The 115,343-nt window shown below is 66.2% G+C and carries 93 protein-coding genes, 1 tRNA gene and 1 pseudogene (2 of these 95 only partly in view); 41 read left to right on the forward strand and 54 right to left on the reverse strand.

What is annotated here, in order from left to right; all coding sequences use genetic code 11:
- Both A1D30_RS00755 and A1D30_RS00760 read right to left on the reverse strand, forming a co-directional pair.
- Positions 1-850, reverse strand: the 5' portion of a protein-coding gene (locus tag A1D30_RS00755; protein ID WP_063458910.1) for an ATP-binding protein. Its footprint begins 488 nt before the window's first position; 850 of the gene's 1,338 nt are visible here — the first part of the coding sequence; its start codon is at positions 848-850; its stop codon lies beyond the left edge, outside the window.
- Entirely contained in the window at positions 850-1,509 is a 660-nt protein-coding gene (locus A1D30_RS00760) for a response regulator transcription factor (RefSeq protein WP_063458911.1), read from the reverse strand. The genes A1D30_RS00755 and A1D30_RS00760 overlap by 1 nt, the downstream gene beginning before the upstream one ends.
- A 109-nt stretch (positions 1,510-1,618) precedes the next feature.
- Here A1D30_RS00760 and A1D30_RS00765 point away from each other — a divergent pair, with 109 nt between their 5' ends.
- Complete coding sequence (locus A1D30_RS00765; RefSeq protein WP_063458912.1) at positions 1,619-3,817, forward strand: TonB-dependent receptor; 2,199 nt, start codon at positions 1,619-1,621, stop codon at positions 3,815-3,817.
- Between the two features lie 15 nt (positions 3,818-3,832).
- On the opposite strand, the gene A1D30_RS00770 is transcribed toward A1D30_RS00765, so the two are convergent.
- The 10 genes from A1D30_RS00770 to A1D30_RS00815 form a co-directional block, all read right to left on the reverse strand.
- The gene (locus A1D30_RS00770) at positions 3,833-5,356 is read right to left on the reverse strand and encodes a DegQ family serine endoprotease (RefSeq protein ID WP_063458913.1); all 1,524 of its coding nucleotides are present in this window, start codon (positions 5,354-5,356) and stop codon (positions 3,833-3,835) included.
- A gap of 133 nt (positions 5,357-5,489) precedes the next feature.
- Positions 5,490-6,479: a hypothetical protein gene (locus A1D30_RS00775; protein WP_063458914.1), complete on the reverse strand. Its 990-nt coding sequence runs from the start codon at positions 6,477-6,479 to the stop codon at positions 5,490-5,492.
- A gap of 77 nt (positions 6,480-6,556) precedes the next feature.
- Positions 6,557-7,669, reverse strand: a complete 1,113-nt coding sequence (locus tag A1D30_RS00780) for an aldose epimerase family protein (protein ID WP_063458915.1) — start codon at positions 7,667-7,669, stop codon at positions 6,557-6,559.
- A gap of 9 nt (positions 7,670-7,678) precedes the next feature.
- A complete protein-coding gene (locus A1D30_RS00785) occupies positions 7,679-8,608 on the reverse strand; it encodes a DMT family transporter (protein WP_063458916.1) in 930 nt (309 codons plus the stop codon).
- Positions 8,609-8,807: 199 nt separating this feature from the next.
- Entirely contained in the window at positions 8,808-10,385 is a 1,578-nt protein-coding gene (gene garD, locus A1D30_RS00790) for a galactarate dehydratase (protein ID WP_063458917.1), read from the reverse strand.
- Between the two features lie 34 nt (positions 10,386-10,419).
- Positions 10,420-11,451 carry a lactonase family protein gene (locus A1D30_RS00795; protein WP_063458918.1) on the reverse strand — a complete coding sequence of 344 codons (1,032 nt, stop codon included), beginning with the start codon at positions 11,449-11,451 and terminating at the stop codon, positions 10,420-10,422.
- A 6-nt stretch (positions 11,452-11,457) separates the two neighbouring features.
- Positions 11,458-12,741: a TRAP transporter large permease gene (locus A1D30_RS00800; protein WP_063458919.1), complete on the reverse strand. Its 1,284-nt coding sequence runs from the start codon at positions 12,739-12,741 to the stop codon at positions 11,458-11,460.
- Between the two features lie 2 nt (positions 12,742-12,743).
- Entirely contained in the window at positions 12,744-13,262 is a 519-nt protein-coding gene (locus A1D30_RS00805; RefSeq protein ID WP_063458920.1) for a TRAP transporter small permease, read from the reverse strand.
- A gap of 88 nt (positions 13,263-13,350) precedes the next feature.
- Positions 13,351-14,340: a TRAP transporter substrate-binding protein gene (locus A1D30_RS00810; protein ID WP_063458921.1), complete on the reverse strand. Its 990-nt coding sequence runs from the start codon at positions 14,338-14,340 to the stop codon at positions 13,351-13,353.
- A gap of 64 nt (positions 14,341-14,404) precedes the next feature.
- Positions 14,405-15,223, reverse strand: a complete 819-nt coding sequence (locus A1D30_RS00815; protein WP_063458922.1) for an NAD(P)-dependent oxidoreductase — start codon at positions 15,221-15,223, stop codon at positions 14,405-14,407.
- Positions 15,224-15,348: 125 nt separating this feature from the next.
- Here A1D30_RS00815 and A1D30_RS00820 point away from each other — a divergent pair, with 125 nt between their 5' ends.
- The 11 genes from A1D30_RS00820 (at position 15,349) to A1D30_RS00870 (ending at position 31,998) form a co-directional block, all read left to right on the forward strand.
- Positions 15,349-16,077 (forward strand): FadR/GntR family transcriptional regulator, encoded by a 729-nt coding sequence (locus A1D30_RS00820; RefSeq protein ID WP_063458923.1) that lies wholly within the window; start codon positions 15,349-15,351, stop codon positions 16,075-16,077.
- Positions 16,078-16,370: 293 nt separating this feature from the next.
- A complete protein-coding gene (locus A1D30_RS00825; protein ID WP_063458924.1) occupies positions 16,371-17,810 on the forward strand; it encodes an aldehyde dehydrogenase family protein in 1,440 nt (479 codons plus the stop codon).
- A 160-nt stretch (positions 17,811-17,970) separates the two neighbouring features.
- A complete protein-coding gene (locus A1D30_RS00830) occupies positions 17,971-19,314 on the forward strand; it encodes an SWIM zinc finger family protein (protein ID WP_063459159.1) in 1,344 nt (447 codons plus the stop codon).
- On the forward strand, positions 19,311-20,882 hold the full coding sequence (locus A1D30_RS00835; RefSeq protein WP_131798397.1) for a DUF5691 domain-containing protein: 1,572 nt from the start codon (positions 19,311-19,313) through the stop codon (positions 20,880-20,882). Before A1D30_RS00830 ends, A1D30_RS00835 begins: the two co-directional genes overlap by 4 nt.
- Positions 20,879-21,970: an AAA family ATPase gene (locus tag A1D30_RS00840; RefSeq protein ID WP_063458926.1), complete on the forward strand. Its 1,092-nt coding sequence runs from the start codon at positions 20,879-20,881 to the stop codon at positions 21,968-21,970. Before A1D30_RS00835 ends, A1D30_RS00840 begins: the two co-directional genes overlap by 4 nt.
- Positions 21,971-21,992: 22 nt before the next feature.
- A complete protein-coding gene (locus tag A1D30_RS00845) occupies positions 21,993-24,359 on the forward strand; it encodes a DUF5682 family protein (protein ID WP_063458927.1) in 2,367 nt (788 codons plus the stop codon).
- Positions 24,356-25,597: a VWA domain-containing protein gene (locus A1D30_RS00850; RefSeq protein ID WP_063458928.1), complete on the forward strand. Its 1,242-nt coding sequence runs from the start codon at positions 24,356-24,358 to the stop codon at positions 25,595-25,597. The genes A1D30_RS00845 and A1D30_RS00850 overlap by 4 nt, the downstream gene beginning before the upstream one ends.
- A gap of 246 nt (positions 25,598-25,843) precedes the next feature.
- On the forward strand, positions 25,844-26,203 hold the full coding sequence (locus A1D30_RS00855) for a DUF2946 family protein (protein WP_063458929.1): 360 nt from the start codon (positions 25,844-25,846) through the stop codon (positions 26,201-26,203).
- 141 nt (positions 26,204-26,344) lie between these two features.
- A complete protein-coding gene (locus tag A1D30_RS00860; RefSeq protein ID WP_063458930.1) occupies positions 26,345-28,570 on the forward strand; it encodes a TonB-dependent receptor in 2,226 nt (741 codons plus the stop codon).
- A 19-nt stretch (positions 28,571-28,589) separates the two neighbouring features.
- On the forward strand, positions 28,590-30,149 hold the full coding sequence (locus A1D30_RS00865; RefSeq protein WP_063458931.1) for a PepSY-associated TM helix domain-containing protein: 1,560 nt from the start codon (positions 28,590-28,592) through the stop codon (positions 30,147-30,149).
- A gap of 55 nt (positions 30,150-30,204) precedes the next feature.
- Positions 30,205-31,998, forward strand: coding sequence for an ATP-binding protein (locus A1D30_RS00870; protein WP_063458932.1), 1,794 nt, complete (start codon positions 30,205-30,207; stop codon positions 31,996-31,998).
- Between the two features lie 70 nt (positions 31,999-32,068).
- Here A1D30_RS00870 and A1D30_RS00875 read toward each other — a convergent pair whose 3' ends face one another.
- Positions 32,069-33,706 carry an iron ABC transporter permease gene (locus A1D30_RS00875; RefSeq protein ID WP_063458933.1) on the reverse strand — a complete coding sequence of 546 codons (1,638 nt, stop codon included), beginning with the start codon at positions 33,704-33,706 and terminating at the stop codon, positions 32,069-32,071.
- A 282-nt stretch (positions 33,707-33,988) separates the two neighbouring features.
- Between A1D30_RS00875 and A1D30_RS00880 the strand changes: the two genes are divergently transcribed.
- Positions 33,989-35,053: an ABC transporter ATP-binding protein gene (locus tag A1D30_RS00880; protein WP_063458934.1), complete on the forward strand. Its 1,065-nt coding sequence runs from the start codon at positions 33,989-33,991 to the stop codon at positions 35,051-35,053.
- 194 nt (positions 35,054-35,247) lie between these two features.
- Here A1D30_RS00880 and A1D30_RS00885 read toward each other — a convergent pair whose 3' ends face one another.
- The 9 genes from A1D30_RS00885 to A1D30_RS00925 form a co-directional block, all read right to left on the reverse strand.
- Positions 35,248-35,913, reverse strand: coding sequence for a hypothetical protein (locus A1D30_RS00885; protein ID WP_063458935.1), 666 nt, complete (start codon positions 35,911-35,913; stop codon positions 35,248-35,250).
- A 340-nt stretch (positions 35,914-36,253) separates the two neighbouring features.
- The gene (locus tag A1D30_RS00890) at positions 36,254-37,486 is read right to left on the reverse strand and encodes a Yip1 family protein (protein ID WP_063458936.1); all 1,233 of its coding nucleotides are present in this window, start codon (positions 37,484-37,486) and stop codon (positions 36,254-36,256) included.
- A gap of 277 nt (positions 37,487-37,763) precedes the next feature.
- Positions 37,764-39,455 (reverse strand): OmpA family protein, encoded by a 1,692-nt coding sequence (locus A1D30_RS00895; RefSeq protein ID WP_063458937.1) that lies wholly within the window; start codon positions 39,453-39,455, stop codon positions 37,764-37,766.
- 160 nt (positions 39,456-39,615) lie between these two features.
- Positions 39,616-40,353, reverse strand: a complete 738-nt coding sequence (locus A1D30_RS00900; protein ID WP_063458938.1) for a lysophospholipid acyltransferase family protein — start codon at positions 40,351-40,353, stop codon at positions 39,616-39,618.
- Positions 40,354-40,380: 27 nt separating this feature from the next.
- A complete protein-coding gene (locus A1D30_RS00905) occupies positions 40,381-41,676 on the reverse strand; it encodes a dihydroorotase (RefSeq protein ID WP_063459160.1) in 1,296 nt (431 codons plus the stop codon).
- Between the two features lie 79 nt (positions 41,677-41,755).
- Positions 41,756-42,718 (reverse strand): aspartate carbamoyltransferase catalytic subunit, encoded by a 963-nt coding sequence (locus A1D30_RS00910; protein WP_008903259.1) that lies wholly within the window; start codon positions 42,716-42,718, stop codon positions 41,756-41,758.
- Positions 42,719-42,720: 2 nt separating this feature from the next.
- The gene (gene pyrR / locus A1D30_RS00915; RefSeq protein ID WP_063458939.1) at positions 42,721-43,242 is read right to left on the reverse strand and encodes a bifunctional pyr operon transcriptional regulator/uracil phosphoribosyltransferase PyrR; all 522 of its coding nucleotides are present in this window, start codon (positions 43,240-43,242) and stop codon (positions 42,721-42,723) included.
- Positions 43,239-43,670, reverse strand: a complete 432-nt coding sequence (gene ruvX, locus A1D30_RS00920; RefSeq protein WP_063458940.1) for a Holliday junction resolvase RuvX — start codon at positions 43,668-43,670, stop codon at positions 43,239-43,241. The genes pyrR and ruvX overlap by 4 nt, the downstream gene beginning before the upstream one ends.
- Positions 43,667-44,266 (reverse strand): YqgE/AlgH family protein, encoded by a 600-nt coding sequence (locus A1D30_RS00925; RefSeq protein ID WP_063458941.1) that lies wholly within the window; start codon positions 44,264-44,266, stop codon positions 43,667-43,669. The genes ruvX and A1D30_RS00925 overlap by 4 nt, the downstream gene beginning before the upstream one ends.
- Positions 44,267-44,287: 21 nt before the next feature.
- Between A1D30_RS00925 and A1D30_RS00930 the strand changes: the two genes are divergently transcribed.
- Entirely contained in the window at positions 44,288-45,790 is a 1,503-nt protein-coding gene (locus tag A1D30_RS00930; protein WP_063458942.1) for a deoxyribodipyrimidine photo-lyase, read from the forward strand.
- Positions 45,791-45,832: 42 nt separating this feature from the next.
- On the opposite strand, the gene A1D30_RS00935 is transcribed toward A1D30_RS00930, so the two are convergent.
- From A1D30_RS00935 to A1D30_RS00965, 7 genes are all read right to left on the reverse strand, one after another.
- Positions 45,833-47,005, reverse strand: a complete 1,173-nt coding sequence (locus A1D30_RS00935; RefSeq protein WP_063458943.1) for a PilT/PilU family type 4a pilus ATPase — start codon at positions 47,003-47,005, stop codon at positions 45,833-45,835.
- Positions 47,006-47,163: 158 nt separating this feature from the next.
- Entirely contained in the window at positions 47,164-53,430 is a 6,267-nt protein-coding gene (locus A1D30_RS00940) for an Hpt domain-containing protein (protein ID WP_063458944.1), read from the reverse strand.
- A 48-nt stretch (positions 53,431-53,478) separates the two neighbouring features.
- A complete protein-coding gene (locus A1D30_RS00945) occupies positions 53,479-55,767 on the reverse strand; it encodes a methyl-accepting chemotaxis protein (RefSeq protein WP_063458945.1) in 2,289 nt (762 codons plus the stop codon).
- Between the two features lie 21 nt (positions 55,768-55,788).
- Positions 55,789-56,316: a chemotaxis protein CheW gene (locus A1D30_RS00950; protein WP_063458946.1), complete on the reverse strand. Its 528-nt coding sequence runs from the start codon at positions 56,314-56,316 to the stop codon at positions 55,789-55,791.
- A gap of 15 nt (positions 56,317-56,331) precedes the next feature.
- Positions 56,332-56,697, reverse strand: coding sequence for a response regulator (locus A1D30_RS00955; RefSeq protein ID WP_010459520.1), 366 nt, complete (start codon positions 56,695-56,697; stop codon positions 56,332-56,334).
- Entirely contained in the window at positions 56,697-57,095 is a 399-nt protein-coding gene (locus A1D30_RS00960) for a response regulator (RefSeq protein WP_005796099.1), read from the reverse strand. The genes A1D30_RS00955 and A1D30_RS00960 overlap by 1 nt, the downstream gene beginning before the upstream one ends.
- 59 nt (positions 57,096-57,154) lie before the next feature.
- Entirely contained in the window at positions 57,155-57,328 is a 174-nt protein-coding gene (locus tag A1D30_RS00965) for a rubredoxin (RefSeq protein WP_082836248.1), read from the reverse strand.
- 94 nt (positions 57,329-57,422) lie between these two features.
- Here A1D30_RS00965 and A1D30_RS00970 point away from each other — a divergent pair, with 94 nt between their 5' ends.
- Positions 57,423-58,391 carry a bifunctional hydroxymethylpyrimidine kinase/phosphomethylpyrimidine kinase gene (locus A1D30_RS00970; protein ID WP_063458948.1) on the forward strand — a complete coding sequence of 323 codons (969 nt, stop codon included), beginning with the start codon at positions 57,423-57,425 and terminating at the stop codon, positions 58,389-58,391.
- Positions 58,375-59,679: a glutamate-1-semialdehyde 2,1-aminomutase gene (gene hemL / locus A1D30_RS00975; protein WP_063458949.1), complete on the forward strand. Its 1,305-nt coding sequence runs from the start codon at positions 58,375-58,377 to the stop codon at positions 59,677-59,679. The genes A1D30_RS00970 and hemL overlap by 17 nt, the downstream gene beginning before the upstream one ends.
- Positions 59,680-59,752: 73 nt before the next feature.
- Here the strand turns inward: hemL and A1D30_RS00980 are convergent, their stop codons facing one another.
- The gene (locus tag A1D30_RS00980) at positions 59,753-60,544 is read right to left on the reverse strand and encodes an IclR family transcriptional regulator C-terminal domain-containing protein (protein ID WP_063458950.1); all 792 of its coding nucleotides are present in this window, start codon (positions 60,542-60,544) and stop codon (positions 59,753-59,755) included.
- A 116-nt stretch (positions 60,545-60,660) separates the two neighbouring features.
- Here A1D30_RS00980 and pobA point away from each other — a divergent pair, with 116 nt between their 5' ends.
- A complete protein-coding gene (pobA, locus tag A1D30_RS00985) occupies positions 60,661-61,845 on the forward strand; it encodes a 4-hydroxybenzoate 3-monooxygenase (protein ID WP_063458951.1) in 1,185 nt (394 codons plus the stop codon).
- Positions 61,846-61,929: 84 nt separating this feature from the next.
- On the opposite strand, the gene purH is transcribed toward pobA, so the two are convergent.
- The 4 genes from purH to A1D30_RS01005 all read right to left on the reverse strand — a co-directional run bounded on the left by purH (position 61,930) and on the right by A1D30_RS01005 (position 65,669).
- Positions 61,930-63,531, reverse strand: coding sequence for a bifunctional phosphoribosylaminoimidazolecarboxamide formyltransferase/IMP cyclohydrolase (gene purH, locus A1D30_RS00990; protein WP_063458952.1), 1,602 nt, complete (start codon positions 63,529-63,531; stop codon positions 61,930-61,932).
- A gap of 98 nt (positions 63,532-63,629) precedes the next feature.
- Entirely contained in the window at positions 63,630-63,863 is a 234-nt protein-coding gene (locus tag A1D30_RS00995; RefSeq protein WP_063458953.1) for a Fis family transcriptional regulator, read from the reverse strand.
- Positions 63,860-64,906 (reverse strand): tRNA dihydrouridine synthase DusB, encoded by a 1,047-nt coding sequence (dusB, locus tag A1D30_RS01000; protein WP_063458954.1) that lies wholly within the window; start codon positions 64,904-64,906, stop codon positions 63,860-63,862. The genes A1D30_RS00995 and dusB overlap by 4 nt, the downstream gene beginning before the upstream one ends.
- A gap of 151 nt (positions 64,907-65,057) precedes the next feature.
- Positions 65,058-65,669 carry a M15 family metallopeptidase gene (locus tag A1D30_RS01005; RefSeq protein ID WP_082836249.1) on the reverse strand — a complete coding sequence of 204 codons (612 nt, stop codon included), beginning with the start codon at positions 65,667-65,669 and terminating at the stop codon, positions 65,058-65,060.
- 154 nt (positions 65,670-65,823) lie between these two features.
- Between A1D30_RS01005 and A1D30_RS01010 the strand changes: the two genes are divergently transcribed.
- Entirely contained in the window at positions 65,824-66,306 is a 483-nt protein-coding gene (locus tag A1D30_RS01010) for a YqaA family protein (RefSeq protein WP_063458955.1), read from the forward strand.
- A 30-nt stretch (positions 66,307-66,336) separates the two neighbouring features.
- On the opposite strand, the gene A1D30_RS01015 is transcribed toward A1D30_RS01010, so the two are convergent.
- From A1D30_RS01015 to A1D30_RS01030, 4 genes are all read right to left on the reverse strand, one after another.
- Entirely contained in the window at positions 66,337-67,578 is a 1,242-nt protein-coding gene (locus A1D30_RS01015) for a GGDEF domain-containing protein (protein ID WP_063458956.1), read from the reverse strand.
- A 178-nt stretch (positions 67,579-67,756) separates the two neighbouring features.
- Positions 67,757-68,635 (reverse strand): EamA family transporter RarD, encoded by an 879-nt coding sequence (gene rarD, locus A1D30_RS01020; protein ID WP_063458957.1) that lies wholly within the window; start codon positions 68,633-68,635, stop codon positions 67,757-67,759.
- 128 nt (positions 68,636-68,763) lie between these two features.
- Entirely contained in the window at positions 68,764-69,858 is a 1,095-nt protein-coding gene (gene ychF / locus A1D30_RS01025) for a redox-regulated ATPase YchF (protein ID WP_063458958.1), read from the reverse strand.
- Between the two features lie 84 nt (positions 69,859-69,942).
- Positions 69,943-70,815, reverse strand: a complete 873-nt coding sequence (locus A1D30_RS01030) for an MOSC N-terminal beta barrel domain-containing protein (RefSeq protein WP_063458959.1) — start codon at positions 70,813-70,815, stop codon at positions 69,943-69,945.
- 94 nt (positions 70,816-70,909) lie between these two features.
- Between A1D30_RS01030 and A1D30_RS01035 the strand changes: the two genes are divergently transcribed.
- The 13 genes from A1D30_RS01035 to A1D30_RS01095 all read left to right on the forward strand — a co-directional run bounded on the left by A1D30_RS01035 (position 70,910) and on the right by A1D30_RS01095 (position 86,142).
- Positions 70,910-72,052, forward strand: a complete 1,143-nt coding sequence (locus A1D30_RS01035; protein ID WP_063459162.1) for an FAD-dependent monooxygenase — start codon at positions 70,910-70,912, stop codon at positions 72,050-72,052.
- Positions 72,053-72,108: 56 nt separating this feature from the next.
- On the forward strand, positions 72,109-72,840 hold the full coding sequence (locus A1D30_RS01040) for a DsbC family protein (RefSeq protein ID WP_063459163.1): 732 nt from the start codon (positions 72,109-72,111) through the stop codon (positions 72,838-72,840).
- Positions 72,841-72,866: 26 nt separating this feature from the next.
- Complete coding sequence (locus A1D30_RS01045; protein WP_063458960.1) at positions 72,867-74,702, forward strand: M61 family metallopeptidase; 1,836 nt, start codon at positions 72,867-72,869, stop codon at positions 74,700-74,702.
- A gap of 64 nt (positions 74,703-74,766) precedes the next feature.
- Positions 74,767-75,546 (forward strand): enoyl-CoA hydratase, encoded by a 780-nt coding sequence (locus tag A1D30_RS01050; protein WP_063458961.1) that lies wholly within the window; start codon positions 74,767-74,769, stop codon positions 75,544-75,546.
- Between the two features lie 26 nt (positions 75,547-75,572).
- A tRNA-Met gene (locus tag A1D30_RS01055) sits at positions 75,573-75,649 on the forward strand.
- Positions 75,650-75,788: 139 nt separating this feature from the next.
- The gene (locus A1D30_RS01060) at positions 75,789-76,229 is read left to right on the forward strand and encodes a hypothetical protein (protein ID WP_063458962.1); all 441 of its coding nucleotides are present in this window, start codon (positions 75,789-75,791) and stop codon (positions 76,227-76,229) included.
- 101 nt (positions 76,230-76,330) lie between these two features.
- Positions 76,331-77,677, forward strand: coding sequence for a tRNA (N6-isopentenyl adenosine(37)-C2)-methylthiotransferase MiaB (miaB, locus tag A1D30_RS01065; RefSeq protein WP_063458963.1), 1,347 nt, complete (start codon positions 76,331-76,333; stop codon positions 77,675-77,677).
- A gap of 13 nt (positions 77,678-77,690) precedes the next feature.
- The gene (locus A1D30_RS01070; RefSeq protein ID WP_063458964.1) at positions 77,691-79,148 is read left to right on the forward strand and encodes a HAMP domain-containing sensor histidine kinase; all 1,458 of its coding nucleotides are present in this window, start codon (positions 77,691-77,693) and stop codon (positions 79,146-79,148) included.
- The gene (locus A1D30_RS01075; RefSeq protein ID WP_242421748.1) at positions 79,138-79,848 is read left to right on the forward strand and encodes a hypothetical protein; all 711 of its coding nucleotides are present in this window, start codon (positions 79,138-79,140) and stop codon (positions 79,846-79,848) included. Before A1D30_RS01070 ends, A1D30_RS01075 begins: the two co-directional genes overlap by 11 nt.
- Before the next feature lie 11 nt (positions 79,849-79,859).
- On the forward strand, positions 79,860-81,278 hold the full coding sequence (locus A1D30_RS01080) for a sigma 54-interacting transcriptional regulator (RefSeq protein ID WP_063458966.1): 1,419 nt from the start codon (positions 79,860-79,862) through the stop codon (positions 81,276-81,278).
- A 181-nt stretch (positions 81,279-81,459) separates the two neighbouring features.
- Positions 81,460-83,058, forward strand: a complete 1,599-nt coding sequence (locus A1D30_RS01085; protein ID WP_082836250.1) for a glucan biosynthesis protein G — start codon at positions 81,460-81,462, stop codon at positions 83,056-83,058.
- Entirely contained in the window at positions 83,031-85,043 is a 2,013-nt protein-coding gene (gene mdoH, locus A1D30_RS01090) for a glucans biosynthesis glucosyltransferase MdoH (RefSeq protein ID WP_063458968.1), read from the forward strand. Before A1D30_RS01085 ends, mdoH begins: the two co-directional genes overlap by 28 nt.
- A 265-nt stretch (positions 85,044-85,308) precedes the next feature.
- Positions 85,309-86,142, forward strand: a complete 834-nt coding sequence (locus A1D30_RS01095) for a C13 family peptidase (protein ID WP_242421749.1) — start codon at positions 85,309-85,311, stop codon at positions 86,140-86,142.
- Between the two features lie 121 nt (positions 86,143-86,263).
- On the opposite strand, the gene ffh is transcribed toward A1D30_RS01095, so the two are convergent.
- Positions 86,264-87,643: a signal recognition particle protein gene (gene ffh / locus A1D30_RS01100; protein WP_063458969.1), complete on the reverse strand. Its 1,380-nt coding sequence runs from the start codon at positions 87,641-87,643 to the stop codon at positions 86,264-86,266.
- Positions 87,644-87,745: 102 nt separating this feature from the next.
- Here ffh and ccsA point away from each other — a divergent pair, with 102 nt between their 5' ends.
- The 8 genes from ccsA to A1D30_RS01140 all read left to right on the forward strand — a co-directional run bounded on the left by ccsA (position 87,746) and on the right by A1D30_RS01140 (position 98,056).
- Positions 87,746-88,543: a cytochrome c biogenesis protein CcsA gene (ccsA, locus tag A1D30_RS01105; RefSeq protein WP_063458970.1), complete on the forward strand. Its 798-nt coding sequence runs from the start codon at positions 87,746-87,748 to the stop codon at positions 88,541-88,543.
- Positions 88,540-88,770 (forward strand): PP0621 family protein, encoded by a 231-nt coding sequence (locus A1D30_RS01110; RefSeq protein WP_063458971.1) that lies wholly within the window; start codon positions 88,540-88,542, stop codon positions 88,768-88,770. The genes ccsA and A1D30_RS01110 overlap by 4 nt, the downstream gene beginning before the upstream one ends.
- 3 nt (positions 88,771-88,773) lie before the next feature.
- A complete protein-coding gene (locus A1D30_RS01115) occupies positions 88,774-90,477 on the forward strand; it encodes a HAMP domain-containing sensor histidine kinase (protein ID WP_063458972.1) in 1,704 nt (567 codons plus the stop codon).
- 11 nt (positions 90,478-90,488) lie between these two features.
- Positions 90,489-91,997, forward strand: coding sequence for a sigma-54 dependent transcriptional regulator (locus A1D30_RS01120; RefSeq protein ID WP_063458973.1), 1,509 nt, complete (start codon positions 90,489-90,491; stop codon positions 91,995-91,997).
- Positions 91,981-92,601 carry a 1,6-anhydro-N-acetylmuramyl-L-alanine amidase AmpD gene (gene ampD / locus A1D30_RS01125; RefSeq protein WP_063458974.1) on the forward strand — a complete coding sequence of 207 codons (621 nt, stop codon included), beginning with the start codon at positions 91,981-91,983 and terminating at the stop codon, positions 92,599-92,601. Before A1D30_RS01120 ends, ampD begins: the two co-directional genes overlap by 17 nt.
- Before the next feature lie 372 nt (positions 92,602-92,973).
- Positions 92,974-95,919, forward strand: coding sequence for a ribonucleoside-diphosphate reductase subunit alpha (locus A1D30_RS01130; RefSeq protein WP_063458975.1), 2,946 nt, complete (start codon positions 92,974-92,976; stop codon positions 95,917-95,919).
- A 135-nt stretch (positions 95,920-96,054) separates the two neighbouring features.
- Complete coding sequence (locus tag A1D30_RS01135) at positions 96,055-97,251, forward strand: ribonucleotide-diphosphate reductase subunit beta (RefSeq protein ID WP_063458976.1); 1,197 nt, start codon at positions 96,055-96,057, stop codon at positions 97,249-97,251.
- A 184-nt stretch (positions 97,252-97,435) separates the two neighbouring features.
- Positions 97,436-98,056: a hypothetical protein gene (locus A1D30_RS01140; protein ID WP_063459165.1), complete on the forward strand. Its 621-nt coding sequence runs from the start codon at positions 97,436-97,438 to the stop codon at positions 98,054-98,056.
- 182 nt (positions 98,057-98,238) lie between these two features.
- On the opposite strand, the gene A1D30_RS01145 is transcribed toward A1D30_RS01140, so the two are convergent.
- From A1D30_RS01145 to A1D30_RS01175, 8 genes and pseudogenes are all read right to left on the reverse strand, one after another.
- Positions 98,239-99,135 (reverse strand): carbohydrate kinase family protein, encoded by an 897-nt coding sequence (locus A1D30_RS01145; protein ID WP_063458977.1) that lies wholly within the window; start codon positions 99,133-99,135, stop codon positions 98,239-98,241.
- 33 nt (positions 99,136-99,168) lie between these two features.
- Positions 99,169-100,218, reverse strand: a complete 1,050-nt coding sequence (locus A1D30_RS26290; protein ID WP_242421760.1) for a DUF3426 domain-containing protein — start codon at positions 100,216-100,218, stop codon at positions 99,169-99,171.
- Between the two features lie 489 nt (positions 100,219-100,707).
- Positions 100,708-100,812: pseudogene (locus A1D30_RS26615) on the reverse strand (zinc-ribbon domain-containing protein); the annotation flags it as partial.
- A 55-nt stretch (positions 100,813-100,867) separates the two neighbouring features.
- Positions 100,868-101,773: a 50S ribosomal protein L11 methyltransferase gene (gene prmA / locus A1D30_RS01155; protein WP_063458979.1), complete on the reverse strand. Its 906-nt coding sequence runs from the start codon at positions 101,771-101,773 to the stop codon at positions 100,868-100,870.
- Positions 101,774-101,847: 74 nt separating this feature from the next.
- Complete coding sequence (gene accC / locus A1D30_RS01160; protein WP_063458980.1) at positions 101,848-103,197, reverse strand: acetyl-CoA carboxylase biotin carboxylase subunit; 1,350 nt, start codon at positions 103,195-103,197, stop codon at positions 101,848-101,850.
- 7 nt (positions 103,198-103,204) lie between these two features.
- Positions 103,205-103,657 carry an acetyl-CoA carboxylase biotin carboxyl carrier protein gene (gene accB / locus A1D30_RS01165; protein ID WP_063458981.1) on the reverse strand — a complete coding sequence of 151 codons (453 nt, stop codon included), beginning with the start codon at positions 103,655-103,657 and terminating at the stop codon, positions 103,205-103,207.
- 160 nt (positions 103,658-103,817) lie between these two features.
- The gene (locus tag A1D30_RS01170; RefSeq protein ID WP_063458982.1) at positions 103,818-104,414 is read right to left on the reverse strand and encodes a TlpA disulfide reductase family protein; all 597 of its coding nucleotides are present in this window, start codon (positions 104,412-104,414) and stop codon (positions 103,818-103,820) included.
- On the reverse strand, positions 104,411-105,010 hold the full coding sequence (locus tag A1D30_RS01175) for a hypothetical protein (RefSeq protein ID WP_063458983.1): 600 nt from the start codon (positions 105,008-105,010) through the stop codon (positions 104,411-104,413). The genes A1D30_RS01170 and A1D30_RS01175 overlap by 4 nt, the downstream gene beginning before the upstream one ends.
- A 207-nt stretch (positions 105,011-105,217) precedes the next feature.
- Between A1D30_RS01175 and mpl the strand changes: the two genes are divergently transcribed.
- On the forward strand, positions 105,218-106,639 hold the full coding sequence (gene mpl / locus A1D30_RS01180; protein WP_063458984.1) for a UDP-N-acetylmuramate:L-alanyl-gamma-D-glutamyl-meso-diaminopimelate ligase: 1,422 nt from the start codon (positions 105,218-105,220) through the stop codon (positions 106,637-106,639).
- Between the two features lie 59 nt (positions 106,640-106,698).
- On the opposite strand, the gene A1D30_RS01185 is transcribed toward mpl, so the two are convergent.
- The 7 genes from A1D30_RS01185 to A1D30_RS01215 all read right to left on the reverse strand — a co-directional run bounded on the left by A1D30_RS01185 (position 106,699) and on the right by A1D30_RS01215 (position 114,859).
- The gene (locus A1D30_RS01185) at positions 106,699-107,010 is read right to left on the reverse strand and encodes a hypothetical protein (RefSeq protein ID WP_063458985.1); all 312 of its coding nucleotides are present in this window, start codon (positions 107,008-107,010) and stop codon (positions 106,699-106,701) included.
- A gap of 131 nt (positions 107,011-107,141) precedes the next feature.
- The gene (locus A1D30_RS01190) at positions 107,142-108,263 is read right to left on the reverse strand and encodes a 3-deoxy-7-phosphoheptulonate synthase (RefSeq protein WP_063458986.1); all 1,122 of its coding nucleotides are present in this window, start codon (positions 108,261-108,263) and stop codon (positions 107,142-107,144) included.
- A 284-nt stretch (positions 108,264-108,547) separates the two neighbouring features.
- Entirely contained in the window at positions 108,548-109,084 is a 537-nt protein-coding gene (locus A1D30_RS01195) for a hypothetical protein (protein ID WP_063459166.1), read from the reverse strand.
- A gap of 105 nt (positions 109,085-109,189) precedes the next feature.
- A complete protein-coding gene (gene tldD / locus A1D30_RS01200; protein ID WP_063458987.1) occupies positions 109,190-110,674 on the reverse strand; it encodes a metalloprotease TldD in 1,485 nt (494 codons plus the stop codon).
- 80 nt (positions 110,675-110,754) lie between these two features.
- Complete coding sequence (locus A1D30_RS01205) at positions 110,755-111,096, reverse strand: YegP family protein (RefSeq protein ID WP_063458988.1); 342 nt, start codon at positions 111,094-111,096, stop codon at positions 110,755-110,757.
- A gap of 101 nt (positions 111,097-111,197) precedes the next feature.
- Positions 111,198-112,370, reverse strand: coding sequence for a rod shape-determining protein RodA (gene rodA, locus A1D30_RS01210; protein ID WP_063458989.1), 1,173 nt, complete (start codon positions 112,368-112,370; stop codon positions 111,198-111,200).
- 50 nt (positions 112,371-112,420) lie between these two features.
- The gene (locus A1D30_RS01215) at positions 112,421-114,859 is read right to left on the reverse strand and encodes a serine/threonine protein kinase (protein ID WP_063458990.1); all 2,439 of its coding nucleotides are present in this window, start codon (positions 114,857-114,859) and stop codon (positions 112,421-112,423) included.
- Positions 114,860-114,998: 139 nt separating this feature from the next.
- Between A1D30_RS01215 and A1D30_RS01220 the strand changes: the two genes are divergently transcribed.
- Positions 114,999-115,343: the 5' portion of a YqiA/YcfP family alpha/beta fold hydrolase gene (locus tag A1D30_RS01220; protein ID WP_063458991.1), read on the forward strand. Its footprint extends 240 nt past the window's final position; the window shows 345 of its 585 coding nt (coding positions 1-345); the start codon lies at positions 114,999-115,001; its stop codon lies off the right edge, out of view.

Here is a 115,343-nt window from a genome sequence, read left to right on the forward strand (position 1 = left end):
CGACCAGGCGTGTGGCGCGGTCGATGCCGGCCGACAGGCGTTCGATGGCCTGGGCGCGCGCGGCATCGTCGCCCGCGCGCTGCAGGCCCTGCAGCTGCAGGCGCAGCGCGGCCAGGGGCGAGCGCAGCTCGTGTGCGGCGTCGGCCACAAAATGTTCCTGTGCTTCGAAAGCCCGTTGCACGCGTTCGAACAGCAGGTTGAGTTCGCTCACCAGGGGCTGCACCTCGTCGGGCAGTTGCGCGTCGCTCACGGGCGAGAGGTCGTCGGCCTGCCGCTGGGCGAGCTGGCGGCGCACGCGCTCCACCGGGGCCAGCGAGCGGCTCACGCCCCACCACACGGCCAGCACCAAGAGCGGCGCCATGAAGGCCAGCGGCGCCAGCGTGCGCAGCGCCAGGCTGCGAGCCATGCCCTGCCGCACGGCCATGTTCTGCGCCACCTGGATGACCTGCGAGCGCGTCTGCATCGAGAACACGCGGTAGGTGCCGCCGCGTGCCTGCACGTTGGTGAAGCCCAGCACCGCAATCTGTGGCAGGGCCGCGCCCACAGCGGATTCAAAAATGCGCAGCCCCTCATTGGTCCACACCTGCACGATGAATTCGTGGTTCTCGTCCTCCGGGTCCAGCCCCGGGCCCAGGCCTTGGGCGTCCACCGGCAGGCCCGAGCGCAGGGCCAGCGCGGTCTGCTGCATGTGGTAGTCGAACAGCGCATCGGCCTCGTCCAGCGCGCTGCGGTAGGCCAGCACGCCCTGCACCGCCCCGGCCAGCACGATGGCGGCCAGCAAAAACACCAGCAGCCGCATGCGCAAGGAGCGAGGGAGCAGGCCCCGCAAGGCGTGAGAGAGCTTGTCCATCACATTTTGGGTACGAGATGACCGACGCCGCGCACATTCAGCACCAGCTCGGGCCCCAGCTTCTTGCGCAGGCCGTGGACGTACACCTCCACCGCATTGCTGCTCACCTCATCGCCCCAGCCGTAGAGCTTGTCTTCGAGCTGCTGGCGCGACAGCACCATGCCGGGGCGGGCGATGAGCGGCTCCAGCACGGCCCATTCGCGCCCAGACAGCACCACGGGCGTGCCGCGCACCGTCACCTCGCGCGTGGCGGGGTTGATGCTCACGCCCTGGTGTTCGTACACCGGCTCGGCGCGCCCGGCAGCACGGCGCAGCAGGGCGCGGATGCGGGCCAGCAGCTCGTCCAGGTCATAGGGCTTGAGCACGTAGTCGTCCGCCCCGGCATCCAGCCCCTCGATGCGCTGGGCCACGGCGTCGCGCGCGGTGGCCACCAGCACAGGAGTGCGGTCCTTGCGGGTGCGCAGGTCGCGCAGCACGGCCAGGCCATCGCGTTTGGGCAGGCCCAGGTCGAGCAGCACGAGGTCGTAGGGCTGGGTGCGCAAGGCCGTGTCGGCGGCATCGCCATCGCGCGCCCAATCCACGGCGTAGTGTTCGGCGCGCAGCAGGTCTTGCACGGCTTCGCCGATCATGGGGTCGTCTTCAACCAGCAACAGGCGCATGGCGGCGATCTACGAGGAAAGAAGAGAGCATGGCGCGAGGATAGCGGCTGCCAAGCGCGGCGCTTTGATCCAATTCTGTAATAATAATTATTTTCATTCTCATTTGAAAATGACATACCGCCGAACCGCCTTGCGCAGCCCCGCCGCCCCTTCTTGCACCTTTGCGCCGACCGCGCTGGGCCTGGCGTGCCTGCTGGCCTGTGCGGCGGCGCAGGCTCAGGGCACAGGTGATGCAGCCGCCACCTCGGCCCAGCTGGCCGACGTGACGGTGCGTGCCACCGCGCTGGAGGATGCGGCCGACCTGCAGCTTCGCCGTCCAGTCAGCGGAGGTGCACTGGGGGAGCGCAGTGCGCTGGAGACGCCCTACTCGAGCCGCGTGGTCACGGCCGAAACGATTGAACAGACAGCGCCCAACAAGCTGGGGGATCTGTTCTTTACCGAGGCATCGGTGTCGGACAACAGTGCCAGCGTGGGTGCCTGGGCCAGCTACCTCACGGTGCGCGGGCTGGATCTGGACTGGCAGAACGCCTACCGCATCGATGGGCGCCCCTTCATCAGCTACGTGACCACGCTGCCCTACGAACACATGGAACAGGTGGAGTTGCTCAAGGGCGCCACAGGCTTCATGTATGGCTTCGGCAGCCCCGGCGGCCTGGTGAACTATGTGACCAAGAAGCCGCCCGCGAGCGCGGCGGCGGCCGAGCGCAGCGTGGGCCTGGGCATAAACTCGAAAAGCCTGTGGCGCGCGCACGCAGACCTGGGCGGACGTGCAGGTGAGGAGGGCCGCTGGGGCTACCGCCTGAACGCAACACATGAGCAAGGCAACACCTTCAACGACGGGCATTTGCGGCGCAACGCGGTATCGCTGGCGCTGGATGCCCGGCTCACGCGCGACCTGAGCTGGGAGTTCCAGTCGCTCTACCAGGATCGCCTCTCGCGCGATGCCGAGCCCACCATCACCACCGCATCCCTGGCAGGCACGCGGCTGCCTTCGCCCATCGCCAATGACAATGGCCGTCTGGTGGGGCCGGGCAACTTTGCAGACAACACGTTCCAATATGTCTCCACGGGCCTGAAGTACCAGATCGCACCCGACTGGCAACTGCGCAGCAGCTACAGCTACAGCTACAGCGGCACGCGCACGCGGCGCAATGAGACGGTGCTGGACCTGCTGGACGCCGCAGGCAATTACCGCAACGACCGCTCGGACTATGGGGAGTCCTACCAGTTCAGGCACCTCGACGCAGTGCTGCAGGGGCGCCTTGTCACCGGCGCGTTGCAGCACCAGATCGTTGCCGGCGCCGCATGGCAGGAGCAAGCCAACGACTACTCTGCCAACGGGTTCTACGGCACCGTGGGCACCGGCAACCTGGGCAGCCAGAACACCCTGGGCTACATCAGCCAAGGCGATCTGGCGAGCCTGGGGCTGTACCGCGCGGCGGAGGTCACGCAAAAGGCCGTGTTTGTGAGCGACACCATTGCGCTGTCTCCCCAGTGGTCTGTTCTGGCAGGCCTGCGCTACACCCACTACACGCAGCGCGGGTTTGCCACCGGTGGTGCAGAGACATCGCGCTACAGCAAGTCGGGCGTAATCACGCCGTCGCTGGCGCTGATGCACCACCTCACGCCTCAGACCATGGCCTATGCCAGTTTCGTCGAGGCCCTGCAGCCGGGCACCTCGGTGGGCAACCCGGCCTACACCAACTACGGCGCGCTGCTGGACCCGCTCAAGAGCCGCCAGTATGAGGTGGGCATCAAGACCGAACAGGCCAGCTGGGCAGGCACGGCGGCGCTGTTCCGCATCGAGAAAAAGGCCGAGTACGTGGCGGTGAACGGCGGCGCGAGCACCGTGGTGCAGGACGGGCAGTCCACCTTCCAGGGTCTGGAACTGGGCGCCACGGCACGCCTGGGCGCCCAGTGGCGCCTGGGCGGCAGCTTGATGCTGCTGGACAGCGAGTACGGACAGGGCAACGCCCACACCGGCAACCGCGTGGTGGGCGCACCCAAGACCGTGGCCACGGCCCAGCTGGCCTACCGGGTGGCACAGGTGCCTGGGCTGCAACTCACGGCGGGCATCAAGCACACGGGCAACACACCGCTGCGCCCCTCGGGCGAACTGAGCACGCCGGCCTTCACGCTGCTGAACCTGGGCGCCACCTACGACACACTGATGGGCGGCTATGCCACCACCTGGCGCGCGTCGATTAACAACGCGGCGGACAAAAAATACTGGCTTTACCAGTACGCCAACTACGTGAAGGCGGGCGATCCGCGCACCTTCAACCTGAGCGCCACGGTTCGGTTCTGACAGCGCGCGCAAGGATTACCCCAGGCGCACCGGCACAAAAATCTTGTTGCCGTCGCGCGCGATGAGCAGCGCCACCGACTTGCCTGCCTTGGCCATGGCCGCGCGCACCTGCTCGATGTTCTTGGCGGGTGCGCCGTTGATGGCCAGCAGCACGTCGCCCGGCTGCACACCGGCGGCCGCAGCGGGGCCACGCGCCTGCTCAATCACCAGGCCCTCGCTCACACCCACCTCCTGGCGCTCCTCGCGCTCCAGCGGGCGCAGCGACAGGCCCAGCTGGCCCTTGCCCACGGCATCGTCGTTGCGCGCCTGCTTGATCGCCTTGTCGCTGGCGTCGCCCAGGGTGGCGGTCAGCTCCACGGGCTTGCCCTGGCGCCACACCGACAGCTTGGCCTGCTGCCCGGGCTGGGCCTGGCCCACCCAGGCGGGCAGGTCGCCCGAGGCCACGATGGGCTGGCCGTCCACCTGGCGGATCACGTCACCCGCCTGCAGGCCCGCCTTCTCTGCGGGGCTGCCCTTGCTGACACTGGCCACCAGCGCGCCTTCGGGCTTGTCGAGGTTGAACGACTCGGCAAACGCCTGGTTCACCTCTTGCACCGCCACGCCCAGTTGCGCATGGCGCACCTTGCCGGTGGCGACGATCTGGTCCTTGATCTTGGCGGCCAGTTCGATGGGGATGGAGAAGGACAGCCCCTGGTAGCCGCCCGAGCGGCTGTAGATCTGCGAGTTGATGCCCACCACCTCGCCGCGCGCATTGAACAGCGGGCCGCCGGAGTTGCCGGGGTTCACCGCCACGTCGGTCTGGATGAAGGGCACCAGGCTGTCGTCGGGCAGCGAGCGGCCCTTGGCGCTGACCACACCGGCCGTCACGCTGTTTTCAAAGCCAAAGGGCGAGCCGATGGCCAGCACCCATTCGCCCACCTGCAGGTCACGGGTGCTGCCCAGGCGCACCATGGGCAGATCTTTGGCGTCGATCTTGAGCACGGCCACGTCGGTCTTGGGGTCGGCGCCCAGCACCTTGGCGCGGAACTCGCGCCGGTCGGTGAGCTTGACGGTGACATCGCTCGCGCCCTTGACCACATGGGCGTTGGTCAACACCAGGCCGTCGGGGCTGACGATGAAGCCGGAGCCCTGGCCGTGCGTGGGCACGTTGGGCTGTGCCTGGGGGCCCGCGCCGCCCGGAAAGCCGAACTGGCGGAAGAATTGGTAGAACGGATCGTTCGGGTCCATCTGCGGGCCCCGGCCCTGGCGCGCGGTGGGCTGGCCTTCGTCTTCGCCGTCGTCATCGGCCATCGCGGTCTTGGTGCTGCCCGTCACGCTGATGTTGACCACCGCCGGGCCATTCTGCGCGGTGATCTGCGCAAAGCTGGGCAGCGCGCCGCCAGGGGCGGCCGGGGTCTGCGCCACGATGGCGGGGGGCTGCGTCAAGGCGCGGGCCTGGTGCCCGGTGATGAGGCCCGCGCCCATGGCGCCCACGGCACCGGCGGCCACCAGGGCCAGAATGAGGCGGCGGGGGGTGGAGGTCAGCGTGGTCGTGTTCATGGTGGTATACCTTTTCCATCGGAGTTGCGATGGAAGGCAGTGTGGGCACGCACGCTTAGACGAAACTTAGGCGCCGCCAGGAGACACCGGGAGGCACCACGCAAGACCGGGAGAAGGCCGTGACGGCCGCAGGCTACGCCGCCCCGCGCCCCTTCTGGCTCTCGAAGTAGACCACCTTGCGCGCGCGCATCACGTCGCCCAGCGGGCGGTGCGCCGCCAGGGCCTGCCAGGGGTCGAACACGGCAGCCTCGACCTGCGCGGCCAATGTGGGGTCGGCTGCAGGGTCTTGGCGGGGCAAGGTCAGCCGGGCCACGGTGGTGTAGGGCGTGGGCCAGTCCACGCTGGCGTCTTCAATGGGGGTGCTGGCTTCGTCCACAAAGGGCTGCAGCTGCAGGTCCCACACCAGGTCCTGCTGGCGCAGGCGGGCGGAAAACTCGGCGTTCCAGTCGTCCTGCACCTGGGTGACCGGCGCGCCGTTGGAGACATGGGGCACCAGGCGCACACGCACCGCATACGGCCCGCACGCAATGGGCGCGGCGCTGTGCACGGCATGCGCGGCAAATCCGCCAAAGGGCCGCCCAAAGGTCTTGACCGTCTTGGCGATCTGCCTGGCGGCCCCCAGCAGCCCGTGGCGCTGCACCAGAAACTTGATCAGCGCGCCACCCCCATGCGATGCCGCCACCACAAAGTCCACGAACTCGCCACTTTGGGGGAAGGCAAACTTCTCCTGGTTGATGAGCAGGAAGTCCTGGCTTTTGGCGGGTCCGTTGCCCAGGGCGGAATCGCCCTGCACCCCCAGCACGCTGAAGGCAAAGCCCCGGATGTCCGGCTTGCGGTCGGAGGTGGTGTCCATGCCGCCATTGCTCAGCCGCACCCGCACTTCGTACGACCCGGGCTGCGCAAACAGCCCCTGGGCCGCAAACGCGGGCAGATCGCCCAGCACCTCCAGCTGGCCCCAGGCAGCTGTGAGCTGCTTGCGGTGCAGACCCCGCCCCTTGCCGTATTTTTGCGACTTGCGTGCCTGCAATTCGGCAAACTGGCGCGCATACCCGGCAAAGCGCTGCGCTTCGTCGGGAGCCACCACTTCTTTCCAGCCGGTGCTGGGGGTGTAGCGTGTGTCCATGGGCCACCTCTCGTTTGAAAGCCAGCGCGCATGGTAGCGCGCCACACCCCAAACCGGCACCCCCTGCAGCCGATGCGCTACAGGCTCAAGAACCGGTACACAATGGCCCCCTGCACCTCCTCGCCGGGTGCGAGCCACCGCACCGGAAAGGCGCGGTGGTTGGGCGCATCGGGGTACTCCATGGGCTCCAGGCAGATGCCGTCGCCCGGCTGCCAGAGCCAGCCACCCAGCCCTGCCCCACGCCCCCGGTCCCGCGCAGGATCGGCCTTGAGGCCATGGCCTGCGTACACCTGCACACCGGGCGCAGTGCTCCAGACCTCCATGGCGCGGCCACTCACCGGCTCGCTGAGCAGCGCGGCCAGGCGCAGGCCGGGTGGGGTGGTGGATGCAGCCGGGGCGGCATGGAATGCGCCCGGTTCATCCAGCACCAGGTAATGGTCCAGCCCACCGGCCAAGGCCAGTTGCTCATGGGGCTTTGCGATGGCCTCTTCCACACGGCGGGCCTGGCGGAAGTCGAACAGCGTGCCCGGCACACCTGCCAGCGCACCTGTGGGGCACACATCGGCGGCCAGTGGCACATAGCGGCTTGCGGGTACCTGCAAGCTGTGGCCATGGGTGCTGCCCTGGCCTGCCAGGTTGAAGAACGCATGCCCCGTGAGGTTGAGCACCGTGGGCGCGCGCAGCGCCATAGCCGTCCAGGCGATGTGCAGCGCGTTGTCGGCCGTGACCTGCAGGTGCAGCTGCACATGCACATCGCCCGGTACGCCATCGTCTTCGGTGCGAAAGGTGTGGCTCAGAGTGAGCGCATCGGCCTGCACCTCATCCACCGCAAACACCTGGAAGCGGCTGCCACGCGGCCCGCCGTGGTGGTGGTGTGGGCCGCTGTTGGTGGGCAGCTGCAGGTGCGAGCCATCGGGCAGGGTGAGCGTGCCCGCACGCAGCCGCCCGGCCCAACGGCCAATGAGTGCACCCATGGAGAGCTGGCCGTCCAGGTAGCCCTGCAGGCTGTCATAGCCCAGCGCCACATCGGCCAGGGCGCCCTGCCCGTTGGGCACCGCCACCTGCACCAGGCGGGCACCATAGTTGCTCACGGCCACCTGCAGGCCGCCCGCGCCGTGCAGGGTAAACAAATCGGTGCGCTGGCCATGCAGGTCGCGCTGGAATGCCTCGCGGGAGAGTGTGTAAGCCATGCACCGAGTCTATTTCGTGAAGCTGGCTGCGTCGCGCGTGACCAGCCAGATGCCCCCGCACACCAGCACCAGGGCCAGCAGGTTCTTCCACTCCACCAGCGCTTCGCCCAGGAACAGCGCTGACAGTGCCGCGCCGAAGATCGGCACCGTGAAGTTGAACACCGTGACCTGGCTCACGCGGTTGTGCTTGAGCAAAATGCTCCACAGCGAGAACGCGGCCGACGACAGCAGCGCCAGGTACACCAGCAGCGCGGCCGAGGCCCAGGTGAAGCCCGTGAGCGAACCACCCAGCGCCCAGCCGATTGCCAGCAGCGCCGCGCCACCCAGACCCAGCTGCCAGCCTGTCATCACCACCGAGTCCATGCGCTGTGACACCTGTTTGCCGTAGATGCTGGCAGCGGCCAGCACCAAGGCAGCAATCACCACAAAGCCCTCGCCCAACAGCGTGAAGTCCATGTCCAGCGTACCGCGCCCCAGGTTCACCACCATCACGCCCGCAAAGCCCACCAGGCAGCCCCACAGCTTGGCGTGGCTCAGGCGGTCGTTGTGATAGACCCAGTGGGCCAGCAGCACGCTGAAGAAGGTGCCGGTGGCGTTCATGATGGAACCCTTGACCCCCGTGGTATAGGCCAGCCCCACGTAGAAGAACACGTACTGCAGCGTAGTCTGCGACAGCCCCAGCACCACCAGCTGGCGCGCGCTGCCCGCACCCAGGTTCACGACGGCCTTGCGCTGGCTCAGCGCCCAGGCCAGCAGGATGAGCCCCGCCCCCAGGAAACGCCAGCCCGCGAACACCAGCTGCGAGGGGATGTCGGTGCGGGCAATGCCGAACCAGGCGTAGCCGGTCTTGATGGCGGGGTAGGAGCTGCCCCAGAGCAGGCAGCACAGCAGCGCCAGCGCCACCACGACCTTGCGGTCGGAAAATCGGGTGTGACCCATGGGATTCGTCTTTCTCAAGTGAAAAAGCCCGTGCAACGACGGGCTGTAGGGCTGAGGTTGGGGAAGACAGTCTCGTACCGATCTGCATCCCCAAAACCCCAACCGTTCACGCTGAGCCTGTCGAAGCGCCGCGCAAGGCTTCGACAGGCTCAGCCCGAACGGTTGGCTGGATGGGCGGGAGTTCCGATCAAGGCCCCTATCAGGTCACCGGCGCCGGATTGAACAGCACCAAGGCGTTGTGCAGCTTCCACTGCTCCGCCCAGGTCTTCTTGCGGCCACTGGCCACATCGAGCAGCAGGTGGAACATCTCCCAGCCCAGCTCCTCGATGGAGGCTTCGCCATCCGCTATCTTGCCCGCGTTGATGTCCATCAGGTCATGCCAGCGGCGCGCCAGGTCAGTGCGCGTGGCCACCTTGACCACCGGGCATTCGGCCAGGCCGTAGGGCGTGCCCCGGCCGGTGGTGAACACGTGCAGGTTCATGCCTGCGGCCAGTTGCAGCGTACCGCAGATGAAGTCGCTCGCGGGGGTGGCGGCGTACACCAGGCCACGCTGGTCGCGGCGCAGCTTTTCGCCGGGGGCCAGCACGTGCGAGATGGGCGCGGTGCCGCTCTTGATGATGGAGCCCATGGCCTTCTCGGCGATGTTCGACAGCCCGCCCGCCTTGTTGCCGGGCGTGGTGTTGGCGGCGCGGTCTACGCGGCCACGGTCCAGGTAGCGGTCGTACCAGCCCAGTTCGCGCACGATGGATTCGGCCACTTCGGGCGTGGCAGCGCGGCTGGTGAGCTGCTCCACGGCGTCGCGCACCTCGGTGTTCTCGCTGAACATCACCGTGGCACCCGCGCGCACCAGCAGGTCTGCGCAAAAGCCCACGGCCGGGTTGGCGGTGACGCCCGAGAACGCATCGCTGCCGCCGCACTGCACGCCCAGCACCAGCTCGCTGGCCCGGATGGTCTCGCGGCGGCGGGCGTTGAGGCGTTCGAGGTGCGGACGCGCGCTCTGCACGATGTGGTCGAGCATGGACATGAAGCCCACATGCTCGTCGGCCTGCAGGCACACCGTCTCGGGCCCCAGGGCTGCATCGCGCTCGTCGGCGATGGGGAAGCTGCCCGCGGGTAGGAGGCGGTCAGGCTGCAGCTTTTCGCAACCCAGGCTGACCACCATGACCTCGCCACCGAAATTGGGGTTGAGGCTGATGTTGCGCAGCGTGCGGATGGGGATGATGGCGTCCGGCGCATCAATCGCCACGCCACAGCCGTAGGTGTGTTCGAGGCCGATCACGTCGTCAACCTGCGGATACAACGGCAGCAGTTCGTCCTTGATGCGGCGCACCGCGTTGGCCACCACACCCGCCACGCACTGCACGGTGGTGGTGATGGCCAGGATGTTGCGTGTGCCCACCGAGCCATCGGCGTTGCGGTAGCCCTCGAAGGTGTAGCCTGTGAGCGGCTCCAGCACCGGCGGCTTCACCGTGGCCATGGGCAGGCCTTCGAGCGCGCGGGCCGAGGGCATCTGCAGCAGGCGCTCGTGCACCCAGCTTCCCGCCGGGATGGCCTTGAGCGCATAGCCGATGGGCACGTTGTAGCGGCGCACCACGTCCCCTTCGGCCATGTCCGACAACGCTACCTTGTGGCCCTGCGGCACCTTGTCACGCAATGTGATGCCTGCGCCTGGCACGCCGGGCGGCAGCACCGTGCCGGCAGGCAGGCCCCCGTCGTTGGCGACGATGGCGACGTTGTCATCCGGGTGCATGCGGATGGTGAGGGCGGGTCGGTTCATCGGTGGCGCGGTCTCGTCAATTTATGCAATCTCATCAGGCATCAGGCTGCATGGGCAGCACGGTGATCCAGTTCGGGTTGAGCCCCACATCGTGCTCGGCCACCTGGGTCAGGGCCCCGCTGCCAGGCGCGATCAAGTGCACACCCACGCGGTGGCTGATCTGGCCTGCGGCAATCAGGTGGCGCCCGTCCGGAGTGATGACAAAGCCCCGTGGCTGCAGTTGCGTAGACCAGTAGTCGATGGGGGCCAGCCGGCCGGTGACCGCATCGACGGCAAACCCGGCCAGGGTGTGGCTGTTGCGTTCGCTGGTGTACAGCCAGTGGCCATCAGCGCTCAGGTGCAGGTCTGCGCCCCAGGCCGGGCCTGTGGAGCCCGGTGGCAATGTGGGCAGGCTTTGCAGCAGCTCCAGGCCGCCGCTGGCTTCGTCCCAGCCCAGCACATGCACGCAGGCATCCAGCTCCCCCAGCAGGTAGATGCGGTCGCCCCGCGCGTTGAAGCGCAGGTGCCGAGGACCTGTGCCTGCTGGCAGGGCGAACACGGCAGGGTCGGTGGGTTGCAGCGCGCCCGTGGCGGCGTCGAATCGGTAACGGTGCAATTGCCCGCCCCCCAGTGAGGCGGCCAGCACGAAGCGGTTGCCGGGGCTGGCCAGCGCACTGTGGGCGTGGCGACCGGTGGCGTATGTGGTGGCACCACGTCCCGCAGCGACCACCCCGTCGGCAGCGATGGCCTGCACTGCGACCAGGTCTGCGCCGTAGGAAGCACTCAGCAGCCAGCGCCCCGTGCCATCGGTCGCCACATGGGCCATGCTGGCGGGCAACGCAGCCTCGCCCAACACCTCAGCCCGGCCCGCGCGCGCATCCACCGCCAGGGTGACCACGGCCAGCGGATCGCTACGGCGCGCCACATACAGGCGCTTGCCGTCCGGGCTGAGCGCCATGGGCATGAGCTGGCCGCCTAGCGCCAGGACCTGCTCAGTGCGCAGCAGCCCCGTTTCGGAGGACAGATGCAGTACGTGCAGTTCGCCGCTGTCCGCGCAGGAGACAAATACCAGGGTGTCGTTGTCCATGCCCGCTCACAGTCCCATCGCGCGGGGCAGCCACAGCGAAATCGCGGGCACGTAGGTCACCATCAGCAACACCACAAACAGCGCCACAAAGAACGGCATCATGGCCCGGGTCACGATGCCCAGCGGCAGCTTGGCTACGGCAGCCCCGGTAAAGAGCACCGTGCCCACGGGCGGCGTGATGAGGCCAATGCCCAGGTTGACCATCATGATCATGCCGAAGTGCACCGGGTCCACACCCAGCATCTTGACCACCGGCAACAGGATGGGCGTGAGGATAAGGATGAGCGGGGACATGTCCATCAGGCAGCCCAGCAGCAGCAGCATGATGTTGATCATGGCGAGGATGACGTACTTGTTGTCCGACAGGCTGGTGAGGAAGGCTGTGACCTTCATGGGGATCATCATCATCGTCATGAGGTAGCCAAAGGCCGCCGCAAAGCCGATGAGGATCATCACCACCGTGACGGTCTTCACGGTGCGGTGCACCAGCTTGGGCAGGTCGCGCCACTTGTAGTCGCGGTAGATGAACATGGTCACGAAGAACGCCCACACCACCGCAATCGACGCCGACTCGTTGGCCGTGAACACGCCCGACAGGATGCCGCCCAGGATGATGACCATGGTCATCAGGCCCCACAGCGCCTCCACACAGATCTTGAGCGCCTGCTTGAGCGGGATCACCTCGCCCTTGGGGTAGCCTTCCCGGTGCGCGGTGAACAGGCACAACGCCGCGAGCGTGAGCCCCATGAGCAGCCCCGGCAGCACGCCGGCCATGAACAGCGCGGCAATCGACACCGTGCCCCCTGCCGCCAGCGAATACAGCACGGCGTTGTGGCTGGGCGGGATCAGGATGGCCTGCACCGAACCGCTGACCGTGACGGCCGTGGCGAACGGGCGCGGGTAGCCTTTCTTTTCCATCTCGGGAATCAACACCGAGCCAATCGAGGCCGTGTCAGCCACCGACGAGCCCGAGATGGCGCCAAAAAACGTGGACGCCAGGATGTTGACCAGCGACAGCCCGCCTCGGATAAAGCCCACCAGCACGCCCGCAAACGCCACCAGGCGCCGCGCCATGCCGCCCTCGGCCATGATCGCGCCAGCCAGCACGAAGAACGGAATGGCCAGCAGCGAGAACTTGTTGACGCCCGAAGCCACCTGGATCATGACCGCGTCCAGTGGCAGATCGATCCACAGCGCGCCCGCCAGCGCAGACAGGCCCAGCGAATACGCAATCGGCACGCCGATCATCATGAGCACAAAGAAGGTGCCCAGCAGTACCAAGGTATCCATGATCAGGCGCCTTCCGTCAGTTCTTCAAAACGCACGATGCGCCGGTGGTTCTGTGGCCCGAAGACCATCTTCTCCAGCACGAACAGCAGCGTGACGGCCGCGCCGATGGGCAGCGATGCATAGGTGGCGCCCACAGGCAACCAGGGCAGCTCGGCAATGCCCTGTCCCCAGGTCTCGATGCACAGGTTGGTGCCGTACCAGGCCACAAAACCGCAGATGACCAACATCAGCACATCCACCAACACCGCCAGCAGCCGCTGCAGCGGGGCGGGCAATTTTTCGGTGAGCATGTTGACGGCAATGTGGCCGCCCGCACGGTAGGCCGCCGCAGCGCCGATGAAGGTGAACACCATCATCAGCAGGATGGCAATGGGTTCGGGCCACTGCGACCCAGTGCCCATCACGTAGCGGCTGAACACGCCCCACGGGATGATCAGCGACATGAAGAAGATGGCCGTGCCGGCGGCCCAGATGGTGGCCAGGTACAGGCGGTCCATCCAGCGCAAGAAGGGGTGGTCCATACAAGTGGGTCCAGGAGAGTTCCAGGGGACAAAGAAAAAGACGCAGACGCCCACCAGAAGCTTTGCCTGCGCAAGACTGGAGCGGTGCTTACTTCACCGCTTCGATGCGCTTCATCAGGTCCGCATAGTTGGCGCCGTACTTGGCGCGCACGGGGGCCGTGGCGTCATAGAAAGCCTTGGTGTCCACGTTGATGAACTCCACGCCCGCTGCCTTGAGCTTGGCGGTGTAGTCCTCCACGCTCTTGTCCCACAGGGCGCGCTGCTCCAGCTGCGCCTCGCGGCCAAACTTCTTGAGCAGGGCCTGGTCGTCCTTGCTGAGCTTGTCCCATGTGACCTTCGACACCACCAGCAGTTCGGGAATGATCAGGTGGTTGGTCTGCGTGTAGAACTTGGCGCCCGTGCTGTAGTGGTTGCTGGTGAAGAAGCTGGGCGCATTGTTTTCAGCGCCATCCACCACGCCGGTCTGCAGGGCAGTGAACACTTCGCCATAACCCATCGAGATGCCGTTGCCCCCCATGGCGTTCATGGTGTCCACAAACAGCGGGTTGCCCATCATGCGCACCTTCTGGCCCTTGAGGTCGGCGGGGCTGCGCACCGGCTTCTTGGTGTACAGGCTGCGCGAGCCTCCATCCATCCAGCCAATGGCCACCAGCTTGGCAGGCGATGCGCTGATCTTGGCCAGCAGCTCGTCTCCAATCGCGCCGTCGATCACCGCACGCATATGGTCCTGGCTGCGGAACACGAAGGGCATGTTGAACACGTTCACCTCAGGCACCACCGTGCCCACCGGGCCGAGCGAGGTGCGCAGGATGTTGATGGCGCCGAACTGCGTCTGCTCGATCATTTCCTTCTCGCCGCCCAGCACGCCACCGGGGAAGGTCTGGATCTTCAGGCGGCCATTGGTGGCCGCGTCGAGCTTCTTGCCCATGTTCTCCACCGCCACCACGTTGGGGTAACCAGCGGGGTGCACGTCGGCCGCCTTCAGCACCATGGACTGGGCCCGGGCGGCAACGGGAAGCATTGCCATCGCGGCCACAGCGGCGGCGCAGGCAGTCAGCAGGGATCGGCGAAAGGTCATGGTTTGTCTCCGGTGGAATGGTTTTTGAGAGATGCGGAATGGACGGGAATCCCGGCGCCGGGGGTCATTCGAAAGGGCCGGTGTGCACGAACGGACCGCCCTGGTAGATCACAGCGGGGTCGGTCAGGTCGGGGTGCGGATCGGCGACTTCGACCTTGGCGCGGAAGGGCTCGGAGCTGTCCTCTGGCCGGTAGCCGATGTGACGCGCCAGGGTGTTGTCCCACCAGGTGGTGGTGTTGTCGCCCATGCCATAAATGATGCTGTGGCCCACCACGGGCGCGGTGAGGCTGGCGACCACCAGGCGCTCCAGGTCGTCGTAGCTCATCCAGGTAGCGAGCATGCGGCGGTTGCGCGGCTCGGGGAAGGAAGAGCCAATGCGCAGGCAGACGGTTTCGATGCCGTAGCGGTCGAAGTAAAAGCGCGAGAGGTCCTCGCCAAACGCCTTGGAGACGCCGTAGAGCCCATCGGGGCGCGCCGGGTCGCGCAGGCCGACCACCTCGTCCTGGCGATAAAAACCCGTCACATGGTTGGAGCTGGCAAACACCACCCGTTTAACGCCTTGCTTGCGCGCCGCTTCATACAAGTTGTAGACGCCGACGATGTTGGCCTGCAGGATGGGTTCCCAGGGCTGCTCGGTGGACACGCCCCCGAGGTGCACCACGGCATCGACGCCCTCCAGCAGGCCGAGCACAGCGCCGGCATCTTCAAGGCGTGCGGGGCGCAGTTCCTCTCCTGCACCTTCATCGCCCAGGTTCGCGATGTCCGACAGGCGCAAGGTGGTGCAGTAGGCCTTCAGCCGGGTGCGCAGCTCCTGGCCCAGGCCTCCGGCAGCTCCGGTCAGCAGCAGGCGTTGAAAGCGAAGAGGCGTCGGGTGGCAAGGCATGGCGGTTACAAAGGCAGAGGTTCTTGGTACAGTGGAAGCACATTTGTTGAACGTCATCAGTTGTCGTACAACGAAATGCAATGTACTGCTTCTGCCCCCGGCGCCCCATAGGGATAACACCAAGAATGACCATTGACACCACCCTTCGCCGCAAGCCCCGCACCCTGGCCCTGGAGCTGGTGGAGTCCCTCGGAGACCGCATCCGGGACGGCCGCCTGGCACTGGGCGACAAGCTGCCCACCGAGGCGGCCATCATGGCCGAGTTCAGCGTCAGCCGCACCGTGGTGCGCGAGGCGATCTCCAAGCTGCAGGCCTCGGGTCTGGTGGAAACGCGGCACGGCATCGGCACCTTTGTGCTGGGGCTGGGCCAGGCACCTGGCTTCAAGATCACGCCCGACCAGTTCAGCACCCTGCGCGATGTGATTGCCGTCCTGGAGCTGCGTATTGGAGTGGAAACTGAAGCCGCCGCGCTGGCCGCGCAGCGCCGCACCGAGGCCAATCTGAAGGCCATGCGCGAGGCGCTGGACGCCGTGGCAGCCGCCGTGGATGCAGGCCGCGACGCGGTGGCGGCGGACTTCCAGTTCCACCTGGAAATCGCACGTGCCACGCAGAACAGCCACTTCGCCGAGCTGATGGGCACGCTGGGCAGCATGATCATCCCGCGCGCGCGTTTGGCGGCCATGGATTCGGCCAACGATGAGCGCAGGCAGTACCTGCGGCGCGTCAATGGCGAACACGAAAGCATCTACGACGCCATCGTGGGCCAGGACCCGGACGCCGCCCGCGCCGCCATGCGCACCCACCTGGCCAACAGCCGCGAGCGTCGGCGCCGTGCGCAGGCAGAAGCCGGCTGAGCATGAACGGCCCGCAGCGGCAACACCCCAGATGCCACCAGCCTAGCGCCCACCCCGCACTGCGGGACGGGTGCACAGGCAGTGGTCCCATGAGTAGTTACCCGCAGGCGCTCTCGACCATTTATGTTGTACGATGACATACAACAAAATCACTCCTGCCCGGCATGCGCCACGCACTGAGGCACTGACTGGGGTTGCTGGCGCCATGGCACCCCACCCTGCGCGCCGGGTGCGCCTTGGCGCGCTACGGGCTTTGTTCTGATTTCTTCAACCCACCACACACCACCACAGCCATGCATGCAAACCTGATTGGCGGCGCCTGGACCGACGGCGTCCGCACCTACCAGAACACCAACCCCTCTGACACGCGCGACGTGATTGGCGACTACGCCGTGGCCAGCCGCGAGCAGGCGCTGGACGCCGTGGCCGCCGCGCACGCGGCCTTCCCGGCATGGAGCCTCTCCACGCCCCAGCAGCGCTTCGACATCCTGGACGCCGTGGGCAACGAGATCATCGCCCGCAAGGCCGAGCTGGGCGACCTGCTGGCCCGCGAGGAAGGCAAGACCCTGCCCGAAGCGATTGGCGAAGTGGGCCGTGCGGCCGCCATCTTCAAGTTCTTCGCTGGCGAGGCGCTGCGCCCCGGCGGTGAGGTGATGCCTTCGGTGCGCCCTGGCGTGGGCATCGAGATCACGCGCGAGCCGCTGGGCACCATCGGCATCATCACGCCGTGGAACTTCCCCATCGCTATTCCCGCGTGGAAAATCGCGCCCGCGCTGGCCTACGGCAATTGCGTGGTGTTCAAGCCTGCTGAAGTGGTGCCCGGTTCCGCCTGGGCTTTGGCCGACATCCTGCACCGCGCGGGCTTGCCAGCGGGCGTGTTCAACCTGGTGATGGGCCGGGGTTCGGACGTAGGCGCCGTGCTGCTCGAAGACGAGCGCATTGCGGGCGTGAGCTTCACCGGCTCGGTGGGCACCGGCCAGCGTGTGGCCGCAGCCTGCGTGCCGCGCGGTGCCAAGGTGCAGCTCGAAATGGGCGGTAAAAACCCGTTTGTGGTGCTGGACGATGCGGACCTGAACGTGGCCGTGGGCGCGGCCATCAACAGCGGCTTCTTCTCCACCGGCCAGCGCTGCACCGCCAGCAGCCGCGTGATCGTGACCGAAGGCATCCATGACCGCTTCGTGGCCGCCATGGTCGAAAAGATGAAGACCCTGAAGGTGGACGACGCCCGCAAGGCCGGCACCGACATCGGCCCCGTGGTGGACGACCGCCAGCTGGCGCAGGACCTGGAATACATCGGCATCGGCCAGCAGGAAGGCGCCAAGCTCGCCTACGGCGGCGAAGCGCTGGAGAAGAACGCCGACGGCGCCCCGGGCTTTTACCTGCGCCCTGCCCTGTTCACCGAAACCACGCCCGGCATGCGCATCAACCGCGAAGAAATCTTCGGCCCCGTGGTCAGCGTGTTGCGCGCCAAGAACTACGAAGAAGCGCTGGCCCTGGCCAACGACACGCCCTTTGGCCTGGCCAGCGGCATCGCCACCACCAGCCTCAAGCACGCCACGCACTTCAAGCGCCACGCGCAAGCCGGCATGGTGATGGTGAACCTGCCCACGGCGGGCGTGGATTACCACGTGCCCTTCGGCGGCCGCAAGAGCAGCAGCTACGGCCCGCGCGAGCAGGGGCGCTACGCGGCCGAGTTCTACACCACGGTGAAGACCGCGTACACGCAGGCATAGCCCTGCAGCGCGCTTGCGGGAGGCGTGGCACCGGGCTCCCGCAATTGAAACAGAGTGCATCAACCCGCGCCTACCCCCCGCGCCCAACGCCTGCCCCCGCTTATGATCCGCCGCGCTTTGCCAAAGCGCACGACACAACAACGGGGAGATGGGTGGTGGTATGGCTCTGACACTGGAGGCGGTGGCCGCACTGGCGCCTGACGACGCCTCGGCCAAAGCGGCCAAAGGACTGACATCGGCCGCCAAATGGCCCACCCTGGGTGCCAACGACCAGACCGTCTGGGGCGAATGCCAGGGCAGCGGCTCCAAGCCCTACCAGACGCAGGTAGACCTGTCGGGCCCCGCATTCAAATGCTCCTGCCCCAGCCGCAAGTTCCCCTGCAAACATGGGCTGGCACTGTTGATGCTGCAGGCCCAGAGCCCCACCCTGTTCACCGCCACCGAGGCCCCCGCCTGGGTGGCCGAATGGGTCGCATCGCGCTCTGAAAAAGCCCAGAAAAAGGAAGAGCGCCAGGCAGAAAAAGCCACCGCCCCTGTAGACGAACAGGCGCAAGCCCGCCGCGAAGCCCAGCGCTGGCAACGCATCGAAAACGCTGCAGAAGAGCTGCAACGCTGGCTGGGCGACCAGATGCGCCAGGGCCTGGGCGCCCTCACCAACGAGGTGCTGCAGACCTGGCACACCATGGCCGCGCGCATGGTGGACGCCCAGGCCCCCGGCTTGGCCCAGCGTGTGCGCGCAGCCACACAGGGCGTGCGCCAGGGCGAGGACTGGCCCGAGCGCACCCTGCACCGCCTGGGCCTGCTGCAACTGGCCTGCGAGGCATTGCAACGCCGCAGCAGCCTCTCGCCAGAACTGCAGGCTGAGCTGCGGGCCGTGGCGGGTTGGCCGCTGGACAAGGCCGAGGTGCTGGCCAGCGGCGAACAAGTAGAAGATGCCTGGACCGTGCTCGGCTGCGCCCAGGAAGAGCGCGACGACAAACTCATCGAACGGCGCGTATGGCTGCACGGCCACCGCAGCGGGCGCCGCGCCTGGCTGTGGGACCACGCCTTTGGCGGCAAAGGGTTTGAGCAGGCCTGGATACCCGGCACCTGCGTGAACGCCACCTTGGCCTACTTCCCCGGCACCACCGGGCTGCGCGCGCAGCCCGTCAATGTGCACGGCGCCCCCACGGAGCCCCAGTGGCCCCAGAGCACCGCTGCGGACGAATGGGGTGCCATGGCACGCCGCGCCGCCGCCAGCCCCTGGGTGGGCTGGCACCCGCTGGTGCTGCCCGATGCCGTGTTGCAGCCCCTGGGCGCGCAGCCCGGCCTGCGCTGCGCAGACCGCTGGCTGCCGCTGCAGATGCCCGGCGACGACCTCTGGGTGCTGAACGCCGTGTCGGGCGGGAACCCGATCACGGTGGCGGGGGAATGGGATGGGCAGACCTTCGCCCCTCTCACCGCATGGCACCCGCACCCGCCCCAACCATCCGCCGCCCCCGCGTGGCAAAGGAGCCAGGCATGAGCAACGCTGTCCACTGGGCGGCCCTGCTGCCTGCCGCCATGGTCGGCACCGACCGCCAGCCCCTGGCGGCCACATCCCCGCTGCCTGGCCCGGTGGGTGCGCTGCTGAACGACACGCTCGCCCAGACCCCGGACAGCGCCACAGCCCTGCTGCGCGCTGCGGGCATCGTGGCCACCTGCAGCCTGGCGGGAGGCAACGGGCTGCACACCGGCGATGCGCCACCGGCCGCCGCAGCCCCGGACCAGCGCCCACCACTGCATGCCGGGCCTCTGATGGCCCTGCTGCCATGGGTGGTGGCAGAAGGCCCCCCTCGGCTGCACCAGGCCGTGTTTCAGGGCCTGGACCACGCTGGCCTGCAACTGCCGCCCCGCTTTTTGCCAGCGGCTTTGGAGCTGGGCCGCCGCTCGGTCGCCCTGCGCCCCTGGCTGGCCCCGGTGCTGGGCGAGCGCGGCCGCTGGCTGGCTGCGCAGCGTGACGAGTGGCGCTATGCCACTGGCGCCAGCGACACCGCGCCGCCAGAAACACTGTGGAGCGAGGGCAACCTGGAGCAGCGCAAGGCCTTCTTGCACGCCGAGCGCACCCACAGCCCCGACGCCGCCCGCCAGCGCCTGAGCGACACCCTGGCCGAGCTGCCCGCCCGCGAGCGGGCCGAGCTGACCGCCGTGCTGGCCCAAGGCCTGGGCCCGGCCGACGAGCCCCTGCTGGACCGCCTGCGGCAAGACCGCAGCCGCGAAGTGCGCAGTGCCGCGCTGGCCCTGCTGCTGCGCCTGCCCGACGCGGCATTCACCCAGCGCGCCTGCGCCCGCATCGCCGCGCTGCTCAAACATGAACGCGCCCTGCTGCGCAAGCGCTGGACCATCGACGCCCCCACTGCCCTGCCCGCCGATGCCAAGGCCGACCAGTTGGACACGCCCCGCCCCCAGCACGATGCCCTCGGCGAACGCGCTTGGTGGCTGTACCAGTGCGTGGGCCAGGTGCCGCTGGCCTGGTGGGAGCAGCACATGGATGTGAGCCCCGCCGACCTGTTGGCCTGGGCCCAGACCACCGAATGGGCCAAGGCCCTGCTGCGTGGCTGGCGCGATGTGCTGCTCAGCACCGCCAACCCGGCGTGGTGCCATGCCTTTCTGCAGGCACCCGCCGCCGCACGGCAGTTGAACGACACCGACACCCTGGTGGCCCTGCTGCCCCGCGCCGACCGCGAAGCCTGGTGGCAGCAGCAGCTCCAGCACGGCGCGGCCACGCACCTGGGCCACTTCGCATCGCAGATGCTCACCGGCTGCCCGGCAGGGGAGACCTTGTCACAGCCGCTGTCCCTGGCGCTTGCCAGCCTGCTGCGCGAGCGCGCTCAGCACAACACGCTGGCCGATGACTACGGCCTGCGCCACCTGCTGGGCGAGCTGCTGTGCATCCTGCACCCCGACGCGCTGCACCTGCTGGACCCGTGGCCCCGCCACGCCGACGAAACCCCTTCATTTGCCGCCATCGCGCACGGGCTGACCCAGGTCATCGCCACGCAGCGCGCGCTGGTGCACCTTTCCATCCACTCTTCTTCCACTGCCACACCATGAGCCCAACCGCCACCTCCGTGATGCGCCAGCACGCCGAACAACAGTTCGCCGAAGAGCTGGCCGAGCTGAAAAAGGCCGACCAGCGCCAGCGGCCCGAGAACTGGGCCCTGTCGCCCTGGGCCGTGGTGCAGTACCTGATGGGGGCCACACTGGACAACGGCTTCCAGGTGAGCGCCAAGTACATCGGCAGCCCCCGCCTGATGGAAATTGCCGTGGCCACCTTGGCCACCGACCGGGGTCTGCTGCTGTACGGCGTGCCCGGCACCGCCAAGTCGTGGGTGTCCGAGCATTTGTCCGCTGCCATCAGCGGCGACTCCACTTTGCTGATCCAGGGCACCGCAGGCACCAGCGAAGAACAACTGCGCTACGGCTGGAACTACGCGCAGCTGCTGGCCAACGGCCCGTCGGAACAGGCCCTGGTGCCCAGCCCGCTGATGCAGGCCATGCGTGCGGGCAAGATCGCCCGGGTCGAGGAACTCACCCGCATCCCCGCCGATGTGCAGGACAGCCTGATCACCGTGCTGTCGGAAAAAACCCTGCCCATCCCGGAGCTGGGCAGCGAGGTGCAGGCCGTGCGCGGTTTCAGCGTGATTGCCACGGCCAACAACCGCGACAAGGGCGTGAACGAGCTGTCGGCCGCACTCAAGCGCCGCTTCAACACCGTGGTGCTGCCCGTGCCCGGCAATGAGGACGACGAGGTGGCCATCGTGGTCAAACGCGTTTCGGAAATGGGCCGCGCGCTGCAGCTGCCCGCCGAGCCCCCGGCGCTCAAGGAAGTGCGCCGCATCGTGCAGATCTTCCGCGAGCTGCGCAGCGGCAAGACCGAGGACGGCAAGACACAGATCAAATCGCCCACGGCCACGCTGTCCACGGCCGAGGCCATCTCGGTCATCAACAACGGCATGGCGCTGGCCGGGCATTTTGGCGACGGCGTGCTGCGGCCGCTGGACATGGCCTCGGGCCTGATCGGCGCCGTGGTGAAGGACCCGGTGCAGGACCAGGTGGTGTGGAACGAATACCTGGAAACCGTGGTGAAGGAACGCGCCGAGTGGAAGGACCTGTACCGCGCCTTCCGCGAGCTGGCTTGAACGCATTGCTGCCCGCGAGCCGATGAGCGAACCCCACTACTTTGGCGTGCGCCACCACGGGCCCGGCTGCGCGCGCAGCCTGGTGCGCGCGTTCGAGGCGCTGCAGCCCGACTGCGTGCTGATCGAAGGCCCGCCCGAAGGCGACAGCCTGCTGCCGCTGGTCGTCCACGCCGGCATGCAGCCGCCCGTGGCGCTGCTCAGCCACGCACCCGACGACACCGGCCTGGCCGTGTACCACCCGTTTGCCGTGTTCTCGCCCGAATGGCAGGCCGCACGGTGGGCCGTTCATGCCGAGGTGCCCGTGCGCTTTATCGACCTGCCCGTGGCCCACGGCCTGGCCCTGGAAAAGGCCCGGCGCGAAACACTGCAGGCAGAGGATGCCGAAGCCAGCGGTGTGGGAGAAACGCCGGAAGCCACGACGCCGCCCACCGCCGCCGACAACACCACCGATAGTGCCGCAGACATTGCCGCCGACGACACCAGCGCAGACACCACCGAAGCCCCCCACCCCAGCCCCGACGGCGACCCGCTCACCTGGCTGGCCCAGGCCGCAGGCTATGCCGACGGCGAAGCCTGGTGGAACCACATGGTGGAAGAGCGCGGCGACGGCGAAGAACTGTTTGCCGCCATTGCCGAGGCCATGCTGGCGCTGCGCGCCGAATGGGGCGAGGAGCGCCACCGCAGCCCCGAGCACGCGCGGCGCGAAGCCCTGCGCGAGGCGCACATGCGCCAGTGCATCCGCGCGGCGCAGAAGGAAGGCTTTGAGCGCATCGCCGTGGTCTGCGGCGCATGGCACCTGGGCGGCCTGCAGGGCAGCAAGACCACGGCCAAGGCTGACCAGGCGCTGCTCAAAGGCCTGCCCAAGCTCAAGGTGCAAAGTACCTGGGTGCCCTGGACCTACCGGCACCTGGCCAGCGCCAGCGGCTACGGTGCGGGCATCGACGCGCCCGGCTGGTACGAACACCTGTGGCTCAGCCACGAAAGCCGCCAGCCCCGTGCCGTGGGCTGGCTGGCGCGTGTGGCGCGGCTGATGCGCGAGCGCGACCTGGACTGCTCCAGCGCCCACCTGATCGAGGCCACCCGGCTGGCCGATGCACTGGCCGCGCTGCGCCAGCGCCCTGCCCCCGGGCTGGAAGAACTGCACGAGGCCAGCCGCACCGTGCTGACCATGGGCGACGAATCGGTGCTGCGCTTTATCGAAGACGCTCTGGTCATCGGCGACCGCCTGGGCGCCGTGCCGCCCGATGTGCCCACCGTGCCCCTGCAGCGCGATGTGGAGCAGGCGCAGAAAAGCCTGCGCCTCAAGCCCGAGGCCACGCACAAAACGCTGGACCTGGACCTGCGCAGCGCCAACGACCTGGCCCGCAGCCACCTGCTGCACCGCCTGAACCTGCTGGACGTGCCCTGGGGCACGCTGGCTAAGGTGGGCCGCTCATCGCGCGGCACCTTCCATGAGGTGTGGAACCTACAGTGGCAGCCCGAGTTTGTGCTGCGCCTCATCGAGGCCAGCCAGTGGGGCCAGACGCTGGCCCAGGCCGCCACGGCGCGCGCCATCGACCACAGCCAGCGGGCGGACCACCTGGCCGAACTCTCGCAGCTGGTGGACCGTGTGCTGCTGGCCGACCTGGCCCCGGCCGTGGCCGCCGTCACGCACGCGCTAGAGGGCCGCGCCGCCCTCACCGGCGATGCGCTGCAGCTGCTGGCGGCCCTGCCGCCGCTGAGTAATGTGTTCCGCTACGGCAACGTGCGCCAGACCGATGCCGCCCAGGTGGGCCATGTGCTCGACAGCCTGATCGTGCGCGCCGCCATCAGCCTGCCACTGGCCTGCAGCGCGCTGGACGACAACGCCGCCGAAGCCCTGCGCGAAAAGCTGCTGGCTGCCCACGCCGCCGTGGGCCTGCGCCAGGGAGCCGAGCAAACCGAAGCCTGGCAGCGTGCCCTGGTGCAACTGGCGCGGCAGACCAGCGCGCACGAGTTGCTGCAGGGCGTGGCCGTGCGCCTGCTGCTGGACGAGGGCGCCTGGTCGGCCGACGAGGTGGCCAGCGCCCTGTCGCTGCACCTGTCGGCTGGCGCCGAGCCCGCGCGTGCCGCCGCGTGGCTGGATGGTTTTCTGAACCGCAACGCCGTGGTGCTGCTGCACGACGCCCAGGTGTGGCGCCTGGTGGACCAGTGGCTGGCCGGGCTGAACGAGGAGCACTTTGTGCGCGTGCTACCCCTGGTGCGCCGCACCTTCAGCGCCTTCGGCCCCAGCGAGCGGCGCGACCTGGCGCAGCGCACCAGCCAAGGCGCCCGCGCCGCGCCCACCGCCACGGCCCGCCCCACCTGGGACGAGGCCCACGCGGCCCTGCCCATCCCGCTGCTGCGCGACATCCTGGGACTGACTGCATGACTGCCGATTCCACCGATACCGACACCGCCAACGACACTGACACGGCCCCTATCGCCGCACCGCTTTCGCAAGAAGACCGCCTGCGCCGCTGGCGCCTGGTGCTGGGCAGCGAGGCCGCCACCCACTGCGGCGCCCTGACCGGCCGCGCGGCCGAGCTGGACCAGGCCCTGGCGGCGCTGTACGAAGCCGACGGCCCCGGCGGCCTGCAAGCCCGCGAGCGGCGCGGCGGGCGGGGCGGCTCGTCGCCCAGCGTGGCGCGCTGGCTGGGCGACATCCGCAAATACTTTCCCAGCTCGGTGGTGCAGGTGCTGCAGCGCGACGCCATGGAGCGCCTGAACCTGCGCGACATGCTGCTGCAGCCCGAGATGCTGGAGAGCGTGCAGCCCGACGTGCACCTGGTCGCCAACCTGATGGCGCTGTCGCACGTCATCCCTGCGGGCACCAAGGACACCGCGCGCATGGTGGTGCGCCGCGTGGTGGACGACCTGATGAAGCGGCTGGAAGACCCCATGCGCTCGGCCGTGAGCGGCGCGCTGGACCGCAGCCAGCGCAACCGCCGCCCGCGCCACGCCGAGATCGACTGGAACCGCACCATCCGCGCCAACCTGCGCCACTGGCAGCCCGACCTGCGCACCGTGGTGCCCGAAACCCTGGTGGGCTTTGGCCGCAAGGCGCGCCGCCCCCAGCGCGAGGTGGTGCTGTGCATCGACCAGAGCGGCTCCATGGCCAACTCGGTGGTCTATGCCAGCATCTTTGGCGCCGTGCTGGCCAGCCTGCCCGCCGTGGCCACCAAGCTGGTGGTGTTCGACACCGCCATCGTGGACCTGACGGAGCAGCTGGACGACCCGGTGGACGTGCTCTTTGGCGTGCAGCTGGGCGGCGGCACCGACATCAACGGCGCCGTGGGCTACTGCCAGTCACTCATCAAGGAGCCGCGCAACACTATCTTCGTGCTGATCTCCGACCTGTACGAAGGCGGCGTGGAAGCCAACCTGCTGCGCCGCGCGGCCGAGCTGGTGGACAGCGGCGTGCAGTTCATCACCCTGCTAGCCTTGAGCGACGAAGGTGCCCCCGCCTACGACCACGCCCTGGCCGCCAAGCTGGCCGCGCTGGGCGTGCCCTCGTTCGCCTGCACACCCGACGCCTTCCCCCAGCTCATGGCCGCCGCCATCCGCCGCGACGACATCAACGCCTGGGCAGCTACCCAGGGCCTGGTGACCAGCGCAAAGGCGCGGTGAAGCCGGGCGGAGCGCGCTGAGGCGCGGTGGGGTGATGCGATGCAATGCGCCGGTGCACGCGCACCCCGTGCGCCCACTGCCACCATGCGCCCTGCGAACCAGCGGCGCGGTGCATGTGCCGGAGAAATTCAAGCCAAATCGGCCTTCTCCGCGCTCCCATCATGCCCAAACAGCTATCATTTTTGAAGCATTCATCACCCCACGGAAGGGCAAAGCCACCACCAGGGCAAGGTATCATCGCGCCCCATGACCGCCCCCCAACGAACCTTTGCTGCGCTGCGCCTGTGGGTGCTGGCATGGTTCGTGGCATCGATGGGGGTGGCGATTGCATCGCCGCTGGTGAACCCGCAATCCTTTGAAGTGATCTGCTCGGGCACCGGCGCCATCAAGCTGCTGGTGCAGACCGACGATGGCACGGTGGAGATGGGCGCCATGGGCATGGACTGCCCCTTGTGCTCCACCGCCAGCGCCCCGCCACCGACACCGGTGGCCGCCGTGCTGCCACCCCACCCCCTGGCCCATGCGCTGCAGCCCGTCGAGGCCGCCCGCATCGCGGCCGCCACAGCCGCTCCACTGCCCGCACGCGGGCCGCCATCCCGCTCTTGATCTGAAGCCTGTTCGCAGCCCCTGAAACCTGGTGGGCGGGCGCTGCGCGTTTCCTTTTTCCGTGGCTTTCCAGACGGCGTCGCCCTGCGTGTTCTCCACGCGGGCCTGGCTGCGCTGTCGCTTCAAGACAAGAGCGTTTTCATGTCCCGTATCTCCTCTGCCTCGCGCAGCGCTGCGGCTTTCCCGCGCCTGCCTCTTTCTCCTCTCTGCATCGGTGTACTCGCCACCTGCGCGCTGGCCTCGGTGCCAGCCCACGCACAGACCCCCACCGCGCCCACACTCAAGGCCGTGGATGTAGTGGACTCCGCCGCATCGCCCAATGGCAAGCTCAGCCTGGACACGCCAGTGGACACCGGCAGCCGCCTGGGTCTGACGGCGCGCGAGAACCCCGCCTCCGTCACCGTGGTGGACCGCGCCACCATCGACGCACGCGGCGCGCAGGACACGCAAGAAATCCTGCGCGCCGTGCCGGGCGTGGTGGCGCACAACGCGCCGGGCTCGATGGCCGCCCACTACCGGGGCTTCACCAGCAACTCGGTGGCGCAGCTCTACAACGGCATCAACCCGCAGTACGGCAGCGCCACGCGCGCGGTCGATAGCTGGATCTACGACCGCGTCGAAGCCATCGGCGGTGCGTCGAGCTTCTTGTTCGGCTCGGGCGGCGTGGGCGGCTCCATCAACTACATCACCAAGACGGCCGAGCGCAGTGACTTTGCCGAGGGCCAGCTGCGCCTGGGCTCCTACGACCTGAAGGAAGTGTCCGTGGGCCTGAACCGCCGCATAGCGGGCGGCGACGGCACTGCAGGCCCCGCGCACTACGCGCGCATCGACTTCAACCACCGCAACGCGGGCAGCTGGACCGAGGGCACGCAAACACAGTCCACGCAGCTCGCCACGTCGCTGCTGTCGGACCTGGGCGGCGGCTTCAGCCACACGCTGGCCTACGAATACCAAAAGGACCATGTGGACCGCCCCTACTGGGGCACGCCGGTGCTGAACCCCGCCGTGGGCGCACTGCATATCGACCCGGCCACGCGCTTCAAGAACTACAACAGCGCCGATGGCATGTACGAGCACCGCGTGCAGTGGCTGCGCTCGGTGGCGCAATGGCGCGCGTCCGATGCGCTGCAGCTCAAGAACACGTTCTATGTGTACGACGCGCTGCGCGACTACCGCAATGTCGAGACCTACACCTTCAACGCGAGCAACACGGCCGTCACCCGCACGGCGCCCTATCTGCAACGCCACGACCAGACGCTGGTGGGCGACCGGCTGGAGGGCACCTACCAAGGCCAGCTCGCAGGCCGAAAGAGCGACTGGGCCTTTGGCCTGGACGTGAGCGTGAACAAGCAGACGCGTTTCCCGTTCGGCCCCTCGGTCACCGTGAGCACGGTCAACCCCTACAACTTCTCCACCGAGAACTTCTTCGCAATTCCCGGCATGTCGCCCGTCCTGAACCCGGACAAGGACAACAAGATCACCAATACCGCGCTGTACCTGGAAAACCGCACGCTGGTCGCGTCCGGGGTAAACCTCGTCACCGCACTGCGCCACGAGCGCATCGAGCTGGACCTGGTCAACCGCCGTGCGGTGACGGCCACATCACCCGCCACCTTCAGCCGCAGCTACCACCCCACCACCGGCCGCCTGGGCGTGGTGTGGGAGATTGCGCCCGGCGCCAACCTGTATGCGCAGGCCTCCAACGCGGCCGACCCGCCATCGGGTTCGCTGGCCTCGGCCTCGTTTGCCGATGTGCGCAACAACAGCGAACTGACCACGGGCCGCCAGGTCGAGGTGGGCAGCAAGTTCGACTTCTGGGACGGCAAGGGCAGCGCCACGGTAGCGGCCTTTGAAATCCGCCGCAAGAACATCGCCTCGCAAGACCCGTCCAACCCCAACCTCACGGTGCTGGTGGGCGAGCAGTCGTCCAAGGGCATTGAGCTGTCGGCAGGCATCCGCCCCACGCCGCAGTGGCAACTGCAGGGCAACCTGTCACTGATCCGCGCGCGGTATGAAAACTTTGTGCAGGGCGGTGTCTCGCGCGCGGGCAATGTGCCGCAACTGGTGCCGCAACTGGTGCCGCAGCAGGTCGCCAACCTGTGGGCGTCGTACGCGATCACGCCCACCGTCACCGCCAGCGCGGGCGTGCGCCATGTAGGCAAGGTCTATGGCAATGCGGCCAACACCAAGTTCTGGCCGTCGTACACGCTGCTGGACCTGGGCCTGGCGTGGAAGGTCAACAAGACCACCACCCTGACGGGCCGCGTGCGCAACGCCACCGACCGCATCTACGCGGCCGAGACACGCGACCAGGTCTACCTGGGTGCACCGCGCACGCTGGACGTGACGCTGCACACCGCGTTCTGACCCAAGCGGAGCAACAGACATGCCACACGCCAAACGCTGGCTGTACCTCGTCCACCGCTGGCTGGGCGTGCTGCTGTGCGCCTTCTTCGCCATGTGGTTCCTCTCGGGCGTGGTGATGATGTACGTCGGCTACCCCAAGCTCACACAGGCCGAGCGCCTGGCCCATCTGCCGCCGCTGCGCAGCGCCACGCTGGGCCCCGACCGCCTGCTGGAGCCCGCCGACGCCCTGGCGCGCGCGGGCCTGGCGGGGCCGCTGCAGGACCTGCGGCTGGCCGTGGCCAGCGGCGGGCGCGCGGTGTACCTGGTGGTGCCCGCCGCCCCCACCGGCGACGCCGCGCCACGCCCGCGCAGAGCACCTGCTGCGGTTGTGATCGACGCCATCACCGGCGAAAAACTGCAGCAGGTGGACACAGAACGGGCCATCGCCTCGGCCCGCACCTTCGCTCAGCAGCCCGATGCCACCATCGACTACCAGGGCACGCTGGACGAAGACGCCTTCACCCATTCGCGCGCGCTGGATGTGCACCGCCCGCTGCACCGCCTGCACCTGGGCGACAGCGCGAGCACCGTGGTCTATGTGTCGGGCACCACGGGCGAGGTGGTGCGCGATGCGCCGCTGCAAGAGCGCGCCTGGAACTACGCCGGTGCCTGGATCCACTGGCTGTACCCCTTCCGGGGCAATGCCTTCAACGACTACTGGACCGACATCGTCAACTGGCTGTCCATCGCAGGCATCGTGCTCACCGTGACGGGCACGGTGGTGGGCGTGCTTCGCTGGCGCTTCAAGGGCCGGTACAAGACCGGCTCGCGCACACCCTACCGGGGGTTCATGATGCGCTGGCACCATGTGTTCGGACTGGTGTTCGCCGCCATCACCTTCACCTGGATCTTCAGCGGCCTCATGTCCATGAACCCCTGGAAGATTTTCGACAGCGGTGCCGCGCCGTTGCGCCAGCAGGCCATGCATGGCGGCCCACTGGTGCTGCCCACGCAGGCCGCCACCGTGCATGCGCTGTTCTCGGCTGGGTCCCCCAACACCCGCGAACTGCGCTGGGTGCGCAGCGCAGGCCACACGCTGGTGCTTGCAAGCAGCCCCACCGGTGCACCTGCGGTGCTGGACGCTGCCACAGCCATGCCCCACACCTGGGCCATGGGCGCCGTGGCCCAGGCCGCCACGCAGCTGCTGCCCCACGCCGTGGTGCGCACCGACACCCTCACCGCCTACGACCTGCACTACTACGACCGCGCCGCCCACACCATGACCGGCGGCGCCGAGAAGCCTTTGCCGGTACTGCGCGTGGTGTTTGACGACCCCCACGCCACCTGGGTCCACATCGACCCCCACACCGGCGCCGTGCTCGGCCGCACCGACAGCCACCGCCGCACCAGCCGCTGGCTGTTTGCCATGCTGCACAGCTGGGACTGGCTGCCCCTGCTGGAACGCAGGCCGCTGTGGGACGTGCTGCTCATCGTGCTGAGCCTGGGCGGGGCGGTGATGAGCGTGACGGGGGTGGTGATGGGGTGGCGCAGGCTGGGGACCAAGCTGCGCCACCCTGCAATCCAGAACGCCCGCCCGTGACCGAGGTGGGCCGCCCGCCTATGATGCCTGCAGTTGCGTTTGGAAACACCTGCCCATGACGGCTCCTGCATCGCCTCCCGCCATCCCCTCCTTCGCGCACCCAGGGTCCGACGGCCCGCCACCGCCGTCCAAGCGGCCATCCAGCCTGCCCCTGCGCACTATGGTGGCATGGGGCACAGCCCTGGTCTTGCTCATGGCCTGGGCCACGGTGGCCATCCTGATGAATGTGTCCTGGCGCGATGCCATGAATGCGCAGATCCGCCAGAACAGCAACCTGGCCCTGAGCCTGGGCGAACAGACCGTGCGGGTCATGGCGGCGGTGGACCAGGCGACCATCCGCATGCGTGACGCGGTCCAGGCCAACGACTTTGAAAAGGCGGATTTCACGCGGTTTGCCAACGAAACCGGGCTGGCACCGCAAATCCTGACCCAGCTCTCTCTGGTAGGCCCCGATGGCTGGTTTGTCGGCAGCAACATCGATCCTACGGGCGAAAAAACCGGCCATGTGGAGCTATCGGACCGCGAGCATGTGCAGGTGCACCTGAACCCCGCAGCGGCAGCGGCGGCGCATCTGCAGCAAACGCCCAACGGATTGTTTGTGGGCAAGCCCGTGGTCGGCAAGGTGTCGGGCAAGGCCACCATTCAGCTGTCACGCAGGATTCCGGACGCCAACGGCGGCATTGCGGGCATAGTGGTGGCGTCCGTGAATCCCGGCTATTTTGAGGATGTCTATCGGGGCGTGCAGCTGGGGGGCGTCGGGGTGGTGACCCTTGTGGGCAACGACAGCACCGTGCGCGCCCGTGTCATCGGAGGGCAAAGCCTGGGCATGGGCAGCGTGGTGGCGCGAGCCGCCAACAACAACATGGAAGAACTCGGCCCCGGCGGCAACTATGTGCGATCCAGTGGCCTCGACGGCATCGAACGCATCTATGCCTACAGCCGTGTGGGCGACTATCCACTGCTGGTGGTGGTGGCCACCGGTACCGACGAGGCTTTGCAGGAATGGCGCGCCAGCCGCAACGTGGCCCTGTTCACCATGGCTCTATTCAGTGTGGCGCTGGTAGGCGCTGCGATCATTTTTGTGCGCAGCGTGCGCCAGCTGGAGAGCACCAACGCCGCCCTGCGCATCAGTGAGGCCGAGGCGCGCTCGGCCAGCCAGGCCAAAAGCGAGTTCCTGGCAGCCGTGTCGCACGAGTTGCGCACGCCCCTCACCAGCATCCGGGGGTTTGCCGAGCTGATGGAATTGCGGCTGGATCAGCCTCGCTACAAGGAGCAGGCCGGACTGATCCGCAAGGCAGCCGATCACCTGAACGCGTTGCTCACCGAAATCCTCGACCTCGCCAAGGTGGAGGCAGGCGCCATGCCACACCTTCCCACGGAACAGAACGTGGCGGACATCGTGCAGTCCACGGCCGACTTCTTTGCCGTCACGGCCGCCAACAAGAACCTGGACATGCAGGTGCAGATCGCGCCCGATGCGCCCGCCACACTGGTGTGTGATGGCCTGCGCCTGAAGCAGGTGCTCAACAATCTGCTCTCCAACGCCATGAAATTCACCGATACAGGCGCCGTCACCATCGAAGTGGATGCCACGGCAGACGCTGTGCGTTTTCATGTGGTGGATACCGGCCCTGGTATCCCCGCCCACCTGCACGAGGCGATCTTCGAGAAATTTCGCCAGGGCAACGACCAGGTTAGCTACCAGCACGGCGGTACGGGCCTGGGACTGGCGTTGTCGCGGGCATTGGCCGTGCTGATGGGGGGCACGCTCACGCTGTCCTCCTCGGAGGGCCAGGGGTCGCGCTTCACACTCACTTTGCCCCATAGCCCGGGCACTGAGCCTCAGTAAGCAATATCGCTCTGAGGCAACGCGTACACCGCAGGGCCCACGCGGCCCGGCGCACTATGGCGTTAGGGGATCAGTTTCGGCTGCGCAGCGTCCGACTCAGCAAAATCACCGGCACCAGCCCCACAGCCACCAGCGCCAGTGATGGCAAGGCAGCTTCCCCTAGCCGCTCGTCGCGCGCCAGCTGGTAGGCCACCACGGCCAGGGTGTCGCTGTTGAAGGGGCGCAGCACCATGGTGGCGGGCAGCTCTTTCATCACGTCCACAAACACCAGCAGCGCGGCGGCTGCGGTGGAGCGTTTGAGCAGTGGCCAGTGCACGCGCGCCAGCAGGCCCGCGCTGCCAGTGCCCAGCATGCGGGCGGAGTCGTCCAGGCTGAGGGGGATGCGCGCGTAGCCGCTTTGCATGGACTGCAGGGCCACGGCACAAAAGCGCACCAGGTAGGCCCAGACAATGCCCAGCGCCGTGGCCGTGACCAGCGCGCCCACGCCCCACTGCGGCATGGCCGCCTGCAGCCAGCCCACGGGCAGCAGCAGGCCCACCACAATGACGGCGCCGGGCACGGCGTAGCCCACGCTGGCCAGTTGCACCACGCTGCGCGTCACGGCATCGGGCTGGCGGCGCACCGCAAAGGCCAGCGCCAGCGCAATGGCCACCGCCAGCACAGCGGTGATGCCCCCAAGGCGCACGCTGTGCCAGGCCCATTCCATGAAGCGCTCCCAGGGCAGCACCGACCAGTCGGCCGCCAGCGGGCGCAACATGAAGACCACCGGCGCCACAAAACCCATGAGCACGGGCAGCACACACACCGCCCAAGCCGCCCAGCGGCGCGCCCCGCGCAGGGCCAGCGGCTGCGCCTCGGCCGAGCCTGCGCGCCCGCCGCCAGTGGCAAAACGCATGCGCTTTTGCGCGCGGTGCTCCAGGTGCAGCAGCGCCATCACCACCACCAGCAGCATGGTGGCCAGTTGCGCAGCCGCCAGGCGGTTGTCCATCGAGAGCCAGGCCTTGTAGATGCCGGTGGTGAAGGTCTGGATGCCAAAGTAGCTGGCCACGCCAAAGTCGGCCAGGGTTTCCATCAGCACCAGCGCCACCCCGGCGGCCACGGCCGGGCGTGCCAGCGGCAGGGCCACGGCGCGGATGCGGCGCGGCAACGGTGCGCCCAGCAGGCGTGCGGCCTCCATGAGGTGGGCGGCGCGCTCGCCCAACGCCGTGCGCGCCAGCAGGTACACATAGGGGTAGAGCGAGAAGATGAACACCCACACCGCGCCGCCCAGGCTGCGCACCTCGGGCAGCAAGCGGCCTTCCAGGCCAAAGGTGTTGCGCAGGCCCACCTGCAGCGGGCCGCTGAACTGCAGGAAGTCGGTGTACGCATAGGCCGTCACATAGGCGGGCATGGCCAAGGGCAGCAGCAACAGCCATTCAAAGGTGCGGCGGCCCGGAAACTCGAACAGCGTCACGGCGGCCGCCGCCAGGGTGCCCACCAGGGCCGCGCCCAGCGCCACCAGCACGCTGAGCCACAGCGTGGTCCACACATAACCAGGCAACACAGTGGCGGCCATTTCGCGCAGGATGGCGCCCGCCTGCGCGTCGCCCTGCCCGGGCGCCGATAATGGCAGCCACGACGCCAGCACCGCCAGCACCGGCAAGGCCAGAAAGCCTGCAAACAGGATCAGCGGGACGCTGCGAAGGACAGAAGACGGGGTGCGGCGCAAGGCGGTGGGCTCGGCAGAAGGAGGAAAGCGCACACCTGCCGAAAGGCATGGGCACCCTAGTGCAGTGTTGCACGCTATCTGGCACTTTAAAACCGCGTCTTTTCGGCCAGGGCTGCGTTGCAAATCCTCGCGATACCTACAGGTATCGCTGTGGTTTGCGCCTTGCCCTGACCAAAAATCCATCGGTTTTCAATGTGCCATCCAGCGCGCAACACTACACCAGCGCCCAGGAATGCAAATGCGAATTTTAAGCATTCGCCCCTGCCCACCTAGAATCGGGGCATGTTTCTAGAGGTCTCCCAACTCGAAGTGCGCTATGCAGGCCGCGCACAGGCCGCCGTGCACGGCGTCACGCTCAGCCTGAAAGCCGGTGACATCGGGGTGCTGATTGGCCCTTCGGGTTGCGGCAAGACCACCCTGCTGCGCGCTGTGGCCGGGCTGGAGCCGGTGACGGGGGGCGAGATTCGCCTGACCAAAAGCGTGGTCAGCAGCGCCCAGCTGAGCCTGCCGCCCGAGCAGCGGCGCATTGGCATGGTGTTCCAGGACTACGCGCTGTTCCCGCACCTCTCGGTGGGCCGCAATGTGGCGTTTGGCATCCACCAGCTGCCCAAGGCTGAGCAGGCCGCGCGCGTGGCCGAGGTTCTGCAGCTCGTGGGGCTGGAAGGCAGCGAGCACCGCTTTCCGCACGAACTCTCGGGCGGGCAGCAGCAGCGCGTGGCCCTGGCGCGGGCGCTGGCGCCGCGCCCCCAGCTCATGCTGCTGGACGAGCCTTTCTCCAACCTGGATGTGGACCTGCGCGAGCGCCTGGCGCACGAGGTGCGCGGCATTCTGAAAGCTGCAGGCGCCACGGCCCTGTTCGTGACGCACGACCAGTTCGAGGCGTTTGCGATTGGCGACGTGATTGGCGTGATGCACGACGGCCATCTGCACCAGTGGGATGACGCTTACACCCTGTACCACCGCCCCGCCACGCGCTTTGTGGCCGACTTCATCGGCCACGGCGTGTTCGCCCCCGCCACACTGGAGCAGCGCGGCGACAACGTGGTGGCGCAAACCCCCTTGGGCGAGCTGACCGACCTGGACGAATGCCCCCTGCCCGGCAGCTACCCCGGTGGCGCCTGCGACGTGCTGCTGCGCGCCGACGACATCGTGCACGACGACCACGCGCCGGTGCAGGCGCAGATCGTGCGCAAGTCGTTCCGGGGTTCGGAGTTTTTGTACACCCTGCGTCTGGCCAGCGGCCACACCCTGCTGGCCCATGTGCCCAGTCACCACGACCACGCGCTGGGCGAGTGGATCGGCATCCGCGCCCAGGTGGACCATGTGGTGACGTTTCCACGCGCCTGAGGATTTTCTGCACGAATCGAGCGGCGAGTGTGCGCTGCAGATCAGGATGGGCTGCAAGGCGCGAAACGCAGCAATAGCCGCAGTTGCGTCCTACTCACCGAGGGCTGCGCGCCGGAGTTCGTGCCTAGCGCATGGAGGCATTTCCTAATGCAACGGATGAACCGCGCGAGAAGCCGCTGAAGGCAGGAGCGAACTCAGAAGGGTGGCTCTTTGAGTTTCTGAACGGCTTCGGCACGAAATGCCGTGAGCCCCTTGTCCACGATCTCCAACCATGCCCCATCGTTAGCTATTTGGCGCGATTCCTGAACCTGCACGCTCACCGTGGTATCCGCCTTCGTTCCCGACACGCTCAAAGTGGTCTCAATATTGGAGTTCAGCGTCAAAGCCCAGAACCCGGGCTGCATCCATGACCAGAATTTTTTGATCCGGACATCCACGATCAAGGGATTGCGGCCCGCGTTGGCCTCATCCGTCACACGATAGCCCAGTTGCTGAAAAGCGCTGGTCAAGTTTTCACGAACGAGTCCGCTGACCGACTGGCCCTCCTGCAGCAACACGTCGCCCATGGCTTTGCCGTAACTATTGCGCTTGCGGGCTATTGCACGCTCCTTGATAGCGACCGGTGCCTTGTCGGCACCTTCGCCTCCCAGAGACGGCGTGCTGGCCACCGGCGGCGCGTTCTCGAACACGCGATCATCCTGGACAGTCCGGATCACCACAGCACGGGCCTTCGTCACGGTGGCAGTGGTGGGCGCGGCAGCAGCCGCAACCTTGATTTCACTTCGACTGGCTGCGCAGCCACTCAAGACAACAGTCGCAGCGATCAAAAACGCAGTCACGCCATAACGCTTTGTATTCATATTTCTCCCGGGCAATTCTGATGTTGTACATGTGAGCCAAGCTTGCAAAAGCGAGGCGGGTGCAATGTATCACCGGATGGAGAGTGCTCTTGGATGGCAGTTCCCAGGCGCCCTGCGACACTCAATGCAAGGGCGCGTGGCACGCCGCGACGCAGTGGCCGCACGTAGCGCTCGACATGCATGAGGTGCAAATGATCCGGCGAATTCGAATCAGGTCGCCAAAACATGCCGGATTCTTGGCGCATAGTGGAGCTATCGCGCAGGCTATGGCGAGCCTTTGCTTGCGGCATGCTAATGGTTCTTGGCCGGATGAGCGGGCATGGCGGGTTCGTTCACCTTCTCAGGACTTGCCCTTGCGCTGCAGCCCCTCCAGCCCGTTCAGGTCCACCTGCGACATCAGGCCCTGTAACTCTTTCACACCGATCTTGTCACCTTCGATGCTGACCACCAGGCCGTTCTTGAGGATGGTCTTGAACTCGGCATGGCTGCCGTCTTTCTCGTAGCGGGTGTGCAGCGTGCGGCCACCTTCTTGCCAGGTCTTCTCGGCGCGGGTCTGGTCTTCTTTTTCACCCTGGGCCATGCCCATGGCCATCGCGGCCATCTGGCCCAGGCCGCCAATGTCCACGATCTCCAGGCGCAGCTGCTTGTCGTCGTTGCCATACTGCGCACTGGCCTGGCTGGTGGGCAGGCCCAGGGCCGCGCCGTCCTGCACGTCAAAACCGGTGCGGGGCAGGCCTGCCAGCTTCTCGGGCAGGGCCGCCTTGAGCGCCTGCGCCGCAATGGCCTGGCCGCCACCCAGCAGGCCCGCAGCGGCCTTAGCGGCGTCGCCCGTGGCAGCAGCGATCGCGGCCGGGTCCTGGCTCTTCTGGGCCTCTTCCATCTTGCGGGCGGCTTCCTCCATCTTCTTGCCTGCGGCTTCCAGGCCCGCCGTGTCGATGGACACCTTGCCGCCGGGCGTGTTCATGGTGATGGCCGGGGCCCCGGCACCACCAAACAGCGCCCCACTGCGCGGCATGAACAGCGCGCTGACAGCACCGATGACCACGCCCATCACGATGGCGGCAACGATGACCACCACGGTGTAGCCCACCGACTTCTCGGGCGCGCTGCGCATGAGCACGGGCAGGCCCGTATAGAGCAGGTAGATGGAATACAGCGCCGCCAGCAGCCCCAGCATGGACAGCGCGGGCAGCAGGCTGAAGATGCCGCCCAGCAGGGCCGCCGTGCTGGCGTACACCGCCACCTTCACCGCCTGGATCTGGTTCTTCTGGCCGCCAAAGGTGGGCGCCAGCGCATCGATGATCAGGCCCAGCACGAAGATGCCGACGAGACTGAGCACGTACGAAATGACCATGTTCATCAGGCCCGAGACAAAGGGCACACGGATGGTGACGCCAAAGCCCCCAAAGCCGATCAGCGACATGCCGATGAAACCGCACACGGCGGGAATGGCCGCGAGGACCATCGCATAGCGCGTGAACAGCGTGGCCACATCGGTGCTCTCGCCATCAATGGTGGCCCAGGTGTCCTTGGGTTGCAGAAGAATGCTCTTGGCGCGTTCGATCAGGTTCATGGTGTCCTCCCGGCAGTTTGGATGGACCTGCCGACGCATCTGCATGCACGACCAGTCCGAAAGACGCGGACGATACGGGACGAAACGCAGCTTTGAACGCCACCGGCAAATCATGCGCCCCCCAAAACGTGGAATATGCACGGTTTCCAACCGGCGGATTGCCCCAATGATCTGCAGCGGCGGGCCCGGCAATTCAGCGGCGTCATCCCACCGGGGATAGGTCCGGCGTCAGAACGATGGAGGCCCAACAAGATGGAAGGCCGCCGTTTGCGCCATGTCAGGGACGCCCAGTCCTCAGGATCTGCAAAATTTCATTTTTCTTGCGCTGGCGCTTCAGGTCCACAATAGGCGGATACGGCAAAGCAGTGGGACATACACCATAGGACGCACAAGGGGCTGGAGGAACCACTTCCGACAGGCTTTCTGCGGCCTCAAGGGCTGGCTGAACCGGAGCCTCGCGATTCATGCGATTCATGCGAACCTGCAAGGGCACACCCCGCTCCACCAAGAACCGCACCACGGCTGGCTCATACATGGAGATCGCAATGCCCAATGCACTTTCTCCCCAAGCAGTGGCCCCACCAAGGTCCAGTCCGCGTTCGTGCATAGCCTCCAGCACAGGCAGCGCCACCTCTCCCTGGCGGGCCACATGCACCACTACCTCGGCTACTTCCGAGATCGGCACCCCGTTGCGCACCATCCATATCTGGTTGGCGGCGATTCGGGTACCCCGCAAATTTGCTGGGCCCAGGCTATTGATATCGGCCCCTGCCTGCTTCATGAAATCAAGGACTTCCACACTGGCGTAGCTCACAGCCTCTTCCAGGGGGGTCGTTTCCGGGTTAGATCGATAGGTGCGCCCCTTGGCATTGATATCCAGGCCCCCATCGAGCAGGCGCTGCACATCGGCCACGGTCTGAAGCCGAGACGTGTGGAACAGCGTGGTGCCATGCACAGTCCGGCTCGCCAGATTGCCGCCCCAGGCCAGCAGGCGGTCCAGGACCTCTGGGCTGCCGCCAGCTTCGACGACCAGGTCTGCATCGATGAATCGCTGGGCGCCACCGGCAAGATAGGCCTCGACCACTGGGGCGTTACGGTGCGTCACCGCGCATTGCAAGCCCTCTCGCGTGCGGGATACCGCACCCGCTGCATGCAGCATACGGATGACAGCGGCGCGCTCAAGCACACTGCCCTCTCCCGTGCACGCTCCTTTCAGCAGCGCGTCTCGTTGAGCGCCCTCCAGAGAACGCCCCTCGCCGCGTAGCCAGTTCTTGAAGTAGTCAAACTTTCCGAAAGCCAAGGCCATTTGGGCAATTTCGATCCGCTGCAAGCGGGTGGTTGCTATGCCCGCGTGCGGCAAGCGTGTGAACAAATCATCCCGCCGCCTTTGCAATGCGATGCGGTACAGGCTGGGCACTCGCACCCATCCCGTGCGAGCGAGAGATCGGGCAACCACCATGGCAGAGTCGCCTTCCAGCGCGAGAAAAGACTGCACCCACCGCAAGTCAGCACAGTGACTGGAATGAGACCGGACAGAGTGATCACGCGTCGCCGGAAAAACCACTTCCATCTCGGCCCTGCGATTCTTTGCGCTGCCCTCGTCTGTGTTGTTGTCCGCAATAGGCTGGCGTGCGCCTTTGGCCTCGGCGTATACCCTGATGGCACCCCACTCTGTGTTGTCCGCAAACCATTGCTTCACAGCGAGCGCCCTTGCCATCGACAAGGCCTGTGCATTGCGTTCACGCGACGAGGCGTGCCCAACGACAATCAACACATCTATCGGCGTCGTTCCCACACGGCACTTCAGCCTGTCGAGCTGGTCTATTTGCTCGCCGTGGAGGACTGACGAGCCTGGTTCAAAAAAAACATCGGCCGCTATCTGGAGAGGGCTAGAAGCCCAAGAGAGAGACGGCACCAGCGCTATCGCCAGCAACGTTGCCTGTGTGAAGGTGCGAAGTACGAACAGCATGGCCACACTCTAATGCAGCGTGGCGGCCGTCAAAATTTGACCCATTTGAAACCATGGGTCGGTGCAAGTAGCCGCGTGTTCAAGCCCTGGAGCACGGTGGCCCTAGCGCTGATGATGAAGGCCAGGACCGCCTCACAGTGACGACGGGGGCTTTCCGCCCTCAGCTGCGGCGCAACCGGTCTACCGCCTGCTGGAGATCCTGCGTAAACACACGCCGATCGCGGTCACCGGGCAGCTCCGGCGGGCCATAGTGCACCACGGCCTCGATGGGCGGGGCGCTGAGCGTGCGCCAGATGGACCCTACCAGGGTTTCGTCGCCGATGTAGCTGGGTGCAAAGCTGGTGGCGCCCGTGGCCTGGTCGGCAAAGCGCAGGCCCACGGGCTGCACCGGTGCCTGCGCGGCCACGGCGGCCTGCAACAGGTTGGCGTGGAAGGGCAGCATCTCGCGCCCGTCGCCCGTGGTGCCTTCGGGGAACACGGCCAGCACCTCGCCGCGCGCGAGCGCCTCTTGCATGGACCGCACCATGCGCAGCGCGTCGCGGCGCGAGCTGCGTTCGATGTAGAGCGTGCCGGCGGCCGTGGCCAGGGTACCGATCAGCGGCCAGCCCTGCACGTCGGACTTGGAGACAAAACGGCAGTGGCGCGCCGCGTGCATCACCGGAATGTCGAGCCACGAGATGTGGTTGGCCACCAGCATCACCGGCCCGGCGACGGGCGGCTGGCCCAGGATGCGCAGGCGGATGCCCGCGTGCGCGAGCAGCTCCAGCGACCACGCCTGCACACGGGCGTGCTGCTGGTCGGGCGAAAGCGCCGGAAACCGCAGCGCCACGATGGCCAGCCCTTTGACGATGTGACCGAGCAGACGCAGCAGGCGCCAGCAGGCACGCAAAGACTTCACCGCAGGGCCCCGCAGCGTCGCACCACCTCAGCCTCGGTCAAAGGCGACCTGGCCGCCGACCAGCGTCATGCGCACGCTGCCGGGCAGTTCGTAGCCCGAGAAGGGGGTGTGTTTGCCCTGGCTGCGCAGCGCGTCGTCTTGCACGGTCCACGCGGCCTGCGGGTCCAAAATGCACAGGTCGCCCACGCCGCCTTCCACGATCTGGCCCACGCTGGCCTGCAGCGTGCCCAGGGCGCTGCCCAGCACGCGTGCGGGTTCGGACGTGACGGTGGCCAGCGCCCGCTGCAGGGGCACACCGCTGTCCCGCGACCACTTGAGCGCGAGCGACAGCAGCAGCTCCAGCCCCGTGGCACCGGGTTCGGCCTCGGCAAACGGCAGTGTCTTGGCGTCTTCATCGACCGGGTTGTGGTCGGACACCAGGGCGTCGATGGTGCCGTCGGCCAGCGCGGCATTGAGTGCGTCGCGGTCGCGCTGCTGGCGCAGCGGGGGCGACAGGCGCGCACGGCTGTCGAAGAAGCCAATGTCCACATCGGTGAGGTGCAGCGAGTTGATGCTCACGTCGGCCGTGACCTTCAGGCCCTCGGCCTTGGCGCGGCGCAGCAGCTCAACACCCGCAGCACTGCTGATGCGGCACAGGTGCACGCGGGCGCCGGTGGTTTTGAGCAGTTCAAAAATGGTGTGCAGCGCAATCGTTTCGGCCGCCACGGGCACGCCCGACAGGCCCAGGCGCGTGGCCAGCGGGCCGCTGGCCGCCACGCCCTTGCCCAGGTGCATCTCTTGCGGGCGCAGCCACACGGTGTAGCCAAAGGTGGCGGCGTACTGCAGCGCGCGCTGCAGCACCTGGGTGCTGGCCAGCGGCACCTCGGCCTGGCCAAAGCCCACGCAGCCGGATTCGGTCAGCTCGGCCATCTCGGTCAGCACCTCGCCCGCCAGGTTGCGGGTGAGCGCGCCCAGCGGGAACAGGCGCGACTGGTGCAGCTTTTCGGCGCGGAACTTGAGCATCTCGACCAGGCCCGGCTCATCGAGCACGGGGTCGGTGTCGGGCGGGCAGACCAGGCTGGTCACGCCACCGGCCACGGCGGCGGCCATCTCGGATTCGAGCATGCCTTCGTGTTCGTGGCCGGGCTCGCGCAGGCGCGCGGCCAGGTCCACCAGGCCGGGCAGCACGATGCAGCCGGAGGCGTCCACCACGCGCTTGGGCGCGAAGTCGGGCGGCACGCGGTTCACACCCACGATGCGGCCTGCGGCAATCGCAATGTCACCGGTCTGGTCGAGGCCCGAAGCGGGGTCGATCAAGCGGCCGTTCTGGATCAGTATCTTCATGATTTCAAGCCAAATTGGCTGCTTGCGCGCATCTGGCATACGCTAGCAGCTATGAAAACAGGAGCATTCATTCCAAACTTCATGCTTCGTTGCCAGCAACGATGGACATCACGGCCATGCGCACGGCAATGCCGAAGGTGACCTGCGGCAGGATCACGCTTTGTTTGCCATCGACCACGGCGGAGTCGATCTCCACGCCCCGGTTGATGGGGCCGGGGTGCATGACAATGGCGTCGGGCTTGGCCAGCTGCAGCTTTTCCTGCGTGAGGCCGAAGCTCTTGAAATACTCCTGGCTGGACGGCAGCAGCGCACCGCTCATGCGCTCGTTCTGCAAGCGCAGCATGATGACCACGTCGGCATCCTTGATGCCTTCTTCGAGCGTGTGGCACACGCGCACACCCATCTGCGCCATGTCGGACGGCACCAGCGTGCGCGGGCCCACCACACGCACTTCGGCGCAGCCCAGCGTGGTGAGGCCGTGGATGTCAGAACGCGCCACGCGCGAGTGCAGCACGTCGCCCACGATGGCCACCGTGAGGTTGCTGAAGTCCTTCTTGTAGTGGCGGATGGTGTACATGTCCAGCAGCCCCTGCGTGGGGTGGGCATGCCGGCCGTCGCCCGCATTGATCACGTGCACATGGGGCGCCACATGCTGCGCAATCAGGTACGGCGCGCCCGACTCGCTGTGCCGCACCACGAACAGGTCGGCCGCCATGGCCGAGAGGTTGGCGATGGTGTCGAGCAGCGACTCGCCCTTGCTGGCCGAGCTGCGCGCGATGTCGAGATTGAGCACGTCGGCCGACAGGCGCTTGGCCGCGATCTCGAAGGTGGTGCGCGTGCGCGTGCTGTTCTCGAAGAACAGGTTGAACACGCTCTTGCCGCGCAGGAGGGGCACTTTCTTCACTTCGCGGTCGTTCACGCTCACGAAGTTGGCGGCCGTGTCGAGGATGTGCGTGACGATGTCGCGCGGCAGGCCCTCGATGGACAGCAGGTGGATGAGTTCGCCGTTGCCGTTGAGTTGGGGATTGCGCTTGTGCAGCACGGTCAGGCCTCTTTGACTTGGAATTGGAAGATGCCGCTGTCGTCACGCGCCAGGGCCAGCGACTGGGCGGCAGGCAGGGCCACGCGGGCGGCGGCAAAGTCGGCCTGCACCGGCAGCTCGCGCCCGCCCCGGTCCACCAGCACGGCCAGGCGCACGCTGGCGGGGCGGCCATAGTCGAACAGCTCGTTGAGCACGGCGCGGATGGTGCGGCCGGTGTAGAGCACGTCGTCAAGCACCAGCACGTCAGCGCCGTTCACGTCGAACGGCAGCGCGGTCTGCGCGCTGGCCGACAGGCCGCGCTGGGCGAAGTCGTCGCGGTGCATCACCGACGAAAGCACACCGGCAGGGCCTTCGAAGCCCAGGTCTTTTTGCAGACGCTCGGCCAGCCATGCGCCGCCCGAGGCAATGCCCGCCAGGCGCGTGGTGGGGGTGAGCATGCTGCGCACGCCGCGCAGCAGTTCGCGGTACAGCGCTTCGGCGTCGAGCACCAGGCTGCCGGACATTCCGGGGGATGGGGTGGTCATGGGAGATTCCTCAAAAACTGTTCCAGGATGATGCAGGCCGAGGCGGCATCGGCATCCTTGGCGCCCCCGGCGATGGCTTCGGTGGTGCTGTAGCGCTCGTCCACCTCGAACACCTGCAAACCAAAACGGCCGCGCAGCTGGCGGCCGAACTTGAGCGCCCGCGCAGTGTTCTCGTGGCTGGCGCCGTCGGGGTGGTAGGGCACGCCGATCACCAGCGCGTCGGGCTGCCATTCCTTGATGCGCTCGGCCACCTGGGCAAAACGGGCGTCGCCCTCGGCCTGGATGGTGCGTTGCGGCGTGGCACTGCGCAGCATGCGGTTGCCCGACGCCACGCCCGTGCGCTTGAGGCCGAAGTCGAAAGCAAGAAAGGTCTGGAAATGCGCAGGAACGGCTGGCGGCTGGAGGGGCTGAGCGGGCGCGCCGGTCATGCGTGGCCCGCCTCGGGCGACAGCATCCAGGCCTGCAGGCCCAGCAGCGACAGGGCCCGGTCATAGCGCTCGGGTACAGGGGTGTCGAAAATCACCGACAGGTCGGCCGCCACGGTGAGCCAGGCGTTTTCGGCCAGTTCTGTCTCCAGCTGCCCCTCGCCCCACGACGAGTAGCCCAGCGTGATGAGCACGCGGCGCGGCCCGGCGCCGGTGGACAGGGCTTCGAGCACATCCTTGGAGGTGGTCATCTCCAGCCCGCCGGGGATGGTCATGGTGGAGGCATAGGCCGACTCGTCGGTCTCGGCCTTGTCCATGAGCATGGGTTCGTGCAGCACAAAGCCGCGTTCGGTCTGCACCGGGCCGCCCTGGAAGACGGGCTCCCGGGTGAGGTCTTCGCGCCGCAGCGACAAATCGACTTTGTCAAACAGGCTTTTGAGGGTGATGTCGGAGGGCTTGTTGATGATGAGCCCGAGTGCGCCACGTTCGCTGTGCTCGCACAGGTAGACCACACTGCGCGCAAAAGACTCATCTTCCAGGCCGGGCATCGCAATCAGGAAGTGATGCGTCAGGTTGATGGGCGCAGAATCGAAAGACATTCCTCAATTTTAACGGTGAACATGGCGCCCTCTTCCAGGCCTTGCGGACCTTCCGAGTCTTCTTACCTCAGCGGCCTTGTCTGGTTCCGCCGCGACCTGCGCACCGCGGACCACGCCGCCCTGTACCGGGCGCTGACGCAGTGCAAGCAGGTGCACTGCGCCTTCGTGCTGGACCGGGAGATTCTGGACGGCCTGCCCCGCAGGGACCGGCGGGTGGAATTCATCCTCGCGTCGCTGGAGGAACTGGATGCCTCGCTGCGCGCCCTGTCTGGCCAGCCGCAGGGCGGGCTCATCGTGCTGCATGCCGTGGCCAGCGAGGCGATCCCGGCCCTGGCGCACAGCCTGGGCGTGCAGGCTGTGTTTGCCAACCACGATGACGAGCCCCTGGCGCTGGCACGCGACAGCCTGGTGCGCACCCGCCTGGCGGCTGCGGGCAAGGCATTCCACACCTTCAAGGATCACACGATTTTTGAACGCAGCGAGGTGCTGACGCAGACCGGCAACCCCTACAGCGTGTTCACGCCCTACAAGAACGCCTGGCTCAAGAAAATCGATACTTTTCAGCTCACAAGCTACCCGGTGGAGCGCCACGCGCACCGCCTGGCGCCGCGCCCACCGGGACATTGCCACCCAGTGCCCGCGCTGGCGTCGCTGGGGTTCGAGGCCAGTGCATCGCCAGCCCCCGGGCTGCCCACCGGCGCCCGTGGCGCGCAGCAGCTGTTTGATGATTTTCTGGGCCGTATCGAGCGCTACGACCATGCGCGCGATTTTCCAGCCGTCAAGGGCCCCAGCTACCTCAGCGTGCATTTGCGCTTTGGCACCATCTCGCCACGGGTGCTGGCGCGCACCGCGCACGGGCTGGTGCAGGCGGGCAACCCTGGCGCCGCGACATGGCTGAGCGAGCTGATCTGGCGCGACTTTTATTTTCAGATCCTGCACCACCACCCCCATGTGGTGGGCCACAGCTTCAAACCCGCCTACGACGCCATCCAGTGGGAAACCGGCCCCGAAGCCGACGCCCTGTTTGTCGCCTGGTGCGAGGGCCGCACGGGCTACCCGCTGGTGGATGCCGCCATGGCGCAAATCAACCAGACGGGCTACATGCACAACCGCCTGCGCATGGTGGTGGCGAGTTTTCTGGTGAAGGACTTGGGGCTGGACTGGCGCCGGGGCGAGGCGTACTTTGCCACGCACCTCAATGACTTCGACCTGGCCGCCAACAATGGCGGCTGGCAGTGGGCCAGCTCCAGCGGGTGTGATGCGCAGCCCTATTTCCGCATCTTCAACCCGGTGAGCCAGAGCGAGAAATTCGACCCAGAGGGCAAGTTCATCCGCCGCTACCTGCCCCAGCTTGCGGCGCTACCGACGAAGGCATTGCACGCCCCCTGGCTGGCGCGCCCCCTGGAGCTGCAGGAAGCCGGCGTGCGCCTGGGAGACACCTACCCCTTGCCCGTGGTGGAGCACGATGCCGCACGGCAACGCACGCTGCAGCGGTATGCCGTGGTGAAGACGGCTGCAGGGTAGCAACACACGGCTCTGCGGATTGAAGCAGGCCACCGCCGTGCATTAGCGATGCGCCACGGGCGGTGGGTCGCCCGGTGGTGGTTCCTCTGGCGTCATCTGCATGCCCTCGCCACCCAGCGAGGCACCGGCTGCCAGCCGCAGGCGCAGGCGCACATCGGTGCGGTTGTCGGCATTGGCTATCGCTTCTGCGGGTGAGATGACACCCAACTCGACCATGGACAACAGGGACTGGTCAAAGCTCCACATGCCCTGCTCCCCGCTGCGGGTGATGGCCGTCTTGAGTTCGTCAATCTGGCCTTTCTGGATCAGTTCGGCCACGTAGGGGGTCAGCAGCATGATCTCTGTGGCGGGCACCAGGCTCCCGGCCAGCCCTGCGACCAGCCTCAAAGCCACCACCGCGCGCAGATTGAGCGACAGGTCCATGAGTAGCTGGCGGTGGGCATCTTCGGGGAAAAAGTTCAGGATGCGCTGCACCGCCTGGTTGGCGTTGTTGGCGTGCAGGGTGGACACGCACAGATGCCCGGACTCGGCATAGTGCAGCGCATGCTGCATGGTGGCACGGTCACGGATCTCGCCGATCAGGATCACATTGGGGGCCTCGCGCATGGCCCGCCGCAGGGCCTCGTCGTAGGACAGCGTATCCAGCCCCACTTCGCGCTGGGTGACCAGCGACTTCTTGTGGGTGTGCAGGTATTCAATCGGGTCTTCCACGGTCAGGATATGCCCGCCCGCGTGGGTGTTGCGGTGGTCCAGCAATGCGGCCAGCGTGGTGGTCTTGCCCGAACCCGCAGCCCCCACCGTCAACACCAGACCGCCCTTGAGAAACGCCAGTTGCTGCAGCACCGGGGGCAGGCCCAGCGTCTGCAGGTCGGGTATTTTCGCAATCACATGCCGTATCACCATGCCCACCTGTCCACGCTGGCGGTGCACATTGACGCGAAAACGCTCGCCCTCGGGGGTCTGGAACGAGAGATCGCACTCCATGGTGGTCTCGAACTCGTGCCGTTGGGCTTCCCGCAGGATGGAGTAGGCCATCTGCCGAACGTCGTCCGCCGACAGCATCTGCTGGGCAATCGGCGCAAACGCGCCCTGCCGCTTGATGGTGGGCGGCGCACCCGCCAGCAGGAAAAGATCGGAGGCCCGCTCCCTGGCCACAAAGGCCAGGCACGCCAGCAAGCGAGGATCGGCAGAGGGCGACGGCGCTGCCGGGTCCATCAGCACCCCTGCCCTCTGCAAAAGGCGGGCTGCAGCGGGCCAGCTGCGGGGCCGACMCCCCTACCCGCCATAGCGCCACCCACCACGGAAACATGGCACCCCCAAAAACCACAGCCCCGCCGGTGAAGGGCGGGGCTGTGGGTGGTGCGCATGGTCTGTCAGGCCTCGGCCGCTGCGGCTGCGGCTGCCGCGATGCGGGCGTAGTGCTGGATCAGGCTCAGCAGTTCTTCATCCGAATACGGCTTGCCCAGGTAGTGGTTCACACCCAGCTCCATCGCATGCTCGCGGTGCTTCTCGGCAATGCGCGAGGTGATCATGATGATCGGCAGGTCGCGCAATGCACCGTCTGCACGGATGTTGCGCGCCAGGTCGAAGCCGTCCATGCGGGGCATTTCGATGTCGGACAGCACCACGGTCGGACGCTCCTCCTGCAGCCGCTCCAGGGCCTGCAGACCGTCGGCCGCCAGGGCCACCCGGTAGCCTTCGCGCTGCAGCAGGCGCTGCGTGACGCGGCGCACGGTGATCGAATCGTCCACCACCAGCACCAGCGGCACCTGGCTGGGCCCCGCCAGCTGGGGCGAGACCACCTGCTTGGCACCACCAGCGCCACCCTCCGCTTCCGGGGCGGGCGCCATACCCGCACTGGCAGCACGCACCTGGTCGCCGTACACCGTGGCCAAAGCCACCGGGTTGTAGATCAACACCACGGCACCCGAGGCCAGCACCGACATACCGGCCAAGCCTGGCAGGCGGGACAACTGGGGGCCGAGGTTCTTCACCACAACTTCCTGGTTGCCCAGCACTTCGTCCACGTGCATGGCCACACGCTGCGCCGCACTGCGGAAGATCACCACGGGGCGGGTCTTGCCTGCGGGCTCATGGCTGCGGGCAGACGCCTGCAGCAAGGCACCGGACCAGAAGAAGGGCACCTTCTCCATCCCGTCGTCAAACACGCCGGTGCGGTAGGCTTCCTCGAGGTCGGCCGCAGAGGTGCGGCGCACGATTTCCACCACGTTGGCAGGCACGCCCACCGCCAGGTCGCCGGTGCGCAGCATCACCACCTGCGTCACCGCAGTCGTCAAAGGCAGCACCATGCGGAACGCCGCGCCCTTGCCCGCCTCAGTCGAGGTTTCGATGCGCCCGCCCAGGGCGTTGATTTCGGCACGCACCACGTCCATGCCGATGCCGCGCCCAGCCAGGCCAGTCACTTCGGATGCCGTCGAGAAGCCCGGCATGAAGATCAGGTTGGCGGCCTCGGCATCGCTGAGTTCCACACCCGCTTCCACGATGCCCTGAGACAGGGCCTTTTCACGGATGCGGGGCAGGTTCAGGCCCGCGCCGTCGTCGCGGAACTCTACCGACACGTCGTTGCCTTCATGGTGCAGATCCACAGTGATCGTGCCGGAGGCAGGCTTGCCCGCCGCCACCCGCACTTCGGGATCTTCGATGCCATGGGCCACACAGTTGCGCAGCAAGTGTTCGAACGCCGGGGTCATGCGGTCCAGCACGCCACGGTCCATTTCGATGGAGCCGCCGGTGATGTCCAGCTTGATCTGCTTGCCGGTCTCCTTGGAGGCCTGGCGCACCACGGCGTAGAGGCGCTCGGCAATGCCTTCGAACTCCACCATGCGGGTGCGCAGCAGGTCGCGCTGCAGCTCCCGGGCCTGACGGCCCTGGGCGATCAGATCGTCTTCGGCGCCTTCCATGGCGCGCTGCAGATTGCGCTGCACCGTCGCCACGTCGTTGACCGACTCAGCCATCATGCGGGTGAGTTCCTGCACACGGGTGAAGCGGTCGAACTCCAGCGGGTCGAAACCTGCGGCCGAGTCCTTGGACAAGGCCAGGCGCGACTGCATCTGCGATTCGGCCTGCACCTCGATGTCACGCAGTTGCTGGCGCAGCCTGTCGAGGTTGCCCGAAAGGTCGGAGAGCGAGCTGCGGAACTGCCCCAGGCGCACATCCAGGCGCGAGCGGCTGATCATCACCTCGCCCGCCTGGTTCACCAGGCGGTCCAGCAACTGGGCACGCACACGCACCGACTGGCTGGCAGCCACACGCAAGGGCGCCAGCTGCGACGGGCCGGGCAACCGGACTGCCGGAGCGGCCGGTGCGGCGCCAGCGGCACCCGCCACAGCTGCAGCAGGCGCCGTGGACAGCTCTGCGGCATCCGGACGGCCATGGGCGGCTTCGACGGGCAGTGTGACCACCGTATCGGCAGGCGTTTGCCCGATGGCACGCAGGGCGTCGAAGTTCGCCTGCAGGCCGTCAAAACTGGCCTGCAAGGGGTCGACCTGATCGGCGGTGACGGTCTCGGCATCGAGCTGCTCGATGGCCGACTCCAGCCGGTGGGCCATTTCGCCCAGACGCATGGCACCAGCCAGTCGCGAGCTGCCCTTGAGCGTGTGCAAGGCGCGCAGCACTTCGCTGCGTGCGCCCAGGTTGTCGGGCCGTGCAGCCCATTGGCGCAGGGCGCCCCCCAGTTGGGGCAGCAACTCGGCAGCCTCTTCCTCGAAGATCGGGAACAGGTCAGGGTCGATGACGTCAATCGCATCGATGTCGTCGTCCACATCCGAAGACAGTGCCACGGCGTGGGCGATCGCGTCGTCGATCAGTTGGTCCTGATCGTGGGCCACCACCGACAGCGCGGGCGCCACGTGGCCCTGCGGGATGATGAGCGGTGCAGGCTCCAGCGTCGCCTCGGCAAACGCCTCAGGTTCGTCGGCCAGCTCCGGCTCGGGTGCCGAGACCGGTTCGAGCTCGGGGGCCACTGGCTCCACCATCTCGATCGGGAAGGCTTCGGCAGCATCCTCTTCGGGCGGAGACAAGGTAGCCACCACCTCGGCTTCCAGAATCTGGCGCAGCTGCTCCAGAACCTCTTCGTTGGGCTCCTTGAGGAAACCCGCAGCAAATTGGTGCAACAGGCGGCGGATGTCCTCGGCCGCGCCCATGAAGGCCTGGGCCTGCTCCTGCGTGCCGCCGGATTGCAGCTGCACATGCTGCATCGCGTGTTCCAGTGCCCGCGCCAACTCCGACAAGGCAGTGAAACCGACCGTGGCAGAACTTCCCGCCAGCGAATGCGCCAGCGCCACCCCCATATCGGGCAGCGGCTCGTGCAACTCCAGCGACCACTCCTGGAGGCAGGTCACCAGACGGCGCGACCATTCGTCGGCCTCGTTCAGATAGACGTTGTACAGCGGGATGCTGATACGCAGGGTATCAATCACCTTGACCGCATCGTCGCTGGCGCTGCTGTCCTCTTGCGGCAGGGCGTCCAGAAGCCCGGCCATTTCAGAAGCCAGCTCAACATCGGCAGGCGCGGCCGCTTCATGGGCCTCAGCCACCACCGGCGCCTCAGCGGCAGCCGCTGCGGACTCTGCTTCCAGCAACCGCTCCAGGGCTTCGACATCCAGCGACGCGAGCGCATCCGATGCCTCTGGCACTTCAGCGTCGATGTCTGCAGGCACTGCGGTTTCTGGGGTTGCGCTGACTTCAGCTTCGGGCAAAGCGAACGCTTCAACCGGAGCGTCCAGGAGCGGCTCCGGTGCGGCGGCCACGGCCGCAACCTCGGCAACCGGCGCCACATCGGACAAGTCCAGATCGGGCAACTCCAGGTCGAGCACAAAATCGGCGCTGGACGGGTCCACCAGGGGCGCTGGGGCCGAATCTGCATTCAGGGCAGCGGTGAAGACGGAGAAGTCAATGTCCTCAGCCACCTCTGCCACACCGGGTGCAGCGGCCAGTTCAGGTACCACTGGCACCTCAACGGCTGCAGGATGTTCGGGGACATGCTCCGAAATTTCGGTCGCCTGGAAGTCCATCAGGCCCAGGTCGTCCTCTGGGGCCTCGGCGGCCTCGGCCACCACAGTATCAGCAGGCACGCTGACCGCTTCGGGCCCCAGCTCCACCAGGGCGTCGATCTCCGAAACAGCCACCAGGGGCTCGCCGCCCTCGGAGGGCACCACCAGAGGCAGCAGCGTGCCATCCAGGCGCATGGCATCCGCAGATTTGCGGAAAGACTCGGGGTCCCAGCCAGTCGCACGGCCTGCGGCAATGTCGTCGGCCCAGCGGCCAAAGGCCCGCAAGGCGTCCGAGGACAACGTCAACAAGCCCGGCTGCATGGGCTTCTGTTCAGCCAGCCAGGTGTTGAGAATCTGCTCCATCGACCAGGCGGCCTCGCCGAAGTCGTTGAGGCCCACCATGCGCGAACTGCCCTTGAGCGTATGGAAGGCACGGCGCAAGGTGGTTTGTTCGCTCAGATTGCCAGGCTCTGCCTGGAGCAGGTCGATGGCGGCCAATCCATTGACCACCACTTCGCGTGCTTCCTCCAGGAAAACCTCCAGCAGCTCGTCTTCCACATCGGGCACGGCTGCCTTGGCCGTGGAAGCGGGGGCCTCCGCAGCGGTGACCGCCGACGCCGGTGTCGCAGGAGCGGCCACATCGAAGGAGATGTCCGGAGCGAGGCTTTCGGGTTCTGCCAGGGCCACAGGTTCACTGGCGGGGGCAGCCCCCAGATCCAGGATGGGGGCAAAGTCCGTGGGTTCGCTGACAGGCTCTGCCACGGGGAAACGCGGCAGCACGTCAGGCACCAGCGTGTCGGTGCGCTCCTCCAGCTTGGCGGGAGCTTCCTCCATGGCATCCGATGCGCGCGCACGGGTCTTGCCCATGAGGATGCGCAACTCGCCAAGGTTCTCGTCATAGACAAAAAGCTTGCGCGCCATCGTGCGCTGGTAGCTCAGCATGTCGATCAGGAAACCCAGCGCACCCAGGCTGTTGCCGAGCTTCTCGAAAACAGCCTGACGGCCTTCTTCGGGCACCTCGTTGATGAGCAGGCGCTCGACCGTGTCGCGCATGCGCACCACCGCCAGCGAAGCCTGGTCCAACCCAAGCACCGACAACACGCCGCGCATCTGGGCCAGGTGCCCAGGCACCGTGGCCAATACAGCTGTGTCCTGGGGGTTGCGGAAAAACTGGTCGAGGGCCTTCTCGGCCTCGCCCAAAGTCACACGCAGCTCATCCACCACACTGCCCATGGTCTGGTTGTCGCTGACCCTGCGGTACAGCTCCTCCATCCAGGGCTCCAGAGGCTCGGGTTCGGCCCCCGCAGTCACTGCATCCAGGCGCTCAGCCAGGCGGGTCGCCCGCAGCTCCATCTGGTCGTCGGCCGCATCCAGCTCTTCAAACGCCGCTTGCAGGTACAACACCGAGGTCGCCACCTCCATCGCCAAGGCAGCCGACGGCGGCTCGCCCGCACGGGTGGTGGACTCCGTCGCCCGCGTGAGCGCCTGGGCCAGGTTTTCGCTACCGGGATGCAGCTTTCTCAGCGAATCACACACCAGACTGAACTGGTCCGCAGCCGGTTTGAGCTTGTTGCGATCACCACCCGCCAATGCCGACCAGGTTTCGGTGGCGGACGCGATGCGCTTGCGCGCCTGTGCCAGCACCGCCGGATCAAAACGCCCGAAACGGGCGGTTTCGTAGTCAACGGGCTTGAAGCGGTCCAGAGAGAACGCCTGGCGCACCGCGCGCAGCGAAGGCGCTGCCTCGGCAGGCAGATCGGAAGCTTTGGCCTGAGAGCAGAAAAAGAGCAGATCCTGCACCAGGCGGTCCGCGATGGTGGGATCTCCCTTGGCCAGGGTCGCGTACTGCATCAGTACCCGCGAGGCCACGCGCTTCACATACACGTCGGGCGCCAGCAGACCGGAGCCAAAGGCCTCGAAGAAGCCCGCGCAGATCTTCCAGAAGGCACGCGCCTGGCGGTCTGTCTGGGCCGCTACAAAACCAAGGCAGGTGTCTCGCAGGTTCAGCGCAGCCCGGAGATCGCCGGACTTGACGATGCGCAGCACGGCTGCATCCAGCCGCGCCCGCGCCTCGGGGCCATACGGCAATGGCGCAAGGGTCACCGTGCCTTCGGGCTCGCGGAAACGACGCTCCACAGGCCATAGGTCTGCGGGGTGTACACGGTCAGCGCCCGCCAGGGCCTGGGCATCACGGTACTGGGGGAACAGGGCGACGGGAGACACCGACTTGCCTGCCAGCACGGTCTCCAGGTATTCAATCAGCGCAAAGCTTGCGCGCTCGATCACGGCCGCAGCGTCGTCGCTGCAGGTTTCGGGCCGTTGCACAAACTTCTGGACGGCAGACTCCATGGAGCGCAGCACCAGGGCTGGCGGGCCCATGCCCACCATCTCCAGTGCGCCACAGGCCTGGTGCAGTTGCTGGCGCGCAATGCGCAGAGCCCCCGCATCCAGGGCCGCGAGATCGGATTCCCGCGCGACTTCCGCATCGCGCACGAAGCGGCGCATGGCCTTGACCGCACCGTCGAGTGACTTACGCAGTTCGTCAAGCACCCAAGCCAAAGGACCCAGGTCCTGATCTCCCTGGGTCCCTTCTGCGGCCGGTGCATTGTTGGCATCAATAGATGACATGGATTTGTCCCCGGCTGCAATGAGCCAGCTGGTTGATGACTACTGCTGTCAGGCGATCTTGAAACGTGCCACCGATTGGCGCAGTTCTTCGGCCATGTGCGACAACTCGCGCACCTGTTGTGCCGTGGTGCGGGTACCTTCACCCGTTTGCTCGGTCACCGCAAAAATGTGCTGGATGTTGTCGGCCACTTCGTTGGCCAGAACGGCTTCGCGGGAGGTAGAGGACGAAATCTGCTCAATCAGTTCAGCAAGGCGGCGCGACACGCGGTCAATTTCGGTCAGTGCGGTACCGGCGGAGTCGGACAGGCGGGCCCCTTCCACCACACCCTGCGTGGAACGTTCCATAGCGGCCACGGCATCCTGGGTGTCGGTCTGAATGGCCTTCACGAGTGCCGAGATCTGGCGCGTAGCGTCTGCGGAGCGTTCAGCAAGGCGCTGCACTTCTTCCGCCACCACCGAGAAGCCGCGACCGGCTTCACCAGCGGACGCTGCCTGGATGGCTGCGTTCAGCGCCAGCACGTTCGTCTGCTCGGTAATGTCAGAGATCAGCTCGGTGATTTCACCGATCTCCTGCGACGACTCGCCCAGGCGTTTGATCCGCTTGGAGGTGTCCTGAATCTGGTCGCGGATGGAGTTCATACCACCGATGGCGTTCTGCACGGCCTGCAGACCCGAGTCGGCAGCTTGCAGCGATTGGCGGGCCACAGTGGCCGACTCTTGGGCTTGTGTGGACACTTCGTTGATTCGGGTCGCCATGTCCAGAACGGAGCGGCCGGTTTCGCGAATTTCGCGCAACTGCTCGGTCGATGCGGCCAGCAGTTCGGTGGAGGTGTTGTCCACCTGCGCCGTCGTCTGCGCCACACGGGTTGCCGTGTTCTGCACGCTGCCCACCAGCTGGCGCAGTTCTTCCACCGTGTAGTTCACCGAGTCGGCAATGGCGCCCGTGATGTCTTCGGTCACCGTGGCTTCTTGCGTCAAGTCACCTTCAGCAACCGACTGCAGTTCGTTCATCAAGCGCAAAATGGCGGCCTGGTTGGCGTCGTTGACGCGCTTGGCTTCCTGCTCCTGGCGCTTGGCGTCTTTTTGCTGCGTTTCGGCAGCCGCCTGGCGTCCACGGCTGTCCAACAGCTGAACGCGCGAAATGCCGATACCGCACAGCAGCACGAACAGACCTGCCAGCGCCAGGGCGGCGAACTGGCCGGCACCCAGACCGGTCTGGGCAGACAGCTTGCTCTGCAGGCCTTCCAGCTGGCGGCGCAGCGGCTCGCTGTCGGCAATGATCGCGGACTGGGCTTCACGGGCAGACACCAGGCCTTGCAGGTTGCCCAGAATGGCGCTGGCCTGGGTACGGGTCTGCTCATAGAGCTTGACCAGGGCTTCGAGTTGTTCGCGGGTCTGGGCGTCCTTGGTAGCGGCCAGGCGCAGCTCCGGGCTGCCGTCCAGCAGGCCCTGTGCGATTTCCTTGAAGGAGTTCAAGTCCTTGCCCAGCAAGAACACGGCCTCGGGACTCACGCCTTCCATGGTCTGGAATTCGTTGGCCGACTTGCCGATACGCTGGGTCAACATCACCAACTGACCAGCGGCAGAAATTTCAGCGGCCGGGGCGTTCTGCTGGAGCTTCAGCGAGGACACGGTTTCGGCGATTTCCAGCAGGTCGGACGACTGGCGGTTGATGGTGCGCAGAGCGTCACCCACCTGGGTCAGGATCTTCTGCTGGCCCATCACCACACTGGCGTTGCGCTCGGCGCGTTCCATCAGGGGGTTGACGGCATCCAGATCCGGCTTGAACGGCTCGCCCAGCGACTGCACACCCAGTTCGCTGTCACCCGCATTCAGGGCGCGCACGTTGCGCGCCAGCACGCCCGAGCTTTCCACCACGTCCGGGAAGGCCTGGGGGCTGCCCACCAGGGCCTGCGACACCGACTTGGCCAGACGTTGCGACTGCATCAGCGATTGGCCGGTCGAAGCCAGCTGTTGTGCAGACCGATCCGCCTGCTGCAGCACCCAGAACGCAATCGCGCCCAGCACCAGCACACCCACCAGCAGCAGGGCCAGCAGACGGCGTTGGTGGCCTGCGGCCGTGGATCGCCCCAGCAAGGGCAGGGAAATCAGTTCTTCGTCCGTTTCCGAAGCCGCCAGCTCGGAGGGGTAACCATCCGGGTCCCCCTGAACGCTGTTCATGGCCTCTGCCTGGTAGGCGTCACGCAACTGCGCGCCATCCAGGGCGCCCGTGGCCAGGACATCCTGCCCATCGTCCGCCGTGCCGGCGGCCGCGCCTGCATCCGGCGTAGCGGGTTTCCGGTTGAACAGTTTTCCAAATTGATTGACGACGGACATGGTGCAGCCTTACAGAAAAACTCAAGCACTGATGCTCAGGAATGCGGGATGTTGGGACAGGATCTGCAGGTTCAGCTCCTGCCAGCGTGTGCCGCTGGAATCGATATAGGTGGTGCCGAAGAAGTTGGGCGCGTCTTCAGCCGGTGGCTCGGACGACACAAAGGCGTCGGTTCCGCGCAGGCCCGCGAGGCGGTCCACCAGCAAGGCCGCGTTGACATCCAGCGCGGCATTGAAGGCCAGCAGGCTGGACTCGGCCAGGGCCTGCTCGGTGCGGGGTGCTGCCGATCCCAGCAGGCCCGCCAGATCCACAACACCCACCAGACCGCCACGCAGGTTGGCAACGCCCAGAAACCAGCTCTGGGTGTAGGGCACAGCCTGGACGGAGGCCCAGGGGAAAATCTCCCCGGACTGCCCCAGGGGCAACAAGTAGAAACTCCCGGCGGACTCGACAGCCAGCCAGGATGACACAGAGGTCCCTTCGGTTCTTGCAGCCTGCAGGCGGCTGGCAAGTCGGGTCTGCAACTCTCGCAGGGCTTCGCGGTTGGCCATGAGCGCGCCGCAGCCTCAGTTCAGAGCGTCGATTTTGGCCTGCAACTCGGCGGGGTCCACCGGCTTGGTGATGTAGCCGCGCGCGCCCTGACGCATGCCCCAGACACGGTCGGTTTCCTGGTTCTTGCTGGTGCACATGATGATCGGCACATCGGCATACAGCGGGTCGCGGGTAATGGCACGCGTGAGCTGAAAACCATTCTGGCCAGGCATGACCACGTCCATCAAAATGAGGTCGGGCTTTTCTTCAGCGAGGCGGCGGAATGCTTCGTCGGCATTTTCTGCAGTACGGACTTGCATGCCTTTTTTCTGAAGCAGGTCCGTCAAAAACATCAACTCGGTCTTCGAGTCGTCGACGACCAATACTTTCTGAATGGGCATTACATGGCTCCTTGTTGGGAATTGCCAAACTGTTGAACTGCTTGCAACAGCTGGTCTTTGGTAAATGGCTTGGTGAGATATTCCTGGCAGCCGACCATGCGCCCACGCGCCTTGTCGAACACGCCGTCCTTGGAGGACAGCATCACCACCGGAGTATCTGCAAAACGGGCGTTGCGCTTGATGATGGCGCAAGTCTGGTACCCGTCGAGCTTGGGCATGAGGATGTCGCAGAAAATCAGCTGAGGCTGGTAATCGTTGACTTTGGCCAAAGCATCAAAGCCGTCGTCTGCCAACAAGACTTCGTGCCCCCCCTGCTTGAGAAAAATCTCGGCGCTTCGACGGATGGTGTTGCTGTCATCCACCACGAGCACTTTGAAAGATGCGCCTGTTGTAGTCAATTGTCACTGCTCCCGATGGAGAAAATAAACAACGCCGCAGCAAGTGGTGCTGAAGCGTCTCAGATCTGAACCATCTCGAAATCTTCCTTGCGGGCGCCACATTCAGGGCAGGTCCAATTCATGGGGACCTGATCCCAGGGCGTGTTGGGTGCAATGCCGTGCTCAGGGGACCCCTCTGCCTCGTCATAAATCCAGCCGCAAATCAAACACATCCAAGTTTTAGAGTCGGTCACAGCTTAAAGGGCCTTCACATAGAATGCAACGATTGTATCTAGTCATCTCCATGGGCTGCGGCTTCGGTGCCACCCCTCAAGCAGGATCTGGTCCATGACCATCAAAGCGTCTCCTCCCCCCTCAGAAATCACAGAGATCGACGATGACGGTGCGGAGGAAGCAAGCCCTGCATGTGTGCTTGTCTTCAATGCCAGCGACCCCAGCGGCGCAGGCGGGCTGACCGCCGACATCACCACGATTGCATCCGTCGGCGGGCACCCCATTGCCGTGGTCACAGGCGCCTACGCCCGCGACACGGCAGAGATTTTTGACCACTTCGGCTTTGACGACGAGGCCGTGGCCGAGCAGGCCCGGGCGGTGCTGGAAGACCTCCCGGTCCAGGCCATCAAGGTCGGCTTCGTGGGCAGCCCCGAGAACATCAGCACCATCGCCGAAATAACCACAGACTATGACGAAGTCCCGGTGATAGCGTACATGCCCAACCTGTCCTGGTGGCGTGACGAGCTGATCGACGAGTACCTGGACGCCTTCCGCGAATTGTTGCTGCCCCAGACCTCAGTGTTGGTTGGAAACCACAGCACCCTGTGGCGCTGGCTGCTGCCGGACTGGAGCGGCGAGCGCAACCCCACCGCCCGCGACATCGCCCGGGCTGCGTCCGAAATGGGCGTGCCCTACACCCTGGTCACCGGCATCCCGCTGCCCGAGCAGTTTGTCGAGAACGTGCTGGCTTCTCCCCAGACCGTGCTGGGCAGCGGCAAGTTCGAGCTGTTTGACGCCACGTTTGCAGGCGCGGGCGACACCCTTTCGGCCGCACTCACCGCCCTGGTGGCGGCGGGCAACGACCTGGGCGAAGCCACCAGCGAGGCGCTGAGCTACCTGGACCGCTGCCTGGACGCCGGTTTTCGCCCTGGCATGGGCCACATCGTGCCCGACCGCATGTTCTGGGCCCAGCCCGAGGACGACGAGTCCGGCGCGGAAGAAGAAGAAGAAGAAGAGACTCCGATCGACGAAGCACAGGCCCTCGAAGGCTTTGTGATGCCTCCCCATGACACCAAACACTGACCTCAACATCCCCCTGTTCGAACGCGCCAAGGCGCTCATCCCCGGCGGCGTGAACTCGCCCGTGCGGGCCTTCAAGGCCGTGGGCGGCACACCCCGTTTCGTGAAACGTGCCCAAGGCGCCTACTTCTGGGACGCCAACGACCAGCGTTTCATCGACTACATCGGCTCTTGGGGCCCGATGATCCTGGGCCACGGCCACCCCGCCGTTCTCGAAGCCGTGCAGAGCGCGGCGCTGGAAGGCTTCAGCTTCGGCGCGCCCACCGAGCGCGAGGTGGAGCTGGCCGAGGAAATCCTGGGCCTCGTGCCCTCCATGGAGATGATCCGCCTCGTCAGCTCGGGCACCGAAGCCGGGATGAGCGCCATCCGCCTGGCGCGCGGCGCCACGGGGCGCAGCAAGTTCATCAAATTCGAAGGCTGCTACCACGGTCACGCCGACTCGCTGCTGGTCAAGGCCGGATCGGGCCTGGCCACCTTTGGCAACGCCACCAGCGCCGGCGTGCCGCCCGAGGTGGTGCAGCACACCATCGTGCTCGAATACAACAACGTCGCCCAGCTCGAAGAAGCCTTTGCCCTGCACGGCAAAGAACTGGCCTGCGTGATGATCGAGCCCATCGCGGGCAACATGAACCTGGTGCGCGCGAGCGTGCCCTTCATGAAGCGCTGCCGCGAGCTATGCACCGAACACGGCGCGCTGCTGGTGCTCGACGAGGTGATGACCGGCTTCCGCGTGGCGCTGGGCAGCGCCCAAAGCGTGTACGCCAAGAGCATCCCGGGTTTCAAGCCAGACCTCACCGTGCTGGGCAAGGTGATTGGCGGCGGCATGCCGCTGGCAGCCTTTGGCGGCCCGCGCGCTATCATGGAACACCTGGCGCCCCTGGGCGGGGTGTACCAGGCGGGCACGCTGTCGGGCAACCCGGTCGCCACGGCTTGTGGCCTGGCCACGCTGCGCGAGATCAAGAAGCCTGGCTTCTTTGATGCGCTCTCGGCCCGCACCCGCTCGCTGGTCGATGGACTGGCCGCAGCCGCTGCTGCCGAAGGCGTGCCCTTCAGCACCGACTGCGAAGGCGGTATGTTCGGCTTCTTCCTGATGCCCGAGCTGCCCCAAAACTACGCCCAGGTGCTCCAAACCGACAGCGCGCGCTTCAACCAACTGTTCCACGGCCTGCTGGACCGGGGGGTCTACATTGCGCCGGCGCTGTACGAAGCGGGGTTTGTGAGCGCCGCCCACACGGCCGACGACATTGCCGCCACCGTGGCAGCCGCCCGCGAAGTGTTCAAAACACTATAAAAACGATAGCTATCAGCGATTACCCATAGCGCGGTAACTGCCTTTTTTATTCATATTTCCAGCAACAAGGCAGTCACAACAGCCCGCGCAGCTCCCGGGCTGCGTCTTGCAGCAGCGGCAGCATGTCGCGCTGCAGGCTGCCTTCATCGATCTGCTTGGGCGACGCCACCACGTTGAGCGCCGCCACCGTGTGGCCCTGCAGGTTGCGCAGCGGCACGGCCAGTGCGTGCACGCCCAGCTCGTGCTCTTCCACCGCCAGGCAATAGTCATCGCGCCGCGCCTTGGCAACCACCTGCCGCAGCGGCCCCACCTGGGTGATGGTGTGGGGCGTGAGGCGTTGCAGCGTGTGGCCCTTGAGCCATTGCGTAAGTTCCACCGGCGGCAACGCCGCCAGCAGCACCCGCCCCGTGGACGTGGGGTGCGCGGGCAGCCGCGCGCCCAGGTGCAGGCCATAGGCCAGCACGCGCGATGGTGCGCCATACACCCCGCTGCGCGCCACGATCACCACCTCGTTGCCATCCAGCACCACGGCCGAGAAGGACTGCTGCGTCTGCGCCGCCAGCCGGTTCAGCGTGGGCTGCAGCACCCGCGGCAGGCGGGCGGAGGCCAGGTAGCTGCCTGAAAACCGCAGCACCTTGGGCGCCAGCCAGAAGTAGCTGCCATCCGTCTCCAGATAGCCCAGGTGCGCCAGGGTGAGCAGATGCCGCCGGGCAGCCGCCCGCGTGAGCCCGGTGCGCTGCGCAGCCAGCGTGGCGTTAAGCCGCTGGCGCTCGGTGTCGAAGCTCTCCAGCACAGCCATGCCTTTGGCCATGCCTTCGATGAAGTCCGCCTTGGCGATGGGGGCAGCTGCCTGCACGATGGTCATTGCGCGATGATCGCACAACACAATCGACAATCGCACGCAACCGCCACGATGGCCTGCTCTCTTGACGCAGATCAACCTACGCTTCGCAGCATCGAACTTCACGAGATTGCCCCACCATGCGTACCCAGGTTGCCATCATCGGCGCAGGCCCCGCCGGCCTGCTGCTCGGCCAGTTGCTCTACAAATCCGGCATTGACGCCGTCATCATCGAACAGCGCAGCCCCGACTACGTGCTGGGCCGCATCCGCGCGGGTGTGCTGGAGCAGGTCAGCATGGACCTGCTGGACAAGGCCGGTGTCGGCGCCCGCGCCCATGCCGAGGGCCTGCCGCACGACGGCATCGAGCTGCTGTTCAAGGGCGCACGCCACCGCATCGACCTGCACGACCTGACCGGCGGCAGCCGCGTGACGGTGTACGGCCAGACCGAAGTGACGCGTGACCTGATGGATGCGCGCGCAGCGGAAGGCCTGACCACCGTGTACGACGCGCAGAACGTGCAGGTGCACGATTTCGACGGCCAAAGCCCCCGCGTGACTTACCAGAAGGACGGTCAGACGCACGAGCTGGCCTGTGACTTCATCGCCGGCTGCGACGGCTACCACGGCGTGTGCCGCGCCAGCGCCCCGGCCGACCTGCTCAAGACCTACGAACGCGTGTACCCCTTTGGCTGGCTGGGCGTGCTGGCCGATGTGCCGCCCGTCTCGCACGAGCTGATTTATGCCAACACCGAACGCGGCTTTGCGCTGTGCAGCATGCGCAGCGCCACGCGCAGCCGCTACTACGTGCAGGTGCCCAGCACCGACAAGATCGACAACTGGACCATCGACCAGTTCTGGGCCGAGCTGGGCAACCGCCTGGACCCCGAGGCCCGCGCCAACCTGGTCACCGGCCCGGCGCTGGAGATGAGCATTGCCCCGCTGCGCAGCTTTGTGGCCGAACCCATGCGTTTTGGCCGCATGTTCCTGGCGGGCGACGCGGCCCACATCGTGCCGCCCACCGGCGCCAAGGGCCTGAACCTGGCCGCCAGCGACGTGGGTTACCTGTGGACCGCCCTGACCGAGTTCTACACAGAGAAGTCCGCCGTGGGCATCGACACCTACTCCGACCGCTGCCTGCGCCGCGTGTGGCGCGCCGAGCGCTTCTCGTGGTGGTTCACCTCGCTGATGCACCGCTTTCCCGAGACCGGCGAATTCGGCCAGAAGATCCAGGAGGCCGAGCTGGACTACCTGGTGAACTCACGGGCTGCCTCGGTGTCGCTGGCGGAGAACTACGTGGGGCTGCCGATGAATTTCGGAACCTGAACCTCACCTCCACCCTGACAACGGGCATAAAAAAAGCGGCTTCCTTGGAAGCCGCTTTTTGTTGGGTGCCCGCCGCCGGTGGGATCAATGGCGGAAATGGCGCACGCCGCTGAAGACCATGGCCACGCCGCGCTCGTTGGCCGCGTCGATCACCTCGTTGTCGCGCATGGAGCCGCCGGGCTGGATGACGCAGGTGGCGCCTGCATCGACCACCACATCGAGGCCGTCGCGGAAGGGGAAGAACGCGTCGCTCGCCACCACGGTGCCCTGCAGCGACAGGTTGGCGTGCCCGGCCTTGATGCTGGCGATGCGAGCCGAGTCCAGGCGGCTCATCTGGCCCGCGCCCACACCCATGGTCATGCCGCCCTTGCAGAAGACGATGGCGTTGCTCTTGACGTACTTGGCGACCTTCCAGGCGAACAGCAGGTCTTCCATTTCTTCCAGCGTGGGCTGCTTCTGGGTCACGACCTTGAGGTCGATGAGCGATAGCTCGTGGTTGTCGGCGGTCTGCAGCAGCAGGCCCGAGCCGATGCGCTTGGCGTCCATGGCGTTGCGGCCGCGTTCCCAGTCGGTCTTGCCTCCGTGTGTTGGCAACGCGATCTTGAGCAGGCGTACATTGGCCTTGGCCTTGAAGATCTCCAGCGCCTCGGCCGTGAAGTCGGGGGCCATCAGCACTTCGACAAACTGCTTGCTCACCTGCTGGGCGGCAGGGCCGTCCACCACGCGGTTGAACGCGATGATGCCGCCGAAGGCGCTGGTGGGGTCGGTCTGGAAGGCCTTGCTGTAGGCGCTCAGCGCGTCCAGGCCCACGGCCACGCCACAGGGGTTGGCGTGCTTGACGATCACGCAGGCGGCGGCGTCAAAGCTCTTCACGCATTCCCACGCCGCATCAGCGTCAGCGATGTTGTTGTAGCTCAGTTCCTTGCCCTGCAGTTGCACGCCAGTGACCAGCGAGCCGGGCGCGGGGTGCAGGTCGCGGTACAGCGCGGCCTGCTGGTGGCTGTTTTCGCCGTAGCGCAGATCCTGTACCTTGGTGAAAATGCCGTTGCTCTGGCCGGGGAACTGGGTGCGCGTGGGCACATAGGTTTCCGACAGTTTTTCTTCTTCGAACGTGACGGACGAGAGGTAGTCGCTGATCGCGCCGTCGTACTGGGCGATGCGGTTGAACGCGGCCACCGACAGCGCGAAGCGCAGCTTGTCGCTCAGTTTTCCATTGGCCTTCAACTCGGCCAGCACCGCCTCGTACTGGTCGGCCGAGGTGATCACGCCCACGTCCTTCCAGTTCTTGGCGGCGCTGCGCACCATGGCGGGGCCGCCGATGTCGATGTTCTCGATGGCGTCGGCCAGCGTGCAACCGGCCTTGGCCACGGTGGCTTCAAACGGGTAGAGGTTGACCACCAGCAGGTCGATGGTGTCGATGCCGTGTTGCTTCAACGCGGCCATGTGTTCGGGCAGCTCGCGGCGCGCCAGCAGGCCGCCGTGCACCTTGGGGTGCAGCGTCTTCACGCGGCCGTCGAGCATTTCGGGGAACTGGGTGACTTCGGCCACTTCGGTCACGGGCAGGCCCTTGTCGGCCAGCAGCTTGGCGGTGCCGCCGGTGGACAAGAGCTTGATGCCCAGCGTGTGCAGCGCTTGAGCAAATTCGACAATGCCGGTCTTGTCGGAGACGGAGAGGAGTGCGTTCATGGCAGTGGTGGTGGGGAGGTTTTGAATAAAAAAGGGCCCTTGCGCCTGTCCATCAAGGGCTAGTAGCTATAAATTAGATAGCAATCAGCACAACAGCGTCAGAGCAGCTTGTGCTCGACCAGCTTCTTGCGCAAGGTGTTGCGGTTCAGGCCCAGCCATTCGGCGGCGCGCGACTGGTTGTTGTCCGCATGGGTCATCACCACTTCCAGCAGCGGCTTTTCGACCACACGCACCAGCATGTCGTACATGCCATCGGGCGTCTCGCCGCCCAGGTCGCGGAAGTAGCCCTGCAGGCTCTCGCGCACGCATTCTTCTATGTGTTTCTTGCTCATGCAGCCAATCCCTCTTGTTCTTCTGGTTCTGCGTCCACGCCCGTGGCGGCAGGCAGCCGGTCCATCTGCTGCCCCAGGGCATCCAGGTGGTCGGCCACGGCCTGCCACTGTGTGGTGCAGTCTTCGATCGTATTGATGTGTTGCCTGAAGGCCTCGCCGCCCGGCAGCGCGCGCAGGTACCAGGCAATGTGCTTGCGCGCACTGCGCACCCCGGTCAGCTCGCCGTACAGGCTGTAGTGGTCGTGCAGGTGGTCCAGCAGCAGGCGCCGCACCTCGGCCACCAGCGGCGGCGCCAGGTGTTCGCCCGTGGCCAGAAAGTGACCGATCTCGCGGAAGATCCACGGGCGGCCCTGGGCAGCGCGGCCAATCATGATCGCGTCGGCGCCGGTGGCGGCGAGCACGTCGCGCGCCTTTTCGGGCGAAGTGATGTCGCCGTTGGCCACCACGGGCACCTTCACCGCCGCCTTGACGGCGGCGATGGTGTCGTACTCCGCATGGCCCTTGTAGCCCTGCTCACGTGTGCGGCCGTGCACGGTGAGCATCTGGATGCCCACACTTTCAAACTGCCGCGCGAGCTGCACGGCGTTCTTGTGCTCCTGGCACCAGCCGGTGCGCATCTTCAGCGTGACAGGCACATTGAAGGGCGCACAGGCCTCCACCACCGCAGCAGCGATCTCCACCGCCAGCGCCTCGTTCTGCATCAGGGCGGAGCCCGCCCATTTATTGCAGACCTTCTTCGCCGGGCAGCCCATGTTGATGTCGATGATCTGCGCGCCGCGTTCCACGTTGTAGACCGCCGCCTCGGCCATCATCGGTGCATCTGTGCCTGCGATCTGCACGGCAATGGGCCCCGGCTCCCCGTCATGGTTGGCCCGGCGCGAGGTCTTGAGACTGTTCCACAGGTCCTTGCGCGAGGTCACCATCTCGCTCACCGCATAGCCCGCGCCCAGCGCCTTACACAGCTGGCGAAACGGCCGGTCGGTGACGCCCGCCATCGGGGCGACGAACAACCGGTTCGCCAAAGGAATGTGGCCGATCTGCATGGGAGGGGTGCGGGAGGGGGCGACAGCGAATGCTGAAAAAGGAGGCGGGATTGTACCTGCTCAAAATTTCAGCAAATGAAATGCTCCGGCAACGCTGGCTATCCCCGCGCAGGACCCCATTGGCGATGCACAAAAAGACTTTGAACAGGTGCTAGCGGGCCGCGAGATCGGCGCCATCGGCGGGCTCAGGGATGGCGTCGCCATGGCGCTGCGCAAAATGCCACCAGGCGTCCGGCAGGTTGTCGAACTGGTGGCGCGCCATGAGGGCGTGCAGCCACTGGCGGTTGTGCACCACGTCCGGCGAATGGCCCGGTGCCGTGACCGATGCCCCGGCTTGAAAGTTGCCGGATGGCGTGCCCATGTCCACCACCTGGCCGTCGGCCAGCGGCCCGCGCACCACCTGGCGGGCCTTCATGCCATCGACCACCAGCACCTGCACCACCCAGCCACCAGGGGCCTGGCAGGTGGCTTGCAGCGCCAGCCCCTGGGCCCGCAGCGCATGGGCAACGCGCCCGAGCTCTGCGCGGGTGGCAGGGTCGTCCCGGCACAGCGCCCTGTCTTGCCCGGTGCTGACCGCCACAGCGGGTCCGCCCGCCCCGGGGGCCCCGGCAGCGGGCACCGCCGCCTGCGGGTGGTGCGCACAAGCCGCCAGCAGCAGGGCCAGCGTGCCCCCTGCGCAGCCCGCCACGCGGGGCCAGGGGGTGAAACAGCTGGAGCGGCCGAAACGCAGGCGGGTGATGGGAGATGCAGCTGTGGCGGGCATGGGGTGCTCCTGTCGCGGGGTTCGGGGGTGACAAAGCTGCACCTTACAAAACCCCTGCAGCCTCGCCCATGCCTGGATAGCGCGGACCACTGTAGGACAGCGCCCCGGTGCCCCGCGTCCCCATCGGCCGGTAGCCGCGCCCTACACTCCCCCCATGGAAATCTGGATGCACCAGCTGCTGGAATGGCTGGCCCTGCCGCAATTCGGCCTGAGCACGGTCTTTGTGGTGTCGTTCGTGTCGGCCACGCTGCTGCCCATGGGGTCGGAGCCCGCCGTGTTTGGCCTTGTCAAGCTCAACCCGGACTTGTTCTGGCCCGCCATCGCCGTGGCCACCGTGGGCAACACGCTGGGCGGCGGCGTGAGCTGGTGGATGGGCCTGGGCGCACACCGGGCCGTGGACCGGGCACGCGGCAATGCCACGGAGCTGCGGGCGCTGAACTGGCTTCAGCGTTTTGGCCCGCGCGCCTGCCTGCTGAGCTGGCTACCGGTGGTGGGCGACCCGCTGTGCGCCGTGGCGGGCTGGCTCAAGCTGCCCTTCTGGCCCTGCCTGGCCTACATGGCGGTTGGCAAGTTCATGCGCTACCTGGTCATGACCACGGCGCTGCTGTACTTGATGCCGGGGCACGTGGGGGCATAGCAATGCTGGGGGCGCCCTCCCTCGGCCGGGCTACAGAAAAGCGTGGCCGCTGTGTTCTGAGAGCAGGGAGTCGCCCTTGGCGATGGGCTCTTCCACCACCACCTGGTTGCGGCCGCCCTCCTTGGCCATGTACATCGCCGTGTCTGCACGCGAGAAGAACTCCAGCACCGACTCGCCCAGCACGTACTGCGTCACGCCAATCGACACCGTCACGCGGCCCTTGAGCAGGCCCGTCCAGGCATGCGTTTCCACCTGGGCGCGGATCCGCTCGCAGGTGTTGAGCGCGGGCAGCAGCGAGGTGGCAGGGAAGATCAGCAAGAACTCCTCGCCGCCGTAGCGCCCGAACAGGTCGCCCCCCCGCACCCCCTGCTGCGCAATGCGTGCAAAGGTGCGCAGCACCTCGTCCCCGCCCAGGTGGCCCAGCTCGTCGTTGATGCGCTTGAAGTGGTCGATGTCCAGCACGGCCAGGCACAGCGGGATGCCACTTTCGTCGGCCAGCTGTTTCTGCTCCTCCAGAGCGGCCAGGATGTAGCGGCGGTTGAAGCAGCCCAGCAGCGTGTCGCGCTGCGCGTCCTCCTGGATGTTCTTGATCTTGCGGCTGGCCCGGTACAGGCTGCGGTACAGGTGCTGCACCCGGCCCATGAGCACAATGAATGCGGGCACCGACACCGCCAGCGCCAGCAGGTGCAGCAGCTCCAGGCGCAGCAGCGCGGCATTGTGCTGCTGGTTGTGGTGCAGCCCGATCACCGCCGCATAGGCCACCAGCACCACGGCCGTCAGCGCCAGCAGCGTGCGGCGGGGCACCGWAAAAATGCCATACGCCACCGCCACAAACATGAAGGGCGCGAACAGGATCTGCGTGACAGGGGCGAGATAGAACACCACCAGCATGCCGCCAATCGCGGTGGACACAATGGCCAGCTGCAGGTGCCGCAGCCGGATCTTCTGCTGCACGTCGGTACGCAGCACAACCCAGAAAGCCACAAAACCCACCACGGCCATCGCCGCCAGCACCGCCAGGGCTTCGCCCGCCACCATGTCCAGGGCATAAAAGCCCACCAGGGCCAGGGCGTAGAGGCTGATCAGGCCACCGACGGCCCACCACTTCTTGCGCTCATGCCAGTCCCCCCGGGGCCCCAGGCCGTCCACTGCACGGCGCCCGGGCCGCACAGCGGCGGAGGCCGCAGACGACGAGTCGTCGAACTCCAGCACGGCGTCCGTCAGGGGAAAGGCGTCCGTCGCCGAGAACAGATTTTTGCGTGCAAAGAACATGCGGGGGCAGGCACAGGCCTGGGTTTGTTCGGAAAACAGGGGGCCGAATGGCAAAGGGCCCAGGCGCGGATGCGCAGCACCGTGCAGACAATCCCTTGGAACCGCGCGCGATCTTACGTGGAACTGACACAAACAATCTGCGCGTTTTCCAGTAGCGCCACCGCCCGCCCTGCCCCGTTCAGGCCGGCACCACCCGCTGGCGCATCCACCAGCCTTCCAGGCTGTAGACCACCAGTGCCCCCCAGATCAGCACAAAACCCACCAACCGCGCGGGCTCGAAGGCTTCGTGAAAAATCCAGACCCCCAAGGCGAACTGCAGGCTGGGCGAGATGTACTGCAGGATGCCCAGCGTAGACATCGGGATCAGGCGCGCGCCCGCTGCGAACAACAACAGGGGCACGGCCGTCATGGGGCCCGCCAGCACCAGCCAGCCGATGGTGGCGGCGTCGCCTTGTACAAGGGCCCCCTGCCCTTGCCAGGCCCACCACCCCAGCACGGCGGCCGCCACCGGCGCAAGCATCAGGGTTTCCAGCGCCAGCCCTTCGAGCGCGCCCAGCACGGCCACCTTGCGCAGCAGGCCATAGAACCCAAAGCTCAGCGCCAGCACCAGCGCGATCCAGGGCAGGCGCCCGGCTTGCAGCGTGAGCCAGAGCACACCTGCAGCCGCCACGGCCACGGCCAGCCACTGGCCCGGGCGGGGGCGCTCATGCAAAAACACAAAACCCAGTGCCACATTCACCAGCGGCAGGATGAAGTAGCCCAGGCTGGCATCGACCACATGCTGGTTCTGCACGGCCCACACATAGGTCAGCCAGTTGCCGGACAACAGCACCGCCGACAACGCAAAGGCCCCCAGCACGCGGGGCTGGCGCACCACGGCGGCCATCCAGGCCCAGTGCCTGCGCACAGCCAGGAGCCCCAGCACCACCACCAGCGACCACAGCGTGCGGTGCATCACGACCTCCAGCGAGGGCACATCCGCCACCTGCCGGAAGTACAGGGGGAACAGGCCCCAGGCGATGTAGGCGAGCGCGGCGTAGAGAATTCCGGTGTTCATGGGCAAACCCGCTGGAAAGTGGAGAAAGAGACGCAGAGAGGCGCGAAAAAAATCCCTGCCAGCCAAGCAGCCGGACAGGGACGGGGCCATGGACCCATTCGCGGGCCCGCAGGCAGGTCAGGGGTGGGTCACACGTTGAACAGGAAGTTCAACACATCACCGTCCTTGACCACGTATTCCTTGCCTTCGGCACGCATCTTGCCCGCATCCTTGGCGCCTTGCTCGCCCTTGTAGTGGATGTAGTCATCGAAGGCGATGGTCTGGGCGCGGATGAAGCCGCGCTCGAAGTCGCCGTGGATCACACCGGCCGCCTGGGGTGCCGTGTCACCCACGTGGATGGTCCAGGCACGCACCTCCTTCACACCGGCCGTGAAGTAGGTCTGCAGGCCCAGCAGCTTGAAGCCAGCGCGGATCAGGCGGTTCAGGCCGGGCTCTTCCAGACCCAGCTCCTGCAGGAACATGTCGCGGTCTTCGTCTTCCATCTCGGCCATTTCGGCTTCGATCTTGGCGCAGATGGCCACCACGGGCGCACCCTGGGCATCGGCATAGGCCTTGAGCTTGTCCAGCAGCGGGTTGTTCTCGAAACCGTCCTCGGCCACGTTGCCCACGAACATGGCGGGCTTGGCGGTGATCAGGCAGAACTGCTTGAGCAGGGGCGCATCTTCCTTGCTCACGGCAATGCTGCGCGCGGGCTTGCCCTGGTCCAGCGCGGCCTGGATGGGGGTGAGCAGCGAAACGATCTTGGCGGCTTCCTTGTCGTTGCCGGACTTGGCCGCCTTGCTGTAGCGGTTGAGCGCCTTCTCGACCGTGGCCAGATCGGCCAGGCACAGCTCGGTCTGGATGACTTCGATGTCCGCAATCGGGTCCACGCGGCCCGCCACGTGGATCACGTTGGGGTCTTCAAAGCAACGCACCACGTTCACGATGGCATCGGTTTCGCGGATGTGCGCCAGGAACTGGTTGCCCAGGCCTTCGCCCTTGGAGGCCCCCGCCACCAGGCCGGCAATGTCCACAAACTCGACGATGGCGGGCACGATGCGCTCGGGCGTGATGATCTCGGCCAGCTTTTGCAGGCGCGGGTCGGGCACCTCGACCACGCCGGTGTTGGGCTCAATGGTGCAGAAGGGGTAGTTTTCGGCGGCGATGCCGGCCTTGGTCAGCGCGTTGAAGAGGGTGGACTTGCCGACGTTGGGCAGGCCCACGATGCCGCATTGGAGGCTCATGGCAGGGCTTTCTGGAATTCGGAGACAAACCGCCGATTTTACGGGGCCGCCAGCGGCTCCTCCGTTCCGCCCCAGGTTACTGCGTCATTCGAACCGCAAATCGGCCGCCACGCGCTGCCCCACGCGCAGCATCTGGCCCGCACCCTGGCGCACGATGGCGTTCATGCCAAAAGTGATGGCGCCATCCACGCGCTTGTCCTGGCGGTAGGTGCGCAGGGTGTCGCCCACCTCCGGGCTGGATGCCGCCGTGGCCGGATCGATGTCGGGGATGGGGCAGCGCTCGCAGGGCTTGACTGGCTGCAGGTGAATCTCGCCATCCGCCCCACCGTCCACACGCACCAGGTCCACCCGGTCTTCATCGTGGGCATCCACGCCAGCCAGCACTACGTTGGGCCGGAAGCGCTCGACCCCCACCGGGGCATGGCCTGCAGCAGCCAGCCGCCCATTGAGCTCCTCCATCGAGGCCTCGCTGGCCACCAGGATCGGGAAACCGTCTGCAAACTGGTTGGGCACCTCCACACCGTCCGTCCACTCCATGCTCGACAAACGCCGGTGTTCGGGGTCAAACCGCACCAGCCGACAGGGTTGCCCGAGGAAGTCCGTGAACCACTGAGCGGCTACGGCCCCCATGTCCCAGGCGGGCACGGTGTCGCGCCACACGGTCACGGTGGCCGGGGCCTCGACGGCATCCACCGCCACATGCAGGGCCAGCATGCCGGGCGCACGCAGCACCATCTCGTCGCTCTTGAGCTGCGGCCGGATCAGCGCCATGCGCGGCAGGGCGCGCTGGGTGAGGAACATGCCATCGGCGTCCACCACCATCCAGGCCCGGTCCAGGTCCAGCCCGGTGTTCGTGAGCAGGGCCTCCTGCACCTCGATGCCCGCACAGGACTTGATGGGGTACACAAACAGCCGCGCAATGGTGCCGGACAGATCGGAATCGGGGTTGAAGCTCACGGCCAGGGGTTCCTCTTGAGAAATGGCGACAGGGCGGAAACCGCAATTCTGCCTTGTGGCATTGGGGTGCAGGCGCCCTCCTACAATGGCCGCCATGGCCCAAACCTTTGATATCTGTATACGCGGCGCCGGCATTGTGGGCAGGACCTTGGCATTGCTGCTGGCACGCGAGCGGCTGAAAGTGGCCCTGGTGCCAGCCCCCGCCCCCGCCAGCACGGCGGCGGCCGACGTCCGGGCCTATGCCCTGAACACCGCGTCGCGCCAATTGCTCGAATCCCTGCGCAGTTGGCCGGATGCCGAGCACGCGACGGCCGTGCGGCAAATGCAGGTGCAGGGAGACCAGGGCGGCGCCGTGGTGTTTGACGCCGCGCCACAGGGCGTGGACGCGCTGGCCTGGATCGTGGATGTGCCCGCCCTTGAAGCCCGCCTTGCCGAGGCCGTGCGGTTCCAACCCCAGGTCGAGGTGGTAGAGGCCCCGGTGGCCGCGCCACTGACCGTGGTCTGTGAGGGCCGTGCCAGCAGCACGCGGGCCGAGTTCGGTGCCCGTTTTGATATCACACCCTACGCCCAGCATGCCATCGCCACCCGCGTACGCTGCGAACACCCCCATGGCCAGGTGGCACGCCAGTGGTTTCTGCCCGATGGCATTTTGGCTTTTTTGCCCCTGGACGGCGCCGAGGGGAACTCTGTGGCCGTTGTGTGGTCCGTCCCTCAGGAGCAGGTAGCGTCCTTGATGGCCCTGCCCCCCGATGCATTCACGGAGGCGCTGCAAACCGCCAGCCAGCAAGCGCTGGGCACATTGACCCTGTGCGCAGACCGTGCCACCTGGCCTTTGCAGCTGGCCAAGGCAGACCGCTGGTGTGGCAGCACACCCGCTGCCGGGGCCAGCCCCCGCAGCTTGGGCAGTTGGGTATTGGCAGGCGATGCAGCCCACAACGTGCATCCCCTCGCGGGGCAAGGGCTCAACCTGGGGCTGGCCGATGTGCAGACCCTGGCCGAGGTGCTGCGCACGCGTGACTACTGGCGCAGCGTGGCCGACCTGCGGCTGCTGCGGCGCTACGAACGCGAGCGCAAGGCGGCCCTGGTTGCCATGGGTTTGGCCACGGACGGACTGCAGCAGTTGTTTGCACGCCAGGAAGCCCCGTGGCAGGCGCTGCGCAACTGGGGCATGAAGGGCTTTGAACGCAGTGGCCCCCTGAAGGATTTTGTGACCCGCCGGGCGATGGGAATGCGCTGAAGACACGATGGGACGCCCGTGCGTCCTGCAAGGTATTGAGATTGAACGAGAACACCATGAAACTGACCAACCGCCTGCTGGCCATCGCCGCCATGTCCCTGAGCCTGAGCGCGACCGCGCAAGAGGCCACCATCCGCAAGGCGCTGGCCGAGCGCATTCCCCAGATGGACAAGATCGACGAGGTCCGGCCCACGCCCATGGCGGGGCTGTTTGAAGTGCGCATCGGCACCGACCTGTTCTACACCGACGCCAAGGGCAACTACGTGATCCAGGGCGAGCTGATCGACACCAAGGCGCGCCGCAATCTCACGGAAGACCGCATCGCCAAGCTCACGGCCGTCGATTTCTCGGCCTTGCCGCTCAAGGACGCGTTCACCATCGTGCGCGGCGATGGCAAGCGCAAGGTGGCGGTGTTTGAAGACCCCAACTGCGGCTATTGCAAGCGCTTCGAGCGCGACATGCAGAAGGTGGACAACGTCACGGTGTACCTGTTCCTCTACCCCATCCTGAGCCCCGACTCTGCCGAAAAATCACGCAACATCTGGTGCTCGAAAGACCAGGCAGGCGCCTGGCAGGACATGATGGTGCGTGACAAGTCGGTCGCATCGGCCAGCTGCGACACCAGCGCCCTGCAGCGCAACCTGATGTTCGGCAAGAAGCACAAGATCACCGGCACGCCGACGCTGATCTTTGCCAATGGCTCCCGCGTGCCTGGTGCCATTGGCGCGCAAGAAGTGGAAAAACGCCTGGCAGAAGCCAGCAGCGAGACCTCTGGCACAACCAACTGATTCCGAGCATCTCTGCCCAGCCGCCCATGCCCTCTCCACGCAGCACCCAGCCCGCCGAGGTTCACTACCACATCACCCCATCCGACCTGCATGCGCACCTGTTCAGCGTCTCGCTGACCATCGCCCGCCCTGCAGCGCTGCAGGAGGTGTCCCTGCCCGTCTGGATCCCGGGCAGCTATCTGGTGCGGGAGTTTGCGAAAAACCTGCAGGGGCTGAGCGCACGCCAAGGCAAACGTGTGCTGCCTCTGGCCCAGCTCGACAAACACCGCTGGCAAGTGGCCTGCACGCCGGGCAAGCCCCTGGAGCTGACGTACACGGTCTGCGCCTATGACAGTTCGGTGCGCACAGCATGGCTGGACGCCTCGCGTGGTTTTTTCAACGGCACCAGCCTGTGCCTGCGGGTGCACGGCCACGAGAAGCAACGCCACACGCTGGACATGGCCCGCACCGCTGCTACCGCGCAGTGGTCCGTGGCCACAGGGCTGCAGGCGCTGGCCACCGACAAGCAGGGCTTTGGCCTGTATGGCGCGGCCGACTACGACGAGCTGGTGGACTGCCCCGTGGAACTGGGCCCGTTCTGGGTGGGTCGTTTCAAGGCCTGCGGGGTTCCCCACCAGTTTGTGGTGGCCGGTGCGGCCCCTTCCTTTGATGGCAAGCGGCTGCTGGCCGACACCCAGAAAATCTGCGAAACCGCCATCCGTTTCTGGCATGACGCCGAGGGCAAGGCGCCGTTCAAAAGTTACGTGTTCATGCTCAATGCCGTGGCGGACGGCTATGGCGGGCTGGAGCATCGCAACTCCACGGCCCTGATTTGCGGCCGCCGCGACCTGCCCCGCCAGGGCGAGCCCCGGGCCAGCGAGGGCTACACCACGCTGCTCGGGCTGATCAGCCACGAATACTTTCACACCTGGAACGTCAAGCGCCTGCGCCCTGCCGAGTTCGCCACGTACGACTACAGCCAGGAGAACTACACCGGGCTGCTGTGGTTCTTCGAGGGCTTCACCAGCTACTACGACGACCTGCTGCTGCGCCGCGCCGGGCTGATCGATGACGCCACCTACCTGAAGCTCATCACCAAGACCATCAACCAGGTGCTGCAAACCCCGGGCAGGGCCGTGCAAACCGTGGCCCAGGCCAGCTTCGATGCCTGGGTCAAGTACTACCGCCAGGATGAAAACACGCCCAACGCCACGGTGAGCTACTACACCAAGGGCTCGCTGGTGGCCCTGTGCCTGGACCTGGCCCTGCGCCGCGAAGGCAAGACCACCCTCGACGCCGTGATGCGCGCCCTGTGGGCCCGCACGGCGGGCGGCCCGATGGCCGAAACCGACCTGCGGGCGGTGCTGGAACAACTGGCGGGCCGGCCCTTCGATTCGGAGCTGGCGCAATGGGTGCACAGCACCTCTGAGCTACCGCTGACGGATCTGCTGGCCGCCCACGGCGTGACCCTGAAGGCCGAAGCCCCCCAACTGGCCCAGCGCCTGGGCCTGCGCGTGGCAGAAAATCACAGCGTGCAGATCAAGACCGTGTTGCGCGGCGGCGCGACCGAAAAGGCGGGCATGGCGGCAGGCGACGAGTGGCTGGGCCTGGAGGTGCAAGGACAGGGCTGGCGCATTGGCAAACTCGATGACGTCACGTTCTACGCGGGCACCGAGACAGCCGTGACCGCCATCGTGGCCCGGGACGGGCGCTTGCTGCGGTTGTCGCTGGCACTGCCCTCCACCGCTGGCGGCAAGGCGGGTGCGGCCGCCACCACCAAGACACGCGGCAAAGCCGCCCCTGCGCAGCTGGCACAGCCAGCGGTGGACACGATCAGCCTCGCCCCCACCGACACAGCGGCGCTGGCGCGCTGGCTGGCCTGACGGCGTGGCCGGGTTGGGTATATTCCCTGCGCTGTCACAACAAACTACACAACCAGGAGATTTCATGGCCTACGAAACCATCGAGGTTCGCGTTGAAGCGGACAAGGTCGGCGTCATCACGCTCAACCGCCCCAAGCAGCTCAACGCGCTGAACGATCAGTTGATGAACGAGCTGGGCGCGGCCCTCAAGGCGTTTGATGCCGACGAGAACATCGGTTGCATGATCGTCACGGGCAGCGAAAAAGCCTTTGCAGCGGGCGCCGACATCGGCGCGATGGCCAAGTACAGCTTTGCCGACACTTACAAGGGCGACTACATCACCCGCAACTGGGAGACGATCCGCTCCATCCGCAAGCCCGTGATCGCTGCCGTGAGCGGCTTTGCGCTGGGTGGTGGCTGCGAGCTGGCCATGATGTGCGACTTCATCATCGCTGCCGACAATGCCCGCTTCGGCCAGCCCGAAATCAAGCTGGGCGTAATCCCCGGCGCTGGCGGCACGCAGCGCCTGCCCCGCGCCGTGGGCAAGTCCAAGGCCATGGACATGGCCCTCACCGGCCGCATGATGGACGCTGCCGAGGCCGAACGCGCGGGCCTGGTCAGCCGCGTGGTGCCTTACGACAAGCTCATGGACGAGGCCCTGGGCGCCGCCATCATCGTGGCAGGCTTCTCCCAACTGGCGGTGATGGCCGCCAAGGAGTCGGTGAACCGGGCATTCGAAGGCACGCTGTCCGACGGCGTGATGTTCGAGCGCCGCCTCTTCCACGCGCTGTTTGCCACCCAGGACCAGAAGGAAGGCATGGATGCTTTCATGAACAAACGCCCAGCCAACTTCACACACCAATAATTTTTGTTCTATAATCTTGGTCTTGCGGTCGTATAGCTCAGTTGGTTAGAGCGCAGCATTCATAATGCTGATGTCGGTGGTTCAAGTCCACCTACGACCACCAAATCAAAACCCACAGTGCGGCAACTCACTGTGGGTTTTTTCTTTGAGGCGCCTGCTTCGCGGCCCCGGCAGCCTGCCTGCGGGGCCCCGCCCACGGCGCCTCCCCCTAGAATCGTGACTTCAGCCCCTGGATGTAAACCATGAATCGCTGCAACACTCCCACCTCCGCCCCCATCTCCCGCCACCGGCACGCCTGGCTCATCGCCCTGGCCTGCGGAGCCCTGGTGTCTGTCGCCCTGCCTGCGGCCGCCCAGGTGGAGCCCGGGCTGGGCATGAACCGCCCCTTCCCGGAAGCCGCGCTGCGCGGCACGCTGACCCTCTCGACCACCGCCGAAGCCGTGCTCAACGGCAAATCCATCCGCATGGCGCCCGGGATGCGGCTGTTCAGCCCCCAGAACACTTTGATCATGGCGCACACCGTGCTGGGCCAAACCTTCAAGGTCAACTACGTGCTGGAAGCCAGCACCGGCATGCTGCACGCGGCCTGGATCCTGACCGAGCGTGAGGCGGCGCAGCCCCGCAAGGGCAGCGACAGCACCACCAGCAACATCACGACCGGCTCTGGCGCCGTTCTGAAGTAATTCCCACGGGTGCGGCCCTGGCGGCCACACCCCTGCGACCTCTACAGCCCCTCTCCGCGCCCTGCTGGCGGCGGTGACCATTTGCTATTTGCGATATTGCCATGGCCAAAAAAGTCTTTATCAAAACCTTCGGCTGCCAGATGAACGAGTACGACTCGGACAAGATGGCCGACGTGCTCAACGCCGCACAGGGCTACGAGCCCACCCAGAACGTGGACGAGGCCGACCTCATCCTCTTCAACACCTGCTCGGTGCGCGAGAAGGCGCAAGAAAAGGTTTTCAGCGACCTGGGCCGCATCAAGCACCTGAAGGCGCGCGGCGTGAAGATTGGTGTGGGTGGCTGCGTGGCCAGCCAGGAAGGCGCCGAGATCATCAAGCGCGCCCCTTACGTGGACGTGGTGTTTGGCCCCCAGACCCTGCACCGCCTGCCCGAGATGCTCAACCAACGGGAGCAACTCGACAAGCCCCAGGTGGACATCAGCTTCCCTGAGATCGAGAAGTTCGACCACCTGCCGCCCGCGCGCGTCGAAGGCGCCAGCGCCTTTGTGTCGATCATGGAAGGCTGCAGCAAATATTGCAGCTACTGCGTGGTGCCCTACACCCGTGGCGAGGAAGTGAGCCGCCCGTTTGACGATGTGCTGGTGGAAGTGGCCGGGCTGGCCGACCAAGGCGTGAAAGAAATCACCCTGCTGGGCCAGAACGTGAACGCCTACCTGGGCAAGATGGGCGGCACGGCCGAAATTGCCGACTTTGCGCTGCTGCTCGAATACGTGTCCGACATCCCCGGCATCGAGCGCATCCGCTACACCACCAGCCACCCCAACGAGTTCACGCCCCGGCTGATCGAGGCCTACGCCAAGCTGCCCAAGCTGGCCAGCCACCTGCACCTGCCCGTGCAGCACGGCAGCGACCGCATCCTGATGGCCATGAAGCGCGGCTATACCGCCATGGAATACAAGAGCACGGTGCGCAAGCTTCGCGCCATCCGTCCCGACCTGGCCATGAGCAGCGACTTCATCGTGGGCTTCCCCGGCGAGACGGAAGACGACTTCCACAAGATGATGAAGCTGATCGACGACATCCACTTCGACAACAGCTTCAGCTTCATCTTCAGCCCCCGCCCCGGCACCCCAGCGGCGGGCCTGCACGACGACACGCCGCACGAAGTGAAGCTGCGCCGCCTGCAGCACCTGCAAGGCGTCATCAACGCCAACATCAAGTCCATCAGCGAAAGCCGCGTGGGCACGGTGCAGCGCATTCTGGTGGAAGGCGCCTCCAAACGCGACGCCACCGAGCTGATGGGCCGCACCGAGTGCAACCGCGTGGTCAATTTTGTGGGCCAGCCCCGCCTGGTGGGCCAGATGGTGGATGTGACCATCACCGAGGCCAAGGCTTACACCCTGCGCGGCGAGGTGCTGGTGCGCGAGGGCGCCGTCCTCACGGCCTGACCCACCCCGGCGCATGGCCCCACACCCCACGAGCCCCCCGCAGGCTCGCCCGCACGGCCCATCGTTTCAGCAACTGCTGCTGCTCGCCTTCTTGCTGATTGCGGGGCTGCTGGGCGCCAGTGCCCTGCGGGCCGTGTTCACCCTCGAAGCCTTGATGGGCCAAAGCCAGGCCAGCGCCGCCCAAGCGGCCGCGCTGAACGTGGCGGCACAGGCGCTGAACCAGCGCGGCCAGGCCATGGAGCGGTCGGCCCGGCAATCCCTGGTGCTGAACGACCCCCTGCTGCGCCAGAGCTTTGATGACATGGCCGCCGATGCCCAGGGCATCGTGCGCCAGTTGAGCGACGCGGGCCTGCCGCCCCCTCAGGCCCTGCAGTGGCAGGCCCATACGCAAACCGTGCACGATTTGCTGCGCGCACCGCCCTGGCAGTCGCTGGAGAACGAACGCAGCGTGGCCGAAGAGTTCGTGGCGCTCGACACCCTGCACGCAGCCATCACGCAGTCAGTGCAAGAACTCAATGCCCGCCAGGCCAGCGAACTGCAAGCGCGGGTGGACGCCAGCCGCAGCACCGTGATGCACCAGTTGGTGGGCGCGATTGTGCTGGCGCTGGTGCTGGCGCTGTGGCTGGGCATCTGGCTGGCGCGCCCCTTCACGCGGCTGGAGCGCGCCATTCGCCGCCTGGGCGAGAACCAGCTGGAGCAACCCGTGGCCATCACCGGCCCCGCTGACGTGCGCCGCGTGGGCCAGCAACTGGAGTGGCTGCGCCTGCGGCTGCTGGAGCTGGACGCCGACAAGGCGCGCTTTTTACGCCATGTCTCGCACGAGCTCAAAACCCCGCTGGCCGCACTGCGCGAAGGCGTGGCCTTGCTGCAAGACGGCGTGACCGGCGAACTGAGCGAAGGCCAACAAGAAGTAACGCAGATCCTGCACCAGAACACCCTGGTGCTGCAAAGCGAGATCGAGGCGCTGCTGCGCTTTAACGCCGCCGCCTTCGAGGCCCGCCAGCTGCAGCGGCGCGAGACCGACTTGGTCGCCCTGCTGGAAGACCTGGTGGAGGCCCAGCGACTGCAATGGCAGGCCCGCAGCCTGCGGGTGGAGGTGAGCGGCGAGCGCACCGTGCTGCTGCTGGATGCAGAGAAAATCACCTCGGCCATGGGCAACCTGCTGTCCAACGCCATCCGCTTTTCGCCCGAAAACGGCACCGTGCGCCTGGCCGTGTCGCGCACTTCCGGCCAGGTGCAGGTGGATGTGACCGATGAAGGCCCCGGCGTGGCCCCCGCCGACCGGGCCCATGTGTTTGAACCCTTTTACCGGGGCGAGCGCCAGCCCGAAAACGCCGTGCGCGGCACTGGCATCGGGCTGTCCATCGTGCAGGAATACATCCACGCGCATGGCGGCCGGGTGCAGGTGCTGCAGATGCCAGGCGATGCTCCCCGCTCTTTTTTCCGAATTGAATTGCCCGATGTTTCCTGAACCACATGCCCTGCCGACCCGCCGCCCCGCGCGCCGGGGGATGCCCTGGTACCTGCGTGCCGCCCTGTGCGTGTGTGGGGCCTGGCTGGCTGGCTGCGCCACGGCCCCCATCCCGCCGAATGTGGCCCCGGTGACAACTGCTGCCCCTGCGATACAGCCAACCCCCGAGCCCGCCACCGCCCCGCCCGGGCCACTGGCCGCCGAAAGCGACGAGTCCACCACCCCGCCCAAAGACCTGCTGCGCGACACCCTCGCCTATGCCGACCGCACCCTGGGCGCCAGCAGCACCGAGCTGGCACGTGAGGCCGCCCGCCTGTCCGACCTGGACGAGAACAAACCCTCGCGCGCCATGCGCCTGGCGCTGGTGCTGGCCCAAACACGCCAGCCCGCAGATACGGCGCGCGCTCTGGGCCTGGTACAGCGCACCCTGACCAACCCCGCCGCCCAGGACCTGCACCCGCTGGCCCGCCTGCTGGAGGCGCGCCTGACCCAGCAGCGCCGCCTGGAAGAGCAGCTGGAACGCCAGGCCCAGCAACTGCGCGACGCCCAGCGCCGCAACGACCAGCTGAGCGAACGCCTGGAGGCCGTGCGCGCCATCGAACGCAGCCTGACCACGCGCCCCACACCGGCAGCCCCGGTCACACCGCCCCCGGGCGCAGCCGCCAGCGGCGCGGGCAACAACGGCAACGCCAAACCCTGAGGCACCACGCCATGCCAGCATCCACACGCCCCTCCGAGCCGCGCAGCAGCGCGCACCGCATCCTGGTGGTGGACGACGATGCCGACATGCTGCGCCTGCTGTCGCTGCGCCTCAAAGCCGCCGGGCACGAAGTGGTGGCCGTGGGCTCGGCCGAGGCCGCGCTGGCGCAGCTGGACGTGGCCCGGCCCCAGCTGGTGCTGAGCGACGTGCGCCTGCCCGGCAAGGATGGCCTGGCGCTGTTTGACGAGGTACATGCGCGCCACCCCTCGCTGCCGGTGATTCTGCTCACGGCCCACGGCACCATCCCCGATGCGGTCGAGGCCACCTCGCGCGGCGTCTTCACCTACCTGACCAAGCCCTACGACGGCAAAGAGCTACTGGAAAAAGTGGCCCAGGCCCTGGCCTTGAGCGCCCCCACCGTGCACCAGGCCCACGCCAACGAGGCCTGGCGGGCCGACATCGTGAGCCGCTCGGCCCGCATGACCGACCTGCTGGCCGAGGCCTACCTGGTGGCCCAGTCGGACGCCAGCGTGCTGCTGCTGGGCGACAGCGGCGCGGGCAAAGAGCTGCTGGCCCAGGCCATCCACCGCGCCAGCCCGCGTGCGGGCAAGCCCTTTGTGGCGGTGAACTGTGGCGCCATCCCCGAGGCGCTGCTCGAATCCGAGCTGTTCGGCCACGTCAAAGGCGCGTTCACCGACGCCGTGAGCAACCACAAGGGCCTGTTCCAGGCGGCCGAGGGCGGCACGCTGCTGCTGGACGAAATTGGCGACATGCCGCCCGCCCTGCAGGTCAAGCTGCTGCGCGTGCTGCAAGAGCGCGCCGTGCGGCCCGTGGGCGCGAGCCAGTCCATCCAGATCAATGTGCGCATCGTCTCGGCCACGCACCGCAACCTGGAGGTGGCCATGGCTGCAGGCCAGTTCCGCGAAGACCTGTACTACCGCCTGAACGTGGTGACGCTGCAACTGCCCACGCTGGGCGAGCGGCGCGAAGACATTGCGCTGCTGGCCAACCACTTTCTCGACAGGCTGGCCCGCAAGTACGACAAGCGCCTGTCGGGCTTTGCACCCGAGGCGCTCAAGGCCCTCACCACCGCCGCCTGGCCCGGCAACTTGCGCCAGCTCTACAACGTGGTGGAGCAGGTGTGCGCCTTGTCCACCACACCGCTGGTGCCGCTGACGCTGGTGCAGCGGGCGCTGCGCACTCCCTCGGCCCAGGTGCTGAGCTTTGCCGAGGCCCGCCAGCGCTTTGAGCGCGAGTATCTGGTGGGCCTGCTGAAGATGACCGACGGCAATGTGGCCGATGCCGCGCGCCTGGCGCAGCGCAACCGCACCGAGTTCTACCGGCTGCTGCAAAAACACGCGCTCACGCCCGGAAACTTCAAAGCCGACTCGCCCGAGTCCGACGACGTCGCTGATGAGCGACACGATTAAGTCGTTGATTTTTCTTAGTTTTTTACTGCGGCTTCCTCACTCCGTCGCCAGATGGCGACAAAAAGACCGGTTTTTGGTGGCTATCGGAGTCCCGCACAACTGCTTACATGCAAATGGCAGCGTAAGCCAATGATTTAAAACAGTTTTCCCAAGTTGGCACAGGGTTTGCCCTAGTGTCAGCATGCCCGCTGTTTTTTCTTACCGATTGCGCCCTTTCCGCCGCCCTCTGTGGGCTGCGGCAACGTTGGCCGCCACCTTGCTGGCCGGGCTAGCCCAGGCACAGACACCGGGCCCGGCCTTCGATTTCGACACCGTCACCCGCATCGCACGCGAGCGGGCCGAAAAGCCCTACCAGGCCGCCAGCGACACGCTGCCCGCAGACCTCGCCAAGCTCGACTACGACCAGGTGCGCGATATCCGCTGGCGCCCCGACCGCGCCCTGTGGCGCGCCGACAAGCTGCCGTTCGAGGCCATGTTCTTCCACCTGGGCCTGTACCAGAAAGAACCGGTGCTGATCAACGAAGTCACGCCCCAGGGCGCACGCCACATCAGCTACCGCCGCGCCGACTTCGACTACGGCAAAAACCAGGTGCGTCCCGAGGCCTGGGGCGACCTGGGCTTTGCGGGCTTTCGCCTGCACAACCACCTCAATACCAGCGCCTACAAGGATGAGCTGGTGGTCTTCCAGGGCGCCAGCTACTTCCGCGCTTTGGGCAAAGGCCAGCAGTACGGGCTGTCGGCGCGGGGGCTGGCCATCGACACCGTGGGCGGCAGTGGCGAAGAGTTCCCGCGCTTCACCGAGTTCTGGCTGGTGCGGCCCGACCCGCTGGCCACCCAGGTCACGGTGTATGCCCTGCTGGACTCGCCCCGCGCCACCGGGGCCTACCGCTTCGACATCCAGCCCGGCACCCAAACCACCACCACCGTGCGCAGCCGCATCTTTGTGCGGCCCACCACGGGCAAAGGCACGGACAGCGCCAGGCCCATCGCCACGCTGGGCATTGCGCCGCTGACCAGCATGTTCTTTTTTGGCGAGAACCAGCCCCACAAGGGGGACTTCCGGCCCGAGGTCCACGACTCCGACGGCCTCATGGTGGCCACGGGCGACGGCGAATGGCTTTGGCGCCCGCTGCAGAACCCCCGGCACACCCTGGTCACCTCGTTCGCCACCCACAACCCCAAGGGCTTCGGCCTGATGCAGCGCGACCGCCAGTGGGCCAGCTACGAGGACGTGGAGGCCCGCTACGAACGCCGCCCAAGCGCCTGGGTGCGCCCGCTGCACGACTGGGGCGCAGGCCGCGTGGAGCTGGTGCAGCTCCACACCCCCGACGAAACGCACGACAACATCGTGGCGTACTGGGTGCCCGCCCAGATGCCGCCCCCCGGCCAGCCGCTGGAGTTTGCGTACGAACTGAGCTGGCAGGGCGATGAGCAGCAACGCCCACCCAGTGCCTGGGCCACGCAATCGCGGCGCGGCATGGGCTACTCCAAGCAGCCCGCCGAGGCACTGCGCCAGCAGGTGCAGTACGTGGTCGATTTCGACGGCCCGGCCCTCCAGGCCCTGCCCGCCGACGCCACGGTGAAGGCGGTGGTGACCAGCGATGCTAATGGCCAGGTGCTGGAAAACATCGTCTACCGCAACCCCGCCACCGGCCTGTGGCGCATGACCGTTCGCATCCAGCGCCAGCAGGCCGACCGGCCCATCGAGCTGCGCGCTTTTCTCCAACACGACAACCACGCTGTGAGTGAAACATGGACGCACATCATTCTTCCCGAGTAAGCCCCCCGGTGCCCGCCCATCCGCCCCGCAGCCCCCTGCGCGAGGAGCGGCACCCCAATGCCGTCACCGCGCCCCCGCTGCAGCGGGGATCCATGGTGCCCCTGCCCTGGCGGGGGTTCTGGAACAGCATCGGCACGGCACTGCTGCTGCGGCTGACCGGCCGGGGCCGCAGCAATGCTCCCCACGCATCGCAGGCCGACCGCCCCCCACAGGCCTGGGAACAGGCGGCGCAGCGCCGCCGCTGGACCTTTGCCCTGCTCACCGTGCTGGCCACGGCGCTGGCGAGTTTTCTGTTTGCGGGTGTGCAGCCCGACTACGAAAACGCCTGGCTGGGCTACGGCCAGATTGCGCTGTTTGCGCTGCTGTCGGCCTGGGTGGTCACCGGCTTTCTCACCGGGCTGATGGGTTTCTGGGTGATGTTGCGTGGCGACCCCCATGCGCTGTCGGTGCGCAGCGTGGCAGGGCATGCGCTGGTCCCTGAGGCGCGCACCGCGATCATCATGCCGATCTGCAACGAGGATGTGGCCACGGTGTTTGCCGGGCTGCGGGCGACCTGCGAATCGGTCGCATCCACCGGCCACGGCGCCAGCTTCGACGTGTTCGTGCTGTCCGACAGTAACGACCCCGTCATTGCCGCCGCAGAGCGCGCGGCCTGGGAGGCACTGCGCAGCGCCCTGGCACAGCACAGCCCGCAACCCCAGGTGCAGGTGTACTACCGCCTGCGCACGCGCCGCACCCACCGCAAGGCGGGCAATGTGGCCGACTTTTGCCGCCGCTGGGGCAAGGACTACCGCTACATGGTGGTGCTGGACGCAGACAGCGTGATGAGCGGCTCCTGCATCGTCTCCATGGCCAAGCTGATGGAGGCCAACCCTTCTGCCGGCATCATCCAGACCGCCACGCAGGCGATTGGCCACGTCACGCTGCATGCCCGCGCGCAGCAGTTTGCATCGCGCGTCACGGGCCGCCTGTTCACGCTGGGCATGCAGTACTGGCAGCTGGGTGAGTCGCACTACTGGGGCCACAACGCCATCATCCGCGTGGCGCCCTTCATGCAGCACTGCGCCCTGGCGCCCATCCCCGGCAAAGGTGGCCTGGCCGGCGGCATCATGAGCCACGATTTTGTCGAGGCCGCGCTGATGCGCCGCGCCGGCTACCACGTGTGGCTGGTGTCCGACCTGGTCGGCAGCTACGAGCAACAGCCGCCCGACCTGCTGGCCGAGCTGCAGCGCGACCGCCGCTGGTGCCAGGGCAACCTGCAGAACGCGCGCCTGATGGCCGAGCCCGGCATCCACCCCGTGCACCGCTCCATGTTCGTCACCGGGGCCATGGCGTACCTGTCGGCGCCGCTGTGGCTCGCCTTCCTCACGCTGGGCACGGCGCTGTGGCTGTCAGGCGCCAAGCTGGTGGCCGACTGGCACATCCTGCCCGCCGAATTGCTGGCGCTGTGGGCATGGACGCTGTGCCTGCTGTTCCTGCCCCGCATTCTGGGCGTGGCCGCCGTGTTCATGCGGCGCGAGCAAAAGGAATATGGCGGCACCTTCAGCCTGCTCAAAAGCGCCGCGCTGGAGAGCGTGCTGGCCATCTTGCAGGCCCCCATCCGCATGCTGGCGCATTCGCTGTTTGTGCTGATTGCGCTCACCGGCCTGAAGCTGGAATGGAAGTCGCCCCCGCGCGAAGCCCATGCCGTGCCCTGGCGCCACGCGGTGCGCCAGCTGGCCCCGATGAGCGGGGTGATCGGCCTGCTGGCCCTGGGCGTGGCCCTGATCGACAGCAGCGCACTGCTGTGGCTGATGCCCGTGGGCCTGCCGCTGGCGCTGGCGATTCCGCTGGCGGTCTGGACCAGCCAGATCGCCCTGGGCCAGGCCTTGCGTGCTCAGCGCCTGCTGCTGATCCCCGAGGAATCCTGGTCGCCCCCGGTGCTGCGCCGCGCCTGGCTGCACGCCAGCCGCCTGGCCCGGCCCGCGCCGCTGGCGGCTTTGTGACAATGTGAAAAATCAGGCACAAACCACAAGCCGGTTTCCACACCGGCTTTTTCGCATTTACTATATATTTGATAGCAATAAAGTGTTTACCATCGCGCGCAGATGCCTTAGAAACCTTCAAACTTTGGGCCTCTATGCCGTGTAACCCGTGCCTGGCAAGTCGTTACGATGCGTGTCCTTTTCACCCGGCCCCTGCGCCCAGACCGTTCCGCCTGACGGTGGTCTGCGGCGCCGCGCGGCTCCGCTATCAATGCCACCTCTTCCGTTGCTCTTTGCCGCCCGCTGGCGGCTGATCCAGGCCAGCGCACTGGCCCTGACCCTGACTCTGGTGGGCTGTGCCCAGCCCACCCCGGCGCCGCCCCACAAGCCCGTCCCGATCGCCGCTCCGGCACCGCCGCCTCCGCCCCCCGAGCCACCCGGGCGCATCATCTTTGCGGGCTTTGCGATGCACTCGCAGGCCAAGGCGTTCCGCAACGACGTGCTGCTGGCCGAGCAGCGGGTCAAGGAGATCGACCCCAACGCGCTGATGCTCAAGCTGGCCAACCCCGCGCGCGACCAGCCCACCGACTGGCCCCAGGCCACGGCAGAAAACTTTGCGCTGGTGATGTCCAAAACGGCCGAGGTGGCGCGCCCGCGCGACCGCGTGCTGCTATTCATATCGACCCACAGCAACCCCGGCCTGCTCAACATCAGCGCGGGCGGCAAAAACCTGCAACCCCTCACGCCCCAGGCCCTGAGCGATGCGCTGGCGCCGCTCAACAAGGTGCCCGTGCTGGTGGTGCTGTCCGCCTGCTACAGCGGCGCCTTTGTCGAGCCCCTGAAGGCACCGAACCGCGTGGTGATCACCGCCACGGACGCACGCCGCACCAGCTTCCAGTGCAAATACGGCGGCAACCACACGCCTTTTGCCGAAGCCTTGTTTGGCCAGGCAGGCGGCGCCAGCCTTTCGGTGACCGACTGGATGGGCGAGGCGCAAAAGTCCATCGCAGCGCAGGAAAAGCGCCGCAAGCTCCCGGCCTCCCAGCCCCTCCTCTTTGTGGGTGAGGAGGCCAAGGCGTGGGCGAATCAGCCGCTCAAGCACTGGCTGCAGGCGCCATAAGCCCAACGGGGGCCCAGCCACCCAGGCAAGTGGCCTTGTTGCCGCCCTGAATACAAAAAACCCTGAAGAGGCCACGCCTCTTCAGGGTTTTTTTCATACCGACGCCAGGAGACTCGGAACGTCAGAACGGCATCTTGGGCATGCCACCACCGCCCAGGCCTTTCATGCCGCCCATGCGCTTCATCATCTTCATGAGGCCGCCGCCCTTCATCTTTTTCATCATGCCCTGCATCTGCTCAAACTCCTTGAGCAAGCGGTTGACCTCTTGCACATGCACACCCGCCCCGTTGGCGATGCGCTTCTTGCGCGTGGCCTTGATGAGGTCGGGCTTGCGGCGCTCCAGCGGCGTCATGCTCTGGATGATGCCTTCCTTGCGCTTGATGTCCTTTTCGGCCTTGTCCATGTCCATGGCTCCGGCCTTGGCGGTGAGCTGCGACGGCAGCTTGTCCATCAGGCTGGAGAGGCCGCCCATCTGCTTCATCTGCTGAATCTGGCTCAGGAAGTCGTTCAGGTCAAAGCCGTCACCGCTCTTGACCTTGGCCGCGAGTTTTTGCGCGGCCTCCATGTCCACCCCAGCCGTGACCTGCTCGACCAGCGCCACGATGTCGCCCATGCCCAGGATGCGGCCCGCATGGCGCTCGGCATCGAACACCTCCAGGCCGTCGATCTTTTCAGAGACACCGGCAAATTTGATGGGCGCGCCGGTGATCTGGCGCACCGACAGCGCCGCACCGCCGCGCGAGTCGCCGTCGAGCTTGGTCAGCACGATGCCGGTGAGGGGCAGCGCCTCCTTGAAGGCCTTGGCGGTGTTGATCGCGTCCTGCCCTTGCATCGCATCGACCACGAACAAGGTTTCAACCGGGTTCAGCGTGGCGTGCAGATCCTTGATTTCTTTCATCAAGGCTTCGTCAATGGCCAGGCGGCCGGCCGTATCAACCAGCAGCACGTCGAAGTAGTGCTTCTTGGCGTAGTCGAGTGCAGCGCGTGCGATATCCAGCGGTTTCTGGTCAGGCGTGCTGGGGAACCACTCGGCGCCCGCCTGCTTGGTCACCGTCTTGAGCTGCTCGATGGCGGCCGGGCGGTACACGTCGCCCGAGACGGTCAGCACCTTTTTCTTGCGCTTTTCGATCAGGTGCTTGGCCAGCTTGGCTGTGGTGGTGGTCTTGCCCGCGCCCTGCAGGCCCGCCATCAAGATGATGGCCGGGGGCTGGGCGGCGAGGTTAATGTCGGAGATGCCCTCGCCCATAGTGGCGGCCAGCTCGCGGTTGACGATGGAGACCAGCGTCTGCCCGGGCTTGAGCGAGCCCAGCACCTCCTGGCCCAGCGCCTTGTCCTTCACGCGGGCGATGAAGTCGCGCACCACGGGCAGGGCCACGTCGGCCTCCAGCAGGGCCATGCGCACCTCGCGCAGCATGTCCTGCACGTTGGATTCGGTGATGCGGGCCTGGCCGCGCATCTCCTTGACGAGGCGCGAGAGTTTGTCGGTAAGGGCGGAGGCCATAGGGGAAGTTCCGGTGTTGCCTGCGCGCGATCAACACAAGGTCGGGGGCGGGCAGGCCCGCCAGGGCGCTGGCGGTGGGGGCAAAAGGCTAAACTGTGACCCATGATTTTAGCGAGTAGCTCCCCCATCAGCTGGCTGCTGGCCCTGGCCGCCGCGGTGGCATATGCCGTGCCAGCCGCCGCAGCCTCGCGCCTGGGCGCCACAGCCGCCCGCAACGCCCTGCTGGTCGCCTGGGTGCTGCACGGTGCGGCGCTGGTGTGGGGCCTGTGGGGCGACACCCCCCGCTTTGGTTTTGCACCAGCCCTGTCGATGACCGCCTGGCTGGTGCTCACGGTGTATGCGGTGGAGCGGCAGCTGTTTCCGCAAATGCAATCCCGCTGGGTGCTGGCGGGCTTGGGCGCTGCAGCCATCGTGCTGGCCATGGTCTTCCCGGGGCAGCCGCTGCATGTGGCTGCATCGGCCTGGCTGCCGCTGCACCTGGCCCTGGGCATTGCCTGCTATGGCCTGTTTGCGGCGGCCGTGGTGCACGCCTGGCTCATGACACGCGCCGAGCGCCACATCCGCCAGGCGGAAGACCCGCACAGCGGCATCCCCTTGCTCACCCTGGAGCGGCTGACCTTCCGCTTCGTGACCGCCGGTTTTGTGCTGCTCACCGCCACCCTGCTGGCGGGGTGGCTGTTTGGCGAGGCCCTCTATGGCCGCAGCTGGCGCTGGGACCACAAGGCCATCTTCTCCCTGCTGTCGTGGCTGACGTTTGCCACCTTGCTGCTGGGGCGCGCACGGTTTGGCTGGCGCGGGCGCAACGCGGTGCGGGTGCTGTATGCCGGGTCGGCCCTGCTGCTGCTGGCCTATGTGGGCTCGCGGTTTGTGCTGGAAGTGGTTCTGGGGCGCAGCGCATGAAGTACCTGGTCTTGTTCGTGGTCCTGGCCGTGGCCATCGGTATCTGGCGCAGCCGCCGCGCACCAGACGATGCCGCGCCCAAGCCATCGCCTCCCTCGCCACGCGCGCTGCCACAGGACATGCTGGCCTGCGCGCATTGCGGCGTGCACATCCCCCAGGCAGAGGCCGTGATGCTCGGCAACCAGGCCTACTGCAGCACCGAACACCGGCAGCTGGGCCCGGCCTGAGCCATGCAAACCCTGCCTGCTGGCAACTACCTGGCCACGGTGGATGCGCCTTTTGTGCGCATGTGGCGCGGCTTCCTCACCGGCCGCGTCATGGTGGCGCTCGCCCTGCTGGTCCTGCAAGGCGCGGGGCAAATCATCAACCAGGTGGCCGACCCCACGGTGCTGGCACTGTGCGTGGCCTACCTGGTGGCCACCGTAGCCCTGCGCGTGCTGGCCCGGCAGGGCCCGCCTTCGCCCGGCGCGGGCCCCCAGTGGCTCCCATCCATCGGCCTCGACCTCGCTGCCATCACGGCCATGCAACTGCTGCATGCAGGCACGATGAACTACACGCCCCTGTTCGGCCTGCCCATCCTGATGGCGGCGGTGCTGGGCACGCTCACGCTGGCGCTGGGCACCACGGCAGGCGTCACGCTGCTGCTGCTGGGCTGGGCCTGGTGGATGGGGGCACGCACGGGCGAAGACGATGCACAGCGCTACTTGCAAAGCGCACTCACCGGCACGGGCTACTTCATCGTGAGCTATCTGGTGCACCAGCTGGCAACCCGGCTGGCGCGCGAACAGGAAGTGGCGCAGCAAAGCCAGGTTGCGGCCCGCGTGCAGACCCAGGTCAGTGCCTTGGTCATCCAGAACCTGACCGACGGCGTGCTGGTGGTGGACGAGAACGATGTGGTGCGCGTCGCCAACCCGGCCGGGCTGCAATTGCTGGCCAGTGGGGCCCCGCCCGATCTGCCATTGACCCTGCAGTCCGCCTCTCCCTGGAAGCCCCTGCTGATCCTGGCCCGGCGCACTTTTCGCCACGAACAACCCCAGACGGCGGATGTGGACCTGCTGCACCCCGGCCAAAGCCCGACCGGCCTGCATGTGCGCACCTGGCTCACATCGACCCGGGAGGCCGCCAGCGAGGCCCACACCGAGCGGCTGTGCGTGATGTTTTTGCACGATCTGCGCGAAATGGAAGCCCGCTTGCGCACCGAAAAACTCGCAGCCATGGGCCGCATGTCGGCCGCCGTAGCCCATGAAATCCGCAACCCGCTGGCGGCCATCGTGCAGGCCAATGCGCTGCTGGAGGAAGACCTGCACGACCCGGCGCAAAAGCGCCTGGCCCACATGGTCCAGCAGAACGCAGACCGGTTGGCGCGCATCGCCGAAGAAGTGCTCGATATCGCCCGTGTCCAGCACCAGATCAGCCACGCGCCCGCGTCCACCCTGCAACTGGACGAGACCATTGCCCAGATCTGGCACGACTGGCAGGCCCAGGACCCGGTGCAGCGCCGTGCCGTGGTCATGCTGGACACCCAGGCCACACAGGTGGAGTTTGATGGCGAGCACCTGCGCCGCGTGCTGGTGAACCTGCTGGACAATGCCTTGCGCTACATGGGGCCGGAGCCCGACTCCCTGTGTGTTGCGACGCGCACCACCCCAGCGGGCCAGGTCAGCCTGCAGGTGTGGAGCGACGGCGCCCCCATGGACAAATCCGTGGAGCGCCACCTGTTCGAGCCCTTTTTCTCGTCCGAGAGCCGCTCCAGCGGCCTGGGCCTTTATATTTGCCGCGAACTGTGCCAGCGCCATGGAGCGTCCATCAGTTACCAGCGGCTGAACCGCACCACACTGCGGGGCGAGACCGGAGGCAACGCGTTCACCGTGGGCTTCCGCCGCACCACCCGCCCTGCCGACGCCGCGACGCTGTTTGACACCATCGTGGTCTGAACCGGATTGCCATGAACGCCCCTGCCGCCTCCATCCTCGTCGTTGATGACGAACCCGATCTGCGCACCTTGTACGAGCTGACCCTGCTGCGCGAAGGCTACCGCGTGGAGACGGCGTCCAGCGTGCAGGAGGCGCGCGACCAGCTCAAGGCCCATCGCTTCGATGCCGTGATCACCGACATGCGGCTGCCCGATGGCTTTGGCATGGAGCTGCTGCAGGACCTGCGTGACCAGCAACGCCGGGAGCGCTGTGTGGTCATGACCGCCTACGGCTCCGCAGAAAACGCGGTCGAGGCGCTGCGCTCGGGCGCCTTCGACTACCTGACCAAACCGGTGGACCTGAAGCAGTTCCGCTCGGTGGTGGCCTCGGCGGTGCAAGGCAGCGGTGGGGTTCCTGCCCCCCGCGCCGCCCGCAGCCCCGGGCAGCAACGGCAACTGGCCACGGCGGCCGAGCATGCGTCGGGCAATGCGGCGCTGGACAAGCTGGTCGGCGCATCGGAAGCCATCCGCAACGTCAAGCAGCGGGTGGCCAAGGTCTCGCGCGGCATGGCGCCGGTCCTCATCCATGGCGAGTCAGGCACCGGCAAGGAGCTGGTGGCCCAGGCGCTGCATGCCAGCAGCCAACGGGCTGACGGCCCCCTGGTGGCAGTGAACTGTGGTGCGATCCCGGAGAACCTGCTCGAAGCCGAATTTTTTGGCGCCCGCAAGGGCTCGTACACCGGCGCCAACCAGGACCGGGACGGGTACTTTCAGGCCGCACGCGGGGGCACTCTGTTCCTGGACGAAATCGGCGATCTGCCCCTGGCCATGCAGTCCAAACTGCTGCGTTCCATCCAGGAACGCAGCGTACGCCCCCTGGGCTCCACCCAGGAGGAAACCGTGGATGTGCGCATCGTGAGCGCCACCCACCGGGATCTGGCGGCCGATGTACAGTCCGGCCGCTTCCGGCAGGACCTGTATTACCGGCTCAATGTGATCGAGATCGTGATCCCGCCACTGCGGGAGCGGCGCGAGGACCTGCCCGCGCTCTGCACGGCGCTGCTGTCCCGCATCGCCCAGGAATCCGGCATGCCCGTGCCAGCCCTCACCGACCGCGCGCTCGCCGCCATCGCCGCCCACCCGCTCACGGGCAATGTGCGGGAGCTGGAGAACCTGCTGCACCGCGCAGTGGCGCTCAGCGATGGCGAGGAGCTGCATGTGGACTGGCCCACCGGTGCCACCGACCCACAGGCAGTACGCCCGGCGGCATCGCCTGGGAGCCCCCCCCAGGCGCAAGCCGCAGATGCCACCGCTTCGGCCCCGCAAAGCACCACCTGTGCCGCGCCCCTGCCCAGCGACCTGCAGGCATGGCTGGACCAGCAAGAGCGCGAGATACTGATCCGCGCGCTCAAGGAGGCTGGGTTCAACCGGACGGCCACCGCCGCGCGGCTGGGCATCAGCCTGCGCCAGATCCGCTACCGCATCGCGCGCCTGAACATCGCCGCCCCGAACGACCAGGACCCGCATGACGACATGGGGTGACGCGCAGCGCGCCTCTGTCTGGGATGGCGGCTGGCACCGAGGCGCGCGCCGTCTGGAATCGCCCAACCACGGTGCACGCCCGGCAACAGCCCAGGCGGTGGATCTGATCGTGGTGCACTCCATCAGCCTGCCACCGGGAGAATTTGGCACGGGCGCCGTGCAGCAGCTGTTCACCAACACCCTGGACTGGGATGCGCATCCCTATTACCAGGGCATCCGGGGTCTGCAGGTCTCTGCCCATTTTTTCATCGACCGCCTGGGGGTGCCATGGCAGTTTGTGGACTGCGACCTGCGCGCCTGGCACGCGGGGCAGTCGTTCTACCGGGGGCGCGCTCAATGCAACGACGACTCCATCGGCATTGAGCTGGAGGGTCTGGAAGGCCTGGGCTTCGAGCCCCCTCAGTACCAGACCCTGGCCCGGCTGTGCCAGGACATCGCATTGCGCTATCCCATCGCCCATGTGGCAGGGCATGAACACATTGCCCCCGGGCGCAAGCAGGACCCTGGCCCTGGATTCGACTGGACCGCCCTGCAGAAAGAGCTGGGCTGGCCACGCCACCAGTTCCCCGAGGCCGCACAACCCCCCGCGCCTTTGCAGCACTGAAAAGCGCTGTCGCATCGGAGCGTCAGCCCGGTATTTTTCTTTGTGCATTTGCACATTTTTTTTTCATCCAGCCACCACGCGGCCCCGAAGGGACAAYCCGCCGCCAGCACCCGCCACTGCTGGGTTTGCAGAGCCCATCGCAACACCCGCAAGGGCTTCACGCCGGGTGCTCCGCCCGTGCACCGGGGGCCTAACACAGCTTGTTTCCCTTTTTCAGGCCGGTTCAGGCGGTACACTACCGGTAGTGTCTTGAACACACATGACACACCATATATAGTGTGCGACAGGCTAAAGTCCGGCGCACCACTTCCCCATCGCGGCGCCCACTTACGCCGCTCTCCCACCCCAGACAGCCCAAAGAAGAGGACACCCATGCAAGCTGCTTTGAACACGCCTTCCACCGCCCAGCCCGGCCCGGCAGACTCCAACGAATCCCAGGCCACCCCGGCGGCAACAGCCAGCAACGAGTTCGCACACCACCAGATCATTCGCCGCAATGGCGCTGTGGTGCCGTTCGAACCGCAAAAAATTGCAGTGGCGATGATGAAGGCCTTTCTGGCAGTCCACGGAACGCAGGGCGCTGCCTCCGCCAGCGTCCGCGAAGTGGTGGACACCCTGACCCACAACGTGACCCGGGCACTGGTGCGCTCGCGCCCCGGTGGCGGCACCTTCCATATTGAAGACGTGCAGGACCATGTGGAGCTGGGCCTGATGCGTGGCGGCCACCACGAAGTGGCCCGCGCCTATGTGCTGTACCGCGAACGCCGCACCCAGGAGCGCGCTCGCCAGAGCGAGCAGCAAGCCCCTGTGGCATCCGCCCCGCTGCTGCACGTGCTGGACGGCGATGCACGCATTGCCCTGGACCTCGGCCGCCTGCAGGCACTGATCGAGTCCGCCTGCGTGAACCTGGGTGCGGACGTCAAGGCCGACCCCATCGTGGCCGAGACCATGCGCAACCTGTACGACGGCGTGCCCATGGACGAGGTCTACAAGGCGTCCATCCTGGCCGCGCGCACGCTGATCGAGAAAGACCCCGACTACACTTACGCCACCGCACGCCTGCTACTGCACACCATCGTGCGCGAAGTGCTGGGCAAGGAAGTGACCCAGGCCGAGATGGGCCAAGCCTATCTCGAATATTTCCCTCAGTTCATCAAAAAGGGGGTGGACAACGAGCTGCTGGACGAACGCCTGCTGACGTACAACCTGCAGCGCCTGGGTGCCGCCCTCAAGGCCGACCGCGACCTGAAGTTCGACTACCTCGGCCTGCAGACCCTGTATGACCGCTACTTCCTGCACGTCAAGAAGACCCGCATCGAGCTGCCCCAGGCCTTCTTCATGCGCGTGGCCATGGGCCTGGCGCTGAACGAAACCGACCGCGAAGCCCGCGCCATCGAGTTCTACGAAGTGCTGTCGTCGTTCGACTTCATGTCGAGCACGCCCACGCTGTTCAACAGCGGCACACTGCGCTCGCAGCTGTCCAGCTGCTACCTGACCACCGTGCCCGACGACCTGGACGGCATCTACGAATCCATCAAGGAAAACGCCCTGCTGTCCAAGTTTGCTGGCGGCCTGGGCAACGACTGGACCCGCGTGCGCGCCCTGGGCTCGCACATCAAGGGCACGAATGGCGAATCGCAGGGCGTGGTGCCCTTCCTGAAGGTCGTGAACGACACAGCAGTGGCTGTGAACCAGGGCGGCAAGCGCAAGGGCGCGGTCTGCACCTACCTCGAAACCTGGCACCTGGACATTGAAGAGTTCCTCGAGCTGCGCAAGAACACGGGTGACGACCGTCGCCGCACGCACGACATGAACACGGCCAACTGGATCCCCGATCTGTTCATGCGCCGCGTGATGGAAAAGGGCACCTGGACGCTGTTCTCGCCCTCCAACGTGCCTGACCTGCACGACCTGTTCGGTGCCGACTTCGAGAAGGCCTACGTGGCCTACGAAGAAAAGGCAGCGCGCGGCGAGATCAAGCCCGCCAAAACGGTGCAAGCCACCGACCTGTGGCGCAAGATGCTGACCATGCTGTTCGAAACCGGCCATCCCTGGATCACCTACAAGGATGCCTGCAACGTGCGCTCGCCCCAGCAGCACGCCGGTGTGGTGCACTCGTCCAACCTGTGCACCGAAATCACGTTGAACACCAGCGACACCGAAACCGCCGTCTGCAACCTCGGCTCGGTCAACCTGCTGCAGCACTTGAAGGATGGTCAGATCGACCACGACAAGCTCAAGAAGACCATCACGGTGGCCATGCGCATGCTGGACAACGTGATCGACATCAACTACTACGCCGTTACCAAGGCGCGTGACTCCAACCTGCGCCATCGCCCGGTGGGCCTGGGTGTGATGGCCTTCCAGGACAGCCTGTACGAGCTGCGCATTCCCTACGCATCGCAGCAAGCGGTGGAGTTTGCCGACAAGTCGATGGAAGCCATCTGCTACTACGCCTACTGGGCGTCCACCGAACTGGCCAAGGAGCGCGGCAAGTATTCCAGCTACAAGGGCTCGCTGTGGGACCGTGGCATCCTGCCCTTCGACACGCTGGACATGCTCTCGCAAGCCCGGGGCGGTTATGTGGAAGTGGACCGCTCGTCCACGCTGGACTGGGACGCTCTGCGCAAGAAGATCGCGCAGGACGGCATGCGCAATTCGAACTGCGTGGCCATCGCCCCGACGGCCACCATCTCCAACATCATCGGCGTGGATGCATCGATCGAGCCATCGTTCGGCAACCTGTCCGTGAAGTCCAACCTGTCGGGTGAGTTCACCGTCATCAACGGCGGCCTGGTGCGCGACCTCAAGCGCCTGGGCCTGTGGGATGACGTGATGATCATGGACCTCAAGCACTTCAAGGGTTCGCTGCACCCCATCGACCGCGTGCCACAGGACATCAAGGCGCTGTACTCCACCGCCTTCGAGGTCGAGCCGCAGTGGCTGGTGGAAGCCGCGTCGCGCCGCCAGAAGTGGATTGACCAGGCCCAGAGCCTGAACATCTACATGGCTGGCGCATCGGGCAAGAAGCTGGACGACACCTACAAGCTGGCCTGGATCCGTGGCCTCAAGACCACGTATTACCTGCGCACGCAAAGCGCCACGCACGTCGAGATGAGCACCGTGAACACACGCCAGCTCAACGCGGTTTCCTCGGGCAACGATGGCGGCGCGTCCGCAGCATCCGCCCCCGCGCAGGCACAGCCCAGCGCACTCGAAACGGCGGCTGCCGCCGCTGCTGCGCAGTCTGCAGCGGTGCCCGCCACGGATGTGAAGTTCTGCGCCATCGACGATCCTGGCTGCGAAGCCTGCCAATAAGGACTTCGCGCACAACACCTCGGACTGATCCGAGGTGTTGTGCCGGTGCTGTGAAGCAACAAAACGTTGCTGCACAACGCTGCAGTGCTTTCCTTTTTGCAGCACTGCTTTCATAATCCGAACACTGGAAAATCTATGTTGTCCTGGGACGAAGAAGTCAAGCCCTCATCGCAAAATCAACTGGACGGTGGACTGAACAAGAGCCACCCGGCGGAACAGCCGCCCCTGTCTTTCCAGACCCCCTCCCTGCAAGCCGTGCATGCAACGATGACGGCCTCCGCCGTTGCTCCAACCGCTGCAGCAGCCACCGCACATCGCCGCGTCAACGCAGCCGACAAGCGCATCATCAACGGCCAGACCGACGTCAACCAGCTGGTGCCTTTCAAGTACAAGTGGGCGTGGGAAAAGTACCTTGCCACCTGCGCCAACCACTGGATGCCCCAAGAGGTGAACATGACGCGTGACATCGCGTTGTGGAAAGACCCCAACGGCCTGACCGAAGACGAGCGTCGCATCATCAAACGCAACCTCGGCTTCTTTGTGACTGCCGACTCGCTGGCCGCCAACAACATCGTGCTGGGCACCTACCGCCACATCACCGCACCCGAGTGCCGCCAGTTCCTGCTGCGCCAGGCGTTTGAAGAAGCGATCCACACGCATGCCTACCAATACATCGTGGAGTCGCTGGGCCTGGACGAAGGCGAGATCTTCAGCGCCTATCTGGAAGTTGCTTCGATCCGCGACAAGGATGAGTTCCTGATCCCCTTCATCGAAGCGATCATGGACCCCAACTTCCACACGGGCACCTTCGAGACCGACCAGACGCTGCTCAAGTCGCTCATCGTGTTCGCCTGCCTGATGGAAGGGCTGTTCTTCTACGTGGGCTTCACACAGATCCTGGCGCTGGGCCGCCAGAACAAGATGACTGGTGCGGCCGAGCAGTACCAGTACATCCTGCGTGACGAATCCATGCACTGCAATTTCGGCATCGACCTGATCAACCAGCTCAAACTGGAAAACCCGCACCTGTGGACTGCCGAGTTCAAGGCCGAGATCAAGGCGCTGTTCCTCAAGGCGGTTGAGCTGGAGTATCGGTACGCCGAAGACACCATGCCACGCGGCGTACTGGGCATGAATGCCTCGATGTTCAAGGGCTACCTGCGTTACATCGCCAATCGCCGCGCTACGCAGATCGGGCTGGAGACGCTGTTCCCCAACGAAGAGAACCCGTTCCCGTGGATGAGCGAGATGATCGACCTGAAGAAGGAACGCAACTTCTTCGAAACCCGGGTTATTGAATACCAGTCCGGTGGTGCGCTGTCCTGGGACTAGCGCCTTTTCGCATCACACCACCATGGATTTTTACACCACGCCCCAGACAGACAGCGCCACAGAGCGCCGCCGTGTGGAGCGTTCCCGTGTTCATGGAGATGGAGTTCTATTCCATCTCCATGGATCGCTTTCTGTCCACTGTAGACAGGAAGTGCTCTTTGCAAATTGACCCAAGGAGAACATGATGGCAACTGCGAAAAAACCTGCCGCCAAGAAGGCTGCACCCGCGAAAAAAGCTGCAACTGCGAAGCCCGTAGCAGCGAAGAAGGCTGCGCCTGCCAAGAAGGCAGCAGCACCGGCAAAGAAAGCCGCTCCAGCCAAAAAGGCCGTAGCAGCCAAGAAGGCCGCTCCCGCCAAGAAGGCCGCTCCCGCCAAGAAGGCTGCACCAGCCAAGAAGGCAGCAGCACCAGCAAAGAAAGCCGCTCCAGCCAAGAAGGCCGTAGCAGCAAAGAAGGCTGCACCCGCCAAAAAGGCAGCAGCACCAGCGAAGAAAGCCGCTCCAGCCAAGAAGGCCGTAGCAGCGAAGAAGGCCGCTCCTGCCAAGAAGGCAGCAGCACCGGCCAAGAAAGCCGCTCCAGCCAAAAAGGCCGTAGCAGCAAAGAAGCCCGCAGCCCCTGCCAAGAAGGCCGCTCCTGCCAAGAAGGCAGCAGCACCAGCCAAGAAGGCCACTGCCAAGGCTCCCGCCAAGAAAGCTGCTCCTGCCAAAAAGGCCCCCAAGGCGCCTGCCCCTGCGGCCGCACCCGCAGCGCAGACCACCCTGAACCCTCAGGCTGCCTGGCCGTTCCCTACGGGCAACAAGCCTTAATTCAGGCGTATCACACGCTCAACCCGGTGCCTGTGCACCGGGTTTTTTTACGCCTGCTGCACACCAGCCAACAAACAGGGAGGCCGCATGGGCCACACCTCGCAGCGGCAGCACATGGTCAAGTCGGCGCTGGACCGGGCTCAAACATCTGCTCAGGCCCCTATACCAACCCCGACCACGGCTTACTCCACCGCAAAATCCAGCGTGTAGTTCTGCGGCCCGCGCTGAGCGATCTTGAGGGCCCCCACACGGTTGCCCAGCGCCGCACAACGTGGCAGCGCCCAGCCCCGTTCCAGGCCGAACAGCAGCGCACCACGCCAGGCATCCCCACACCCCGTGGGGTCCACCACCTGCGTCGGCACCACGGCAGGCACATGGGTCTTTTCGCCTGCAACCCACACCTCACAGCCCTCGGCCCCCAAGGTGACCACCAGCCCCTCCACCTTGCGCGAGATTTCAGCCAGGGTCCAGCCGGTGCGGTCGCTCAGCATCTTCCCTTCGTAGTCGTTGACCGTGACCCAGGATGCCTGGTCAATGAACTTCGCCAGCTCTTCACCGCTGAACATGGGCAGCCCCTGGCCAGGATCGAACACAAAAGGAATGCCCGCCGCCACGAACTGGGCCGCATGCTCCAGCATGGCATCACGCCCATCGGGCGCAATGATCCCCACACTCGCCTTGGCGCCCACATCAATGCGGTTGGCATGCGCCTGCATCATGGCCCCCGGGTGAAAGGCCGTGATCTGGTTGTTGTCGCGGTCCGTCATGATCATGGCCTGCGCGGTGTAGGTGTCCTGCACCTGGCCCACGTGGCGGCAATCGATGTCCAGCGACTCCAGCCGCTGAAGGTAGTCGGCCCCATCGCTGCCCAGCATGGCCATGGGCAAAGGCTCACCCCCCAGGAGTTTGAGGCTGTAGGCAATATTGCCCGCACACCCACCAAAATCGCGGCGCAGAGAAGGCACCAGGAACGACACATTGAGGATGTGCAACTGGTCGGGCAGGATCTGCTCGGCAAATCGCCCCTCGAAAGTCATGATGGTGTCGAACGCCAGGGAACCACAAATGAGGGCAGCCATAGATAGTGAAACTCGGTAAGTTGTTGGGAGAAATCAGGGATAGAACGCCAGCAGCCGGTAGCCCGCCACGCGCGCGCCGCCCGTGGTCACGATCACCGATACCGAGGTGCTCCATTCGCCATGCGCTGGCAGCTCCGCCGGTGCAGCCATGTCGGTCGGCAGCAGCACCCTGCGCAACACCGGCTGGTCCTGGGCATCGGTCAAGGTCAACTCTACCGCTGGCATGGCCAATGGAATGTCCGCCTTGCTTTTCATGGCCAACGCCAGCTGGTAACTGTCGCCCCGGGCCTTGTTGAACGAGGAGCTGTCGATGACCACATCGGCAATCTGGCGCTGGGGAGCGACCTCGCACCGCAAAGGCTCGCACAACTGGAGCAGCCACGGCCTTGCACGCGGGTCCGTGGCGGCAATGCGGTCACGCTCCTGGACTGCGACCTGCAGCAACAGGCCCACAACCAAGACCAGCAATACAAGCACCAGCACAGCCCGCACCACAGGCTTGCGCCAGAAAGCCTTGCGCCGCGCAGCAACCACAAAACTGACCTCCGGCCCGGCCTCATGTGCACTCTCTTCGCCCTGCTCATCTCCATCCACCTGGCTGGCCACGGGCTTGCGACTGCGGGCCTGCAACACCGCAGCTGGAGAGTCATCTGCGACCAGCTCCAACGCAGCCGGTATCTCATCCACCAGGGGCCGCTGCACAAAATCCACCGACGGCAGGGGCTCAGGCACTGCCCCCGGAGTCGCAGGCACTACCGGTGGGACATCGTGATGGTCAGCACTCGGCAAGCCAGAGGAAAGCGCCTCTTCAGGGTGCTCCAGCACGGGCTCCGCTGCCAAAGAGCGCCCGGTCGCCCCGACCAATGCCTCGCCGACCCCGGCCAAGGAACTCTCCACTCCGATCTTCTCCGAGGTCACCAGGTCGTCAAGCCCGATGGAGTCATGCGGATCGGCAGCAGGAAGCTCGTACCCACCCCGCACGACCTCGGCAGCCCCAGTCACATCGGCATCCGCCACAGCTGTGGGCAGCACCGCCGCCTCAGCAGCCGCCCCCGCAGCAGCATCCAACACCGGCTTTGCCACGACCTCTTCCGTGGCCGGTCCATCAACTGCCGGCCCCGACAGTGATGGGCTGGAATCAACCGCCTCTGCCGCCCACGGCGTGGGGACGGGCCGCCAGGAAAACGGCGCAGTCGGCGCGAGGTCCAAGGTATTTGCATCGGAAGCCGCCGCGCCTACGGCCAGGAAGGCAGGCACAGTGGGCGCAGGAATATCCAGCACAGGCATTGCCGGTGCCAGGGGGGCGGCAGCCATGGGCAGTGAAGTGTCTGCGCGATGGACTACGGCATCAGCACGCACAGGGGGATGCGCAGCATGCGCAGCCATAGAAACCGCCTGAGCGCCTCTCTCCAACGCTGAGGGCGAAGGCGACACGGACCCGCCCCCCCAAGCACGTTCGGCATCGCTCGCTCGAGCGGTGGGCGCCGGGGGCGGCCGTACATCGGTCAGCGACACATCGGGCAAAAGGGCGGCCGGGGCCACTGGCAGCAAATGCGCAGAGGCATCAAACACCTCCTTGCATTGGCCACACCGCACCCATCCTTCCGAGATGCGCAATTGGTCTGCCACCACCTTGAAGGAGGTGGCGCAGGACGGGCAGCGAGTGATCTGGCTCATCAGCGTTGGATTGTAGGGGCCGTGCCACCCCGGCCCAGGCGGAACACGCGCAGGCTCAGCGCTGGGCGGTCATCAATATCCAGCCGTCTTCGGCATCCGCCACTTCCAGCCGAACCCATGGTGCATAGGCTTCCTTCAGCTCATCGGCCTGGCGCTCCAGGATGCCCGCGAGCACTAGGTGTCCTCCCGGCGCCACATGGGCACACAGCAAAGGCGCCAGCACCCGCAAGGGGGTCGCGAGGATGTTGGCCAGCACCGTCTGGTACTCGCCCCGTGCCTTGTCGGGCAGCCCGGCGCTCAGTTGCACGCCGTTGGCCTGCGCGTTCTGTGCCGTGGATTCCACAGCGGCAGGATCGATGTCCACCGCATCAATGTCCGTGGCGCCAAACTTGGCAGCGCCAATCGCCAGGATGCCCGAACCACAGCCATAGTCCAGCACCCGGCCCAGCGGGTTGTTGCCAGCCCCCGGCTGCACCGCCCCGTTGCGCGCAATCCAGCGCAGGCACATGCGCGTGGTGGGGTGCGTGCCCGTGCCAAAGGCCAGGCCCGGGTCCAGGCGGATGCTGCGCACCGCCTGGGCAGGCAGTTCGTGCCAGGTCGGCACAATCCAGAAATCCGGCGTGATGTCCACCGGCGCAAACTGCGACTGCGTGAGCCGCACCCAGTCTTGCTCGGCCACCTGCGCCACACCCAGCACCTGACAGCCCACAAAGAAGTCCTGCACCACCAGCAATTGCTGCGCTTCGCGCGCCGCCACTTCGGATGGGAACAACGCCACCACGCGGCTGCGCTGCCAGCCATCCTTGGGCGGCGGCATGCCCGGCTCGCCAAACAGCGCCTGCTCTGCGTCGGTCTGGGCATCGGCATCCTCGACCGACACGGAGAGCGCATCGAGCGCATCCAGCGCGTCGCTGACCGGCTCGATACAGTCCTCGGGGCACATCAGACTCAACTCAAACATAGACGCCTCTCAGAAAAATGAAATGCTGACCCCCGTTGCCAAGGGCCAGCATGTGAAACCGCTAGGAGCCGTCTTCAGCGCTTGTGCTGCGACAGCCACTCTTCCAGGTAGTGGATGTTGGTGCCACCGGCCATGAACTTGGCGTCCACCATCAACTCGCGGTGCAGCGGCACATTGGTGTTGATGCCTTCGATCACGGTCTCGGACAGCGCCGTGCGCATGCGGGCCAGGGCCTGCTCGCGCGTGTCGCCGTGCACGATGATCTTGCCGATCATCGAGTCGTAGTTGGGCGGCACAAAGTAGTTGGTATAGGCATGCGAATCCACGCGCACGCCCGGGCCACCCGGTGGGTGCCAGGTGGTGATGCGCCCCGGTGACGGGACAAACTTGTACGGGTCTTCCGCATTCACCCGGCATTCAATGGCATGGCCCCGGATCTCGATCTGGCGCTGGGTGAAGGGCAGCTTCTCGCCGGCCGCCACCATGATCTGCGTCTTGACGATGTCCACGCCCGTGATCCATTCGGTCACAGGGTGCTCCACCTGCACGCGGGTGTTCATCTCGATGAAGTAGAACTCGCCGTTCTCGTACAGGAACTCGAAGGTGCCCGCACCGCGGTAGCCGATCTTCTTGCAGGCGGCCACGCAGCGCTCGCCGATCTTCTCGATCAACTTGCGGGGGATGCCAGGAGCCGGCGCCTCTTCGATCACCTTCTGGTGGCGGCGCTGCATGGAGCAGTCGCGCTCGCCCAGGTACACCGCGTTGCGGTGCTTGTCGGCCAGGATCTGGATCTCGATGTGGCGCGGGTTCTGGAGGAACTTCTCCATGTACACCGCAGGATTGCCAAACGCGGCGCCCGCCTCGGCCTTGGTCATCTGCACGGCATTGACCAGCGCGGCCTCGGTGTGCACCACGCGCATGCCACGGCCACCGCCGCCGCCTGCCGCCTTGATGATCACGGGGTAACCGACGGCCTTGGCGATGCGGCGGATCTGCACCGGGTCATCGGGCAGTTCACCCTCGGAGCCTGGCACGCAGGGCACGCCCGCGCGGATCATCGCCTGCTTGGCCGACACCTTGTCGCCCATGATGCGGATCGATTCGGGCGTGGGGCCGATGAACTGGAAGCCGCTCTTTTCCACACGCTCGGCGAAGTCGGCGTTTTCGGACAGAAAGCCATAGCCGGGGTGGATGGCTTCAGCGTCGGTCACTTCGGCCGCCGAAATGATGGCCGGCATGTTGAGGTAGGACAGCGGCGAGGGCGCGGGGCCGATGCACACCGCCTCTTCGGCCAGCTTGACGTACTTGGCGTCGCGGTCGGCCTCGGAATAGACCATCACGGCCTTGATCCCCAGTTCGCTGCACGCGCGCTGGATGCGGAGAGCGATCTCTCCGCGATTCGCAACGAGAATCTTCTTGAACATGGGTGCCTTATTCGATGACGAACAGCGGCTGTCCGTATTCCACGGCCTGGCCGTTTTCGCCCATGATGCGCGTGACCGTGCCCGACTTGTCGGCTTCGATCTCGTTCAAGATCTTCATGGCCTCGATGATGCAGATGGTCTCGCCTTCCTTCACCTGGCTGCCGACTTCGACAAATGCCTTGGCGCCGGGGCTGGACGAGCGGTAGAAGGTGCCGACCATGGGCGACTTGACGATGTGACCGGCGGGCACTGCAGGCGGAGCAGGCAGCTCTGCCACAGGAGCTGCGGCTGCAGGTGCAGGCGCCACCGGGGCTTGCATGGGGGCCGGGACATACTGCTGAACCACCGCGCCACCGCTCTTGACGATACGGACTTTGCCCTCGGCCTCCGTGATTTCGAGTTCGGACACATTCGACTCGGACACGAGATCGATGAGGGTTTTGAGTTTTCGCAGATCCATGGAAGCTCCAACGGCTATAAAACTGAACAGGGCGCGAATTTACTCCAATTTCACCCTATCGCAGTCTTCCACATGCATTTTCCATGAACTCCATCATGGAAATAGACCGCCGGAACCCTCCAAAATCACCGCAACGACCCCCAAACAGCCGCCACAAACCTCACCGCAAGGGGGCCCACAGCTGCAGATCCTGCGGAGTCACTTGCCCCATTTTACGGTGCAGCACCCGCCCTTCCCCGCCCAGCACCACGGTAAACGGTAGCCCGCCCGTCAGGTTGCCCAGTGAGCGCCCCAGATCCGTCCCTCCCAAACCCGCCAGCCCCACGGGAAACTCCAGCGGCAGACGCGCCAGGAATTTGCGCACCGCCGAGGGCTGGTCAATCGCCAAACCCAGCACTTGCCAGCCTTTGGCAGCATGTTCGCGATAGAAAGCATTCAGCATGGGCAACTCTTCCACACAGGGCGGACACCAGGTGGCCCAGAAGTTGAGCAGCAGCGGCTTGCCGGAGAAAGACTTCAACGCAACCACGCCGCCCTCCGGTTTTTCAAACTCCATGCCCCACAGCGCCTGCTCCGCCCCCGCCTCCATGGCATGCGGCTGAAACTTCCACCACGCCAAGCCCGCCCCACCCACAGCTGCAGCCCCTGCCACACCGGCATACAACAGGCGGCGGCGAGTGGCCGACGGTGCCTGCGGCAGCACGGTCGGTGATACAGGCGCGGATTCAGGCAAGTCGGAGGGTGTCGTCTTCGTCATGGGGCACTGGTTTCCTGGAGCAGGCGGCGCACGGCCGTCATGTCACCGCGCGGGGTGCGGCCTTTGGCATCGGGCTTCAAGGCGCCCCGCAGGTCATCTAGGTCGTAAATCAGCAAATGCACGCCGATCATCTCATTGAGTTCCGGCGACTTGCTGCCCAGGCTCAGGGCCTCGACCGATTCGCCATGAAAACCTGTCACCGTGCGGGGCTCATAGTCCACATGGTGATCGATCAGCGCGATCTCCGCAGATTTGGGGTCATCGCAAAACAACTGCAAGTAAATATCCGACAGGCGCGTGGCAGTGCCGTGCCACACCGCCCCCGCCAGATGCGGACGAAACGCCGCCATGCGCTCCATCCAGACCAGCGCCAGCTGGCGCAGCGCCCGCAACTCGCGCGGCTGCGTATCGGCGCAGAAGAGCTCGATGTACTCCCGCACCGCCGCTTCCACCAGATCGTTGTCAGGCAACGGGGTGCGGGCAGGCAACCCCATCTGGCGCAGGGCCCGGCGCTTGGCGGGCCCCCATTCAAGCCCTTCCTCGACCACCAGGCGTGCCGTGGTGTGGGCGATTTCTTCGCTCAAAGGTGTGTGCATGAAAGTGGAAGACAACGGAGGAGTCCGCATTGTGCGCGCGATCCATGACGGGCCGCCCTGCACCCCGCACAAGTCCCACGAACACCCCAGAAGCAGAATTGCCCCAATTGCTATATTTTTTATAGCTTTTAGGGCATATGCAGCGCGCGCAGAAAGGCATTTTTACCAAGATTTTCCGACATCGCGGCGGCTTTAGAATCAGCGCCCATGCACATACACATACTAGGGATCTGCGGCACATTCATGGGAGGCCTCGCAGCGCTGGCCCGCGAGGCAGGCCACCAGGTGACCGGTTGCGACGCCGGCGTTTACCCCCCCATGAGCGACCAGCTCCGGGCACTGGGCATCGACCTGATCGAGGGTTTTGGCGCCGATCAGATGGCTCTGCAACCCGATATGTTTGTGATCGGCAATGTGGTCAGCCGCGCCCGGCTGCCCGACGGCACCCCCAAGTTCCCGCTGATGGAAGCCATCCTGGACGCTGGCCTGCCCTACACCAGCGGCCCCCAGTGGCTGGCCGAGCATGTGCTGCAGGGGCGCCATGTGCTAGCCGTGGCAGGCACCCACGGCAAGACCACCACGACCTCGATGCTGGCCTGGATCCTGGAGAGCGCGGGCCAGCAGCCCGGCTTTCTGATTGGCGGTGTGCCACTGAACTTCGGCCTGTCTGCCCGGCTGGGGGCAACGCAACGCCCTGCGCCCGCCCCCACGCCGCTGGGCGCAGCGCCACTGTTTGTGATCGAGGCGGACGAATACGACACCGCCTTCTTCGACAAGCGCAGCAAGTTTGTGCACTACCGGCCCCGCACCGCCGTGCTCAACAACCTCGAATTCGACCACGCCGACATCTTTGACGACCTGGCCGCCATTGAGCGCCAGTTCCACCACCTGGTACGCACAGTCCCCCCGTCAGGCCGCGTCGTGACCAACGGGTTGGAGGAAAGCCTGGCCCGGGTGCTGCACACCGGATGCTGGAGCGAAGTGACCAGCTTTGGCGCGGCAGTGAGCGACTTTTACGCCGTAGGCGACCCCCAGGCATTTGACGTCATGCACCAGGGCCGACGCGTGGCCCGCGTGGAATGGTCGCTCACCGGCGTGCACAACCAGCTCAACGCGCTGGCCGCCATCGCGGCCGCCCACCATGTCGGTGTCTCCCCCGAGCAAGCCGCCAGCGCCCTCGCCACCTTCCAGAACGTCAAGCGGCGCATGGAACTGCGCGGCACCGTCGGTGGCGTGGCCGTATACGACGACTTTGCACACCACCCGACGGCGCTGCGCACCACCCTGGACGGCCTGCGCCGCAGCCTGGGCAGCAGCGCGCGGATCCTGGCCGTGTTCGAGCCCCGCAGCAACACCATGAAACTGGGCGCCATGAAAAGCCAGCTGCCCTGGGCCCTGGAGCCCGCCGATCTCGCGTTCTGCCACACGGCCGGGCTGGACTGGGATGCCGCCGAGGCCCTCGCCCCCCTGGGCGTAGGCCCGGGCCAGCGCGCACAAACCGCAGCCGACATCGACACCCTGGTGGCCCAGGTGGTGCAGTCTGCCCGGCCAGGGGATCACGTGGTGTGCATGAGCAATGGCGGGTTTGGGGGTATCCACGCCAAGTTGCTGCAGGCACTACAAAATTAATAGCTTCTTGCGCTTATCCAACGCGCGCCAACCGCCCTTTTTGCTCAAGAAAAAGCAGATCAGAACGTGACCGCCATGCCTGGCACATCCACCCGCACGATGGGCTTGGCCAGCGCAGCGCTGGCGGCGCGTGCAAAGTCGCGCGACCAGGCGGCGTCTTGCATCAGCGGCGCCCCCGCAGCACGCGCGACGGTGAGCACCTTGTCGGCCAGCAGCACTTTACCGCTGGCGCGCAATGGTTCGCAGTCCAGCGAGATGAATTGCTCATCCAGCCAGCGCCGACCCGCCTCGTGGCCCATGGGCTCGGCGCCCGCCAGGTCAAAACGGAACTCTTGATCTCCGGTCAGCTTGACCGACACTTCGCTATGCATGGTGACTCGCCTTTCTTCTGAACTGCGGACTTGCTCCAAGGGCCCCTCCAAGAGGCCCATGGAAGCCCGGAACTGCACGGGATGCGCAGTCTTCACGGGTCTCAGTTTAGAGCCAGTCGTGGCGCAGGCACTCAGCGCGCGCGGCGCGCTTTCACGGCGTCGGACAGTTCTGCCAGCGCCTGCAGCGAATCGTCCCAGCCCAGGCAGGCATCGGTGATGCTTTTGCCGTACTCCAGCTTGCTCGCATCGTCCTTGCCTGGCGTGAATTTCTGGGCCCCTGCCGTGAGGTGGCTTTCGATCATCAGGCCGAACACACTGCGCGATCCACCCGCCAATTGCGCCGCAACGTCACGCGCCACTTCAAGCTGCTTTTCGTGCTGCTTGCTGCTGTTGGCATGGCTGCAGTCCACCATCAGCGTGGCGGGCAGCTTGGCGGCTTCGAGGTCCTTGCAGGCAGCGGCCACACTGACGGCGTCGTAGTTGGGCGTCTTGCCACCGCGCAGGATCACGTGGCAGTCCTTGTTGCCCTTGGTGTTGACGATGGCGACCTGGCCGTTCTTGTGCACCGACAGGAAGTGGTGGCCCCGGCTGGCCGACTGAATGGCGTCGGTGGCGATGCGGATGTTGCCGTCCGTGCCATTCTTGAAGCCGATGGGCGCCGAGATGCCCGAGGCCAGCTCACGGTGCACCTGGCTTTCGGTGGTACGCGCACCAATCGCGCCCCAGCTGATGAGATCGCCGATGTATTGGGGCGAGATCACGTCCAGGAACTCGCTGCCTGCAGGCATGCCCAGGCGGTTGATCTCGATGAGCAGCTGGCGCGCAATGCGCAGGCCCTCGTCGATGCGGTAGCTCTCGTCCAGGTAGGGGTCGTTGATGAGGCCCTTCCAGCCCACGGTGGTGCGAGGCTTCTCGAAGTACACGCGCATCACGATTTCCAGAGTGTCGGCGTACTGGGTGCGCACGGCCATCAGGCGGCGGGCGTAGTCCACGGCGGCAGCGGGATCGTGGATGGAACAGGGGCCAATGATGACCAGCAGGCGGTCGTCCTTGCCAGCCATGATGTTGTGGATGTTCTTGCGGGTTTGGGTGATCAGCGTCTCCACCGGCGTGCCGCCGATGGGGAAGAAGCGGATCAGATGCTCGGGAGGAGGCAACACGGTGATGTCCTTGATACGTTCGTCGTCGGTCTGGCTGGTTTTCTCGACGCTGCGGTACCAGGCATCGCTGGTGGGGGTGTTGGAGACCGTCATGGTTGCTTCCTCGTGGAGTCGGTTGGAGTGGATGAAAAACGGGAGGGCTGAAAAACAAAAACCGCCGGGCTTTGCAGCGTCGGCGGTTGGTATGGGGAGGTTGTGTTTGCTTGCGCGTTTTCCTCTCATCCGCCGGGGACCGAGATAAAAAACCAAAAATAAAACGCGCTGCGAACTTGCATGGCAGCCAATGTAGCACAGGTGTGCGGCAGTGCAGCAACCCCAGGCTGTTGCGATTGCACGACAAACTGAATCATTTCAGGCCGAATGCCCAGGCTTGTGCCTCAGCTCCGCAAGCGGCGCAACCAGGCCTGCATGCGCTGCAGCGCAGACACCTTGCGCGGCGGTGCATCCTGCAGGTCGCTTGGGGGATCGCTCTGGTGTTCGTACATATCCACCAGCAACAGTGCCTCGCCCAGCGTGCGCCATGCCAGCAGCTCGAAGTGGTCAAAACTCGCGCTTTCGCGGGTGCTGCGGCGCTCCAGCATCTGCAGCCAGTCGGCAATGGCATTGCGCAAGTCGCGCAACGCGCGCTGGTAGGCACCAAACTCATACAGCGCATGCCAGGCAGAGCCCAGGCCCGTCAGGAACAGCTGGTGCTCTCGCGCGCAGTGCGACAGCGCCACAACGCGCCGCGTGATCTCGGCCGTGTCCGTGCTGGTGCGGCGGGCGCGAACCGCTTCGTCAATCTGCATGGACAGCGCGCCCAGGCTGTCCCGCAACTGGCGCGAGTCTTCGTCGGCCACACCTTCCCGCAGAAAACGGCTGATGTCCCCAAACGACTGGAGTGTCAGCAGTTGGCTGGGACGCGTGGCAGGCATGGTGATTGCATTTTGCGCTGCCTGCGGGTCGGTGCAGCGCTGGGCACGCACAGCAGGGCGCGGATGGTGGGAGCGCGCAACACATGGGCGCCCCCAGGGCCAGGATCAGGCCGTCCCACCCACCGTCAGCCCCTCGATGCGCAGCGTGGGCTGGCCCACGCCCACGGGCACGCTCTGGCCTTCCTTGCCGCAGGTGCCCACGCCGCTGTCCAGGCGCATGTCGTTGCCGATCATGGTGACCTTCTTGAGCGACTCGGGGCCGCTGCCCACGATGGTGGCGCCCTTCACGGGGTACTGGATCTTGCCGTTCTCGACCCAGTAGGCCTCGCTGGCAGAGAACACAAACTTGCCCGAGGTGATGTCCACCTGGCCGCCACCGAAGTTGCTGGCGTAGAGGCCCTTCTTGATGCTGGCGATGATTTCCTGCGGGTCCTTGTCGCCGCCCAGCATGTAGGTGTTGGTCATGCGGGGCATGGGGATGTGGGCGTAGCTCTCGCGCCGACCGTTACCGGTGGGGGCCACGCCCATCAGGCGCGCGTTGAGGCTGTCCTGGATGTAGCCTTTCAGGATACCGTCCTCGATCAGCACATTGCGCTGGCTGGCGTGGCCTTCGTCGTCCACGTTGAGCGAGCCACGGCGGTCGGCGATGGTGCCGTCGTCGAGCACCGTCACGCCCTTGGCGGCCACGCGCTGGCCGATGCGGCCACTGAAGGCGGACGAGCCCTTGCGGTTGAAGTCACCCTCCAGCCCATGGCCCACGGCCTCGTGCAGCAGGATGCCGGGCCAGCCCGAACCCAGCACCACCGTCATCTCGCCCGCCGGTGCGGGACGCGATTCGAGGTTGACCAGGGCCGCATTCACGGCTTCGTCCACGTACTTGCCCATCTGCTCGTCGTCGAAGTAGGCCAGGCCAAAACGCCCGCCGCCACCGGCCGAGCCCATTTCGCGGCGGCCGTTCTGCTCGGCGATCACCGTGACCGACAGGCGCACCAGGGGGCGCACGTCGGCCGCCAGGGTGCCATCGGCACGGGCCACCAGCACCACGTCGTATTCGCTGGCCAGGCCCGCCATGACCTGGGCCACACGCGGGTCCTTGGCGCGGGCGCGCTGCTCCAGCCGCTCCAGCAGCGCGACCTTGGCCGTGCTGTCGAGCGAGGCTATCGGGTCCACACCCGGGTACAGGCTGCGGCTCAATGCTACTTTTTTAGGAGCAATCTTTGCTTTACCAGCGCGCGCAGAGGCCGAAATAGACCGCACAGTGCGGGCCGCATCCAGCAGCGATGCCTCAGAGATGTCGTCGGAATACGCAAAGGCCGTCTTCTCGCCGCTCACGGCACGCACGCCCACGCCCTGGTCGATGCTGAAGGAGCCCGTCTTGACGATGCCTTCCTCCAGACTCCAGCCTTCACTGCGCGTGTACTGGAAGTACAGGTCGGCATCGTCCACCTGGTGGGCACGGATCTCGGCCAGGGCACGGGCCAGGTGGCTTTCGTCGAGGCCGAAGGGGGTCAGCAGCAGTTCACGGGCAACATCGATGCGCTGGCTGGTTGCCGCGCGCTGGGGGGCGGCAGTGGGGGTGCGGAAAGTCATCGCGGCATTTTAGGCGCCCGGCCATGCCCGCGCGGGCGCAGGGGCACGGGCAGCAGCGCCCGCACCCGGGCTCCAGCCCGTCAGCCCGCCGCTGTCAGGTCGCTGGTTGGCGCGCCAGATGCGTTCTGCTGGACGGACTCGATGCCTGCGTCGCGCGCCTTTTCGCCGGAGTACATCTGGCTTTGGCCGATCACCTGGCCGTTGGCCGCCTTGAGCGTGAAGTAGGGGGAGCCGTCCTTGGCACAGAGCCGTCCATAGCGGCCGTCGTTGGGCGCATTCTTCTTGACGGACTCGATGCCGTTGAGCGCGCTGGCCTTGGAGTCGTACATCTCGCTGGTCAGGATGACCTGCCCGTTGCCCGCCAGGAGGTTGAACACAAACTTGTCGTTCTTGGACTTCTTCAGCTCGAACTTCGACGCCATGGGAGTACCTCCAGAGGTTGCCAAAACACAGTTGGCAGCCGCTTTGTAACCGGAAGGCCCGGCGCATGCAACGCCGCAGAAACCCCTGCCACCGGCACGCCCTATATCGCCGCCCGGGGGTCCTTGGTGTCCTGTTTCTGCGCCCGCGCCACCGACATCAGGATGCCCAGCGCCAGCCCCAGCGTGACCATGGCCGTGCCGCCATAGCTGATGAAGGGCAGCGGCACGCCCACCACAGGCAGGATGCCGCTGACCATGCCCATGTTCACAAAGGCATAGGTGAAGAAGATCATCGACACGGCCCCCGCCATCAGGCGCCCGAACAGGCTGGTAGCGCCCACGGCAATCGCCAGGCCGCGCCAGACGAGGAGCAGGAAGCAGACGATCAGGAACAGATTGCCTGCCAGCCCGAACTCCTCGGAATAGGCGGCGAAGATGAAGTCGGTGGTGCGCTCGGGGATGAACTCCAGGTGGGTCTGCGTGCCGGCCATGAAGCCCTTGCCCCACACGCCCCCCGAGCCAATGGCGATCATGCCCTGGATGATGTGGAAGCCTTTGCCCAGCGGGTCGCGCGTGGGGTCCAGCAGCGTGCAGATGCGCTGCTGCTGGTAATCGTGCAACACGGGCCAGCGCACCCCGTCCGCGCACCACGCATCGCCCATGATCACAAGGACAGCAATGCCCACGCCGCCAATGACCACCGGCGGCAGCACCATTTTCCAGGACAGGCCGGCAAAGAAAATCACCGACAGGCCCGCCGCCAGCACCAGCAGCGAGGTCCCCAGGTCGGGCTGCTTCATGATCAGGCCCACCGGCACCACCAGCAGCAGCCCCGCCGCCACAAAATCCAGCGGGCGCAAGGTGCCCTCGCGCTTCTGGAACCACCAGGCCAGCATCAGCGGCATCGCAATCTTGAGGATTTCACTGGGCTGGATGACGATGCCCACGTTGATCCAGCGTGTGGCCCCCTTCTTGGTGATGCCGAACAGCGCCACGGCCACCAGCAGCGCCACCCCCGCTGCGTACAGCGGCACGGAGCAGGCCATGATCTTTTGTGGCGGCACCTGAGACACTACAAAAAGAATAGCACCCGCAATCAGCATGTTGCGCCCGTGGTCGGCAAAACGGGTGCCGTGGTCAAAGCCCGAGGAGTACATGGCCGTGAGGCCCGCACAGGTCAGCAGGGCCACCACCAGAATGAGGGGAAGGTCGAACCCACGGAACAGGGGAACAAGGCGCTGGGAGAGCGTGGGCTTTTCAAATACGACGGCCATCCCCCGATTATCAGATGACCAGGACCACGTGGAACCCGCCCCCTGCGCCGTCACCCCGCCTGCCGGAAGGCCATCACCGCCTGGTTGCGCAGGGTGCGCAGCAGGCCCAGGGCCTTGTCGTCCACTACAATGCCGCCCGCCACCGACTGGTCGGCATAGATCAGGGCAAAGGTCTGGCCCTTGATCTGCAGCGGCAGCAGCAGGAACGAGGGGGCATTGAGCCCCGTGCGGTACCACTGCGGCAGGCGCGCCTGCATGCGCGGCTCGGTGGCGTCGTTGATCAGGGTGTCGGCGCCGCGCAGGCACACGGCGGCAAACAGGTCGCCCTGGGCCTTCAACGGCACCTTCATGGCGCGCACGGCGGCCTCGCTGCCCTCGCCCAGGCCAAAACGGCCGGTCAGCACCTCCGTCTTGGGGTCGCGCAGGCAAAACACCATGCGCCGAAAGCCCAGCGCCCGGAACATGGTCTCCAGGATCATGCGCAGCACGTCGTTGAGCTGGAAGCTCTCGACCATGGCGTTGGTGATGTCCTGGATGCCCGCCGCCAGCACTTCGTTGACCTGCGCCACCGACACCGCACCGCCCGCCTGCGATTCGAGCACGGCCGGCAGGGGCGGGGTTTCGCTGGGGCGCAACTCGTGGGAGCCCAGGGCATCCTCAACCACTGGCTGGGCACCAGCAGGCTGTGGCAGCCGCAGCAGCCGGGCAGCAGGGGTGTCGGGCGCCACCCGCAGGTCCAGCGCCTCGGCCAGCGCCACCAGCTTGTGGCGCGCACGCAAAGTGGCCTCGGCAATCGACTCGGCCGACAGGCCCATGGTGCGGGCGTACCGGGTGCCAACCTGGCCCAGTTGGGCCTCCATCTGGGCAGGATCACCAAACAGCAGCGTGCTGGCCACCTCGTTGGCGGCCATGGCCGCCCAGCGCATGCGCTCCGCGCCCTGCTCGGGCGCGCGCTGCGTGGGCGACCCCATCGGTTTGCGCATGCAGCGCTGCAGGCTCTCGGGCAGACCCCAGACGCGGGCCACCCCCACACCCAGGTCCTCGAACCCCAGCCCCAGCACCTGCAGGGAGGCCGATTCCTCGCCCCCTTCCATGCGCCCCGAGGCCACCAGGCTGCGCACCTGTCGCGCCTCTTCCGGAAAGTAGAACTCGCACAGCATGCGCCCCAGGTTCTGGAACATGGCGCCGATGAAGGCTTCTTCGGCCGCCTGGCTGGCCCCGCACAGCTCGGCGGCCACCGATCCCGCCATCATGGCGCGCAGGAACTCCTCGCGCATCTGGCTCGCGTGCTGCTTGTCCTGCATGTGGTCCAGCAGCACCAGGCTCAGCGCCATGTTGCGCACCGCGTTGAATCCCACCAGGCTCACCGCGCGCGACACCGTGCTGATGGTGCCCCGACTGGCATGGGCGTAGTGCACGCTGTTGACCAAGCGCAGCAGCTTGTTGGTCAGCGCCACGTCCTTGAGGATCTCGTGCGTGAGGTCGCTGATGCTGTCGTCTTCCGAGTTGGCCACGCGCTGGATGCGCGCCACCGAGTCCGACAGCGCCGGGAAATCGCTCTTGTGCCGCATGCGCCGCAGCAAGAAGTCCAGCGTGGCATTGCTCGCGGCCGTGGGGGCACTCGCCGGGGCCGCCCAGGCGCGCAGCGCGTCGCGGAAATCCGCCGCCGAGGCGTAGCGCTGGCCCGGGTCGCGCGCCATGCCACGCTGCAGGATGGCGCGCAGGCCGTCGTCCACACCCGGCCCCAGGTCGTCGGGCAGGGCCAGGTCTTCATTCGCCAGGCTGTACAGCGCTTGCCAGGTGTCCTTCTGGTGGATCAGTGGCTTGCCCGAAAGCAACTCGACCAGCACCAAGCCGGCGGAGTACACATCCATCGCCGGGGTGGGGGCGGCACCCGCAGCGGCCTCCGGGGCCATATAGGCCGGTGTGCCGCTGGCCAGTTGCGCATCGGGCGCGGCCTGCACGGGGGCGGCCATGCCAAAGTCCATCACCCGCGCATGGCGCTGGGCATCGACCATGATGTTGGAGGGTTTGAGGTCGCGGTGCACGATGCCCGCCTGGTGCGCGGCCTGCAGGCCGTCGAGCACATCCACCATCAGCGCCACCGCATCGTGCGGTGTGCACCGCCCCTGCTGGGCCAGGTGCTCGGCCAGCGTGCGGCCGGGCACGTACTCGAACACGATATAGGGCTGCAGGCCCTGCACGTCGGCTTCGAACACCGGCACGATGTACGGATGGGCCAGGCGCCCCACGTGGCGCGCCTCGCGCAGCCACTGCTCCAGCACCGACGGGTCCTGGTCCTGCATGGGGCGCATGAGCTTGATGGCCACCTCGCGCTGCAGGCGCGGGTCCACCGCCAGCCACACCGTGGCCTGCGCACCCCGGCCCAGCTGCTTTTTCAGCTCAAAGCGGCCCAGCGTGGCGGGAGGCTTGTCGCCAGATCCGAGCGCCCAACGTCGGGTGGTGGAGAGCGGGGCAAAATCGGGCATGGTGCAGGGGGCGAATCAAGGCGCCGCGCTGCATGGCGCCCCGTGGTTACGATTTGATACCTCGCATCTTATGCCTGCGCCGCCCGGTCTGGAGCAGTGATTGCCCTGCCCCACGTTTTTCCCGTTTTTTTGTCTCCTGATGGCCACCACGCACCTTTTGTACCTGCACGGTTTCCGCTCTTCGCCCCTGTCGGCCAAGGCCCGCCAGATGGCGGCGCATGTGGCCCAGCACCACCCGGCAGTCACCTTCTGGTGCCCGCAGCTGCCGCCTTCACCACAGGCCGCCATGACGCTGGTGGCTGAGGGCATTGCCACCTGGCCGCGCGCAGCCATGGCGGTGGTGGGGTCGTCGCTGGGCGGGTTCTATGCCAGCTGGGTGGCCCAGCACGCGGGCTGCCCCAGCGTGATGCTGAACCCCGCCGTGGCCCCGGCCCGCGACCTGGCGCGCTACATCGGCGAACAGACCACCTGGCAGAACCCCGAG

The sequence above is a fragment of the Acidovorax sp. GW101-3H11 genome, from assembly GCF_001633105.1.
Taxonomy (GTDB): domain Bacteria; phylum Pseudomonadota; class Gammaproteobacteria; order Burkholderiales; family Burkholderiaceae_C; genus Acidovorax.

Coding starts and splice junctions, on each gene's coding strand:
- A1D30_RS01205 (WP_063458988.1), bottom strand. CDS start 111,096: ATGGCGTCGAAGTTCGAGCTGAAGAAGTCCAAGAACGACAAGTTTGTG.
- A1D30_RS00945 (WP_063458945.1), bottom strand. CDS start 55,767: ATGTCCGTCGTCAATCAATTTGGAAAACTGTTCAACCGGAAACCCGCT.
- A1D30_RS00930 (WP_063458942.1), top strand. CDS start 44,288: ATGGCGCCCTCTTCCAGGCCTTGCGGACCTTCCGAGTCTTCTTACCTC.
- A1D30_RS00895 (WP_063458937.1), bottom strand. CDS start 39,455: ATGCTGTTCGTACTTCGCACCTTCACACAGGCAACGTTGCTGGCGATA.
- A1D30_RS00850 (WP_063458928.1), top strand. CDS start 24,356: ATGACTGCCGATTCCACCGATACCGACACCGCCAACGACACTGACACG.
- A1D30_RS00815 (WP_063458922.1), bottom strand. CDS start 15,223: ATGCCTTGCCACCCGACGCCTCTTCGCTTTCAACGCCTGCTGCTGACC.
- A1D30_RS00950 (WP_063458946.1), bottom strand. CDS start 56,316: ATGGCCAACCGCGAAGCCCTGCGAGAGTTGCAGACCCGACTTGCCAGC.
- A1D30_RS00935 (WP_063458943.1), bottom strand. CDS start 47,005: ATGGACCCGGCAGCGCCGTCGCCCTCTGCCGATCCTCGCTTGCTGGCG.
- A1D30_RS01010 (WP_063458955.1), top strand. CDS start 65,824: ATGGAAATCTGGATGCACCAGCTGCTGGAATGGCTGGCCCTGCCGCAA.
- ccsA (WP_063458970.1), top strand. CDS start 87,746: ATGATTTTAGCGAGTAGCTCCCCCATCAGCTGGCTGCTGGCCCTGGCC.
- A1D30_RS01080 (WP_063458966.1), top strand. CDS start 79,860: ATGCCAGCATCCACACGCCCCTCCGAGCCGCGCAGCAGCGCGCACCGC.
- A1D30_RS00795 (WP_063458918.1), bottom strand. CDS start 11,451: ATGGACAACGACACCCTGGTATTTGTCTCCTGCGCGGACAGCGGCGAA.
- A1D30_RS01040 (WP_063459163.1), top strand. CDS start 72,109: ATGAAACTGACCAACCGCCTGCTGGCCATCGCCGCCATGTCCCTGAGC.
- garD (WP_063458917.1), bottom strand. CDS start 10,385: ATGAACCGACCCGCCCTCACCATCCGCATGCACCCGGATGACAACGTC.
- A1D30_RS00760 (WP_063458911.1), bottom strand. CDS start 1,509: ATGCGCCTGTTGCTGGTTGAAGACGACCCCATGATCGGCGAAGCCGTG.
- pyrR (WP_063458939.1), bottom strand. CDS start 43,242: ATGACCACCCCATCCCCCGGAATGTCCGGCAGCCTGGTGCTCGACGCC.
- A1D30_RS01175 (WP_063458983.1), bottom strand. CDS start 105,010: ATGCACACACCTTTGAGCGAAGAAATCGCCCACACCACGGCACGCCTG.
- A1D30_RS00835 (WP_131798397.1), top strand. CDS start 19,311: ATGAGCAACGCTGTCCACTGGGCGGCCCTGCTGCCTGCCGCCATGGTC.
- ruvX (WP_063458940.1), bottom strand. CDS start 43,670: ATGACCGGCGCGCCCGCTCAGCCCCTCCAGCCGCCAGCCGTTCCTGCG.
- A1D30_RS00840 (WP_063458926.1), top strand. CDS start 20,879: ATGAGCCCAACCGCCACCTCCGTGATGCGCCAGCACGCCGAACAACAG.
- A1D30_RS00820 (WP_063458923.1), top strand. CDS start 15,349: ATGACCATTGACACCACCCTTCGCCGCAAGCCCCGCACCCTGGCCCTG.
- ffh (WP_063458969.1), bottom strand. CDS start 87,643: ATGGCCTCCGCCCTTACCGACAAACTCTCGCGCCTCGTCAAGGAGATG.
- A1D30_RS01170 (WP_063458982.1), bottom strand. CDS start 104,414: ATGACGAAGACGACACCCTCCGACTTGCCTGAATCCGCGCCTGTATCA.
- A1D30_RS00955 (WP_010459520.1), bottom strand. CDS start 56,697: ATGCCCATTCAGAAAGTATTGGTCGTCGACGACTCGAAGACCGAGTTG.
- A1D30_RS00770 (WP_063458913.1), bottom strand. CDS start 5,356: ATGAACACGACCACGCTGACCTCCACCCCCCGCCGCCTCATTCTGGCC.
- A1D30_RS00765 (WP_063458912.1), top strand. CDS start 1,619: ATGACATACCGCCGAACCGCCTTGCGCAGCCCCGCCGCCCCTTCTTGC.
- rarD (WP_063458957.1), bottom strand. CDS start 68,635: ATGAACACCGGAATTCTCTACGCCGCGCTCGCCTACATCGCCTGGGGC.
- A1D30_RS01035 (WP_063459162.1), top strand. CDS start 70,910: ATGGCCCAAACCTTTGATATCTGTATACGCGGCGCCGGCATTGTGGGC.
- A1D30_RS00800 (WP_063458919.1), bottom strand. CDS start 12,741: ATGGATACCTTGGTACTGCTGGGCACCTTCTTTGTGCTCATGATGATC.
- A1D30_RS01215 (WP_063458990.1), bottom strand. CDS start 114,859: ATGCCCGATTTTGCCCCGCTCTCCACCACCCGACGTTGGGCGCTCGGA.
- A1D30_RS01145 (WP_063458977.1), bottom strand. CDS start 99,135: ATGGCTGCCCTCATTTGTGGTTCCCTGGCGTTCGACACCATCATGACT.
- A1D30_RS00830 (WP_063459159.1), top strand. CDS start 17,971: ATGGCTCTGACACTGGAGGCGGTGGCCGCACTGGCGCCTGACGACGCC.
- prmA (WP_063458979.1), bottom strand. CDS start 101,773: ATGTTTGAGTTGAGTCTGATGTGCCCCGAGGACTGTATCGAGCCGGTC.
- accC (WP_063458980.1), bottom strand. CDS start 103,197: ATGTTCAAGAAGATTCTCGTTGCGAATCGCGGAGAGATCGCTCTCCGC.
- A1D30_RS00865 (WP_063458931.1), top strand. CDS start 28,590: ATGCCACACGCCAAACGCTGGCTGTACCTCGTCCACCGCTGGCTGGGC.
- A1D30_RS01195 (WP_063459166.1), bottom strand. CDS start 109,084: ATGCCTGCCACGCGTCCCAGCCAACTGCTGACACTCCAGTCGTTTGGG.
- A1D30_RS01110 (WP_063458971.1), top strand. CDS start 88,540: ATGAAGTACCTGGTCTTGTTCGTGGTCCTGGCCGTGGCCATCGGTATC.
- A1D30_RS01185 (WP_063458985.1), bottom strand. CDS start 107,010: ATGCATAGCGAAGTGTCGGTCAAGCTGACCGGAGATCAAGAGTTCCGT.
- A1D30_RS01135 (WP_063458976.1), top strand. CDS start 96,055: ATGTTGTCCTGGGACGAAGAAGTCAAGCCCTCATCGCAAAATCAACTG.
- A1D30_RS00980 (WP_063458950.1), bottom strand. CDS start 60,544: ATGACCATCGTGCAGGCAGCTGCCCCCATCGCCAAGGCGGACTTCATC.
- dusB (WP_063458954.1), bottom strand. CDS start 64,906: ATGCAGATCGGCCACATTCCTTTGGCGAACCGGTTGTTCGTCGCCCCG.
- A1D30_RS00970 (WP_063458948.1), top strand. CDS start 57,423: ATGACCATCAAAGCGTCTCCTCCCCCCTCAGAAATCACAGAGATCGAC.
- A1D30_RS01120 (WP_063458973.1), top strand. CDS start 90,489: ATGAACGCCCCTGCCGCCTCCATCCTCGTCGTTGATGACGAACCCGAT.
- A1D30_RS01130 (WP_063458975.1), top strand. CDS start 92,974: ATGCAAGCTGCTTTGAACACGCCTTCCACCGCCCAGCCCGGCCCGGCA.
- A1D30_RS00855 (WP_063458929.1), top strand. CDS start 25,844: ATGACCGCCCCCCAACGAACCTTTGCTGCGCTGCGCCTGTGGGTGCTG.
- A1D30_RS00870 (WP_063458932.1), top strand. CDS start 30,205: ATGACGGCTCCTGCATCGCCTCCCGCCATCCCCTCCTTCGCGCACCCA.
- rodA (WP_063458989.1), bottom strand. CDS start 112,370: ATGGCCGTCGTATTTGAAAAGCCCACGCTCTCCCAGCGCCTTGTTCCC.
- A1D30_RS01060 (WP_063458962.1), top strand. CDS start 75,789: ATGAATCGCTGCAACACTCCCACCTCCGCCCCCATCTCCCGCCACCGG.
- hemL (WP_063458949.1), top strand. CDS start 58,375: ATGACACCAAACACTGACCTCAACATCCCCCTGTTCGAACGCGCCAAG.
- miaB (WP_063458963.1), top strand. CDS start 76,331: ATGGCCAAAAAAGTCTTTATCAAAACCTTCGGCTGCCAGATGAACGAG.
- A1D30_RS01005 (WP_082836249.1), bottom strand. CDS start 65,669: ATGCCCGCCACAGCTGCATCTCCCATCACCCGCCTGCGTTTCGGCCGC.
- ampD (WP_063458974.1), top strand. CDS start 91,981: ATGACGACATGGGGTGACGCGCAGCGCGCCTCTGTCTGGGATGGCGGC.
- A1D30_RS00780 (WP_063458915.1), bottom strand. CDS start 7,669: ATGGCTTACACACTCTCCCGCGAGGCATTCCAGCGCGACCTGCATGGC.
- A1D30_RS00925 (WP_063458941.1), bottom strand. CDS start 44,266: ATGTCTTTCGATTCTGCGCCCATCAACCTGACGCATCACTTCCTGATT.
- A1D30_RS00775 (WP_063458914.1), bottom strand. CDS start 6,479: ATGGACACACGCTACACCCCCAGCACCGGCTGGAAAGAAGTGGTGGCT.
- A1D30_RS00785 (WP_063458916.1), bottom strand. CDS start 8,608: ATGGGTCACACCCGATTTTCCGACCGCAAGGTCGTGGTGGCGCTGGCG.
- A1D30_RS00905 (WP_063459160.1), bottom strand. CDS start 41,676: ATGAAGATACTGATCCAGAACGGCCGCTTGATCGACCCCGCTTCGGGC.
- A1D30_RS01045 (WP_063458960.1), top strand. CDS start 72,867: ATGCCCTCTCCACGCAGCACCCAGCCCGCCGAGGTTCACTACCACATC.
- A1D30_RS00845 (WP_063458927.1), top strand. CDS start 21,993: ATGAGCGAACCCCACTACTTTGGCGTGCGCCACCACGGGCCCGGCTGC.
- A1D30_RS01050 (WP_063458961.1), top strand. CDS start 74,767: ATGGCCTACGAAACCATCGAGGTTCGCGTTGAAGCGGACAAGGTCGGC.
- A1D30_RS01075 (WP_242421748.1), top strand. CDS start 79,138: ATGTTTCCTGAACCACATGCCCTGCCGACCCGCCGCCCCGCGCGCCGG.
- ychF (WP_063458958.1), bottom strand. CDS start 69,858: ATGAGCCTCCAATGCGGCATCGTGGGCCTGCCCAACGTCGGCAAGTCC.
- A1D30_RS00885 (WP_063458935.1), bottom strand. CDS start 35,913: ATGAATACAAAGCGTTATGGCGTGACTGCGTTTTTGATCGCTGCGACT.
- A1D30_RS00995 (WP_063458953.1), bottom strand. CDS start 63,863: ATGAGCAAGAAACACATAGAAGAATGCGTGCGCGAGAGCCTGCAGGGC.
- A1D30_RS00880 (WP_063458934.1), top strand. CDS start 33,989: ATGTTTCTAGAGGTCTCCCAACTCGAAGTGCGCTATGCAGGCCGCGCA.
- mpl (WP_063458984.1), top strand. CDS start 105,218: ATGCACATACACATACTAGGGATCTGCGGCACATTCATGGGAGGCCTC.
- mdoH (WP_063458968.1), top strand. CDS start 83,031: ATGGACGCACATCATTCTTCCCGAGTAAGCCCCCCGGTGCCCGCCCAT.
- pobA (WP_063458951.1), top strand. CDS start 60,661: ATGCGTACCCAGGTTGCCATCATCGGCGCAGGCCCCGCCGGCCTGCTG.
- A1D30_RS01070 (WP_063458964.1), top strand. CDS start 77,691: ATGGCCCCACACCCCACGAGCCCCCCGCAGGCTCGCCCGCACGGCCCA.
- A1D30_RS01085 (WP_082836250.1), top strand. CDS start 81,460: ATGCCCGCTGTTTTTTCTTACCGATTGCGCCCTTTCCGCCGCCCTCTG.
- A1D30_RS00890 (WP_063458936.1), bottom strand. CDS start 37,486: ATGAACCTGATCGAACGCGCCAAGAGCATTCTTCTGCAACCCAAGGAC.
- A1D30_RS01190 (WP_063458986.1), bottom strand. CDS start 108,263: ATGACGGTCTCCAACACCCCCACCAGCGATGCCTGGTACCGCAGCGTC.
- A1D30_RS01140 (WP_063459165.1), top strand. CDS start 97,436: ATGGCAACTGCGAAAAAACCTGCCGCCAAGAAGGCTGCACCCGCGAAA.
- A1D30_RS00810 (WP_063458921.1), bottom strand. CDS start 14,340: ATGACCTTTCGCCGATCCCTGCTGACTGCCTGCGCCGCCGCTGTGGCC.
- A1D30_RS00825 (WP_063458924.1), top strand. CDS start 16,371: ATGCATGCAAACCTGATTGGCGGCGCCTGGACCGACGGCGTCCGCACC.
- A1D30_RS00860 (WP_063458930.1), top strand. CDS start 26,345: ATGTCCCGTATCTCCTCTGCCTCGCGCAGCGCTGCGGCTTTCCCGCGC.
- A1D30_RS00805 (WP_063458920.1), bottom strand. CDS start 13,262: ATGGACCACCCCTTCTTGCGCTGGATGGACCGCCTGTACCTGGCCACC.
- tldD (WP_063458987.1), bottom strand. CDS start 110,674: ATGACTTTCCGCACCCCCACTGCCGCCCCCCAGCGCGCGGCAACCAGC.
- A1D30_RS01115 (WP_063458972.1), top strand. CDS start 88,774: ATGCAAACCCTGCCTGCTGGCAACTACCTGGCCACGGTGGATGCGCCT.
- accB (WP_063458981.1), bottom strand. CDS start 103,657: ATGGATCTGCGAAAACTCAAAACCCTCATCGATCTCGTGTCCGAGTCG.
- purH (WP_063458952.1), bottom strand. CDS start 63,531: ATGAACGCACTCCTCTCCGTCTCCGACAAGACCGGCATTGTCGAATTT.
- A1D30_RS00940 (WP_063458944.1), bottom strand. CDS start 53,430: ATGTCATCTATTGATGCCAACAATGCACCGGCCGCAGAAGGGACCCAG.